The sequence below is a fragment of the Pseudomonas cannabina genome, from assembly GCF_900100365.1.
In the GTDB taxonomy this organism is placed as follows: Bacteria; Pseudomonadota; Gammaproteobacteria; order Pseudomonadales; family Pseudomonadaceae; genus Aquipseudomonas; species Aquipseudomonas cannabina.
The window spans coordinates 742621-857963 of the sequence record NZ_FNKU01000001.1; the positions used below are offsets into that span (position 1 = coordinate 742621).

General features: G+C 59.6%; 97 protein-coding genes, 5 tRNA genes and 5 pseudogenes (2 of these 107 only partly in view). 70 read left to right on the forward strand and 37 right to left on the reverse strand.

The window, feature by feature from the left end:
- From BLT55_RS03600 to BLT55_RS03620, 4 genes are all read right to left on the reverse strand, one after another.
- On the reverse strand, positions 1 to 33 hold the start of the coding sequence (locus BLT55_RS03600; protein ID WP_055000704.1) for a copper resistance system multicopper oxidase. 1689 nt of this gene lie to the left of the window's left edge; only the first 33 of its 1722 coding nucleotides appear in the window; its start codon is at positions 31 to 33; its stop codon lies off the left edge, out of view.
- Between the two features lie 280 nt (positions 34 to 313).
- Positions 314 to 688: a YajD family HNH nuclease gene (locus BLT55_RS03610; protein WP_003383285.1), complete on the reverse strand. Its 375-nt coding sequence runs from the start codon at positions 686 to 688 to the stop codon at positions 314 to 316.
- 66 nt (positions 689 to 754) lie between these two features.
- On the reverse strand, positions 755 to 1231 hold the full coding sequence (locus BLT55_RS03615; protein ID WP_007250243.1) for a cyclic nucleotide-binding domain-containing protein: 477 nt from the start codon (positions 1229 to 1231) through the stop codon (positions 755 to 757).
- 76 nt (positions 1232 to 1307) lie between these two features.
- The gene (locus BLT55_RS03620; RefSeq protein WP_055000692.1) at positions 1308 to 3368 is read right to left on the reverse strand and encodes a S9 family peptidase; all 2061 of its coding nucleotides are present in this window, start codon (positions 3366 to 3368) and stop codon (positions 1308 to 1310) included.
- A 132-nt stretch (positions 3369 to 3500) separates the two neighbouring features.
- Between BLT55_RS03620 and BLT55_RS03625 the strand changes: the two genes are divergently transcribed.
- The 3 genes from BLT55_RS03625 (at position 3501) to BLT55_RS03635 (ending at position 5411) form a co-directional block, all read left to right on the forward strand.
- Complete coding sequence (locus BLT55_RS03625; protein WP_054084704.1) at positions 3501 to 3977, forward strand: hypothetical protein; 477 nt, start codon at positions 3501 to 3503, stop codon at positions 3975 to 3977.
- Between the two features lie 74 nt (positions 3978 to 4051).
- On the forward strand, positions 4052 to 4840 hold the full coding sequence (locus BLT55_RS03630; RefSeq protein ID WP_055000691.1) for a class II glutamine amidotransferase: 789 nt from the start codon (positions 4052 to 4054) through the stop codon (positions 4838 to 4840).
- 46 nt (positions 4841 to 4886) lie between these two features.
- Positions 4887 to 5411 (forward strand): DUF2937 family protein, encoded by a 525-nt coding sequence (locus BLT55_RS03635; RefSeq protein WP_055000690.1) that lies wholly within the window; start codon positions 4887 to 4889, stop codon positions 5409 to 5411.
- Between the two features lie 33 nt (positions 5412 to 5444).
- On the opposite strand, the gene BLT55_RS03640 is transcribed toward BLT55_RS03635, so the two are convergent.
- The 4 genes from BLT55_RS03640 to BLT55_RS03655 form a co-directional block, all read right to left on the reverse strand.
- Positions 5445 to 6161, reverse strand: coding sequence for a WbqC family protein (locus BLT55_RS03640; protein ID WP_055000689.1), 717 nt, complete (start codon positions 6159 to 6161; stop codon positions 5445 to 5447).
- 194 nt (positions 6162 to 6355) lie between these two features.
- The gene (locus tag BLT55_RS03645) at positions 6356 to 7534 is read right to left on the reverse strand and encodes a vWA domain-containing protein (protein WP_055000688.1); all 1179 of its coding nucleotides are present in this window, start codon (positions 7532 to 7534) and stop codon (positions 6356 to 6358) included.
- A 39-nt stretch (positions 7535 to 7573) separates the two neighbouring features.
- Positions 7574 to 8419, reverse strand: coding sequence for an AAA family ATPase (locus BLT55_RS03650; protein ID WP_055000687.1), 846 nt, complete (start codon positions 8417 to 8419; stop codon positions 7574 to 7576).
- Between the two features lie 285 nt (positions 8420 to 8704).
- A complete protein-coding gene (locus tag BLT55_RS03655) occupies positions 8705 to 9775 on the reverse strand; it encodes a DUF748 domain-containing protein (protein ID WP_055000686.1) in 1071 nt (356 codons plus the stop codon).
- 124 nt (positions 9776 to 9899) lie between these two features.
- Here BLT55_RS03655 and cysK point away from each other — a divergent pair, with 124 nt between their 5' ends.
- On the forward strand, positions 9900 to 10874 hold the full coding sequence (gene cysK, locus BLT55_RS03660; RefSeq protein ID WP_055000685.1) for a cysteine synthase A: 975 nt from the start codon (positions 9900 to 9902) through the stop codon (positions 10872 to 10874).
- 174 nt (positions 10875 to 11048) lie between these two features.
- Positions 11049 to 11987, forward strand: coding sequence for an aspartyl/asparaginyl beta-hydroxylase domain-containing protein (locus BLT55_RS03665; RefSeq protein ID WP_055000684.1), 939 nt, complete (start codon positions 11049 to 11051; stop codon positions 11985 to 11987).
- Positions 11988 to 12054: 67 nt separating this feature from the next.
- Here BLT55_RS03665 and BLT55_RS03670 read toward each other — a convergent pair whose 3' ends face one another.
- Positions 12055 to 15528 carry a hybrid sensor histidine kinase/response regulator gene (locus BLT55_RS03670; RefSeq protein WP_055000683.1) on the reverse strand — a complete coding sequence of 1158 codons (3474 nt, stop codon included), beginning with the start codon at positions 15526 to 15528 and terminating at the stop codon, positions 12055 to 12057.
- 241 nt (positions 15529 to 15769) lie between these two features.
- On the opposite strand from BLT55_RS03670, the pseudogene BLT55_RS03675 reads away from it, so the two are divergent.
- Positions 15770 to 17642: pseudogene (locus tag BLT55_RS03675) on the forward strand (MFS transporter).
- Between the two features lie 281 nt (positions 17643 to 17923).
- Here BLT55_RS03675 and BLT55_RS03685 read toward each other — a convergent pair.
- Both BLT55_RS03685 and rdgC read right to left on the reverse strand, forming a co-directional pair.
- Positions 17924 to 18882 (reverse strand): annotated as a pseudogene (locus BLT55_RS03685) (bile acid:sodium symporter family protein).
- Between the two features lie 88 nt (positions 18883 to 18970).
- A complete protein-coding gene (gene rdgC, locus BLT55_RS03690; RefSeq protein WP_007250258.1) occupies positions 18971 to 19891 on the reverse strand; it encodes a recombination-associated protein RdgC in 921 nt (306 codons plus the stop codon).
- Between the two features lie 171 nt (positions 19892 to 20062).
- On the opposite strand from rdgC, the gene BLT55_RS03695 reads away from it, so the two are divergent.
- From BLT55_RS03695 to BLT55_RS03710, 4 genes and pseudogenes are all read left to right on the forward strand, one after another.
- A tRNA-Val gene (locus BLT55_RS03695) sits at positions 20063 to 20138 on the forward strand.
- Between the two features lie 20 nt (positions 20139 to 20158).
- A tRNA-Asp gene (locus tag BLT55_RS03700) sits at positions 20159 to 20235 on the forward strand.
- A gap of 372 nt (positions 20236 to 20607) precedes the next feature.
- Positions 20608 to 21005: pseudogene (locus tag BLT55_RS03705) on the forward strand (hypothetical protein).
- Between the two features lie 168 nt (positions 21006 to 21173).
- On the forward strand, positions 21174 to 21563 hold the full coding sequence (locus tag BLT55_RS03710) for a VOC family protein (protein WP_055002091.1): 390 nt from the start codon (positions 21174 to 21176) through the stop codon (positions 21561 to 21563).
- Positions 21564 to 21644: 81 nt separating this feature from the next.
- On the opposite strand, the gene BLT55_RS03715 is transcribed toward BLT55_RS03710, so the two are convergent.
- Positions 21645 to 22160 (reverse strand): cupin domain-containing protein, encoded by a 516-nt coding sequence (locus BLT55_RS03715; RefSeq protein WP_055002092.1) that lies wholly within the window; start codon positions 22158 to 22160, stop codon positions 21645 to 21647.
- A gap of 245 nt (positions 22161 to 22405) precedes the next feature.
- Between BLT55_RS03715 and BLT55_RS03720 the strand changes: the two are divergent.
- From BLT55_RS03720 to BLT55_RS03740, 5 genes and pseudogenes are all read left to right on the forward strand, one after another.
- Positions 22406 to 23820, forward strand: a pseudogene (locus tag BLT55_RS03720) (DUF4329 domain-containing protein).
- 206 nt (positions 23821 to 24026) lie between these two features.
- Complete coding sequence (bamJ, locus tag BLT55_RS03725) at positions 24027 to 24797, forward strand: BamJ family beta-barrel-assembly machinery protein (protein WP_007253416.1); 771 nt, start codon at positions 24027 to 24029, stop codon at positions 24795 to 24797.
- 361 nt (positions 24798 to 25158) lie between these two features.
- Complete coding sequence (locus BLT55_RS03730) at positions 25159 to 25611, forward strand: YkvA family protein (protein WP_055002090.1); 453 nt, start codon at positions 25159 to 25161, stop codon at positions 25609 to 25611.
- A gap of 100 nt (positions 25612 to 25711) precedes the next feature.
- Positions 25712 to 26065, forward strand: a complete 354-nt coding sequence (locus tag BLT55_RS03735; RefSeq protein ID WP_007253418.1) for a helix-turn-helix domain-containing protein — start codon at positions 25712 to 25714, stop codon at positions 26063 to 26065.
- The gene (locus BLT55_RS03740) at positions 26062 to 26433 is read left to right on the forward strand and encodes a hypothetical protein (protein ID WP_055002089.1); all 372 of its coding nucleotides are present in this window, start codon (positions 26062 to 26064) and stop codon (positions 26431 to 26433) included. Before BLT55_RS03735 ends, BLT55_RS03740 begins: the two co-directional genes overlap by 4 nt.
- Positions 26434 to 26660: 227 nt before the next feature.
- Here BLT55_RS03740 and BLT55_RS03745 read toward each other — a convergent pair whose 3' ends face one another.
- Together BLT55_RS03745 and BLT55_RS03750 are read right to left on the reverse strand one after the other, a co-directional pair.
- Complete coding sequence (locus BLT55_RS03745; protein ID WP_055002088.1) at positions 26661 to 28433, reverse strand: bifunctional diguanylate cyclase/phosphodiesterase; 1773 nt, start codon at positions 28431 to 28433, stop codon at positions 26661 to 26663.
- Positions 28434 to 28564: 131 nt separating this feature from the next.
- Positions 28565 to 30646: a carboxy terminal-processing peptidase gene (locus BLT55_RS03750; protein ID WP_174518650.1), complete on the reverse strand. Its 2082-nt coding sequence runs from the start codon at positions 30644 to 30646 to the stop codon at positions 28565 to 28567.
- A gap of 137 nt (positions 30647 to 30783) precedes the next feature.
- On the opposite strand from BLT55_RS03750, the gene BLT55_RS03755 reads away from it, so the two are divergent.
- Positions 30784 to 31746, forward strand: a complete 963-nt coding sequence (locus BLT55_RS03755; RefSeq protein WP_055002086.1) for an NAD(P)H-quinone oxidoreductase — start codon at positions 30784 to 30786, stop codon at positions 31744 to 31746.
- 17 nt (positions 31747 to 31763) lie between these two features.
- On the opposite strand, the gene BLT55_RS03760 is transcribed toward BLT55_RS03755, so the two are convergent.
- The 6 genes from BLT55_RS03760 to BLT55_RS03785 form a co-directional block, all read right to left on the reverse strand.
- Positions 31764 to 32417, reverse strand: coding sequence for an HAD family hydrolase (locus BLT55_RS03760; RefSeq protein WP_055002085.1), 654 nt, complete (start codon positions 32415 to 32417; stop codon positions 31764 to 31766).
- A gap of 89 nt (positions 32418 to 32506) precedes the next feature.
- Positions 32507 to 33496: an ABC transporter ATP-binding protein gene (locus BLT55_RS03765; RefSeq protein WP_055002084.1), complete on the reverse strand. Its 990-nt coding sequence runs from the start codon at positions 33494 to 33496 to the stop codon at positions 32507 to 32509.
- 1 nt (position 33497) lies between these two features.
- Entirely contained in the window at positions 33498 to 34295 is a 798-nt protein-coding gene (locus tag BLT55_RS03770) for an ABC transporter permease (protein WP_055002083.1), read from the reverse strand.
- The gene (locus BLT55_RS03775; protein WP_055002082.1) at positions 34282 to 35124 is read right to left on the reverse strand and encodes an ABC transporter permease; all 843 of its coding nucleotides are present in this window, start codon (positions 35122 to 35124) and stop codon (positions 34282 to 34284) included. Before BLT55_RS03775 ends, BLT55_RS03770 begins: the two co-directional genes overlap by 14 nt.
- Positions 35121 to 35927: an alkaline phosphatase family protein gene (locus BLT55_RS03780; RefSeq protein ID WP_055002081.1), complete on the reverse strand. Its 807-nt coding sequence runs from the start codon at positions 35925 to 35927 to the stop codon at positions 35121 to 35123. The genes BLT55_RS03775 and BLT55_RS03780 overlap by 4 nt, the downstream gene beginning before the upstream one ends.
- An 81-nt stretch (positions 35928 to 36008) precedes the next feature.
- Positions 36009 to 37076, reverse strand: a complete 1068-nt coding sequence (locus BLT55_RS03785) for an ABC transporter substrate-binding protein (protein ID WP_055002080.1) — start codon at positions 37074 to 37076, stop codon at positions 36009 to 36011.
- Between the two features lie 354 nt (positions 37077 to 37430).
- On the opposite strand from BLT55_RS03785, the gene BLT55_RS03790 reads away from it, so the two are divergent.
- Together BLT55_RS03790 and BLT55_RS03795 are read left to right on the forward strand one after the other, a co-directional pair.
- On the forward strand, positions 37431 to 38150 hold the full coding sequence (locus BLT55_RS03790; protein WP_055002079.1) for a UTRA domain-containing protein: 720 nt from the start codon (positions 37431 to 37433) through the stop codon (positions 38148 to 38150).
- Between the two features lie 962 nt (positions 38151 to 39112).
- The gene (locus tag BLT55_RS03795; protein ID WP_445941172.1) at positions 39113 to 42715 is read left to right on the forward strand and encodes a beta strand repeat-containing protein; all 3603 of its coding nucleotides are present in this window, start codon (positions 39113 to 39115) and stop codon (positions 42713 to 42715) included.
- Between the two features lie 231 nt (positions 42716 to 42946).
- Here BLT55_RS03795 and BLT55_RS03800 read toward each other — a convergent pair whose 3' ends face one another.
- The 5 genes from BLT55_RS03800 to minC all read right to left on the reverse strand — a co-directional run bounded on the left by BLT55_RS03800 (position 42947) and on the right by minC (position 47605).
- The gene (locus BLT55_RS03800; RefSeq protein ID WP_054084137.1) at positions 42947 to 44236 is read right to left on the reverse strand and encodes a M18 family aminopeptidase; all 1290 of its coding nucleotides are present in this window, start codon (positions 44234 to 44236) and stop codon (positions 42947 to 42949) included.
- 605 nt (positions 44237 to 44841) lie between these two features.
- Positions 44842 to 45477, reverse strand: coding sequence for an RluA family pseudouridine synthase (locus tag BLT55_RS03815; RefSeq protein WP_054084135.1), 636 nt, complete (start codon positions 45475 to 45477; stop codon positions 44842 to 44844).
- Between the two features lie 90 nt (positions 45478 to 45567).
- Positions 45568 to 45822 (reverse strand): cell division topological specificity factor MinE, encoded by a 255-nt coding sequence (gene minE, locus BLT55_RS03820; RefSeq protein ID WP_002552653.1) that lies wholly within the window; start codon positions 45820 to 45822, stop codon positions 45568 to 45570.
- Complete coding sequence (minD, locus tag BLT55_RS03825; protein ID WP_007253434.1) at positions 45822 to 46634, reverse strand: septum site-determining protein MinD; 813 nt, start codon at positions 46632 to 46634, stop codon at positions 45822 to 45824. Before minD ends, minE begins: the two co-directional genes overlap by 1 nt.
- Before the next feature lie 230 nt (positions 46635 to 46864).
- The gene (minC, locus tag BLT55_RS03830; protein ID WP_055001170.1) at positions 46865 to 47605 is read right to left on the reverse strand and encodes a septum site-determining protein MinC; all 741 of its coding nucleotides are present in this window, start codon (positions 47603 to 47605) and stop codon (positions 46865 to 46867) included.
- Between the two features lie 120 nt (positions 47606 to 47725).
- On the opposite strand from minC, the gene BLT55_RS03835 reads away from it, so the two are divergent.
- Entirely contained in the window at positions 47726 to 48658 is a 933-nt protein-coding gene (locus BLT55_RS03835) for a lipid A biosynthesis lauroyl acyltransferase (RefSeq protein WP_055001169.1), read from the forward strand.
- Positions 48659 to 48690: 32 nt separating this feature from the next.
- Positions 48691 to 49854, forward strand: coding sequence for a patatin-like phospholipase family protein (locus tag BLT55_RS03840; RefSeq protein WP_055001168.1), 1164 nt, complete (start codon positions 48691 to 48693; stop codon positions 49852 to 49854).
- Positions 49855 to 49964: 110 nt separating this feature from the next.
- On the opposite strand, the gene BLT55_RS03845 is transcribed toward BLT55_RS03840, so the two are convergent.
- The 3 genes from BLT55_RS03845 to BLT55_RS03855 form a co-directional block, all read right to left on the reverse strand.
- Complete coding sequence (locus tag BLT55_RS03845; RefSeq protein WP_055001167.1) at positions 49965 to 50819, reverse strand: pirin family protein; 855 nt, start codon at positions 50817 to 50819, stop codon at positions 49965 to 49967.
- Positions 50820 to 50986: 167 nt separating this feature from the next.
- On the reverse strand, positions 50987 to 51397 hold the full coding sequence (locus tag BLT55_RS03850; protein ID WP_007253439.1) for a PA2817 family protein: 411 nt from the start codon (positions 51395 to 51397) through the stop codon (positions 50987 to 50989).
- A gap of 76 nt (positions 51398 to 51473) precedes the next feature.
- Positions 51474 to 53921, reverse strand: a complete 2448-nt coding sequence (locus tag BLT55_RS03855) for an acyl-CoA dehydrogenase (protein ID WP_055001166.1) — start codon at positions 53919 to 53921, stop codon at positions 51474 to 51476.
- Positions 53922 to 54161: 240 nt separating this feature from the next.
- On the opposite strand from BLT55_RS03855, the gene BLT55_RS03860 reads away from it, so the two are divergent.
- The 10 genes from BLT55_RS03860 to murB all read left to right on the forward strand — a co-directional run bounded on the left by BLT55_RS03860 (position 54162) and on the right by murB (position 63220).
- Positions 54162 to 54785: a glutathione S-transferase gene (locus tag BLT55_RS03860; protein ID WP_055001165.1), complete on the forward strand. Its 624-nt coding sequence runs from the start codon at positions 54162 to 54164 to the stop codon at positions 54783 to 54785.
- 164 nt (positions 54786 to 54949) lie between these two features.
- The gene (locus BLT55_RS03865) at positions 54950 to 55882 is read left to right on the forward strand and encodes an ABC transporter ATP-binding protein (RefSeq protein WP_007253442.1); all 933 of its coding nucleotides are present in this window, start codon (positions 54950 to 54952) and stop codon (positions 55880 to 55882) included.
- A complete protein-coding gene (locus tag BLT55_RS03870) occupies positions 55879 to 56667 on the forward strand; it encodes an ABC transporter permease (RefSeq protein ID WP_007253443.1) in 789 nt (262 codons plus the stop codon). Before BLT55_RS03865 ends, BLT55_RS03870 begins: the two co-directional genes overlap by 4 nt.
- 136 nt (positions 56668 to 56803) lie before the next feature.
- Complete coding sequence (locus BLT55_RS03875; protein WP_055001164.1) at positions 56804 to 59020, forward strand: DNA internalization-related competence protein ComEC/Rec2; 2217 nt, start codon at positions 56804 to 56806, stop codon at positions 59018 to 59020.
- Between the two features lie 42 nt (positions 59021 to 59062).
- The gene (locus BLT55_RS03880; RefSeq protein WP_074800049.1) at positions 59063 to 59779 is read left to right on the forward strand and encodes a MotA/TolQ/ExbB proton channel family protein; all 717 of its coding nucleotides are present in this window, start codon (positions 59063 to 59065) and stop codon (positions 59777 to 59779) included.
- Positions 59776 to 60207, forward strand: a complete 432-nt coding sequence (locus tag BLT55_RS03885; RefSeq protein ID WP_007253407.1) for an ExbD/TolR family protein — start codon at positions 59776 to 59778, stop codon at positions 60205 to 60207. Before BLT55_RS03880 ends, BLT55_RS03885 begins: the two co-directional genes overlap by 4 nt.
- Entirely contained in the window at positions 60207 to 61202 is a 996-nt protein-coding gene (lpxK, locus tag BLT55_RS03890) for a tetraacyldisaccharide 4'-kinase (RefSeq protein ID WP_055001162.1), read from the forward strand. The genes BLT55_RS03885 and lpxK overlap by 1 nt, the downstream gene beginning before the upstream one ends.
- Positions 61203 to 61219: 17 nt before the next feature.
- On the forward strand, positions 61220 to 61405 hold the full coding sequence (locus BLT55_RS03895) for a Trm112 family protein (RefSeq protein WP_007253405.1): 186 nt from the start codon (positions 61220 to 61222) through the stop codon (positions 61403 to 61405).
- Complete coding sequence (gene kdsB / locus BLT55_RS03900) at positions 61402 to 62166, forward strand: 3-deoxy-manno-octulosonate cytidylyltransferase (RefSeq protein WP_055001161.1); 765 nt, start codon at positions 61402 to 61404, stop codon at positions 62164 to 62166. Before BLT55_RS03895 ends, kdsB begins: the two co-directional genes overlap by 4 nt.
- A 34-nt stretch (positions 62167 to 62200) precedes the next feature.
- Positions 62201 to 63220: a UDP-N-acetylmuramate dehydrogenase gene (murB, locus tag BLT55_RS03905; protein ID WP_055001160.1), complete on the forward strand. Its 1020-nt coding sequence runs from the start codon at positions 62201 to 62203 to the stop codon at positions 63218 to 63220.
- 152 nt (positions 63221 to 63372) lie between these two features.
- Here the strand turns inward: murB and BLT55_RS03910 are convergent.
- A protein-coding gene (locus tag BLT55_RS03910) for an IS3 family transposase (RefSeq protein WP_244158993.1) occupies positions 63373 to 64613 on the reverse strand; the annotation gives its coding sequence in 2 pieces (ribosomal slippage) (positions 63373 to 64262 and positions 64262 to 64613; 1242 coding nt in all).
- Between the two features lie 110 nt (positions 64614 to 64723).
- Entirely contained in the window at positions 64724 to 68029 is a 3306-nt protein-coding gene (rne, locus tag BLT55_RS03920) for a ribonuclease E (protein WP_054999509.1), read from the reverse strand.
- A gap of 726 nt (positions 68030 to 68755) precedes the next feature.
- On the opposite strand from rne, the gene rluC reads away from it, so the two are divergent.
- The 3 genes and pseudogenes from rluC (at position 68756) to sppA (ending at position 71387) form a co-directional block, all read left to right on the forward strand.
- Positions 68756 to 69712, forward strand: coding sequence for a 23S rRNA pseudouridine(955/2504/2580) synthase RluC (gene rluC / locus BLT55_RS03925; protein ID WP_007253401.1), 957 nt, complete (start codon positions 68756 to 68758; stop codon positions 69710 to 69712).
- Positions 69702 to 70364, forward strand: coding sequence for an HAD-IA family hydrolase (locus tag BLT55_RS03930; RefSeq protein ID WP_054080087.1), 663 nt, complete (start codon positions 69702 to 69704; stop codon positions 70362 to 70364). Before rluC ends, BLT55_RS03930 begins: the two co-directional genes overlap by 11 nt.
- A 23-nt stretch (positions 70365 to 70387) precedes the next feature.
- A pseudogene (gene sppA, locus BLT55_RS03935) lies at positions 70388 to 71387 on the forward strand (signal peptide peptidase SppA).
- A 63-nt stretch (positions 71388 to 71450) separates the two neighbouring features.
- Here the strand turns inward: sppA and BLT55_RS03940 are convergent.
- Positions 71451 to 72029, reverse strand: a complete 579-nt coding sequence (locus BLT55_RS03940) for a Maf family protein (RefSeq protein WP_054999510.1) — start codon at positions 72027 to 72029, stop codon at positions 71451 to 71453.
- Between the two features lie 106 nt (positions 72030 to 72135).
- Between BLT55_RS03940 and BLT55_RS03945 the strand changes: the two genes are divergently transcribed.
- The 31 genes from BLT55_RS03945 to BLT55_RS04095 all read left to right on the forward strand — a co-directional run bounded on the left by BLT55_RS03945 (position 72136) and on the right by BLT55_RS04095 (position 99150).
- A complete protein-coding gene (locus tag BLT55_RS03945) occupies positions 72136 to 72663 on the forward strand; it encodes a YceD family protein (protein ID WP_002552687.1) in 528 nt (175 codons plus the stop codon).
- Positions 72664 to 72676: 13 nt separating this feature from the next.
- Positions 72677 to 72859: a 50S ribosomal protein L32 gene (gene rpmF / locus BLT55_RS03950; protein ID WP_002552688.1), complete on the forward strand. Its 183-nt coding sequence runs from the start codon at positions 72677 to 72679 to the stop codon at positions 72857 to 72859.
- A 4-nt stretch (positions 72860 to 72863) separates the two neighbouring features.
- A complete protein-coding gene (gene plsX, locus BLT55_RS03955) occupies positions 72864 to 73886 on the forward strand; it encodes a phosphate acyltransferase PlsX (RefSeq protein WP_054999511.1) in 1023 nt (340 codons plus the stop codon).
- Positions 73887 to 74002: 116 nt separating this feature from the next.
- Positions 74003 to 74941 carry an ACP S-malonyltransferase gene (fabD, locus tag BLT55_RS03960; RefSeq protein WP_054999512.1) on the forward strand — a complete coding sequence of 313 codons (939 nt, stop codon included), beginning with the start codon at positions 74003 to 74005 and terminating at the stop codon, positions 74939 to 74941.
- A 15-nt stretch (positions 74942 to 74956) separates the two neighbouring features.
- Positions 74957 to 75700, forward strand: a complete 744-nt coding sequence (fabG, locus tag BLT55_RS03965; RefSeq protein ID WP_054999513.1) for a 3-oxoacyl-ACP reductase FabG — start codon at positions 74957 to 74959, stop codon at positions 75698 to 75700.
- Between the two features lie 191 nt (positions 75701 to 75891).
- The gene (acpP, locus tag BLT55_RS03970) at positions 75892 to 76128 is read left to right on the forward strand and encodes an acyl carrier protein (protein ID WP_007253394.1); all 237 of its coding nucleotides are present in this window, start codon (positions 75892 to 75894) and stop codon (positions 76126 to 76128) included.
- Positions 76129 to 76241: 113 nt separating this feature from the next.
- On the forward strand, positions 76242 to 77486 hold the full coding sequence (gene fabF, locus BLT55_RS03975; protein WP_054999514.1) for a beta-ketoacyl-ACP synthase II: 1245 nt from the start codon (positions 76242 to 76244) through the stop codon (positions 77484 to 77486).
- The gene (gene pabC, locus BLT55_RS03980; protein ID WP_054999515.1) at positions 77486 to 78301 is read left to right on the forward strand and encodes an aminodeoxychorismate lyase; all 816 of its coding nucleotides are present in this window, start codon (positions 77486 to 77488) and stop codon (positions 78299 to 78301) included. The genes fabF and pabC overlap by 1 nt, the downstream gene beginning before the upstream one ends.
- 3 nt (positions 78302 to 78304) lie before the next feature.
- The gene (gene mltG, locus BLT55_RS03985) at positions 78305 to 79432 is read left to right on the forward strand and encodes an endolytic transglycosylase MltG (protein WP_054999516.1); all 1128 of its coding nucleotides are present in this window, start codon (positions 78305 to 78307) and stop codon (positions 79430 to 79432) included.
- 19 nt (positions 79433 to 79451) lie between these two features.
- Positions 79452 to 80084: a dTMP kinase gene (gene tmk, locus BLT55_RS03990; RefSeq protein ID WP_054999517.1), complete on the forward strand. Its 633-nt coding sequence runs from the start codon at positions 79452 to 79454 to the stop codon at positions 80082 to 80084.
- The gene (locus BLT55_RS03995) at positions 80077 to 81063 is read left to right on the forward strand and encodes a DNA polymerase III subunit delta' (protein WP_054999518.1); all 987 of its coding nucleotides are present in this window, start codon (positions 80077 to 80079) and stop codon (positions 81061 to 81063) included. The genes tmk and BLT55_RS03995 overlap by 8 nt, the downstream gene beginning before the upstream one ends.
- A 50-nt stretch (positions 81064 to 81113) precedes the next feature.
- Positions 81114 to 81470 carry a PilZ domain-containing protein gene (locus BLT55_RS04000; RefSeq protein WP_054999519.1) on the forward strand — a complete coding sequence of 119 codons (357 nt, stop codon included), beginning with the start codon at positions 81114 to 81116 and terminating at the stop codon, positions 81468 to 81470.
- 14 nt (positions 81471 to 81484) lie between these two features.
- Entirely contained in the window at positions 81485 to 82270 is a 786-nt protein-coding gene (locus tag BLT55_RS04005) for a TatD family hydrolase (RefSeq protein WP_054999520.1), read from the forward strand.
- 517 nt (positions 82271 to 82787) lie between these two features.
- Positions 82788 to 83438, forward strand: a complete 651-nt coding sequence (locus BLT55_RS04010; protein WP_054999521.1) for a LysE family translocator — start codon at positions 82788 to 82790, stop codon at positions 83436 to 83438.
- A gap of 76 nt (positions 83439 to 83514) precedes the next feature.
- Positions 83515 to 84177 carry a TetR/AcrR family transcriptional regulator gene (locus tag BLT55_RS04015; RefSeq protein WP_007253385.1) on the forward strand — a complete coding sequence of 221 codons (663 nt, stop codon included), beginning with the start codon at positions 83515 to 83517 and terminating at the stop codon, positions 84175 to 84177.
- Between the two features lie 122 nt (positions 84178 to 84299).
- Positions 84300 to 84902, forward strand: coding sequence for a DUF4823 domain-containing protein (locus tag BLT55_RS04020; RefSeq protein WP_054999528.1), 603 nt, complete (start codon positions 84300 to 84302; stop codon positions 84900 to 84902).
- A gap of 42 nt (positions 84903 to 84944) precedes the next feature.
- Positions 84945 to 85505 (forward strand): DUF1285 domain-containing protein, encoded by a 561-nt coding sequence (locus BLT55_RS04025; protein WP_054999522.1) that lies wholly within the window; start codon positions 84945 to 84947, stop codon positions 85503 to 85505.
- 85 nt (positions 85506 to 85590) lie between these two features.
- On the forward strand, positions 85591 to 86604 hold the full coding sequence (locus BLT55_RS04030) for an aspartate-semialdehyde dehydrogenase (RefSeq protein ID WP_054999523.1): 1014 nt from the start codon (positions 85591 to 85593) through the stop codon (positions 86602 to 86604).
- A gap of 109 nt (positions 86605 to 86713) precedes the next feature.
- On the forward strand, positions 86714 to 89524 hold the full coding sequence (locus BLT55_RS04035) for a motility hub landmark protein FimV (protein WP_054999524.1): 2811 nt from the start codon (positions 86714 to 86716) through the stop codon (positions 89522 to 89524).
- Positions 89525 to 89687: 163 nt separating this feature from the next.
- Positions 89688 to 90512 (forward strand): tRNA pseudouridine(38-40) synthase TruA, encoded by an 825-nt coding sequence (gene truA, locus BLT55_RS04040; RefSeq protein WP_007253379.1) that lies wholly within the window; start codon positions 89688 to 89690, stop codon positions 90510 to 90512.
- A 61-nt stretch (positions 90513 to 90573) separates the two neighbouring features.
- The gene (locus tag BLT55_RS04045) at positions 90574 to 91194 is read left to right on the forward strand and encodes a phosphoribosylanthranilate isomerase (RefSeq protein ID WP_054999525.1); all 621 of its coding nucleotides are present in this window, start codon (positions 90574 to 90576) and stop codon (positions 91192 to 91194) included.
- A 248-nt stretch (positions 91195 to 91442) separates the two neighbouring features.
- Entirely contained in the window at positions 91443 to 92363 is a 921-nt protein-coding gene (gene accD, locus BLT55_RS04050; protein WP_007253377.1) for an acetyl-CoA carboxylase, carboxyltransferase subunit beta, read from the forward strand.
- Complete coding sequence (gene folC / locus BLT55_RS04055) at positions 92360 to 93664, forward strand: bifunctional tetrahydrofolate synthase/dihydrofolate synthase (RefSeq protein WP_054999526.1); 1305 nt, start codon at positions 92360 to 92362, stop codon at positions 93662 to 93664. The genes accD and folC overlap by 4 nt, the downstream gene beginning before the upstream one ends.
- The gene (locus BLT55_RS04060) at positions 93648 to 94331 is read left to right on the forward strand and encodes an SPOR domain-containing protein (RefSeq protein ID WP_054999527.1); all 684 of its coding nucleotides are present in this window, start codon (positions 93648 to 93650) and stop codon (positions 94329 to 94331) included. Before folC ends, BLT55_RS04060 begins: the two co-directional genes overlap by 17 nt.
- A 118-nt stretch (positions 94332 to 94449) precedes the next feature.
- Entirely contained in the window at positions 94450 to 95037 is a 588-nt protein-coding gene (locus BLT55_RS04065) for a CvpA family protein (protein ID WP_007253374.1), read from the forward strand.
- A 10-nt stretch (positions 95038 to 95047) separates the two neighbouring features.
- Positions 95048 to 96556, forward strand: coding sequence for an amidophosphoribosyltransferase (purF, locus tag BLT55_RS04070; RefSeq protein WP_007253373.1), 1509 nt, complete (start codon positions 95048 to 95050; stop codon positions 96554 to 96556).
- Between the two features lie 20 nt (positions 96557 to 96576).
- Positions 96577 to 97788 carry an O-succinylhomoserine sulfhydrylase gene (locus BLT55_RS04075; protein WP_007253372.1) on the forward strand — a complete coding sequence of 404 codons (1212 nt, stop codon included), beginning with the start codon at positions 96577 to 96579 and terminating at the stop codon, positions 97786 to 97788.
- A 79-nt stretch (positions 97789 to 97867) separates the two neighbouring features.
- Complete coding sequence (locus BLT55_RS04080; protein ID WP_162234944.1) at positions 97868 to 98596, forward strand: SDR family oxidoreductase; 729 nt, start codon at positions 97868 to 97870, stop codon at positions 98594 to 98596.
- Positions 98597 to 98745: 149 nt separating this feature from the next.
- Positions 98746 to 98821 (forward strand) — tRNA-Val (locus tag BLT55_RS04085).
- 60 nt (positions 98822 to 98881) lie between these two features.
- Positions 98882 to 98958: transfer RNA gene (locus BLT55_RS04090), tRNA-Asp, on the forward strand.
- Between the two features lie 115 nt (positions 98959 to 99073).
- Positions 99074 to 99150 (forward strand) — tRNA-Asp (locus BLT55_RS04095).
- Positions 99151 to 99302: 152 nt separating this feature from the next.
- Here BLT55_RS04095 and BLT55_RS04100 read toward each other — a convergent pair.
- A complete protein-coding gene (locus tag BLT55_RS04100) occupies positions 99303 to 100727 on the reverse strand; it encodes an IS1182-like element ISPsy6 family transposase (RefSeq protein WP_055001182.1) in 1425 nt (474 codons plus the stop codon).
- A gap of 263 nt (positions 100728 to 100990) precedes the next feature.
- Here BLT55_RS04100 and BLT55_RS04105 point away from each other — a divergent pair, with 263 nt between their 5' ends.
- Complete coding sequence (locus BLT55_RS04105; protein WP_074800059.1) at positions 100991 to 101806, forward strand: DUF2242 domain-containing protein; 816 nt, start codon at positions 100991 to 100993, stop codon at positions 101804 to 101806.
- A 190-nt stretch (positions 101807 to 101996) separates the two neighbouring features.
- Here BLT55_RS04105 and ilvA read toward each other — a convergent pair whose 3' ends face one another.
- The 4 genes from ilvA to BLT55_RS04125 all read right to left on the reverse strand — a co-directional run bounded on the left by ilvA (position 101997) and on the right by BLT55_RS04125 (position 106254).
- Positions 101997 to 103520, reverse strand: coding sequence for a threonine ammonia-lyase, biosynthetic (ilvA, locus tag BLT55_RS04110; RefSeq protein ID WP_074800061.1), 1524 nt, complete (start codon positions 103518 to 103520; stop codon positions 101997 to 101999).
- Complete coding sequence (locus BLT55_RS34390; RefSeq protein ID WP_259638555.1) at positions 103513 to 103635, reverse strand: hypothetical protein; 123 nt, start codon at positions 103633 to 103635, stop codon at positions 103513 to 103515. The genes ilvA and BLT55_RS34390 overlap by 8 nt, the downstream gene beginning before the upstream one ends.
- 448 nt (positions 103636 to 104083) lie before the next feature.
- Positions 104084 to 105118: an AraC family transcriptional regulator gene (locus tag BLT55_RS04120; protein WP_074800064.1), complete on the reverse strand. Its 1035-nt coding sequence runs from the start codon at positions 105116 to 105118 to the stop codon at positions 104084 to 104086.
- A gap of 2 nt (positions 105119 to 105120) precedes the next feature.
- Positions 105121 to 106254, reverse strand: a complete 1134-nt coding sequence (locus BLT55_RS04125) for a carbon-nitrogen hydrolase family protein (protein ID WP_074800067.1) — start codon at positions 106252 to 106254, stop codon at positions 105121 to 105123.
- Positions 106255 to 106459: 205 nt separating this feature from the next.
- Here BLT55_RS04125 and BLT55_RS04130 point away from each other — a divergent pair, with 205 nt between their 5' ends.
- The 5 genes from BLT55_RS04130 (at position 106460) to BLT55_RS04160 (ending at position 114615) form a co-directional block, all read left to right on the forward strand.
- Positions 106460 to 108499 (forward strand): NADPH-dependent 2,4-dienoyl-CoA reductase, encoded by a 2040-nt coding sequence (locus BLT55_RS04130; protein WP_074800071.1) that lies wholly within the window; start codon positions 106460 to 106462, stop codon positions 108497 to 108499.
- Positions 108500 to 108524: 25 nt separating this feature from the next.
- Positions 108525 to 109469, forward strand: a complete 945-nt coding sequence (locus BLT55_RS04135; RefSeq protein WP_074800074.1) for a 1-aminocyclopropane-1-carboxylate deaminase/D-cysteine desulfhydrase — start codon at positions 108525 to 108527, stop codon at positions 109467 to 109469.
- Positions 109470 to 109616: 147 nt separating this feature from the next.
- Complete coding sequence (locus BLT55_RS04140) at positions 109617 to 110951, forward strand: MFS transporter (protein ID WP_074800077.1); 1335 nt, start codon at positions 109617 to 109619, stop codon at positions 110949 to 110951.
- 1175 nt (positions 110952 to 112126) lie between these two features.
- Positions 112127 to 113335 carry an MFS transporter gene (locus BLT55_RS04155; protein WP_055000893.1) on the forward strand — a complete coding sequence of 403 codons (1209 nt, stop codon included), beginning with the start codon at positions 112127 to 112129 and terminating at the stop codon, positions 113333 to 113335.
- Complete coding sequence (locus BLT55_RS04160) at positions 113335 to 114615, forward strand: arsenic transporter (RefSeq protein WP_055000892.1); 1281 nt, start codon at positions 113335 to 113337, stop codon at positions 114613 to 114615. The genes BLT55_RS04155 and BLT55_RS04160 overlap by 1 nt, the downstream gene beginning before the upstream one ends.
- On the opposite strand, the gene BLT55_RS04165 is transcribed toward BLT55_RS04160, so the two are convergent.
- Positions 114581 to 115343, reverse strand: partial view of a DUF1853 family protein gene (locus BLT55_RS04165; RefSeq protein ID WP_055000895.1) — the 3' portion only. The gene runs 221 nt beyond the window's last position; the window shows 763 of its 984 coding nt (coding positions 222-984); its start codon lies beyond the right edge, outside the window — the gene reads right to left on this strand; the stop codon is at positions 114581 to 114583. The genes BLT55_RS04160 and BLT55_RS04165 overlap by 35 nt on opposite strands.

Consider the following 115343-nt stretch of genomic DNA (forward strand, 5'->3'; position numbering starts at 1 on the left):
TACAAAGGTTCGTCTTGATGTTCGGGTGGGCATGGCGAGGTATCCGGTCAGGCTGTTCATTGCAGGCCCGCAAGCGGACTGCTTGGGCGGGGAGATCCCGATAAGGGAGGGCGCAGCGGGTGGTCGGGTCAGGCTGGGTGTTTTGCGTGGAGAGACTGGGCCTGGGCAATCGCACAATATCGGCGTCTGGGCCATTGCTTTCGCTGACAAGTCAGCTCCCACTTCGGAGTGCGTTCAGCCATTGCTCCTCACCACGAGGTGAGCTCCGCCTTGCCTCAGTCATTCTTCATCACAAGGCGTATTCAGCCTTGCGTCACTCGTCTTTCTTCATCAATCCCGCCAGTGCGGCGAACGGGTTATGGGTGGCCTTGGCGATTTTCGGGGTGTTCAGCGAACCGTCAGCGAAGTATTGCTGGTCGGTGTAACGCGAATGCTCGTTATCGTGGCAATACAGACACAGCAGCTCCCAGTTGGAGCCATCCTGCGGGTTGTTGTCGTGATTGTGGTCACGGTGATGCACGGTCAGTTCGCTGAGGCGCTTGCCAGCGAACTCGCGCGCGCAACGACCGCAGACGTGCGGGTACATGCGCAGCGCCTTGTCGCGGTAACCCATTTCGCGGTCACGCTGGGCGTCGGCCAGAATGCGGTCCAGCTTGGCAGTATGGGAAGGAGGATTGGCCGTGCTCATGGTGTCACCTGTGCGTGTGCGCATGGAAAGCAGAATGTCGGCAAGTTTAGCGCCTGATGGGCAAACTCACACCTGCTGCGAAAGTAATTGGCCGTCGACCATGCGCAAGCGCTTGGACAATGAGATAGCCAGGGCCCGAATGATCTTGGCAGCGATCTTTGGTGCATCGTCGAGCATCTTGTCCAGCGAGTCGCGCCCCAGGTTCAATAACTGGCAACTGGTCGACGCGATGCAACTGGCCGAGCGGCGCTCGCCATCCAGCACGGCCATTTCGCCAAATGCCCGGCCGCGGCGCAAGACTGCGATTTCCACCTGTTGACCGTCGCCCGCGAGCTTCTGCACGGACACGGTGCCTTGATGGATGATGCACATGAACGTCCCGGCATCGCCTTCGGCAAAAATGGTTTCGCCTTTTTCGATATCGGTAATGCTGAAATACCCGGCCACGGTAAAAAAATCACCAGGCAGCAGCGTGTCGAACAGGCCGCAGTCCAGCAGCATGTCGCGAATGGCGTTGTTCAGGTTGGACAGTGGTTCTGACATGTTCGGTCTTGTAATCCTGACGAAGGGGCAACTCCGCTGCCCCCGATCCTAGTAAGACAGGTGATTGACACCAAGTTCATTCGGGAATCTGCAATACCTTGAAGATAAACGCGTACTCCAGCGCCACGTCACGCAAGCCCTGATAACGACCGCTCATGCCGCCATGACCTGCGCCCAGTTCGGTCTTGAGCAGCAGCAGGTTGTCATCGGTCTTGCGGTCGCGCAGGCGGGCGACCCATTTGGCTGCTTCCCAGTACTGCACCCGGCTATCGTTGTAGCCGCCGATGACCAGCATCGCCGGGTAGGCCTGAGCGCTGACATTTTCATAAGGTGCATAGGCCTTGATGCGCTGGTAAACGTCCGGTTCCTGCGGGTTGCCCCATTCGTCATATTCGGTGACGGTCAATGGCAGGTCCGGGTCGAGCATGGTGTTCAACACATCCACGAACGGCACTTCGGCAATCGCCGCCTTGAACAGTTCGGGACGCTGATTGAGCACCGCACCGATCAGCAAGCCACCGGCGCTGCCGCCGCTGATCACCAGTTGGTCGGCGCTGGTCAGACCCTGTGCAATGAGGTGTTCAGCACAGGCAATGAAATCGCCGAAGGTGTTCTGCTTGTGTTCCTGCTTGCCGTCACGATACCAGGCCTCGCCCAGTTCGCCGCCGCCACGCACATGGGCGATGGCAAACGCCACACCACGGTCCAGCAGGCTCAGACGAGCATGGGAAAACCACGGGTCGAGGCTTTCGCCGTAGGCACCGTAGCCGTACAGATACAGCGGGGTCGCTTTGCCAGCCAGTTCGCGTTTGACCACCAGGCTGATCGGCACCTGCGTGCCATCACTGGCGGTGGCCCACAGGCGCTGGCTGACATAGGCATCGGCGCCGAAGGTGCCCAGCACCGGAGTTTCCTTGAGCACCACTTGCTCGCCGGTCGCCAGCGTCAGTTGGCGCACCTGCGCCGGACGGTTCAGCGACTGGTAGCGCAGGCGAATCCTGTCACTGTCGAATTCAAGCGTGTCCTGCACATAGAGGCTGTAGGCCGCGTCCGGCAATTGCACGCGATAAGTCGGCAGATCTTGTGGGCGTACTTCGATCACTGGCAGGCCACCTTCGCGCAGGCTCAGGCTGATGCCTTTGGCGTTCAAACTGACACCTTCGAGCATCACCTGCTCATCGTGTGCAACCAGTGTCTGCCAGTCGTTACGCAGCGGCACGCCGTCGGCTTTTTCTGCCGCGTGATACAGCGCGAAGTTGATGCCGCTCTGATTGCTGCGGATTAACCAGCTCCAGACGCCATCGAGCAGGCCGTGATCAGGGTAATACTCATGACCTTCGACGCGTGGCGCGAGGCAGGTGAAGTCCTGCTCGGGATGATCGGCATCCAGTACCCAGGCCTCGCTGGTGGTCTTGCTGTTGAGCAGGATGACCAGTTGGCGCTCGGAGCTGGTACGGAAGCAATGCAGAAAGAAACGGCCGTCCGGCTCGTCGAACACCAGGTCTGCAGAGGCGTCGCCCAGTTTATAGCGATGCAGCTTGCCCGGACGGTGAGTGTCGTCCAGCTCACCGAAAAACAGCGTCTGGCTGTCGTTGGCCCAGGTCATGCTGCCGTCACAGTCTTCAAACGGCAGGCTGATGATCTGACCGCTGCTCAGTTCCTTGACGAAAAGCTGATAGACCTCATCGCCACTGGTGTCCAGGCTGTAGGCTAGGCGCTGGTGGTCCGGGCTGATGCTGAACGCGCCCAGCGAGAAGAAGCCGCCGTTGGCCATCGCGTTGGGGTCCAGCAGCAGTTCTTCGCGGCTTTGGTCCACGGTGTTGGAATCGTCGGCCGGACGCGGGCAGCGATAGTGCCGCGCGTACTCGTCGCCTTCGGTGGTGCGGGTGTAATACAGGTACGGACCCCAAGGGGAGGGCAGTGACAGGTCGGTTTCCAGAATACGACCCTTGATCTCCTGAAACAGGCGTTCGCGCAGGTCGGTCTGATCCGCCAGTTGCTGCTCTTGCCAGGCGTTTTCGGCCTTGAGGTAGTCGAGCACCTCGTCGGTGTCGCGATTCTGCAGCCAGGCATAGGGATCGGAACCGTCGGCCTTGCGAGCCATCGGGGCGCTGGAGGTTGCATTCGAAAAGGACATGCTGGGCTCTCTATAAAGGCGTCAATCAGGGAAATATCGGTACACGCTGAACCGATTACTGAAGCGAGGCAAGCCGCGTCAGGCAAAAGCCGTTATCATAAGCGCCTCTTTACCTGCCTTACCACGGACGTCATGACCGAAAACGACTATCTGATCGCCTGGAGCGTCTACGCCTTCGCCGCGTTGGGTTGCCTGCTGGTTTGGTTCCTGGCAACCCGCTGGATGTGGCGTTACCTCAAGGAACCCTTGCTGGTGGCGGTTGCGGTGCTGCTGTTTACGCCGACCATGGTCGATCCGGCCAAGGACGCGATGGCCCCGGCCATTGCCATCACTGCGCTGGACCTGATGTTCAAGGTCGGCAGCAATGTCTGGGCTGCGGTGTCGGATCTGGTCATGTACGGCATGTTCGCCTTCTGTGCGTACCTGCTGTTCGTGCTGATCCGCTGGCCGATCGAGCGCAGCCGCAAGGCACGTGAGCCGCAGCCGGTTGCTCAGCCTGTCGAGACAGACCCCGCTGACGAGCCGTTTGCCGAGGACGACACTTACGCTCGCAGGTCCGCTGCACCCATTCCCCCGGCCAGAGGCACGCGGGTAGAGCCGCGGTTGTAAATTCCGCTTCGCTGGCAGCGCCGTTGTATGCGGCGCATGGCCCGCCGCAAACGTCTTGAAGCGAGAACCCGAGCATGTGTGAACTACTGGGCATGAGTGCCAATGTCCCGACCGATATCGTTTTCAGCTTTACCGGGCTGATGCAGCGCGGCGGGCGTACCGGCCCGCATCGCGATGGCTGGGGCATTGCGTTTTACGAAGGCCGTGGCCTGCGCCTGTTTCAGGACCCGGCTGCCAGCAGCGAGTCGGAAGTCGCGCAGCTGGTGCAGCGTTATCCCATCAAAAGTGAAGTGGTGATTGGCCATATTCGTCAGGCCAACGTGGGCAAGGTCTGCCTGTCCAACACCCACCCTTTCGTGCGTGAACTCTGGGGCCGTAACTGGTGCTTTGCGCACAACGGCCAATTGGCTGACTTCAGCCCGGGTGTCACGTTCTACCGTCCGGTGGGCGACACTGACAGCGAGGCGGCCTTCTGTGATTTGCTCAATCGTGTCCGCGAAGCCTTCCCGGAGCCGGTCGAGATCGAAGAATTGCTGCCTTCGCTGATCCAGGCCTGTATCGAATACCGTAACGAGGGCGTGTTCAATTGCCTGCTGAGTGACGGCGACTGGCTGTTCTGCTTTTGCAGTACCAAGCTGGCTCACATCACCCGTCGCGCACCCTTTGGCCCGGCCAGGCTCAAGGACGTCGAGGTGATCGTCGATTTCCAGGCCGAGACCACGCCGCACGATGTGGTGACGGTCATCGCGACCGAGCCGTTGACCGAGAACGAAAACTGGAACCGCTATGAGCCGGGCCAGTGGAGCCTCTGGCGCAAGGGTGAGTGCGTGGTGCAGGGAATGGTCGAGACGATGCCACAGTAGTGGTGTCTACCCAGACACACCGGATAAATGGAAAAGAGGGATATTGATGCTGCGAAGTTATCTGCGACTGGTCCTGTTCACGCTGGGCCTGCTGTTCGGGGTACAGATTCCCGGCTTTATCAGTGATTACAGCAAGCGGGTCGAGGCGCACCTGATCGAGGCGCAACAGGCCGTCAAGGGGTATACCGCGACTGCGCAGCAGTTCTTCAAAGGCGATATACAGGCGCTGATTCAGCATTATCGCGACAGCGAAGACCCTGTTTTTCGAACCGATGCAGATAATATCGATACCTTGATGAACCGTACGCACATTCTCGAGCGCCAATGGCTCGGGCTGCAGGAGCCGTGGTATTCCAAAGCCCTTTTCGTGGCCACGTCCGCCGACCCGGACATTCGCCGTGAAACCTTCAACGGCTACACTTGGCAAGTGCTGCTGGCCCCTGAAGTCATCGCATGGGGCATTATCACTGCGCTATTGCTGGCGCTGGTGATCGAGAGTTTCATGTTACTGCTCGGCTGGGTGGTCAATGGTGGACGGCGCAAGCCGCAACTGGCGCGGGAGCGGCACTGACTGCTGGCAGGTATCATGTTCGGCACGGGCAGCTCATATGACTGCCCGTGTTTCATTGTGCAGATAGGCAAGTACCGTTTCCGGAGCGTTCCACATCAATACATCGAGCATCGAAAGGTTATCGACGAACGGGTAGGGTGCGGTCGAGTAGCTGAATAAAGAAGGCTCCAGAAACCTCAGTTCCATACCGCGCTCCTGCCATTCGTTGGGGACGAATATTTCGCGTCCACCGGCCGCGTTGATGTACTGACGCGCTTCCATCCGCGTACTGATCTCCAGCGCCCATTGGCCGGCGTGCTTTATCGGCGGCAGATCCAGCTTCAGCGCCGAGCAGTTCTCCCAGTTGAAGCTCATGCCCAGATAGTCGCAGACTCCTTTCAGAGCCCGAGTATTGAGTTCAGACAGGTGCGTGGCGGGTGTGCCGAAGGTCAGGTCAACCAGAGCCAGGGTTTCCCGAAAGTAGGGCGCCTTGCTGCGGTAGTGTTCAAGCTGCTGCCTGATTTTCTGGTGGGCGGCGGCAGGATCGATAAGGGTCGCGTCCTTGATCAGGGTTCCCTCGCTGGTACACACCGGAACATTGATGTATTGCCAGCCGCCTTTGCTGTCCAGTATCCGATTGCGATTCATCCAGCTCTTGCGCTTGTATTTGACGATATCGAAGACTACGCCGCGCTGGACGGCGGCAATCAGCTGGAAATAGCCGATGTAGGGGAAAAAGTAGGGCTGCATGATGCCGAGCGTTTCATTCATAAGTTGCCTGCCAGGGTGCGACGGCTGCTCAGGCAAAACGATGGAGTCACTGCAAAAGATCTACTCGATCAGCACATGTCCGTCTGATGGGTGTCCGGGATTTAAGCGTAGCTCAGGACGCTGAACGTGCAGGACGGATGGTCGGGCTGTACAAGTCTGTTGCCAACAGGCCAGTACAACAGTCAAAGCACTTTTTATTTCGCCAGGTAACGCATGCCTTCCTCCAGCCCGCGCAAGGTCAGCGGGTACATCTGGCCTTCGATCAGGTCGCGCACAATATGCGTGGACGTGGTGTATTCCCAAGCGTCCCTGGGATAAGGATTGATCCAGATGATTTTTTTGAACTTGGCCATGAAGCGCTGCATCCACAGGTAACCTGCTTCTTCATTCCAGTGCTCGACGCTACCGCCGGGCTGGGTAATCTCGTAAGGCGCCATAGACGCGTCGCCAATGAAAATGACTTTGTAATCCGCACCGTATTTGTGCAGCAGGTCCTGCGTGGATATTCGTTCTGAGCCGCGGCGCAGGTTGTTCTTCCACACCGACTCATAGATGAAGTTATGGAAGTAGAAATACTCCATATGCTTGAACTCGGTCTTGCACGCCGAAAACAACTCTTCGCACACCTTGACGTGCGCGTCCATCGAACCGCCGATGTCGAACAGCAGCAACAGTTTGATAGTGTTGCGTCGCTCCGGGCGCATCTGAATGTTCAGTAAGCCGGCGTCGCGTGCGGTGTGGTCGATGGTGCCGTCGATATCCAGTTCGTCGGCTGCGCCCTGGCGGGCGAACTTGCGCAGGCGACGCAGGGCCACTTTGATGTTGCGTGTGCCCAGTTCAACCTGATCGTCCAGGTTCTTGTACTCACGCTGATCCCAGACCTTGACCGCTTTGCCCTTGCGTTCGCCCGCATCGCCGACCCGAATGCCTTCCGGGTTATAGCCGCCCGAGCCGAACGGGCTGGTGCCCCCGGTGCCGATCCATTTGTTGCCACCGGCATGGCGTTCCTTTTGTTCCTCCAGGCGCTTCTTGAACGCTTCGATAAGCTTGTCAAGGCCGCCCAGCGACTGGATTTGCGCGCGCTCTTCGTCGCTCAGCGAACGCTCGAACTCCTTGCGCAACCAGTCTTCCGGGATCAGCGCCTGCAAGTGATCGTCGAGCTTTTCCAGGCCATTGAAATACGCACCGAAGGCCCGGTCGAACTTGTCGAAATGGCGTTCGTCCTTTACCAGAATCGTGCGTGCAAGAAAGTAGAACTCATCGATGTCAGCAAAGATTACCCGCTGTTTCAGGGCGTTGATCAGGTCCAGCAGTTCACGCAAGGATACTGGCACCTTGGCCGCACGCATTTCGTTGAACAGGTTAAGCAGCATGGCCGTCGCCCTTTTACGTAGCAGGGTGGATAAAGGCGATCAACGATTGCCGCGACGGCTCATGAAGGCCAGCCGTTCCAGCAGATGCACGTCCTGCTCATTCTTGACCAGCGCACCGGCCAGCGGCGGGATGGCCTTGGTCGGATCACGCTCGCGCAACACCGCTTCGCCGATGTTGTCGGCCATCAGCAGTTTCAGCCAGTCCACCAGTTCGGAAGTGGAGGGCTTCTTCTTCAGGCCGGGCACTTTGCGCACGTCGAAGAACACGTCCAGCGCCTCGCTGACCAGGTCTTTCTTGATGTTCGGGTAGTGCACGTCGACGATGCGCTGCAGGGTCGCGCGGTCCGGGAAGGCAATGTAGTGGAAGAAGCAGCGGCGCAGGAAAGCGTCTGGCAGCTCCTTTTCGTTGTTGGAGGTAATGATGATGATCGGCCGCTGTCTGGCCTTGATCGTCTCATCGGTCTCGTAAACGTAGAACTCCATCTTGTCGAGTTCCTGCAACAGGTCGTTGGGGAACTCGATATCGGCCTTGTCGATCTCGTCGATCAGCAGAATCACGCGCTCTTCGGACTCGAATGCTTCCCACAGCTTGCCCTTTTTCAGGTAATTGCGCACGTCGTGAACCTTGTCGACGCCCAGCTGCGAGTCGCGCAGGCGACTGACCGCATCGTATTCGTAGAGACCCTGATGCGCCTTGGTGGTGGATTTGATGTGCCAGGTGATCAGCCGCGCGCCCAACGATTCAGCCAGCTGTTCGGCCAGCATGGTCTTGCCGGTGCCGGGCTCACCCTTGACCAGCAGCGGACGCTCCAGCGTGATCGCCGCGTTGACTGCCAGCTTCAGATCGTCAGTGGCGACGTATGCCGGGGTGCCTTCGAACTTCATGGATCAATCCTTTTCGCGTGGGTATGCGCAGCCCATGGGCACGCACGCTTTGAGACAAGCAATCCCGGACTATAGCGCGGCTACCGGACAGCTGTGAACGCAGACGCCTCATTCAGTTCTTGAATGGGGCGTCACGCTGTGACCGGGTCAGAATTGTAAAAGCGTCGAATGGTCTGAACTGGACATCCAGATCGGTGCGGATACTTTGTTTGCCGGCAGTTGAGTCAACGCTGCCACCGATGAGAATGTGCGTGTTTTCATCGTTTGGCGCGCCTGAAAAGACTGCTACCCCCCCTTGCTGCTCTCATACCGCGCATTGAACGCCTGAACGAACGCATTACGCAGAATCTGCAAAAAGGCCTGGAAGCCGCTGATGTCCTGTTGGTGGACATTGCCGCTGAGGTCGACACGGGTAGCGAACTGGTTTTCGCGCTGGTTTTTCAGCACGGTTTCGCTGGTGCCTACCAGCGCTTCCCAAACCGAGCGGAACAGGCCTTTGTCCTTGTTTTCGACATCCTGCTGCCAGTTGAAGACATCAACATTGCGCAGCAGCGGTTTGATGTAGCCGCTGAGCTGACCCTTGTTGGCCTGCGCCTCGATCACGATATCGCCATTACCGGCGTTGAAGTCGAACTTGCCGTAGGCCGACGAGAAGTCATTGAGCTTCTTGAGCTGGATGCCGGTGGCACGCAGGCGGAAGTCGAAATCTTCAAAGTTGCTGAACGGATCGAATTTGGCCGTGCTTTCCAGACTGGCGTGACCCAGCAGGCGCGCCTTGCCTTTGAACTCGGCGTCGCGGTTGCCTTCGACGTCTACCACGTTGGTCAGGTTATAGAAGCTGGCATTGACCTGATCTGCGTCGATGGTCACTTTGGGCGTCGAGCTGAAGTTATTGAAGGTGATTTTTCCGTTGCTGATCCGCAGTTCGTTGAGGGTGATAGGCAGCAGCTTGTTCAATTGCGTACGCCAGTCGGTGCCCTGACCTGTCTGGGACGCTTGCTTGTTATTGCCGCCGTCAACGAAGTTGATCTGCGGATCGGTGAACAGTGCCTCTGCCACCACGGCGTGGTCGTTCCACAGCGATTTCCAGCTGACTGCCAGCTCGATCATCGGTGCGTCGACAAAGGGCACCGGGACTTTGCCGTCGGTCTTGACGATCTTCAGGCCCTTGATCCGATAGGCGCCGCGCCACAGCGCTAGGTCGACGTCAGTGATCTGACCTCGGTAGTCGCCCATGTCGGCGAGCTTGTCGTTAAGGTAGTCGCGTACCAGATAAGGCAGGGAGATATTGAGGGCGATCAGCAGTACGACCAGAGCGGCCAGCGTCCATAGCGGCCAGCTGTAGCGACGTTTCATGACATGAGTCTTCTGTTTCATTGAAAGGATTGACTGCGCGCGCGCTGATCCGTTCGCTCAGACTGGACGCCCATGGGCTGGCGGCATAGGCTTTGTGTTTTAACCGATGTGCAAGGACACCATCATGAGCCGTATCTACGCTGATAACGCCCATTCCATCGGCAACACGCCACTGGTGCAGATCAACCGTCTCGCGCCGCGTGGTGTCACCATTCTGGCCAAGATCGAAGGGCGTAATCCGGGCTACTCCGTCAAGTGCCGTATCGGCGCCAACATGATCTGGGACGCCGAAAGCAGCGGCAGGCTCAAGCCCGGCATGACCATTGTCGAACCCACCTCTGGCAACACCGGAATCGGCCTGGCATTCGTGGCAGCCGCCCGCGGCTATAAGCTGGTGCTGACCATGCCTGCTTCCATGAGCATAGAACGTCGCAAGGTGCTCAAAGCGCTGGGCGCGGAATTGGTACTCACCGAGCCTGGCAAAGGGATGAAAGGTGCGATTGCCAAAGCCGAAGAGCTGCTGGCGGGCGACCCCGAAAAATATTTCATGCCGGCGCAGTTCGAGAACCCGGCCAACCCGGCCATTCATGAGAAAACCACCGGTCCGGAAATATGGTCCGACACCGACGGCACGATCGATGTGCTGGTCGCAGGTGTCGGCACCGGCGGCACTATCACCGGTATCTCCCGTTACATCAAGAACACCGCTGGCAAGCCGATTCTGTCGGTTGCGGTCGAGCCCGACGGTTCGCCGATCATCACTCAGGCGCTGGCTGGCCAGGAAATCACGCCTGCTCCGCACAAGATTCAGGGCATCGGCGCAGGCTTCATTCCGAAAAACCTCGACCTGTCGATGGTCGACCGTGTCGAGCGCATCACCGATGACGAGGCCAAAGCCATGGCCCGGCGTCTGATGCAGGAGGAGGGCATCCTCTGCGGAATCTCCTGCGGCGCAGCAATGGCAGCGGCCGTCCGTCTGGCCGAGAAGCCCGAGATGCAGGGCAAAACCATCGTCGTGATCCTGCCGGACTCCGGCGAGCGCTATCTGTCGAGCATGCTGTTCAGCGATCTGTTCACCGAGCAGGAATTGGCGCAGTAACACATCTTCGCATGTGTGTACTTCATGCGGGCAGCGCAAGGGTTTATGATGGCCAGCTTGCCAGGCGCCGGGCGATTATCTCTATTGCCAGTGCCTGCAGCCCGTCATTCAGATCATGCATTGCCACTGCCCGCGTGACGTTCGGCGTTATACGCCCGCTTCAAGGAGAGCTTCATGACCCTTTCATTTGTTGCCAAGGCATCGATCCTGATGCTGTTCCTCGGCAGCACGCTGTACGTTCACCTGCGCGGGCGGGCTCGACTGCCCCTGTTACGGCAGTTCGTCAACCATTCGGCACTGTTCGCACCCTACAACGCATTGATGTACCTGTTTTCCCGCGTGCCGTCCGAACCGTATCTGGACCGCAGCAAGTTTCCCGAACTGGATATCCTCAAGGACAACTGGGAAACCATTCGCGATGAAGCCATGCACCTGTTCGATGAGGGCTACATTCGCGCGGCGGAGAAGAACAACGACGCCGGTTTCGGTTCGTTCTTCAAGAAAGGCTGGAAGCGTTTCTACCTGAAATGGTACGACAAGGCTCTGCCGTCTGCCGAAGCGCTGTGCCCGAAGACCGTTGAGCTGGTCAACAGCATTCCCAACGTCAAAGGCGCGATGTTTGCCCTGTTGCCGGGTGACAGTCACCTCAATCCACACCGCGACCCGTTTGCCGGTTCGTTGCGTTATCACCTGGGCCTGTCGACACCCAATTCCGATGCCTGCCGGATCTTCGTCGATGGCAAGGAGTACGCCTGGCGCGACGGGCAGGACGTCATGTTCGACGAGACCTACGTGCATTGGGTCAAGAATGAAACCACCCAGACCCGGGTGATTCTGTTCTGTGATGTCGAGCGGCCGTTGAGCAATCGTTTCATGACACGGGTGAACCGCAGCGTCAGTGCGTTTCTGGGGCGCGCGACGGCACCGCAGAACCTCGACGACGAGCGGGTCGGCGGGATCAATCAGGCTTATGCGTTCAGCAAGCGTTTCAGCGACACCTTCAGCGGCAAGGTCAAGCAGTTCAAACGTGCCAATCCCAAGGCTTACCGTATGCTGCGGCCGGTGCTGGCCGTCATCGTGCTGACATTGCTGGGTTACTGGCTGTTCAGCTGATACCTTGTTGTATCCGGTTGTTTGCCAGCATGGCGAACAACCGGTGTGCCTTTCTCGTTCATTTCCGTTACTCCAGACTGACATGCCGACTCAGCAGGGCACGCAGTGCCGCAGGTTTGACCGGCTTGGGCAGGTAATCGAGGCCTGCGGCATGCACCTGGGCAATCAGCTCGGGACGGCCATCGGCGCTGATCAGTACACCCGGTACGGGTTGGCCCAGGCGAGTGCGTAGCCAGGCCATCAGTTCAGTACCGGTTTCACCCTCATCCAGGTGGTAATCCACCAAGGCAATCTGCGGACGTATGCCGTTGTTCAGCAGCGCTTCGCATTCCTGACGGTTGCGCGCGGTCCAGACCTGACAACCCCAGCGCGACAACAGGCTGGTCATGCCGATCAGGATGCTGTCCTCATTGTCGATGCACAGTACCTGTGTTCCGTTCAGCGCCGGTCGGGCGATGTCTGTTTGGGTAACAGGGATCGGCGCCTGAGCTGCTGCCAGCGGCACCCGTACGCTGAACACGCTGCCTTTGCCGGTCCATGAACGCACCTGCAACGGGTGTTCGAGAATCCGGCACAAGCCATCGGCAATCGCCAGTCCCAGACCCAGGCCCTTCGCTGCGTGGGTTTTGTGGCTGTCGAGGCGTTTGAATTCCTCGAATATCACTTGGCGTTTATCTTCCGGAATACCCGGCCCCCGATCCCAGACCTCAAGGCTCAGGCTGTCGCCACACCGCCTGACGCCCAGCAAAATCGGGCCTTTGGCGTAGCGGAAAGCATTGGTCAGGAAGTTTTGCAGCACGCGGCGCAGCAGCTTGATATCACTGTCGACACGCAACGAGCTGCCTCTGACGCGAAAGCTCAGACCTTGCTCCTGAGCCAGTGCCTTGAACTCGGCGCCGAGGGTGTCAAACAGTGCGTTGAGCGGAAACGGCTGGCAGTCCGGGGTGATCTTGCCGTTTTCGAGACGGGAAATGTCAAGCAGGTCGCTGATCAGGTCTTCCGCCGATCGCAACGAGCTGTCCAGGTGCCGGACCAGTTGCTGAGCCTCATCGGAAAGGCTGTCTTGCTGATGGGAGAGGGCCGCGGAAAACAGCCGGGCAGCGTTCAGCGGCTGCATCAGGTCGTGACTGACGGCGGCAAGAAAGCGGGTTTTCGACTCGTTGGCGGTCTCGGCAATGCCCTTGGCTTCGGTCAGCGCCTGATTGAGTTGCGACAGCTCATGGGTGCGTGCGGTTACGCGTTGTTCCAGGCTTTCATTGACGCCCTTGAGGGCCTGCTCTGCCGCCCGAAACTCGGTAATGTCAGTGAAACTCATGACAAACCCGCCGCCCGGCATCGGGTTGCCGATCAGTTCGACCACCTGGCCGTTGGGAAACAGCCGCTCCGACGTGTGAGCGCGGCCCTGGCGCATCCAGTGCAGGCGTCGTGCAACGTGAACTTCCGCTTCGCCCGGCCCGCACAGCCCGCGCTCGGCGTTGTAGCGAATGATGTCGGCAATCGGCCGACCGACGCCGATCAAGCCTTCGGGATAATTGAACAGCTCAAGGTAGCGCCGATTCCAGGCCACCAGCCGCAATGACTGATCGACCACGCTGATGCCCTGGGTGATATTTTCGATGGCGCCTTGCAACAGTGCGCGGTTGAATTGCAGAACCTCGGACGCTTCATCGGCGATACGCACCACGTCTTCAAGTTGCATGTCGCGGCCTTCGATAGCGGCCTTGACCACCGCCCGCGTCGACGACGTGCCCAGCACGCCTGCCAGCAGTCGCTCGGTGTGGGCGATCCATTCGCTGTCGGCGTTCTGGCTGGGGTTGAAGCTCTTGCCCTGTCGTTCGGCGAAGCGCACGAAGCTCTGCCGGGCGCGATCTTCGCCGACAAAGCGCGCTGAAAGGCTTAGCAGGTCTTCGATCTGCACCGCCAATAGTGGACGAGTGTAATCACGCTCCTGAGTGATCTGACCGATGAAGCGACCGGCCTGCCAGTGCTCTGTCACCCGTGTACGCGAAAGCATCGACACCCAGGCGAACAGCGTGCAATTGCCGGCCATCGACAACACCACGCCTTGAGTCATGGGCGATATAGGTAGGTCGAGCGGGTTGCTGTGCAGCCATTCCAGCAGCGGGAACGTACTGAGCGACCAACCCATGCTGTGCGCAGCGACCGGCAGCACCAAGGTGTAGAACCAGATGAAGATCCCGGCTGCGAGACCCGCGAATACGCCCCGGCGATTGGCCTGTTTCCAGTACAGGGCGCCGAACATCGCAGGCGCCAGCTGGGTGATTGCGGCGAAGGCGATCTGGCCGATGGTGGCCAGGCTGGCCGTCGAGCCCAGCATCCGGTAGCTGACATAGGCCAGTAGCAGGATCATCACGATACTGACGCGCCGGACCGTCAACATCCAGTGACGAAACGCTTCGAACGGCCGTTCGGTATTCTTTCGACGCAGCAGCCAGGGCAGCAGCATGTCGTTGGAAATCATGGTCGACAGCGCCACGCAGGCAACGATCACCATGCCGGTCGCCGCCGACGCGCCGCCGATAAACGCCAGCAACGCCAGCGACGGGTGGGCATGGGCCAGCGGCAGGCTGATCACGAACGAGTCGGGCATGATTGAACCCGGCAGCAGCATTTGCCCAGCCAGCGCAATCGGCACCACAAACAAAGCCGCCAGCGCCAGATAGGCCGGGAACACCCATTTAGCGAGGTTCAGGTCCTGCGGCTCGATGTTTTCCACCACAGTGACGTGAAACTGCCGGGGCAGACAGACAATCGCCATCATTGCCACGCCGGTCTGCACGAACATCGACGGCCAGTTGATGGTGTCTTGCCAGTACTCCTCCAGCCGCGGAGCGAGTTTTGCCTGATTGAACAGGTCATCGAAGCCGTCATACAGGCCGAAAGTGACGAACACACCGACCGCCATGAACGCGAACAGCTTGACCAGCGCTTCGAAGGCTATGGCCAGTACCATGCCGCGATGGTGTTCGGTGACGTCCAGGTTGCGTGCGCCGAAAACAATGGTGAACAGCGCGAGGATCAGCGAGACCACCAGCGCGGTGTCCTGAGCGCGAGTACCGGTCGAGTCCGCCACCGCGCCGATCAGGATGTTCACGCCCAGCACAATGCCTTTCAGTTGCAACGCGATATACGGCAGCATGCCGATCAGACAGATCAGCGCCACCATCACCGCGAGGGATTGAGACTTGCCATAGCGCGCCGCGATGAAGTCGGCAATGGAGGTGATGTTTTCCTGTTTGCTGATCAGCACCATCTTCTGCAGCACCCAAGGCGCCAGCACCATCAGTACGATCGGCCCCAGATAAATCGGCAGGAACGACCAGAGCTGCTCGGCGGCCTGACCCACTGCGCCGAAAAATGTCCAGCTCGTGCAGTAAACTGCCAGCGACAGGCTGTAGACCCACGCGCGCATGGTCGGGCGCAGCGACGCGCTGTAGCGGTCGCCGTAAAAGGCGATGGCGAACATGATGGCCATATAGGACAGAGCAACGGCTGCGATCAGCCCGCTGGACAGCGACATATCAGATTCCACACCGTATCAATAGCGCGCAGTCTCGCACGATGCACACGGTTCGTCTTTCTCGACCAAGGTCGAGCGTGGCGGGGTGTCGCAGCCTTGTCGCGCAGTAGGTGAGACAAAGAATCGTGGCCGCTACCGTGTAAACGGAAATGTCCTATCGACATTCGTCGGACTTACGTCTTCAATATGCCTCGGATTGGCCGCTGCGTCAGTTCTCCCCAGCCTCTCAGGACCACGGACGATGAGCCAACAGTCACAATTCAGCCTGCTCGGGAAACGCCGTTTCCTGCCGTTTTTCGTCACCCAGTCCCTTGGCGCGTTCAATGACAACATCTTCAAGCAGTCATTGATCCTCGCCATCCTTTATAAACTGAGCATCGATGGCGATCGCTCGATCTACGTCAATCTGTGTGCCTTGCTGTTCATCCTGCCGTTCTTTCTGTTCTCGGCGCTGGCCGGGCAGTTCGGTGAGAAATACCCCAAGGACACGCTGATCCGGATCATCAAGTTCTGCGAGATCGTCATCATGGCGGTCGGTGCGACAGGCTTTCTGTTCAATCACCTGGAATTGATGCTGGCGGCGCTGTTCGCTATGGGCACGCATTCGGCGTTGTTCGGGCCGGTCAAGTATTCGATTCTGCCGCAGCACCTGCGCGAAACCGAGTTGGTCGGGGGAAATGCGCTGGTCGAGATGGGCACCTTTCTGGCAATTCTGGCCGGCACCATCAGCGCCGGGGTGATGATGTCTTCGTCGCACTACGCCTGGATAGTCTCGGCCGCGATCGTGCTGGTGGCCTGCCTGGGCTTCCTGGCCAGCTTCGGTATTCCGCGTGCCGCCGCTGCTGCGCCGGAAATGAAGCTCAACTGGAACATCTTCACCCAGTCCTGGGCGACCTTGCGCATGGGCCTGGGGCAGACGCCTGCGGTTTCGCGCTCGATTGTCGGCAATTCATGGTTCTGGTTTGTCGGTGCGATTTACCTGACGCAGATCCCGGCGTACGCCAAGGAGTGGATGTATGGGGACGAAACCGTCGTTACGCTGATCCTCACTGTGTTCTCCATCGGCATCGCCCTGGGGTCGCTGCTCTGCGAGCGATTGTCCGGGCACAAGGTCGAGATCGGGCTGGTACCGTTCGGCTCGATGGGGCTGACGATTTTTGGTCTGTTGCTGTGGTGGCATTCGGGCTTTCCCGCAGAACGTGCAGGCCAACGACTGGCTGGCCGTGCTTTCCTCGGGGCAGGGCTGGCTGGTGCTGTTCGATATTCTGGGCATCGGCGTGTTCGGCGGCTTTTATATTGTGCCGCTGTACGCGCTGATCCAGTCACGCACGCCCGTCAAAGAGCGCTCACGCGTGATTGCCGCCAAGAACATTCTCAATGCGCTGTTCATGGTGGTCTCGGCGATTGTTTCGATCTTGCTGCTGAGCGTTGCCAAACTGTCGATTCCACAATTGTTCCTTGTGGTTTCGCTGATGAATATCGCGGTGAACATCTATATCTTCAAAATCGTCCCCGAATTCACCATGCGCTTCATGATCTGGCTGCTCGGCCATTCCATGTACCGGGTCGAGCACCGTAATCTGAGTCAGATCCCTGATGAAGGCGCAGCGCTGCTGGTCTGTAATCATGTGTCTTTTGTCGACGCGCTGCTTATTGCCGGGGCCGTGCGGCGACCGATTCGGTTTGTCATGTATTACAAGATCTATCAGTTGCCGGTGCTCAACTTCATCTTCCGCACGGCCGGGACCATCCCGATTGCCGGGCGTAACGAAGACATGGACATCTATGAGCAATCGTTCAAGCGCATCGCCCAGTACCTCGCAGAAGGCGAACTGGTGTGCATTTTCCCGGAAGGCAAGCTGACCACCGACGGCGAAATCAGCGGTTTCAAGAGCGGTATGAGCCGCATCATCCAGGAAACCCCGGTGCCAGTGATCCCGATGGCGTTACAGGGGCTGTGGGGCAGCTTCTTCAGTCGCGACCCGAACAAAACCCTGCTCCGTCGCCTGTGGTCACGCGTGGTGCTGGTGGCTGGTGCGCCAATTTCCGCTGATGTGGCTACGCCGGTAGATGTGCGCGAAGAGGTGAAAGCGCTGAGAGGGGCGGTGCAGTAAGAGTCCGCGCGGCACGATGTCATGCCTGGCTATCAACCTCTGCCATAGAGTGTTTTTCGAACACGATGGCACTGACGGCGCAGATTGCGACATCAGTGTCAGGGCGAAGTCGGGCCGGAAACGGAGCCAGGGGGTTTGGTTACTTTGGCCCCATCAAAGTCACTCGCCGAGGGGCGAAAAAGTGCCTTGAGCCGAACCCCAATCCACCTGAGATCGTAGAACCGCATTGTGACGCGGAGCGTCACGAACGGCATTACCACGCGGAGTGGGAACGATAGTCTTCAGGGTCTGAGCTGGGACCTGGATGTATTCTCTTCCTCCGGCATTTTCCTGAAATACGTCGCCAGCAACGCACCGGAAATATTGTGCCAGACGCTGAACAGCGCACTCGGCACCGCCGCCAGTGGCGAAAAGTGCGCGCTGGCCAATGCCGCGCCCAGGCCGGAGTTCTGCATGCCGACTTCCAGTGCCAGCGACTTGCGTTGCGCCAGTGGCAGCTGAACACCTTGCCGGTGAAATAACCCAGCAGAAAACCGAACGTGTTGTGCAGGATGACCACTGCCATGATCAGCAAGCCCGACTCGGCGATTTTCGCCTGACTGGCGGCGACCACGGCGCAGACAATCATCACGATACTGACCACTGAAACCAGCGGCAGTACGTCCATCGCGTAACTGACTCGCGCACCGAGCAAGCGCTGTGCGACCACGCCCAGCACAATGGGCAGCATGACCAGTTGCAGGATCGACCAGAACATGTCCAGAAAGGACACCGGCAGCCACGCGGACGCCAGCAGCCAGATCAGCGTCGGCGTGAGCAATGGAGCGAGCAGGGTAGTGACCGCGGCAATCGCCACAGCGAGTGCCAGATCACCCTTGGCCAGCCACGCCATGACATTCGATGAAGTGCCGCTCGGGCAACAGCCGACCAGAATCACCCCGACCGCGATTTCCGGCGGTAGCTGAAACACCTGACACAGCAGCCACGCCACGCCGGGCATTATGACAAAGTGCGCGATCACGCCCAGCGCAACGCGCCACGGGTTGCGCGCCACTTCAGAGAAATCTTCGAGCTTCAGGGTCAGGCCCATGCCGAACATGACCAGCCCCAGCAGCGGCACGATCCAGCCTTTCAGGCCGATGAAGACCTGCGGGAACAGGAATGCGAGGATGGCGAACAGCAGCACCCAATAAGCAAAGGTATTACCGACAAACCGACTCAAGGCTGCCAAGGCACGCATGGTCTGTTCCTTATTGTAAAAAGCAGGTGTGAAATAAATACGCCGTCTGAGAAGACGGCGCGGTGTTGCAGGCAGCAGCGGGGAGAGATCAGATCCCCTGCGGGATTTCTTCGCCGCCCAGCGCGTCGAACAGCTCCGGCAGGAACTCGCCGAAGGTCAGCATCATCAGCGTGAAGCTGGCGTCCAGCTGGCCCAGTGCCTCTTCGCCGCCGTCCTGTTCGGCCTGATCCTGCAACAGATCTTCGAACTTCAGGCGTTTGACGACCATCTTGTCGTCCAGCACGAACGACAGCTTGTCTTGCCAGGCCAGCGACAGTTGGGTGACGACCTTGCCGGTGTTCAGGTGCAGCTGGATTTCGTCGCTGGTCAGGTCCTGACGTTTGCAACGCACGATGCCGCCTTCTTCGTGGGTGTCGCGCAATTCGCACTCGTCCAGCACGAAGAAGTTATCGGCCGCTTTCTGGGTCTTGACCCAGTCGGTCATGGTCGCGCTCGGCGAAACCTTGACCGTCAGCGGACGCACCGGCAGCGAGCCGATCACTTCACGCAGCGTCGACAACAGGTCTTCTGCCCGTTTCGGGCTGGACGCGTTGACCAGAATCAGGCCCTGTTTAGGCGCGATGGCAGCGAAGGTGGCCGAGCGGCGAATAAAAGCGCGCGGCAGGAAAGCCTGGATGATTTCATCCTTGAGCTGATCGCGTTCCTTCTTGTAGACCTTGCGCATCTGCTCGGCTTCGATCTCGTCGACTTTCTCCTTGAGCGCGTCACGCACGACGCTGCCCGGCAGAATGCGTTCTTCCTTGCGTGCGGCGATCAGCATGAAGTCCTGGCTGATGTGTACCAATGGAGCGTCTTCACCCTTGCCGAAAGGCGCGACGAAACCATAGGTGGCAACCTCCTGGCTGGCACAGGCGCGGGCCGGTTTGGTCGCCAGTGCTGTCTCCAGCGCTTCGGCATCAAAAGGCACGTCCTGGGTCAGGCGATAGACAAGCAGGTTTTTGAACCACATGAGGTGAATCTCTCTTTCTATACAAAGGCGGGCATTATTCGCTCCTCAGCCGCTGCGGCCAACCCTGCACAGAGCGTTTGTAAGCCTTTGGAAGGATTATAAAAATTATTTAAAAAATCGCTTGCCAGAGTACAGGTCGCTCCGTAGAATGCGCGCCACACCGAGAGTGAAGGGTGATTAGCTCAGCTGGGAGAGCAGCTGCCTTACAAGCAGCGGGTCGGCGGTTCGATCCCGTCATCACCCACCAACTCGCTTTTAGTGTTACGCGCAGCGGTAGTTCAGTCGGTTAGAATACCGGCCTGTCACGCCGGGGGTCGCGGGTTCGAGTCCCGTCCGCTGCGCCATATTCAGCTTCAAGGCCCTTGAACTCCTTGAAGCAAACAGAAAGCCCGCCTAGTGCGGGCTTTTTGCTGTCTGGCGTTTGAGAATGAGTGGCTTACCGCAGATCCGCGTGATCCGCGCTACGATCCACAGCCAGATAATAACGAAGTAGGACTTCTTACTTCCCGATGTAAGTAATTTCCCTGTTTATTGAAATTATAGAATCATTCTTTATTTGATCCGCTTAACCCCTTGATTTCTCTTTCTTGCTGGTATTAGCTGAGTTTGTTGATTGAGAACACACCTCGGTCTGAAGGTCGAGTGCTCAACTACCAGACTTTAATGATCGCCTTATTGCTGCGGTCTATACTGCATATTCAAGTAAAGGGAATTATATGAAAAATCGTTTTAAACTGTTTGTAGGCGTTACGGCAATGGCACTGTCACTCAGCGCTTTCGCCAAACCTGCGCTGCACACCGCGACTATCGATCAGCACGGCAATATCGTTGCCCAGTCCTCGCCGTGGATCAAGTCAGTCAGCTATGCCACCCAGAAAGATTATTTCGCAAAACCTACAAAGTGCTCTTCAATGAAGGCCAGTTCAAAAAAGCACCTGGTTTTTGTTCGGTATCGTCCATTGATACCAGCGACCATGAACGCCTGTTCTACGGCCACGCCAAGTTGGGCGGGGCTGCCACAGCAGAGCAGGTCAATGTGCTCGGGCTTATGGTTGGAAAGCGCGGCGCCTCGGGCGATTCATCGATGAGTTTTCAATTGGCTTGCAGCAACTGATTGAATGGGCCTCGCTTTAAGCGGGGCTTTTACAGCGAACAATGTTTCCAATGCCGTGGTCATTTACCTACACTCTTTCCTTGCCAGGAAGCTTCGTAAAGGGGTTGTCTGATCCAAAACCTGACAAGTGGCGTACACAATCATTCCATCTCGAACGGAGCTGATCCCGTGATTGATCATCTGGACCATCTGGTGTTGACCACTGCTGATATCGACGCCTGCAAGGATTTCTATGTACGCATCATGGGCATGACCCCTGAGCGTTTTCGTCAGGGCCGTCTTGCGTTTCGCTTCGGCAATCAGAAGATCAATGTGCATGAGCGCGGCAAGGAGTTCGAGCCCAAGGCCCACTTGCCCGTGCCGGGGGCTCTGGACTTGTGTTTCATTGCCAGTATTTCGCTGGACCAGGTGATTGCGCACTTGCACGAGCAGGAGTGGCCGATTGTCGAAGGTCCGGTGGATCGCACGGGCGCTACGGGGCCGATTCGTTCGGTGTATGTGCGGGATCCTGATCTGAACCTGATCGAAATTTCCGAGCTGATCGAAGCAGGCGCCTGAGTCATTCGCAGACCGGTCAGGCGCCAGTGTCAATAAAATACCGATTTGAGCGCAACCCTTGGTTGCGCTCAAATCAGTGCATCAGCAGCCTTTGGCGGTAGATCCTGCCTTTGGCACGAATGCGCTTTTATCGCCAGGCTTGATCAGAACATACGCACGCCGCCATGGCTGGTCATCAAGCAGTTTCCAGCGGTGACCGGGACCGGTTGTGTCCTGCGCCAGCAATATTTCCCCTGGGTGCAGCACGAAATTTTCTCCACCGGTGGTGGAGAACTCCAGGGTGCCCGACAGGGTAATCACATATTGCTCTTCCGGCGCGGCATGCCAGTCATACGTGGAGTGAGCTGGAGTTTCCTTGAAGTGCAAGGCGCTGACACTGGTCATTGCCTTCTGGTCAATCGATCCTTCTATGACGTGGGACAGATTGTCGGGTCCTGTGCACAATCTGAAAGCTTTAATGCCCTCTGTTACAACAATGGGCGGTTTGGCGGCATAGGCGCCGCTGACCGGCAACATGACTGCTGCAGCAATCGCGACACAGCCCGCGAGCTGACGGGTTGCCGAGAGCCTGGAGCGAAAACGATTGGTTGATGGCATAAAGCATTCCTGAACGCGACGAACTGCATGGGCCCTGATCGCCAGTCGCGACAGTCGATGCAGGGGCTGGGCAGGTTTGCCCATGCGAAGATCGAACCACATCCGGAATGCGTTAAAAATTATCTTTAATTTCATGTTGATATAAGGCAGTTCGCCTTGTGACCGTCATATCTACTTATGTCATTGGGGGCCGCAAACCTCCTTAAGCTATCGGCTCAATCAGTCAGGCGCTCAAGGAGCCCCGGATGTACCCAAGGAAGATACGCAGCAAACGATCTGTTGATCATCACACTCATCCCGGCATGCCTGCGCTCAGCAAGCCGTTCGATAATCCGGACGATGCGGCGCGTTATGCGCACGAGCGAATCGGCAATCGCCGTGATCGCGAATACGGTGGCTTCATTCTGGTTCGTGAAGACGGCAAGTACGTCGCGACCGAGCCAATGAATGGCAGCCAATTCAGTTTCGACCCCAATGAAGTGTTTCCGCGCAACGAGCAAAAAGGCTACGTGCTCTACCCGCATGGCCATGACGACTATGCGATCTACCATTCCCATCCTTCGCTTCGGGCCGGGCTGCATGAGTGGCCGGAAAGCGAACAGGTCACCTACCCGAACAGCTTTTCGGCGGGTGACATCTATGCGGTGATGATCGATCAGGAGATCTGTCCGGCAACTTACCTGTCCGGACCTGATGGTTCGTTGATCAAATACACGCTGTCGGGCTCTGCTGCCGAGAGAGCACTGTTCACCCGTGTCGCTGGCCCGACCGGCATGCCGCACATGAGCATGCTCAGTCAGGTACACAAGGCATTGCAGAACCTCACGCTGATGCCCAGCGATGTGGTTCGTTTGCTGGCGGACGCTGGAAATCTGGAAGTGCTGGTGTCGAGCCCGTTGTGGGGCAGGTCCGGCAAGGTTTCTTCCAACTGGCGACCTTTTCCCGATCAGGCTTTGTCGAGCCTGCCGAAAGTCACCTCACCCACCGTCTGCGAGGCCGTATGGCCGCCGAAAGCGCTGACCCTCAGCGCGGAATTCGCCAGTGCCGATGCTGCTGCGCATTATGTGCACGCCGTCTCGGTGCTTGAATCCACTCCCGGATTATTGGCTTTCTGCTGTTCAACCCCGTCTCGCGAACCTACCGGGTCGCCGAGCCGATTCTGGAAGATGGCTATCCGGTCTATGCGCCGTGTTCGGTTTTCCATCCGGACGCCTATTACCGGCCAGCGTTGCCTGCCGGTTACCGCATCGACGGTCTGTATTTTTCATCCGCCAATCTACCCGCTGAAGGCGAGGGCGAAGCGCCGCGCCCATTCTTCGAGCCGGACGACCTGCACAAGGTGTTCACCTATCGGGAAAAACCGGCAAAGCGGCCCAAAGGGTTGCCCGTTCGTTACGGGTTCGACATCTCGGCGATTTATTTTTCGGCAAATGACGGTGCTTTGATCGGCTACAGCCCCAGCCAGTCCGCCGAGGAACTTCGGCTTTTGCGAGCAGTATCCCGCGCTTATTCAGGGCCTGATTCTATCCAGGCGCAGTTGGCAGCCGGCACGATGAGCACGGATGATTTTGTCCGCATTGTTGCGCGAGCCGGTCACCTGCGCGTGCTGCGGACCAGTGAGCACTGGCCTGATACAGGGGCGATCAGTCCGGTGCCCTGAACCCCTTGCAACAAAATGGCGCGTTACACAGGCGTATCACTAACTGAACTGTGACTGAACAATCCAGTGTCGGTCCGGGAAAACCTTTGGATACCTGAACTTATCGTATTTTTCTCTCTCTGATGCCGGTAGCCATTGATCGCGGCGGCCTGATAAGCTCGCGGCTTTACTCGTTTGCCCTTTTGGCGCATGAACAAGGAACTAGCATGAAACAGCATCGGTTGGCAGCGGCGATTGCCCTGGTCGGTCTGGTACTCGCAGGTTGTGATAAACAAGCCAGCACCGTAGAGCTGAAAACCCCGGCACAAAAAGCGTCTTATGGCATCGGTCTGAATATGGGCAAAAGCCTGGCTCAGGAAGGTATGGATGATCTGGATTCCAAGGCTGTAGCCTTGGGTATTGAAGATGCCGTCGGCAAGAAAGATCAGAAACTCAAGGACGAAGAGCTGGTAGAAGCCTTCTCCGCGCTGCAAAAGCGTTCCGAAGAGCGCTTGGCGAAGATGAGCGAAGAAGCCTCTGCAGCCGGCAAGAAATTCCTCGAAGAGAACGGCAAGAAGGACGGCGTAGTCACCACTGCCTCCGGCCTGCAGTACCAGATCATCAAGAAAGCTGACGGCGCTCAGCCAAAGCCGACTGATGTCGTGACCGTTCACTACGAAGGCAAGCTGATTGACGGCAAGGTTTTCGACAGCTCCGTTGAACGCGGCAGCCCGATCGATCTGCCGGTTGGTGGTGTGATTCCAGGCTGGGTTGAAGGTCTGCAACTGATGCACGTAGGCGAGAAGATCAAGCTCTTCATCCCGAGTGATCTGGCTTACGGCGCGCAGAGTCCGAGCCCAGCCATTCCTGCCAACTCGGTACTGGTTTTCGATCTGGAATTGCTCGGCATCAAGGACCCGGCAGCAGCGCCTGCTCCAGATGCCGACGAAGAAGAATCGGCACCAGCGGCACCTGCTTCGGCTCCGGCCAAGAAGTAACACAACACCTGGCTACGAAAAACGCCCTGTCTCGACAGGGCGTTTTTTTGTCTGGCTTATTTCCCGAACGCTTGCTCGTCCAGGCAGTCCCACTATTACGAATGCAGTCGAACGCGTTGTCTGACAGTCTGGCAAGATCAGATTGCTAGCTCCACCAAGGATGCCAGGTCAACGGTTTTCACGGTTTTTTTTGTGAGTAAAAAACGCCCGATTTAAGCCTGGGCCCGCGAAAACGGGGGGTTCCGGCTTTTAAAGTGCTGCTGTTCACAAGGTTATCCACAATTATTGTGGATAACCTTATGTTGTCATTCGGATAGACCGGCGTTGTCGCTCAACGAAATTATTCTGGACGGGGTTAAACATGAAAGCACCTTGGAATTTGATCCGCTATCTGCCTGGCGCGCGCCGTCTGCTGCCCGCGGGGCGGTTGCCAGCGCTGTTGTTCGCCGTGGCGCGCAAGGGCAACAGTGAGGGCAGCCGTCTGGGCAAGCTGAAAGACGACCTGCGTCTGTTGCAGGCGCTGTGTCTGGCTTACTGGCGCGGCGAGTACCGGAGCATCAGCCCCAAGGCGATTCTGTCGATCGTCGCAGGCCTGATGTACTTCCTCAGCCCGCTGGACGCGATACCTGACTGGATTCCGGGGCTGGGCATGCTGGACGACATTGCGGTGCTGGCGTGGGTGACGAAGCACTTGAGCGGCGAGCTGGATGCCTTTCGTGCCTGGCGCGCCCAGCAGTCGCCCGAGAAACTGATCGTCGTCGAGCAACTGCCCAAGACTCAGGCGCTTCTGGAGAACGAACAGCACAAGCTGTGAGTCTCACGGATTGAACACAAGCCATCGCGTTCCACTGTTAAGATGCCAGCATCTGCCGTAAGTCTGTTCGGTATGCAGTCTTGTCGTAAAAGGGGGGTGTATGGATCTTCAAGTCATATCTCATGACGGCGAGCCGCAATATGCGGTGCTTCCATGGGATCAGTATCAAGCGCTTCTCAAGGCGGCTGGCCTGGCCGACAAGCCAAACCTGCAAACTGCGGGGGCGACGTCCGGCTCTGGCGCCACTACAGCATCGAATGAGCTCCCCGGTTTCGATCAGTTGGGTGCGTTGCGCAAGGCCAAAGGACTCGAAGTGGCGACGCTCGCCAGAACGGTGGGCATCAGCCCGTCCTATCTGGAGTTGATCGAGAACGGCACGCGCCAACCCGACTCCGCAATCAAACGCAGCCTGGCATGGGAGCTCGGTGTACCCGGCTGGCGAGGTGAGTCGTGAGCATGCGGATCAGCCGTCAGCATTGGGACGGGCTGTTGAGCGAGCTTGATAACGCCCGCCGCCAGCGTCATCTGCTGACCTACCGGGCGTTGCTCGAGCGCTTGCAGTTTCCCAGCCCTGGTATGCAGACACTGACTGCCGCCCTTGAACACCTGGCCGCGCTGGACGCCCGTGCCGAGCAGCCATTGCGTAGCTCGCTGGTGATCAGCCAAGGCGCCAGCCGCCTGCCGCGCCCCGGTTTCTTCGAATGCGCCGAGCGCCTGGGACGCTTCTCCGGCCCGTCGGACGGCGTCGCAGCAGCGTCCTGGCACGCCTCGGAAGTGGTTCGGGTGTTCGAGCACAGCTATCCGGAAATGGAAGTGCAGTAGGGGCGTGATCTGTGGGAGGTTCCGCCCTGGATCTTCAGCGGCGGTAACGACCCTTTCGTGAGCAAGCTCACTCCCACACTGAATGTACAGCGAACCTGTGAGAGCGAGCCGGGCGACGCTTCGCTTGTTCGCGAAAGCGGACTAACCTGATCAGTAGATATTCAGCGACTGCACTGGCCTGTTCGTGTGCAAGCTCCCACGGGGCTTCACGTCAACCTTATCCACCCTCACGCCTCCATCAGCAAATCCACCCGCGTCGAGTCGATCACATGGATGCTCGCGCCGGCAACGTCCTTGGCGAAATGTTTGGCCTGCGATGCCAGGTCAGCCAACTGGCTGGCGTCGAGCAGCGTGCAGCTTTCTTCATGCAGACGCACGACGCCAATCGACAGTGACAACAACGGAAACTCCTGGCGCTGCCCCTGACGATTGAGGGCGATGAAACAGCCGGCTTCCAGGTGCTCGGCACGATAGAAGCGGCGGCACTGGTTCTGGAAGTCATCGAGCAGGCTTTTCAAGCGTCGCTCCCAGTCTTCGAAACCCAGCACCATCAGAAAATCATCCCCGCCAATGTGCCCGACGAAATCCCGGCTCGGGTCAACTCGGTCGTTCAGGCACTGCGCCAGGCACAGCAACACCTCGTCGCCACGGGCGTAACCGTAGATGTCATTGAAGGGTTTGAAGCTGTCGATATCGACATAACAGATCATCGACTCGCGGCCCTGTTGCAGCAGGCGGGTCAGGCATTGCTGGATCGGCACGTTACCGGGCAGCAGGGTCAGCGGGTTGGCGTAACGCGCCTGCTGAATTTTCAGCTCGGTAATCAGCTTGAGGACATCAATGACCCGTCCGAGCCCCAGATAAACGCCGTTCAGGGTGATGATGAAGTCTTCTTCGATCCGCTGACGGGCCCGGCTGGTCAGCAGACGGCTGACTTGTTGCAGCGACTGGCTGACTTCCACGGCCAGAAAGTCATCACTCATCAGGCGGCTGATCGGTTTGCGGGCGAACAGCTCGGTGCCGAACGGCTTGAGCAGGGCTTCGGACAGCGAATGCCGATGGACGATGCCGCAAGGGCTGGCGTCGTCATCCAGTACCGCCAGCGAATTCAGGTTGGCCTGTTTGCGAAAGGCCTCAAGGACCTCGGCGGTAGGTGTCGACTGGCTTACCGAAGGCTGCGGGTTGAGCAGGGCCGAAAGGTCTGCGACTTCCTCGTTCAAGGGCGCACTGGTGATTTCGACCTTGGGCAACATGGCTCGGGTGTCGCGGGGCGGGCGCTCCTGCGGACGGGCCAGCAGGTAGCCCTGCACCAGGTCCACGCCCATGTCTTTCAGCGTCGCCAGTTCCTCCGGCAATTCGATGCCTTCGGCGATCACAATCGCTCGTGAGGCTTTGGCCATTTGCAGCATGGAGCCGACAAACTCGCGCTTGACCGCGTCCTGATGAATCCCGTCGATGAAATGCCGGTCAATCTTCACATAATCGGGCCGCAGCTCAGACCACAGGCGCAGGCTGGAATAACCGGCCCCCAAGTCATCCAGGGCAATCGAAAAGCCCATGTCGCGATAGTGGTGCAGCGCGTTGTACAGCAGGTCGAAGTCGTCGGTCGGCGTTTGCTCGGTCAGTTCGATCACCACATCTTTCGGCGCGATCTGATAGCGGCGCAGCATTTCCAGGGTGCGACCCGGCGGGTGCGATGTTTCGAGCAGCGATTCGGGGGAGACGTTGAGAAACAGTTTGCCGGGCAGTTTTTGCTGGCTGAAACGACGGCAGGCGCTGTCACGGCAGCTTAATTCCAGCTCACTCAGGCGCCCGGCGTGACGGGCAATGGCAAACAGGTTGAGCGGGGAGTGCAACGCGCTGTTGGAAGGGCCGCGAGTCAGGGCTTCGTAGCCCAGAATCCGGCGCTCAGACAGCGAAACGATGGGCTGAAACAAGCTGTGCAAGTCACCACGCGCCAGAATGGAACTCAGTGCGCTCAACTGTTCAGTCACGGTCATGGTCGTCTCGAGGGTGATAAAGAGGGCGCAATAAAAAGGGCTGAGCGCTTTCGCGTTCAGCCCCGTATTTCACGACAGCTTCATGACTGTTTGATGACGGTTGCTGCTAATCTGCCATCAATGAACCGGTCTTATTTCTTCGCAACAGTAGCGCTTAGTCCCAGGTAATCAATCAGAATTCGCCCGGTCTCGGCCAGGTAAGCGTCGTCCTCGGGTTTGGTCTTCTCGTCTTCTACCGGCAGCGCGTCTTCGTCTTCCTTCTTCAGCTCTTTCAGCGGCTCTTCACCCTTGGCCTTGCGGCGGGTGTTTTCCAGTGCGAGCTGCTTGCTTTCAATGGACGCATGTTCGGCGCGGCGGTCGGCTTCATTGAGGCTGACGGTCTTCTCGTTCATCAGCTTTTTGGCCAGCGCGAGGCGATCCTCGATGAACACGAACTCGGCGTCTTTCGACGAGCGTGCTTCATGACGTGCCTGCAACTGGGCAAGGAACGGCTTGAACGGATCGATCGCCGGTTTGATCGCGGGCTTGATACTGTCCCACGGCATGGCTTCAGGCAGCGCGCTCTCGCCAATTTCCTTGGTGTCGATCAGCGACGGGTAGGTGATGTCCGGCACGACGCCCTGATGCTGGGTGCTCTGACCGGACACCCGGTAGAACTTGGCCAGGGTCAGTTTCAGCTCGCCATGATTGAGCGGCTGAATGGTCTGTACGGTGCCTTTGCCGAAGGTCTGGCCACCGATGACCAGCGCGCGGTGGTAGTCCTGCATGGCGCCAGCGAAAATCTCCGACGCCGAGGCGGACAGGCGGTTGACCAGCAAGGCCATCGGGCCTTTGTAGAACGCGCCTTTGGCTTCGTCTTCCAGCACATCGACCTTGCCGTCGGCGTTACGCACCAGCACGGTCGGGCCTTTGTCGATGAACAGGCTGGTCAGCTCGGTCGCTTCCTGCAACGAGCCGCCGCCGTTGTTGCGCAGATCCAGCACCACGCCGTCGACCTTCTCGGCCTGCAGTTCGGTGAGCAGTTTCTTCACGTCGCGGGTGGTGCTCTTGTATTCCGGATCGCCAGCACGGTAGGCCTTGAAGTCCAGATAGAACGCCGGGATGTCGATGACGCCGAGCTTGTAGTCCTTGCCGTCCTGCTTGAGGTGCAGGATCGACTTCTTGGCCGCCTGTTCTTCAAGCTTTACCGCTTCACGGGTGATGGCGACGATCTTGCTGGTCTGGTCATTCGGCGCATTGCTGGCCGGAATGATCTCCAGACGCACCACGGAGCCTTTCGGGCCGCGGATCAGCTTGACCACTTCGTCCAGACGCCAGCCGATCACGTCGACCATTTCCTTGTCGCCCTGAGCAACGGCCACGATCTTGTCGGCGGGTGCGACCTGCTTGGTCTTGGCGGCCGGACCTGCCGGCACCAGACGCACGATTTTCACGTTGTCGTTGTCGCTCTGCAACACAGCGCCAATGCCTTCCAGCGACAGGCTCATGTTGATGTCGAAGTTCTCCGCGCTGTCCGGTGACAGGTAGTTGGTATGCGGGTCGTAAGACATGGCGAAGGTGTTGATGTAAGCCTGGAAGATATCTTCGGCGCGGGTCTGGTTCAGACGCGCCTGCTGATTCTTGTAGCGCTTGGTCAGGGTTTCCTGGATCTTCGCCGGGTCTTTGCCGGCGATCTTCAAGCGCAGGACTTCGTCCTTGATGCGCTTGCGCCACAGCTCGTCGAGTTCGGCTGTGTCCTTGGGCCATGCGGCGTCCTTGCGGTCCACCAGCAGGGTTTCCTTGGTATTGAAGTCGAGCTTGTCGACGCCTTTGCTCAATTCGGCCAGTGCGAAGTCCAGACGCGCCTTGATGCGGTCCAGATAGCGCTTGTAGATGGTGAAGCCCGGGTTCAGGTCGCCGCTTTTCAAGAAGTCATCGAACTGGAACTGCCACTTGTCGAATTCGGCAATGTCGCTGGCCAGAAAATAGCTGCGCGAGGGGTCCAGTTGCTTGATGTAGCTCTGATAAATAATCGCTGAACGCTTGTCGTCCAGGGGCGGCTTGCTGTAGTGATGTCGCTTGAGCAGCTCAACCACGTTGAGGCTGGCAATCACTTCGTCGCGATCCGGCTGAAGGTTATCCCAGCTGTTGGCGGCAAAAGTACTGGCTGACATCGGCAAAACGCTGAGGCCGACAAACAGTGCGAGGGCAGTGCTGGGGAATAGTTGCTTCATGCTGATTCGACGCGAGGACAATTGATAACGCATATTAGGCCGTCTGTGAGGTCGCCGGTTCCCTTGGACCCGGCCGCATAATGCAAAAGCCCGGGCAAACAGCCACGGGCTCAGTATGGACTCACTATGGAGGCACTGTGAAGGCATTGCAAGGCGTTGAAGGTCATGTGGAATGGGTCGAGGAGCCAAGTCCGGCCCTTGATGTGGGACAAGTACGTATCAAAGTTGCCGCGGCGGGTTTGAATCGCGCCGATTTGTTACAGCGCGAGGGCAAGTATCCGCCGCCGCCCGGCGTGACGGCGACACTGGGGCTGGAGTGCTCGGGAGTGATCGCGGAAGTGGGGCCGGGCACCTCTTGGCTGGTCGGCGACCGTGTCTGCGCGCTATTGGCAGGCGGGGCGATGGCCGAAGAAGTGGTGGTCGATGCCCGGCACGTGCTGCCGGTGCCTGAAGGGCTGTCGCTGCATGAGGCTGCGGCCATTCCAGAGGTGTATGCCACGGCGTGGCTGAACCTGTTTCAGCTGGCCGGTCTGAAGCCCGGTGAAAAGGTCTTGTTGCATGCGGGCGCAAGTGGGGTTGGTTCAGCCGGTATTCAGCTTTGCAAGGCGTTCGGCAACCCGGTGTGGGTCAGCGTTGGCTCGACCGAGCGTCTGGCGTATTGCGTCGAACTGGGCGCGCAGGGTGGCGTGGTACGCAGCGAAAGTCTGGAAGGTCTGAATGATTTCGCACCGTTCAACGTCATTCTTGACCCGGTAGGCGCCGGTTATGCCGAACTCAACGTCAAGCTGCTGGCGCTGGATGGCCGCTGGGTGCTGATCGGCGTCATGAGCGGACGCGACGCCAAAATGGACCTGGCGCATGTGCTGGGCAAGCGTATCCAGCTGATGGGCTCGACGTTGCGCAGCCGCGATGAAACGTTCAAGGCTGATCTGATCCGCGATCTGGGCCAGCACGTCTGGCCGCTGTTTACCGAAGGCCGCCTCAAGCCGCAACTGGCGAAATCCTTTGCCATCAAGGATGCCGAAGCGGCGTTCGCCGAGCTGGCGACCAACAAGGTGTCGGGCAAAATCGTGCTGGTGATCGACGAAAGCCTGGCCTGATTCGGAGAAAGCCTGATTCAGACCCAGGTGTGCACTGGCCAGCCAGCCTGCTGCGCATGCTCCAGCAACACAGGATCAGGGTTGACCACATTCGGGTGGTCAACCTTGAGCAGCAGGGGCAGGTCATTGCGCGAATCCGAATAGAAGCTCGCGCCTTCCAGGTTTTCCCCTTCGGCATCCAGCCATTCCATCAGCCGCGTGATCTTGCCTTCGCGGTAGGTCAGCACGCCGACCGTGGCACCGCTGTACACGCCATGTTGCACGTCCAGTTCGATACCCAGTACTTCGTCGATCCCCAGACGCGCCGCAATGGGCTTGACCAGGTGCACGCCCGACGCTGAAATCACCAGAATCCGGTCGCCTTTGGCGCGATGCTGCGCAATGCACTTGCAGGCGTCGCTGTAGATGATCGGCTCGATCACGTCCTCGACCCACGGGCCGACGAGGTGATCGACTTCTTCCGGGGTGCGGCCCGCCATGGGTTCCAGGCTGAACGCCATGAATTCTTCCATGGCCAGTTTGCCGGCGCTGTAAGCGTCCATCAGTTCATGATTGCGCTGCATGAAGGCTTCGGAATCGACCCAGCCCAGGCGACCCATCTGTTCGCTCCACAAGGTGGCACAGTCGCCACCGATCAGGGTTTCGTCCAGGTCGAAAATAGCCAGGGGCATGTGTTCTTATCCTCAGTGGTGGTTAAATCAGCTTCAAGCTTCAAGCTTCAAGCTTCAAGCGGCAAGTGAAAGCCAGGCGTTTGGTGTCATCAGTTCAGAACACACAACGCCGAAGGTTCGATGTTCAGCGTCACGCGTCGGCCGTCAGGGTGCAGGTCGTCGGCGCTGCGATTGAGCACGTCGACCACCAGCTCTACGCCACGCGCCTGTATCCGGTAGCGGATGACGTTGCCGAGCAGACTGTGACTGCGTATTTCCCCTTCCAGTTCGCCGGTCAGGCTCAATTGGATCGATTCAGGGCGAATGGCGACACGGCTGGCAATGGGGCGTTGCATCAGCCGCGTGGCGTCGGCGGCGTCCAGCAGGTTGTAGTTGCCGATGAAACCGGCGGCGAACACGTCCACCGGCGCGGTGTAGAGGGTTTCTGCGTCGCCACTCTGCACGATCCGGCCCTGGTTCATCAGGAAGATGCGGTCTGACATCGTCAGTGCTTCTTCCTGATCATGGGTCACGAAGATGGTGGTCAGGCCCAGTTCGCGCTGGATGGCGCGGATCTGTTCGCGCAGGTGTTTGCGAATCCGCGCGTCCAGTGCCGACAGCGGTTCATCGAGCAGCAGCAGGCGCGGGCGCGTGACCAGCGAGCGGGCCAGAGCGACACGCTGGCACTGGCCGCCGGACAACTGATGCGGATAGCGTTTGGCAAAATCATGCAGCTCGACCATCTGCAGAATCTCGGCGACGCGCCGGTGGCTTTCGTCGTCGCCGATCTTTTGCATGCGCAGGCCGAAGGCGACATTCTGTTCCACGGTCATGTTGGGGAACAGCGCGTAGCTCTGGAAGACCATACCGATCTGGCGCTTTTGCGGGGTCAGCGGCACCAGGTCATGGCCGTCGAGCAGGATACGCCCGCTGTTGACCGCGGTCAGCCCGGCGATGCAGCGCAGCAGCGTGGATTTACCGCAGCCGGACGGACCGAGCAGGGTGACGAACTCACCTTTTTCGATGCTGCAATTGATGTCGCTGAACACAACGGTGCTGGCGTAGCTTTTCTGCAGGTTTTCAATGCTGACAAAACTCATTTCAGTCTTTGTCCTTGTTCAGTCGATTGGCGGCCCAGGTCAGCACCAGCACGAAGAGGAAGTAGGAAATCACCAGTGCGCTGTTGAAGTGACCGCTGCTGTTGCGCATGTTGTTCAGGTACACCTGCAGCGTTTCATAGCGGGTGCCGACCAGCAGATTGGCGAATACGAACTCGCCGAACAAAAAGGAAAATGACAGCAGCAGGGCGATCATCAGGCCCTTGCGCAGGTTCGGCAGCACCACCAGAAAGGCCGCCTGCCAGGTGCTGGCACCGAGCAATTGCGCAGCGTCCATCAGGTCGGTCAGGTTGATCGCCTGCAGGTTGTTGGTGATTGCGCGGTACATGAAGGGCTGGGCGATGGTGAAATAGCAGCCGATCAGAATCCACGGCGTCCCGACCATGGCCATCGGCCCTGAGCCGTAGAGTTGTAACAGCCTCACTGACGACACCACCGGCGGCACGGCAAACGGCAGCAGGATCAGGATGTTCATCAGCCCGTCGAGACGCGGGAAGTAGTAATGCACCACGAACAGCAGCGGCAGGATCAGCACCACCGACAGTATCAGCGCGCCGAAGCAGACCAGCAGTGATTGACTGAACGCCGCCAGAAAGCGTGGATCGCTCCACAGTGCCACGTACCATTTGAAGGTCAGCCCGCTGGGCAGAATGGTCGCCGACCAACTGGTCGCAATCGAGTACAGAAACGTGCCGGCCAGTGGCAGCAAGAGAATCAGGAACAGCAGGTAGACCACGGTCTTGTGGTAAACCCCGGCAGGTCCTCGCTCAGCGCGCGACATGGTAGCTCCTTTTCAACAGCCACTGATGAACCACCGTTACCAGTGTCATGAGCCCGACCAGAATCATCGCCAGGGCACTGGCCATGTTCGGGTCCAGCGTGATGTCACCGGCCACCATCGCGGCAATACGGATCGGCAGCACGTTGAAGTTGCCGGTGGTCAGGGCGTACACCGTGGCATAGGCGCCCAGCGCATTGGCCAGCAGAATCACGAAGGTGCCCAGCAGCGCCGGGGTCAGCACCGGCAGGCCGATGTAGCGCCAGAACTGATAACTGCTCGCCCCCAGCAGCGCCGCCGATTCGTTCCAGTCCTCGCGTACAGCGTCGAACGCCGGGTAGAGCAGCAGCACGCCGAGGGGAATCTGGAAGTAGGTATAGAGGATGATCAGACCGGTCTTGGAATACAGATTGAAGTCATCAATGATCCCGGCCTGCTTGAGGATCAGAGTCAGCGCACTGTTGAATCCGAGCAGGATAATGAAGGCGAACGCCAGCGGAACACCGGCGAAGTTGCTGGTCATGTTGGCGAACGAATTGACGAAGTCCCGCAGCCGTGAATCCACTTTGCGCAGCGAATAGGCGCCCAGAATCGAGATCAGAATGCCGAACAGGCTCGACCAGAAGCTGATCTCGAGGCTGTACTGGATCGCCTGACGGTAGAACTTCGAGCTGAACGCCCGGACGAAGTTTTCCAGGCCCCAACCGGCGTCGCTTTGCAGGCTGTTGATCGCCACCCAGAGCAGCGGCGCAATCTGAAACACGATGAAGAACAGCGCAAACGGTATCAGGCACAGCAGGCCCAGCCATTTGCCCCGGGATAAGCGGATCAATTGAGAATCTCCTGACAGACCGGTTTGTCATGAGGGATGCCGAGCAGTGCGCAGATCGTGCCGCACAGCTCGGTCTGGCGCGGTGCTGCATCGACATTCAGGCTGAACGCATCACCAATGACGAACAGCGGCACTTCGCGCTCTTCCGGCAGCAGGCCGTTGTGTGAGCGGTCGTTGTTCATGCCATGGTCGGCGGTCACCAGCACCTGATAGCCCGCGTCCAGCCAGCGTTGCAGGTAGTCAGCCAGAATGATGTCGGCGTTGCGGGCGGTGTTGCGGTATTGCGCGGTGTCGAGGCCGTGCTTGTGCCCGGCGTCGTCGATATTCATCGGGTGAATCAGCAGAAAGTTCGGTGCGTGTTTCAGCCTCAGGCTTTCGGCGTCGGCGAACAGGTGCGAGTCCGGGTAGTGATCGGCCCAGTAGAACAAACCGTGCTGAATCGGCAGGTCGGGTGCGTCGGTGTGGCGGTCGCGTGCGGCGTCGAAGGGTGTGCGGTTGTACAGCTCGCTGACCCAGTGATAAGCCGCCGCTGCGGTGCTCAGCCCGGCGTCGCGGGCATAGTGAAAGATGCTGCGTTCGCGGGACAGGCGCGAGACGTTGTTGTGTACGATGCCGCTGTCGATAGGCGCGACCCCGGTCAATATGCATTCGTACAGCGGGCGTGAAAGGGCGGGCAGCTCGCACTCCAGCTTGTAGAGCGCGGCCCGGCCGGCATCATGCCAGGCTTGAAGGTGGCCCATCGCGTGGCGCGCCACTTCGTAATTGAGGCCATCGAGCACGATCAGGATAACGTTGTGTTTCATGGCGACTCGCTCGGGCGAAAGAGTGCGGGCGAGACTGGCTCGCCCGCGTCATACGACTCGATCCCTGAGTCGCAGTGGCGATCAGTTCATCTCGATGATGACTTGTTCTTGCCACTTCTGCGGCAGGGCTTTGGAGGTTGCCTCCCACTTATCCGCGTATTTGATCGGCTTGGCATTCTTGTACTGCTCTTGCGGCAGCAATTTGGCCTGGACGTCTTCAGGCAGTTTGAGGTGCTCTACACGAATCGGGCGTGCATTGCCTTCTGCCAGCCTGATCTGACCCGCATCGCTGAAGGTGTATTCACGCGCCAGCTTTGCGGCGTTCGGGTGCTTGGCGTACTTGTTGATGATCGTGGTATAGCCGGAAATCACCGAGCCGTCCGACGGGATCAGCACCACGTAATCATCGGGTTTGGTCATCTTGGCTTTGTAGCTCAGGCCGTTGAAGTCCCAGACCACACCGACTTCAATTTCGCCTTTCTCGATGGTCTGAATGGTCGGGTTGGCCAGCGACAGACGTTTTTGTTGAGCCAGCTTGGTGAACAGTGCCAGGCCCGGCTCGATATTGCTTTCGTCGCCTTTCATGGCAATGGCAGCGGCCAGTACACCGTTGGCAGCCTGTGCAGCGGTGCCTACATCACCGATGGAAACCTTGTACTTACCGGTTTCTAGGTCGGCCCAGCTTTTCGGGATTTCAGAACCGTGCAGCAGGTTCTTGTTGACGATAAAGGCAATGGTGCCGGTGTAGGCCAGCGCCCAATGGCCTTCCTTGTCCTTGGCCCAGTCCGGAATCTGCTCCCAGGTGCTTGGCTTGTAAGGCTGAGTTACACCCTTGTCTATCGCGATGGGGCCGAAGGCCGCACCTACGTCACCGATGTCAGCGCTGGCGTTGTCTTTCTCGGCATCGAACTTGGCGATCTCCTGGGCCGAACTCATGTCGGTGTCCATGTGCTTGAGGCCGTATTTGGCTTCCAGGTCCTTCCAGATGCCGCCCCAGTTGGCCCAGTCATCCGGCATGCCGGCGCTATTCACCGCACCTTCGGCTCTGGCGGCTGCTTCGAGGGTTTTAAGATCTGTCTCCGCAGCCATGGCCAGAGAACTCATTGCCATGGCTGAACCGAGGAGTGATGCCAACAAAAGATGTTTCATTCGGAGCTCCTGTGCACTTCTTTAGCAGAAGTGTTCATCGCGGAAGGTGTGGTCTAGTTCAGCAATACCTGAGCCAAGTTAGGCGGGTTGCATGACATTTTCGTGTCGAGAATGACGAAGTACGCCGTTTTTCATCTGGCCTAGCACTGCTTCGGGCTAAGCGTAGACCATTGCGAGGTGCCCGCTTCTCAAGGCTTTCAAGGCTTTTTCAGCGCTGTCTGGCATGGATTGTGATACGTCATGTCACAGCACCGTCATCTGCCCGGCCTAGGCTTGCAACGATGGAGTTAACAGCGGTTGCGGCACGAATGTGTGCTCCGCCAGAGGGCTGGTCTAGTCCAGGCAGGTACGGGAATGCGCGAAGATGTGCCACGGGCGGTAACTACTATCTGCAAGGCGTTGCAGGAACAGATAGAGCACGGTCTGTTGCCGCACGGCAGCAAACTGCCTGCCGAGCGCAAGCTCAGTGAGGTGTTCGGCACCACGCGCATTACCCTGCGTGAGGCCCTCCTGCAACTGGAGGCCCAGGGGCTGATCTATCGAGAGGAGCGGCGTGGCTGGTTCATCTCACCGCCACGGCTGGCCTATGACCTGATTCGGCGCAGTCATTTTCATGCGATGGTCTGCGCACAGGGCCGAGTGGCGCAGACCCAACTGCTTTCGGCCCGCCTGCAGCCGGCGTCGGCCATGATCTGTGAAATGCTGGAGCTGCCCGCGCTGTCGAGCGTGATTCAGATATGCCGCGCACGACGTATCGATCAGCGCCTGGTGCTGTACGTGGAGCATTACCTGAGGCCGGAATTGTTCCCCGGCATTCTCGAACATGATCTGAGCGAGTCGCTCACTGAACTCTACGCCCGATGTTACGACCTTCACTACGGCCAGGTGCGCTTCGACATGGTCCCCACCGCGCTGCACGCCGAAGCGGCTGCTGCGCTGAAGGTCTCGCTGGGCAGCCCCGGCCTGCGCATCGCGCGCGTCAATTACGATCGCAATGAACTGTTGATCGATTGTGATCTGGAGTACTGGCGCCATGATGCTATTCATGTGCGTGCGGCGGTGCAAGGTCACTGAAACTCAGCACTGCGCCCCCTCTGGCCGGACACTCATCGTGAGTGTTTTCCGCAGAGTTTGAGGATTCGTTAGTTGACTGTTTTTTATAAGAAAACGCTGTTGTCGGTCCTCGATCAGATGTTTTAGATACAGTCGGTTTCATAGAGTAAGCAGAATAAAGACGGCTGATTAACTAAAAAAATTAATGAAAATGGTTCTAGAATGCCTGATCGGGCAGGCGTAAATTAGTTGGTTTTTTTATGTGTTTTCTCAGGATTTTTATTTTGGTTTGTTAGGGAGGCGCTGATTTATTCGATTTTTCGTCCCTGCAACGCTCTGGAGGCCTTGATTTATCTGGGGGCAACAGCTGGGTTTTAGAATAAATCAGCGTCTCCTTAGATGAATTTTCTAAAAAAAGTTCGAATTAATTAATATTTACTAAAACAGTGTGGTAGGTTTTTAGTGCGAAAGGTTGCGCACTAGTTAGTTGGCTACGTGCGTGAGTTTCGGTTTTTGGATGTGAAGGCGTACACGGCAGTTGTCCTGTAAAGCCCTGCTCAATGAGTACGACTGCTTTTATTAAAAGGATCTATGAGGATGCTCTAATGACTCTCGAAAAGGCGTTAGTGTTGCGCACGTGTGCCAATAACATGGCCGATCATTGTGGTCTTGTATGGCCCGCGACAGGGGCCGTTGAATGCAAACACTGGCAGTCCACCCGAAAGCACGAGAATGGACTGGTGGGTTTGTTGTGGGGGGCTGGAACCAGCGCTTTTCTGAGTATGCATGCCGATGCGCGGTGGATTGTCTGTGAAGTTGCTTTAGCAGACATGATCGGCCTGGAAGAGTCGGGAATGGTCAAGTTTCCACGGGCCGAGGTGGTTCATGTCGGCGACAAGAGCAGTGCGTCGCACTTTATTTCGACGCATCAGTCCGACTGTGCATCACCCCCTGCGCCCGTTGTCGCAAACATCGTTTTGCCCATGGCAGATCACATTGTCAGTCACGAGGTATTCGACGTCGCGCTGATCAGCCGGGCGGATAATTCTGGGGGGCTACTGCCGGCCGCGACGCCGCAATCGTTGCAGACCGCTACTTACGGCGGCACGTTAAGTGGCGAAAACAACAGTCGGCTTATTGCTGGTTATGGAAGCACCGAGACGGCCGGTAACAACAGTGATCTGATTGCCGGGTATGGCAGTACAGGGACCGCTGGCTCCGACAGCTCGCTGGTCGCCGGTTATGGCAGCACTCAGACTGCAGGAGGTGAAAGCGCACTGACGGCGGGCTACGGCAGTACCCAGACCGCACGCGGAGGCAGCGACCTGACGGCAGGGTATGGCAGCACCGGCACGGCCGGTTCCGACAGCTCGCTGACTGCCGGTTATGGCAGTACGCAAACCTCGGGCGGGGACAGTTCGCTGACGGCTGGCTACGGCAGCACCCAGACCGCACGGGAAGGCAGCAACCTGACTGCGGGTTATGGCAGTACCGGGACGGCTGGTTCCGACAGCTCGCTGATCGCGGGTTACGGCAGCACTCAGACTTCCGGAGAGGACAGCTCGCTGACGGCGGGGTATGGCAGTACCCAAACCGCCCAGGAAGGCAGCAACCTGACGGCCGGGTATGGCAGCACCGGCACGGCAGGCTCCGACAGCTCACTGATCGCCGGGTATGGCAGCACCCAGACCTCCGGGGGAGACAGTTCGCTCACCGCCGGTTACGGCAGCACGCAGACTGCTCAAGAAGGCAGCAACCTGACGTCCGGTTATGGCAGTACCGGCACGGCAGGCGCCGACAGTTCTCTGATCGCCGGTTACGGCAGCACGCAAACCTCCGGCAGTGATAGTGCGCTGACGGCGGGGTATGGCAGTACGCAAACGGCCCAGCAAGGCAGCAACCTGACTTCTGGCTATGGCAGCACTGGTACGGCGGGCGCAGACAGTTCACTGATCGCCGGTTATGGCAGCACCCAGACCTCGGGAAGTGACAGCTCGCTCACGGCGGGCTACGGCAGCACGCAGACGGCTCGGGAGGGTAGTAACCTGACTTCCGGTTACGGCAGTACCGGCACGGCAGGCGCCGACAGTTCTCTGATTGCCGGTTATGGCAGCACCCAGACCTCCGGCAGTGACAGCGCACTGACGGCCGGCTACGGCAGTACTCAGACGGCTCAGCAAGGCAGCAACCTGACCGCCGGGTATGGTAGCACCGGCACGGCAGGCGCCGACAGTTCGCTGATCGCGGGATACGGCAGCACGCAGACCTCCGGCGCAGACAGCGCAATGACGGCAGGCTATGGCAGTACCCAGACGGCTCAGGAAGGCAGCAACCTGACGGCCGGGTACGGCAGCACTGGAACAGCAGGTGCCGACAGCTCGCTGATCGCCGGCTATGGCAGCACCCAGACCTCCGGCAGTGACAGCTCGCTTACGGCCGGTTACGGCAGTACGCAAACGGCTCAAGAGGGTAGCAACCTGACGGCCGGGTATGGCAGCACCGGGACGGCAGGCTCCGACAGCTCGTTGATTGCGGGTTACGGCAGCACGCAGACCTCCGGCGCAGACAGCACCATGACAGCGGGTTACGGCAGTACCCAGACCGCTCAGGGAGACAGCAACCTGACGGCCGGGTACGGCAGCACTGGAACAGCAGGTGCCGACAGCTCGCTGATCGCCGGTTACGGCAGCACCCAGACCTCCGGCAGTGACAGCTCGCTCACTGCGGGTTACGGCAGTACTCAGACTGCCCGGCAAGGCAGCGAACTTACGGCAGGCTACGGCAGCACCCAAACGGCCGGCGCCGACAGCAACCTTACTTCCGGTTACGGAAGTACCGGCACGGCTGGTCATCAAAGCTTCATCGCGGCGGGTTACGGCAGTACGCAGACGGCAGGCCACAAGAGCATTCTGACGGCGGGTTACGGGAGTACCCAAACGGCCAGAGACGGCAGCGACTTGATTGCCGGGTATGGAAGTACGGGCACGGCAGGTTCGGGCAGCTCGCTGATCGCGGGTTATGGCAGTACCCAGACAGCCAGTTACAGAAGCATGCTGACCGCCGGTTATGGCAGCACTCAGACCGCGCGCGAACTCAGCGATCTGGTTGCAGGTTATGGCAGTACGTCAACCGCCGGGTCGAACAGTTCGTTGATTGCCGGGTACGGGAGCACGCAAACGGCGGGCTTCAAAAGCATCCTGACTGCCGGTTACGGCAGTACCCAGACAGCCCAGGAGCGCAGCGACCTGGTCACCGGCTATGGAAGTACCTCGACCGCAGGCTATTCCAGCTCATTGATCGCGGGTTATGGCAGCACGCAGACCGCCGGTTACGAGAGCACATTGACCGCCGGTTACGGCAGTACCCAGACGGCACAGGACAGCAGCTCGCTCATCACCGGTTACGGAAGTACCTCCACGGCCGGTTATTCCAGCACGCTGATTGCGGGTTACGGCAGTACGCAGACCGCAGGCCACGAGAGTACGTTGACCGCCGGCTACGGCAGCACGCAGACGGCACAGGAACGCAGTGATCTGGTCACCGGCTACGGCAGCACCTCCACCGCAGGCTACTCCAGCTCGCTGATTGCGGGTTATGGCAGCACGCAGACAGCCGGTTACGAGAGCACATTGACCGCCGGTTATGGCAGTACCCAGACGGCCCAGGAAAACAGCTCGCTCACCACCGGCTACGGCAGTACGTCCACCGCTGGCTTCGCCAGTTCGCTGATTGCAGGCTATGGCAGCACTCAGACAGCAGGCTATGAAAGTACCCTCACGGCTGGATATGGCAGTACGCAAATTGCAGAACGTGGAAGTTCATTGACGGCGGGCTACGGCAGTACGGCAACTGCCGGAGAAGACAGTTCGCTGATTGCCGGTTATGGCAGTACCTTGACCAGCGGAATCAGAAGCCTGTTGACGGCGGGCTATGGCAGTACGCTGATCGCCGGGCTGCGCAGTGTCTTGATCGCAGGTTACGGCAGCAGCCTGACGTCGGGCATGCGCAGTACATTGACAGCAGGTTACGGCAGTAACCAGATTGCAAGTTATGGCAGTTCGTTGATTGCGGGCCATGAAAGTATTCAGGTTGCCGGGCACAAAAGCATGCTGATCGCCGGCAAGGGTAGTTCGCAGACGGCGGGATTTCGCAGCACGCTTATTGCCGGTGCGTTCAGTGTACAAATGGCCGGTGATCGCAGCAGGCTTATTGCCGGTGCAGACAGTAATCAGACAGCGGGCGATCGCAGCAAGTTGCTGGCGGGTAACAACAGTTATCTGACCGCCGGAGATCGAAGCAAACTAACCGGTGGCAATGACTGCACGCTAATGGCTGGAGACCAAAGCAAGTTGACCGCCGGAAAGAACAGCGTTCTGATCGCAGGCGCACGCAGCAAGCTTATCGGCAGTGAGGGCTCGACGCTTTCGGGGGGCGAAGACTCCACGCTTATCTTCAGGCTCTGGGATGGTAAGAAATACCGGCAACTGGTTGCCAAAACGGGAGAGAACGGCGTTGAGGCAGATATGCCTTATTACGTGAACGACGATGACGATATCGTCAATATGCCAGAAGACGACGCTGTTTAAAGCCGGTCACCCGTTCATGGGAAAGCACCGGTATTAAGTCATTGACAGGGTACGTCAATAGGGTGCGGGACATGGAGTCCCCTTTTCTACGTACAGAATTCACGGCGCTGTGCTCTTTTTTATTTCTCACTGGCGAACGCCGGATTTTTATTCTGACAGGCATCGATCGAACGCCCGCGGACGGTACACGGGAACAGCGCGCTGCCCCGAGACCGTTTGCGCCCTCACTGACTATGGCAGCTCGTGGCTGGCATAGAACGCGCCCAGTACCTTGACCAGATGCGCCAGGTCATGACTGCCAGCCAGTTCCCGAATCGAGTGCATCGCGAACGTCGGCAAGCCGATATCGACCGTGCGGATGCCCAGATGGCTGGCGGTGATCGGCCCGATGGTCGAACCACAGGCCATGTCGCTGCGCACCACGAAGCTTTGAACCGGGACTTCTTCGGCCATGCACAGGTGACGGAAGAAACCGGCCGTTTCGCTGTTGGTGGCGTAGCGCTGGTTGCTGTTGACCTTGATCACTGGCCCGGCATTGAGTTTCGGGCCATGGTTGGCGTCGTGTCTGTCGGCATAGTTGGGGTGTATGCCGTGCGCGTTATCGGCGGAGATCATCAGTGACTTCTGAATGGTCCGCACGTAGTCCTCGCTGCTGGGCAGCAGGCGCCGGACGATCTGTTCCAGCATGGCACCGTCTGCGCCACAGGTAGAGGACGAGCCGACTTCTTCGTGGTCAGTGCAGACCAGCAGCGCAGTTTCGTCGCTGTTGCTGTTGAGCAATGCTTGCAGCCCGGCAAAGCACGACAGCAGGTTGTCGAGCCGGGCGCCAGCGAGAAAATCGCCATTGAGACCGACAATCGCCGCGCTCTGGGTGTCGTAGAAGCTCAACTCGTAATCAAGCACCACGTCGGCGTTCAGGCCATGTTCGCGTGCCAATTGGTCAGTCAGCAGCGCGCGGAAGTCTGCGCGCTCATCACCCGCCACTTGCGCAAGAATCGGCGGCAGCTCGGTCTGGGGATTGATCGCCCGGCCTTCGTTGACGGTGCGATTGAGGTGAATGGCCAGATTGGGGATGACCGCAATCGGCAGTTTGAAGTCGATCAGTTGGCTTTCGACCTTGCCATCGCGGCGGAACGTAACCCGCCCGGCCAGCGACAGATCGCGATCAAACCACGGTGCAAGCAGTGCGCCGCCATAGACTTCGACCCCCAGTTGCCAGAAACCCTGACGTTGCAGCTCGGGCTGCGGCTTGACCCGCAGGCACGGGCTGTCGGTGTGCGCGCCGACCATGCGGATGCCGCCGGTCAGTGGTGACTGGCGACCCATTCTGAACGCAACAATGGAGGAGTCATTGCGCGTGACGTAGTAACGTCCTCCGGTTTCTATGGCCCAGGTGTCACGCTCGTCCAGCCGCTGAAACCCGGCAGCTTCGAGGTGTTGCACGAGGGTGGCTGTGGCGTGAAAGGGGGTAGGGGAAGCCTTGAGGAAATCGATGAGGCCTTTGTTCAACTCGTCGCGCATAAATAGCTCCAGACAGCAATGATGCGAGTTTACCGCATTGGCTCATTCGCTGCCTTGGGTTGCGCTTAGCGCGATACACAAGCCCAACTGATTCTTGTGTCACTTCACTCCGCGTTTGCATGGATTTCGTGACGCTACGCGTCATACATCTCCGATGCGGCGCAACGTTATGCCTGTCCCGCTGCCACTACCACAAAATGCTTTTTGATCACGATTGCACTAACGACGCAGATTGCGACGTAAGTGACGGCTGAGTCCTGGCGCTGATCCGGGGGATGCGAGGCAGGACGCCGAGCAAGCCGCACCGGGCCATGGATGGCCCGTTGCGGCGACCGCCGGATCGGTGTCAGGACGAAGGAACCCGACGAAGTCGGGCCGGAAACGGAGCCGGGATTTTGGTTACTTTGATCCTTCAAAGTCACTCGCCGAGGGGCGAAAAGGTGCCTTGAGCCATGAACAGGCACCACTGACATCTCAGAACTGCTGTGTGACGCAGAGCGTCACGAGAGGCATTACCACGCGGAGTGGGAACGAGAAAAGAATATGTGCGTTCCTGCCTGCAAGCGCGCAAACCCTTGCATTGCGCGGCACAACTCAATGACCGTTCAAAACGGCGCAGGGCACTCGAAAGTCAGGCGCTCGCCAGTGCCCGGATGCGTGAAGCTCAGCATGCTGGCGTGCAGGCACAGGCGCGGATAGGCCGCCAGCGCTTCGGGATGGGCGTACAGACCATCGCCCAGCAGCGGATGCCCGATCGACAGCATGTGCACACGCAATTGATGCGAGCGGCCGGTGATCGGTGTCAGTTCGACCCGGCAGTACGTGTCATGCCGCTCGATAACCTTCCAGAACGTCAGCGCATGCTTGCCGCCTTCGTGATCCACCACATGGCGCGGCTTGGTCGGCGGGTCGTAACGCAACGGCAAGTCGATACTGCCGCTGTCCAGCGACGGCTGACCCCAGCACAGTGCGGTATAGGCTTTTTCGGTCTCGCGGTCATGAAACTGACGCGACAGCTCGCGATGCGTGTCGGCGTCACGCGCCAGCAGGATGATGCCGGACGTTTCCCAGTCCAGACGATGGACGATGCGGGCTTCAGGGAAACCGTTTTCCTGCAGGCGGGTAATCAGGCAATCCTTGTTGTCATCGGCACGGCCGGGGACGGAAAGCAGCAGGGTGGGCTTATCGATCACCAGAACGGCAGCGTCCTGATGGATGATGCGGATGTTCGACAACGGCATGCAACGGCCTCGAAACGCTAGAAACGGCAACGGCGGTAAAGGCGCGGCTTCCAGAGAAGTGCGCCGATACCGCCGCCAGCGATTGCCTGATCAGCGATCGGGCAGGGTGATATTGAGTTCCAGAATCGAACAGCTGCCCTGGCTTTCCAGAGCGACCTGAACCTGATCGGACTCGATATTGACGTATTTACGGATCACTTCCACCAGCTCTTTCTGCAGGGCAGGCAGGTAGTCCGGCGTACTCCGCTGGCCACGTTCGTGGGCAACGATGATCTGTAGACGCTCTTTCGCGACCGAGGCCGTGCTTTCTTTTTTGCGGTCACGAAAGAAGTCAAAAATATTCATCATTTACCCCCGAACAGACGTTCAAAGAATCCTTTCTTATTCACATCCAGAAAACGGTGCTCAAGTGTCTTGCCCAGCAAGCGGTCGACCGCATCGCTGTACGCCTGACCGGCATCGCTCTGGTCATCCAGAATAACCGGCACGCCCTGGTTGGACGCTTTGAGAACCGCCTGGGATTCGGGAATCACGCCCAGCAGGGTCACCGCGAGGATTTCCTTGACGTCTTCCACGCCCAGCATCTCGCCCTTGCTCACACGCTCAGGGTTGTAGCGTGTCAGCAGCAGGTGTTCCTTGATCGGGTCCTGGCCCAGCTCGGCGCGACGCGATTTGCTGGCCAGCAGGCCCAGCATGCGGTCGGAGTCGCGTACCGACGAAACTTCCGGATTGGTCACGACAATCGCTTCATCGGCGAAATACATGGCCAGATGAGCACCGGTCTCGATGCCGGCCGGCGAGTCGCAAACCACGTATTCGAAGGTTTCCTTCAATTCCATGAGGACTTTTTCTACGCCCTCCTTGGTCAGTGCATCCTTGTCACGGGTCTGGCTGGCGGCCAGGACGAACAGGTTTTCGATCTTCTTGTCCTTGATCAAAGCCTGTTGCAGGTTGGCTTCGCCATTGACCACGTTGACGAAGTCATACACCACGCGACGCTCGCAGCCCATGATCAGGTCGAGGTTACGCAAGCCGACGTCGAAGTCGACGATGACAGTCTTGTGGCCACGCAGTGCGAGACCTGTACCGATGGCGGCGCTGGTAGTGGTCTTGCCCACACCACCCTTGCCGGATGTAACAACGAGAATCTTGGCCAAGGTGAATCACCCCTAGATGAAAAAGGACAGTTAGTCCTGAGAAGCATCTCGTGACGCAACGGGGGTCGAAGTATTCTGGAAATCAACAGGCATGGTCCTGGAAAGCTAGCACCCGGCTACTACTTTCAACTCATATGCCGACTGAAAAACAATGCTTTCAGGATTTCCTACAGCCTTGACGACCTTTTCGTGGCGAAACAGAGACACTTTGAAAATTGCGGCAGTATCCGTTAAAGACGAATGATGTTCAACACATCACCCGAAAGGCTTATCTGGACCGGCGAACCCCATAACGGGTCGCGGCGCAGGTCCTCGGAGACCTTGTACTGCCCGGCGATCGAAATCAGCTCGGCGCTCAGTTGCTGGCAGAAGATCCGTGCCCGCGTGTCACCCTTGATACCCGCCAGTGCCCTGCCGCGCATCGGGCCGTACACATGGATGTTTCCATCGGCCAGAAGTTCCGCACCGGGACTGACTGGCGCAACCACCACCAGATCGCCACCCTGGGCATAAATCTGCTGACCGCCGCGTACAGGCGCGGTAATCAACCGGGTTGGCTTGATGACCGGTTCTGGCGGTTTTTCCGGAATTTTCTTCGGCGCCTCGGCTTCGACCGGGTCCAGTACGCGCTCACGGGCGCCGGACGGCGGGAGTACCGGCAGGTCGACGGCGATGGCGGCGGCGATGTCTTCGATGCGATTGGCGCGAATCGCCAGGGTGCGCAGGCCGTGCTGGCGACAGATACGCACCAGACCGGGCAAATCCACCGGGCCTTCGTGCGGTGCGAGCTTGTCGAGCGCCAGAATCAGCGGTGTATTGCTGAAGAAGTTGGGGGCCTGCGCCACTTTCGCCGCCAGTTGCCTGTCGAGCGCTTCGAGATTGGCTCGGGTCAGCTCCATCACGGTGATGGCGAGCATGCTGCCCTTGAGCTGAAATACGGGTTCCGGGTTTTGCGATTCAATCTGGCTCATGGTTGATATACACAACAGCTTGTCGCTAAAAGTGCCGAGACTTATAGCGAGAACGCCCGCGAGCCGCAAGCGGGTCGAACCGTTGTAGAATGCGCGGCCTTTGTTCTGACGGAAGCCCAAATGGATCGCCCGCGCTTTAAAGCCAGTTTCCTTCATCCCCGTTTCTGGCCGTTGTGGCTGGGGCTGGGGCTTTTATGGCTGGTTGTTCAGTTGCCGTTTCGGGTCCTGCTGGTCATGGGGCGTGCGCTGGGCGCGCTCATGTATCGCGTGGCCACTGATCGAAAAAATATCGCTTCACGCAATCTGGAGCTGTGTTTCCCGCATTTGTCGGCTGACGAGCGCGAGCGCCTGTTGAAAGAAAACTTTGCCTCCACGGGCATCGCCTTCTTTGAAATGGCCATGAGCTGGTGGTGGTCCAGAAAACGCCTGGCAAAGCTGGCACAGGTTGAAGGGCTTGAACACCTGCAACAGGCTCAGCAGAGAGGCGAGGGCGTGATTCTGATGGCGTTGCACTTCACCACGCTGGAGATCGGCGCGGCGCTGTTGGGCCAGCGACACACCATCGATGGCATGTACCGCGAGCACAAGAGCCCGCTGTTCGACTTCATTCAGCGTCGCGGGCGCGAGCGTCACAACCTCGACTCACTGGCCATCGAGCGCGACGATGTGCGCGGCATGCTCAAGTTGCTGCGCGCCGGGCGGGCCATCTGGTATGCGCCGGATCAGGACTACGGCGCCAAGCAGAGCGTGTTCGTGCCGCTGTTCGGTATTCAGGCAGCAACTGTCACTGCCACCAGCAAATTTGCCCGACTGGGTCGTGCGCAAGTGGTGCCCTTCACCCAGCAGCGTCTGGCCGATGGCAGCGGTTATCGGCTGGTGATTCATCCGCCGCTGGAAGATTTTCCGGGTGAAAGCGACGAAGCCGATTGCCTGCGCATCAACCAGTGGGTAGAAAAAGCCGTGACCGAATGCCCGGAACAATATCTTTGGGCCCATCGACGTTTCAAAAGTCGACCGCCCGGTGAACCGAAGCTATACAACAAGCATAAATAAATAGCGTCTTCGATCACCGAGGTCAGTTGTAGATGCCAGAACCCGCCGTTGTGAGCAGTGCTGTGAGCAGTCAAGTCGAGCCCGTGACCGGGCTCATTCTGTCAGGTGGCGGTGCACGTGCCGCTTATCAAGTGGGGGTTCTTGCAGGTATCGCCGACCTGTTGCCTGCCGGGTCGCCCAATCCCTTTCCGGTCATCGTCGGCACCTCGGCAGGCGCGATCAATGCCGTGAAACTGGCCAGCGGCGCGTTGCATTTTCGCATTGCCATCCACCAGTTGACGGAGTTCTGGCAGTCATTTCGCAGTCATCAGGTGTTGCGCAGCGATTGGTCCGGGGTGATTCATCAGGCCAGCCGGTTCTTCGGGCGTAATATTCCGGTAGCCTTGCTCAATAGCTCACCGTTGCGCGATCTGCTCAACGAGCGTCTGGATTTTTCCGGGATCGAAGCGGCCATCGATGCTCATCACCTGCGTGCGGTGGCGGTGACCGCCTTCGGTTACGAGTCGGGGCAGGCAGTCACGTTCTATCAAGGTCGGGGCACTATCGAACCCTGGCTGCGTCATCGACGTATTGGCCGTCCGACGCAACTCAGCGTCGATCATCTGCTCGCCAGTTCGGCCATTCCCTTGCTGTTCGCCCCCGTGATGCTGGATCAGGAATATTTTGGCGACGGCGCCGTGCGGCAGTCGGCACCGATCAGCCCGGCGCTGCACCTGGGGGCCAATCGCGTGCTGGTGGTCGGCGTCAGCGGTAACCCGCGCGGGCTCAAGACCGACAGGCCGGCACCGCGTCCGCCGAGCGGCGTGCAGCCTACGCTGGCGCAGATCAGCGGTCACATGCTCAACAGCACGTTCATCGACAACCTCGAAAGCGATATCGAATTGCTGGAACGGCTGAACATGGCCAGTGCGCTGCTGCCCGATGATCAGATCAGGCAGCCGGGCATGGAGCCGGTTGAAGTGCTGGTGATTTCCCCAAGCCGTCCACTGGATGAAATCGCCGCCCGGCATCGTCGCGAACTGCCGCCAGCACTGCGTACCTTCATGCGCGGCCCGGGTGCAACCAAAAGCAGCGGCGCCAGTGTCCTCAGTTATCTGCTGTTCGAGTCGGGCTATTGCAGCGAGTTGATCGAGCTGGGCCGCCATGATGCGCTGGCTCAGGGCGCTGAGCTGAAGCGGTTCTTGAGGCTGGCCTAGGGTCTGTTCCCGTTTCATCGCGGCTCGCGATGAAACGGGAACAGACCCTGGTGTGAGCGAGAATCCGGATCGAACACCGGGTTCTCGGTCATGTCGGTAAAGGACGCGCGTCAAGCCGTCAAACGGTCTTCCCGAAAGTCGCGAAGCGCCTGTTCGATCTCTTCCCTGGTGTTCATCACAAACGGCCCGTATTGCACGATCGGTTCACGCAAGGGCTTGCCTGCAATCAACAGCACCCTTGCACCGCCGGCACTGCCGATCTGCAATGCGCCTTCGTCGGACAAGCGCGCCATCTGGCGCATGCCAATCGGTTGATTGCTGCCCGCAACCTCGATACTGCCCTCATACACATACAGCAACGCGCGGTGGCCTGCGGGCACGACCGGGCTGATGTGGCTGCCGGCCGGCAGGTGAAAGTCCAGATAAAGCGGTTCGGTGTCCGGGCGCTGCACCGCACCTGCCTGGCGAACAGCGCCGTCGTCGAAATGACCCGCGATCACCACCACCTCGATACCGGACTCGGTGGTCAGGCGGGGTACGTTTTCCGGCTGGATATCCTGGTAACTGGCTTCGTTCAGCTTGTTCTTGCCCGGCAGGTTCAGCCACAGCTGAAAGCCGCGCATGGTGCCTTCTTCCTGCTCAGGCATTTCGCTGTGGATGATTCCGCGCGCGGCAGTCATCCACTGCACGCCGCCACTTTGCAACAGGCCGACATTGCCCATGTGGTCTTCATGCCGCATGCGTCCTTCGAGCATATAAGTCACGGTCTCGAAGCCACGGTGCGGATGGGGCGGGAAGCCTGCGATATAGTCATCGGGCTGGTCCGAGCCAAACTCGTCGAGCATCAGGAAAGGGTCGAATTGCTCGACGCCCTTGCCGCCAAACACGCGTGTCAGACGCACACCTGCGCCGTCCGAGGCAGGTTGGCCCGCGTGGATGGACAGCACTTTACGAAATTGAGTCATGAAAACAGAGCACTCCTGATCAGGTGACAGTGAGTGTCATGGTATGCTCGCGTTATCGATAAACAGATTCAAATCCCGGAACGAAATAATCGTATTTATCGATAGGTCAACTGAGCTGAGCGGTAATGGCGGGGGAGAACAAAGGCTGCCAAAGCAGCCTCGGCAAGTCAGTGGGTGCTGCCTTGCGCAGACATCGCCAGTAGCTGTTTTTCCTGATTCCAGTCAAATGGCTCGTCGTTCTGCTCTGCTTCGTAACGGCGCTCTTCGAGTGCCTGATACAACTCGATTTCGTCATCCGGCATGAAGTGCAGGCAGTCACCGGCAAAAAACCACAGCAGGTCGCGAGGCACCAGATGGGCGATCTGCGGGTAACGCTGAATCACCTGACACAGAATGTCCTGCCCCAGATACTGGCTTTCAATCGGGTCCAGCGGCAGTTGTTCGACCAGATCGTCGAAGCGCTCCATGAACAGCGCATGACTTTCTTCCGGAACCTGCTCGGCCTCGCCCAGCGCGACCAGAATGCTGCGCAGATGAGCCAGCAGCCCTAGTTGGTAGTCGAGAGTGGCGTCGGCCATCGGGTATTCCTCAAATGCAAAAACAGGCGCGAGAGTATAAAGCCCTGCGCGCCTGCTGTGGTGGTTGACCTGATGGTTAGCGGATTTTGCCCGCGGTCAGGGTCAGTTCTTCCTTGTCGAAATCATCCACATCGATCACCACACGCCGCGCTGCCTCGGCGGCCCGCAGGGTCTGAACTTCATCGGCCTGCAACACGCCGAGGCGCAATGCCGCGTCGATGGCGTGTTCGCCTGCTTCGGGTTTGACTTGGCCACTCTTGAGCGCTACTTGCAGTTTCTTGTGCAGCGGGTACGCAGTGCTCAGCAGGTCGACGGCATGCTGCAGGGCGCCAACCGGATCTTCTGCCGATTGCGGGCGATAGCAGCCAGCCAGCAACTCTTCCAGCGTTGGATCACCCTTGCTGCGGCCCAGCACCTGGGCAACTTCGGCGTCCAGCTTGTCCGACGGCCCTTTGTGGCGGCGGCCGAACGGAAATACCACGGCGCGCAGCAACCCGCCGAGAATCCGGTTGGGGAAGTTGCTGAGAATCTCATCCATCGCGCGTTCCGAATGGCCGAGGCTTTCTTCCATGGCCCAGCGAAACAGCGGGCTCATGTGATCCGGCGAGCCGAGATCGTGATAACGTTTGAGGGCTGCCGAGGCCAGATACATGTGGCTGAGCACATCGCCGAGACGTGCCGACAGACGTTCGCGGCGCTTCAGTTCGCCGCCCAGCAGCATCATGCTCAGGTCCGCCAGCATCGCGAATGCAGCCGCCTGACGGTTGAGCGCGCGGAAATAACCCTGGCTTAGGCTGTTGCCCGGCGCGCGTTCGAAGTGGCCGAAGCCCAGATTGAGAATCAGCGTGCTGGCCGCATTGCTGACTGCAAAGCCAATGTGCTTGAGCAGCAGGGTGTCGAACTCGGCCAGCGCCTGTTGTTTGTCTTCACGCCCGGCCAGCGCCATCTCCTTGAGTACGAACGGATGGCAGCGAATGGCGCCCTGACCGAAGATCATCAGGTTGCGCGAAAGAATATTAGCGCCTTCAACGGTGATGAAGATCGGCGCGCCTTGCCAGTTGCGGCCCAGGTAGTTGTTCGGGCCCATGATGATGCCCTTGCCGCCATGCACGTCCATCGCGTGGCCAATGCACTCGCGGCCACGCTCGGTCAGGTGGTACTTGAGGATCGCTGACAGTACCGATGGCTTTTCGCCCAGATCGACTGCATTGGCGGTCAGCATGCGCGCACTGTCCATCAGCCAGGCGTTGCCGCCGATGCGCGCCAGCGCTTCCTGAATCCCTTCAAAGGCCGACAGCGGTACATTGAATTGCTCGCGTACTTTGGCGTACTGGCCGGTGACCAGGCTGGTGTACTTGGCCGCGCCGGTACCCACGGCAGGCAACGAGATCGAGCGACCCACCGACAGGCAGTTCATCAGCATCATCCAGCCTTTGCCCAGCATTGGCTGACCACCGATCAGGTAGCTCAGCGGCACGAACACGTCTTTGCCCGAGTTGGGGCCGTTCATGAACGCAGCGCCCAGCGGCAGGTGACGACGACCGATTTCGACGCCCGGCGTGTCAGTCGGGATCAGCGCCAGGCTGATGCCCAGGTCTTCTTCCTCGCCCAGCAAGTGCTCAGGGTCGTAAGCCTTGAACGCCAGACCGAGCAGGGTCGCCACCGGGCCGAGGGTGATGTAGCGTTTTTCCCAGGTCAGGCGCAGGCCGATGACTTCTTCGCCTTGCCACTGGCCTTTGCAGATGATCCCGGTGTCAGGCATCGCACCGGCATCGGAACCGGCGAGCGGGCCGGTCAGGGCGAAGCACGGAATATCATCGCCACGCGCCAGACGCGGCAAGTAGTGATTGCGTTGTTCGTCGGTACCGTAATGCAGCAGCAACTCCGCAGGGCCTAGGGAGTTGGGGACCATCACGGTGGACGCCAGGTCGCCGCTGCGGGTCGCCAGTTTCATCGCCACCTGAGAATGCGCGTAGGCCGAAAAGCCTTTGCCGCCGAACTCTTTGGGGATGATCAGGGCGAAAAAGCCGTGCGTTTTCATGTGCGCCCAGGCTTCGGGCGGCAGGTCCATCGCCTGACCGATCTCCCAGTCGCTGACCATCGCGCAGAGCTCTTCGGTCGGGCCGTCAATAAAGGCCTGTTCTTCCTCAGTCAGTTGGACCTTTGGATAAGCCAGCAACTTGTCCCAATCCGGACGACCGCTGAACAGTTCGCCGTCCCACCAGACCGTCCCGGCGTCGATCGCGTCGCGCTCGGTTTCCGACATGGGCGGTAACACTTTCTGGAACCAGTTGAACATCGGTGCAGTGAAATGCTTGCGGCGCAGATCAGGCAGTATCAACGGTATGAATACCGCCAGCCACAGCAACCAGAACACTGTCAGCAACCATCCCGGCGCGTGGCTGAACATGCCCATCGCCAGCAAATAGACAGCCACCACGCCAAGCGCCGGAAGCGGGTCGGTACGTCGATGAGCCAGCCAGGCAATGCCGACGACCAGCACTACAATCCACAACAACAGCATAGGTATTCCTCCATGATGACAGCCGTCTCGGCAGCTATCAGGAAACTGGTCGCCAGGCAGTGGTGGGGCGACAACGATAGTGACCCTCGCTTGACGAGGAAGTTGCCGCAGGATAAGGGTAGACTGGCGTGTGGTTGGTTTCAGGACATTACTGATCAGCACACTATCGTTCAGTGCGATGCATTCAGTGGCATCCATGTCAGTGGCATTCATTGTTCAGTGCTATGCGAGGGGAACGCAATGCTCAAAATCTGGGGACGGAAAAATTCCAGCAACGTGCGCAAGGCACTCTGGATTGCCGAGGAAGTCGGGGTTCGGTACGAAACGCAGGATGCCGGTGGCGCATTCGGGCTGGTCAACGAAGCGCAGTACAGGGCTAAAAACCCCAACGGCCGTATTCCGATGATCGAAGACGGCGACTTTGTGCTCTGGGAGTCCAATGCCATCGTGCGTTATCTGGCAGCACGCCATGCCCCGAATTCCGACCTTTATCCGGCGGATCTGCAGGCGCGTGCCCTGGCTGACAAGTGGATGGACTGGACCACATCGACCATTGCCGCCCCGTTCAGCCCGCTCTTCTGGGGCGTGGTGCGAACGCCGGCCGACAAACAGGACCGGGCAGCCATCGAGCAAGGCATTCAGACGCTGCACGGGTTGCTGCTGGTCGCCGATGAAGCACTTTCCCGTCAACCGTATCTGTCCGGTGAGGCATTCGGCATGGGGGACATTCCCTTGGGCTGCTTTGCCTACGGCTGGTTCGAAATGCCGATTGAACGCCCGCCGCTGCCTCACCTCCAAGCCTGGTATGAACGTCTCAAGACCCGCCCGGCATATCGCAAGGCGGTGATGAGCCCGTTGACCTGATGGTGCTCGGCTGGCGTCATGTCCGGCGCTTGATATGTACTATTAACAGATGTGTCTGTACTTGAACCGCCCGGCCGAGCACCATTGCCGGGCTGGGTCGTTACGGACGATGGCTGTTTCCAGTCAGATTCATTTCCTTTTTCCTGATGGGTATTTCTTCCGATATGTCTTCTGCTCTGTCCATTCGGCAGCTCACCAAAACCTACGGCAACGGTTTCCAGGCCTTGAGTGGCATCGACCTGGACGTGGCTGAAGGTGATTTTTTCGCGTTGCTTGGCCCTAATGGCGCCGGCAAATCCACCACCATCGGTGTCATCTCGACGCTGGTCAACAAGACCAGCGGAACGGTGAACATCTTCGGCCACGATCTGGATCGCGAGCCTGCTGCGCTCAAACGTTCCATTGGCGTGGTGCCGCAAGAGTTCAACTTCAACCAGTTCGAGAAGACCTTCGACATCGTCGTGACTCAGGCCGGCTACTACGGCATTCCGGCGAAGATCGCCAAGGAGCGCGCCGAGCAATATCTGACCCAGCTGGGCCTGTGGGACAAGCGCGACGTGCCTTCGCGTTCGCTGTCCGGCGGCATGAAGCGGCGCCTGATGATCGCCCGCGCGCTGATTCACGAGCCGCGCCTGCTGATCCTCGATGAGCCCACTGCGGGCGTTGACATCGAACTGCGCCGCTCGATGTGGACCTTCCTCACCGAACTGAACAAGCAGGGCATCACCATCATCCTGACCACCCACTACCTGGAAGAGGCCGAGCAGCTGTGCCGTAACATCGGCATCATCGACCACGGGGTGATTGTGCAAAACACCGGGATGAAGCAATTGCTCGCCACTCTGACCGTCGAGACGTTCGTGCTGGACCTCAAGGAATCCTGGCAGAGCGCTCCGCAGTTGCCCGGCTTTCCCTGCCGCCTGCTGGACAGCCACACGTTGGAGGTCCAGGTCGACAAGCATGTCGGCATCACCGCGTTGTTCAGCCAGTTGGCGTTCCAGAACATCGAAGTGCTGAGCCTGCGCAATAAATCCAATCGTCTCGAGGAGCTGTTTGTGTCTCTGGTTGAAAAGAACCTGGCGAAGGTGGCGCTATGACTGTACAAAACGGCGAACTGCGTCCCAACCTGGTGGCCCTGAAAACCATCGTCTATCGCGAAATCCACCGTTTCATGCGGATCTGGCCGCAGACCCTGCTGCCGCCAGCGATCACCATGGTCCTGTACTTCGTGATCTTCGGTAACCTGATCGGCCGCCAGATCGGTGACATGGGCGGCTTCACTTACATGCAGTACATCGTGCCCGGCCTGATCATGATGTCGGTGATCACCAACTCCTACGGCAACGTGGTCTCCAGCTTTTTCGGCGCCAAGTTTCAGCACTCCATCGAAGAACTGATGGTCTCGCCGGTTTCGCCGCACACCATCCTGGTCGGTTATGTCCTGGGCGGCGTGCTGCGCGGCCTGATGGTGGGCTTCATTGTCACCCTGTTGTCGATGTTCTTCACCGACCTGCAAGTGCATCACCTCGGCGTAACCATCATCGTGGTCGTGCTGACGGCGACGATCTTCTCGCTGCTGGGCTTCATCAACGCCGTGTTCGCACGCAACTTCGACGACATCTCGATCATCCCGACCTTCGTTCTGACCCCGCTGACCTACCTGGGCGGCGTGTTCTACTCGATCAACCTGCTGCCACCGTTCTGGCAGACCGTCTCGCTGGCCAACCCGGTCCTGCACATGGTCAACGCCTTCCGCTACGGCATTCTGGGCGTCTCCGACATCAAGATCAGCATCGCCCTGGCATTCATGATCGTCGCGACCCTCGTACTGTATGTCGGTTGTGCACGGCTGCTGGTGAGCGGGCGTGGTATGCGTCAGTAACACATCGGCCTCGACCCGCCATGACGGCGGGTCGGCAGGTGTCGCTCCTCTTCCTTTCAAATGCTGCAACACTCCATCCCTACTGACGTTTCGATACTGCGCTAATCCTTAACGCTTTCCGCCTCAAGGATCCATCATGCGCACAGGGATGATCGCGCTCGCGCTGGGGCTGGTGGCCTTGCGTTTTCTGCCTGCCTTGCCGCCGACCTTGCTGTTGCTGCTGATGCCGGTGGTGGCATTGATGCTGCTGCCGTTTCGTACCTATCCAGTGGCGCTGTTTCTGCTCGGTTTCACGTGGGCGTGCGTTTCGGCGCAGTGGGCATTGAATGATCGTCTGTCGCAGCGGCTGGATGGGCAGACGTTGTGGGTGCAAGGCAAGGTGGTCGGGCTGCCGAGTGTCGCCGAGGGCGTGGTGCGTTTCGAGCTGGAGGACGCCCGCTCACGGCGAGCGACGTTACCTGCGCTGATGCGTGTGGCCTGGTACGGCGGTCCCGAGATACGCAGTGGCGAGCGCTGGCGTCTGGCGGTCAAACTCAAGCGTCCTGGCGGGCTGGTCAATCCGGATGCCTTCGATTATCAGGCCTGGTTGCTGGCGCAGCGTATCGGTGCGACCGGCACTGTGGCAGACGGCCAGCTGCTGGCCCCGGCGCGTGGGGCGTGGCGCGACGGCATTCGACAGCGGTTGCTGGCGGTCGATGCGCAGGGCCGGGAAGGCGGGCTGGCCGCGTTAGTGCTGGGCGATGGCTCGGGTTTGTCGCGCACCGACTGGCAGGTGCTGCAAGACACCGGCACGGTGCATCTGCTGGTGATTTCCGGTCAGCACATTGGCTTGCTCGCCGGGGTGGTCTATGCGCTGGTTGCCGGCCTGGCGCGTTGGGGAGTTTGGCTGCGAGCGTTTCCCTGGCTACCCAGTGCTTGCGTCCTGGCGTTTGGCGCGGCGTTGGGTTACGGGCTGCTGGCCGGTTTCGAAGTGCCAGTGCGGCGCGCCTGTGTGATGGTCGCCATGGTGCTGCTCTGGCGTCTGCGTTTTCGGCATCTGGGCGTGGTCTGGCCGTTGCTGCTGTCATTTAACACGGTGCTGATCTTCGAGCCGCTGGTCACGTTGCAACCGGGCTTCTGGTTGTCATTCGCGGCAGTCGGCATTCTGCTGCTTATTTTCAGCGGCCGGCTGGGAGCCTGGCGCTGGTGGCAGAGCTGGACGCGTGCGCAATGGTTGATCGCTATCGGGCTGCTGCCGATTCTGCTGGCGCTGAACCTGCCGATCAGCCTCAGCGGTCCGTTTGCCAACCTTGTCGCTGTGCCATGGGTCAGCGTGATCGTTCTGCCGCCCGCATTGCTCGGGACGCTGCTGTTGCCGGTCCCGCTTTTGGGTGAAGGGCTGTTATGGCTGGCCGGAGGTGCGCTGGAATGGCTGTTCATGTTTCTCGACCGGGTCGCCGCAGTGCTGCCTGCCTGGTTGCCCAGTGCCGTGCCGGGTTGGGCCTGGGGGTTGAGTTTTTTTGGGGCCTTGTTGTTATTGCTGCCCAGAGGCGTGCCGATGCGTCCGCTGGGTTGGCCGCTGCTGCTGTTGTGCGTGTTCCCGCCGCTTGAGGAAGTGCCAGACGGGCAGGTTGAAGTCCTGCAACTGGACGTGGGGCAGGGGCTGGCGATTCTGTTGCGTACGCGCAATCACACCCTGTTGTATGACGCCGGGCCGCGCTTCGGCGAGTTCGATATCGGTCAGCGTGTGGTCGTGCCTGCCATCCGCAAAGCCGGTGTCCGTCGCCTTGATCTGATGCTGATCAGCCATGCCGATGCGGATCACGCCGGTGGTGCCCTGGCGGTTCATCAGGCCTTCCCGGTGACGCGGGTGCTGGGCGGTGAGCGGGCCAGGCTCGCCCCGCAACTCAACGCGGCGCTGTGCGAAAGCGGCGAGCGCTGGGAATGGGATGGCGTGGTTTTCAGCACCTGGCGCTGGGAACAGGCTCCCGACGGTAATGCGGCCTCCTGCATCCTGAGCGTCGACGCGGGTGGCGAGCGCCTGCTGCTGGCGGGCGACATCGATGTTCATGCCGAGCGTGCGGCCATGGACAGTGGCTTCGATCTGCGCGCTCACTGGTTGCAGTCCCCGCACCATGGCAGTCGGTCATCTTCATCGAAACCCTTTCTTCAGGCTGTCGCGCCCGTCGGCGTGTTGATCTCCCGAGGGCGCAACAATGCGTTCGGGCATCCGCATCCGCGGGTCATGGCGCGTTACCGATGGCTGGGCATCGCGAGTTACGACAGCGCTGAACTGGGTGCCATCAGTCTGCAACTGCGTACATTCGGTCCGCCCCGTGCAGAGCGTGCGCAGCGGCGTTTCTGGCGTGATTGAGTGCGCGGATATCGATCTCGGCGCTCGGCATCCGGTGGCCCTATGGTAGAGTGGCGCCAATTTTTCGATGGAGTGATCACTGTGTGGGAACTGGTCAAGTCTGGCGGCTGGATGATGCTGCCAATCATTTTGAGTTCCATTGCCGCTGCCGGCATCATCATCGAGCGTTTATGGACGCTGCGGGCCAGCCGGATTGCCCCGCCGCATCTGTTGGGACAGGCCTGGCAGTGGATTCAGGAAAACAGGCTCGACAGCGAAAAGCTCAAGCAACTGCGCGCCGATTCACCCTTGGGTGAAATCCTCGCCGCAGGTCTGGCGAACTCCAGGCATGGTCGCGAGATCATGAAAGAGTGCATCGAAGAAGCCGCCGCCCGTGTCATTCATGACCTGGAGCGCTACCTGAGCGCGCTGGGCTCGATTGCTGCCATGGCGCCACTGCTCGGCCTGCTCGGTACAGTGCTGGGCATGATCGAGATTTTCGGCTCGTTCAACAGTTCCGGCGCGACCGCCAATGCCGGCGTGCTGGCAAGCGGCATTTCCAAGGCGCTGATCTGTACCGCATCGGGCCTGATCGTCGCGATCCCGGCGATCTTCTTTCATCGCTTTCTGCAAAGCCGTGTCGACGAGCTGGTGGTTGGCATGGAGCAGCAGGCGATTCGTCTGGTTGAAGTGGTGCAGGGCGACCGTGATGTCGATCTGATCGACGCCAAGGTTGATCTCAAGTCGCTCGCCAAAGCGGGCGGGAGCAAGAAGAAGTGAAATTTCGCCGCCGCAGACCCCGCGAAAACATCGACATCAATCTGGTTTCCCTGATTGACGTGGTGTTCATCCTGCTGCTGTTCTTCATCGTGACCACCACCTTTACCCGTGAAACCCAATTGCGCGTGGACCTGCCGCAGGCGGTAACCGGCACGCCGGAGGTGGACGCTGCGGCAAAACATCTGGACATCGCCATCAACGCCGACGGGATCTTTTCCCTGAACAATCAGCTGTTGCCGAAAAACGATCTGGCGACGCTGATCGAGGCCTTGCAGCGCGAGTCGGCGGGCGATACCAGTTTGCCGCTGTCGATCAGTGCCGATGGCAAGACGCCGCACCAGTCGGTCATTACCGCCATGGACGCAGCAGGCAAACTGGGTTTCAGTCATTTGCGCATGACCACTGTCGAGGCCACATCGGCTAACTGATGGCACTTACCGATCGTTTGCTCGCCGCCTGGTACAAGGGCCATCCCGCGCTGACGCTTTTGCGCCCGCTGGAAAGCCTCTACCGGCGGGTGGTCGACGGCAAGCGTGCGCGCTTTCTCGCCGGTGAGGGGGATATCTATCGCGCTCCGGTGCCGGTGATCGTGGTCGGTAACATCACCATCGGTGGTACCGGCAAGACGCCGCTGATTCTCTGGATGATCGAACACTGCCGTCAACGCGGCCTGCGGGTGGGCGTCGTCAGTCGTGGTTATGGTGCCAGACCGCGGAGTCTGCCGTGGCGCGTGCTGCCCGGGCAAAACGCCAGCGAGGCGGGTGACGAGCCGCTGCTCATCGTGCAGCGCAGCAGTGTGCCGCTGGTGATCGATCCGGATCGCAGTCGCGCCGTTCAGGCCTTGCTCGCGGCCGAGCCGCTGGACCTGATTCTTTCCGACGATGGCCTGCAGCATTACCGCCTGGCCCGTGACCTGGAACTGGTGCTGATCGATGCCGCTCGCGGTCTGGGCAATCGCCGCTGCCTGCCCGCCGGCCCGTTGCGCGAGCCGGTCGAGCGGCTGGGCAGTGTCGATGCCCTGCTGTACAACGGGGCGACGTCTGACCGCGACGATGGCTATGGGTTTACGCTCAAACCCGCTGCGCTGATCAACCTGCGCAGCGGTGAACGCCAACCGGTGGATTTCTTCCCGGCCGGGCAGGCGCTTCACGCGGTCGCCGGAATCGGCAACCCGCAACGTTTCTTCAATACCCTCGAAGGACTACACTGGCGGCCGGTGGCTCACGCGTTCGCCGACCATGCGGTCTACAGTGCTCAGGCGCTGACCTTCACCCCGTCGCTACCCTTGGTCATGACCGAGAAGGATGCGGTGAAATGTCGGGCGTTCGCAGCCGATGACTGGTGGTATCTAGCGGTGGATGCAGTACCGTCCGATGCCTTCGTCAGATGGTTCGACGAGCAACTGCTACGTCTTTCTCCATGATTGCTTCAGGATCTCCTATGGACACCAAACTACTCGACATCCTCGCTTGCCCCGTCTGCAAGGGACCATTGAAGCTCAGCGCCGACAAAACCGAGCTGATCAGCAAAGGCGCGGGCCTGGCCTACCCGGTTCGCGATGGCATTCCGGTCATGCTGGAAACCGAAGCCCGTACCCTGACCACCGACGAGCGCCTGGAAAAATGACAGCAGCCTTTACCGTTATCATCCCGGCGCGCTATGGCTCCAGCCGCTTTCCGGGCAAGCCGCTGAAACTCATCGCGGGCAAGCCCATGGTCCAGCTGGTCTGGGAGCAAGCGCGCAAGAGCAGCGCCGAGCGCGTGGTGATCGCCACCGACGATGCGCGCATTGTCGAGGCCTGCCAGGCGTTTGGTGCCGAAGTGCTGCTGACCCGCGATGACCATAATTCCGGCACCGACCGTCTGGCCGAGGTGGCCACCCAATTGGGGCTGGCGGCTGACGCGATCGTGGTCAACGTTCAGGGCGATGAGCCGATGATTCCGCCTGCGGTCATCGACCAGGTGGCGTCCAACCTTGCCGCTCATCCCGAGGCTGGTATTTCGACACTTGCCGAGCCTATCGATGACGTGGCGGCGCTGTTCAATCCGAATGTCGTCAAGGTCTCGACGGACATCAACCGGCTGGCGCTGACGTTCAGCCGTGCGCCGCTGCCGTGGGCGCGTGATGCGCTGGCCAGGAGCAAGGACGAGCTGCCGGCCGGTGTGCCGTATCGTCGTCATATCGGGATCTATGCCTACCGCGCAGGTTTTCTGCATGACTTCGTCAGTTGGGGGCCGTGCTGGCTGGAAAACACCGAGAGCCTCGAACAATTGCGCGCGCTGTGGAACGGTGTACGGATACACGTTGCCGATGCACTGGAAGCCCCGCCGGGCGGCGTCGACACGCCTGAAGACCTTGAGCGTGTAAGACGCCTGCTGGAGGTTTGATGCAGTTTATTCAGGTGAGCGGGCAGGTGAGGGCATGACCTTGCAGATCCGCCCTGCGGTTTCCCTGAAACCGTTCAATACCTTCGGCGTCGATGTGCAGGCGCGTCTGTTCACCGAAGCGCACAGCGATCAAGACGTCCGCGAGGCGCTGGCGTATTGCGCCGGGCATGATCTGCCGCTGCTAGTGATTGGCGGCGGCAGCAATCTGTTACTGAGCGCAGATGTGCAGGCGCTTGTGCTGCGCATGGCCAGTCGCGGCATTCGTATCGTGCGTGAAGACTGCATGGAGTCGATCGTCGAAGCCGAGGCCGGTGAGCCTTGGCATCCGTTCGTTCAGTCCTGTCTGGAGCTGGGATTGGCGGGGCTGGAAAACCTCAGCCTGATCCCGGGCACTGTCGGCGCGGCGCCCATGCAGAACATCGGCGCGTACGGGGTCGAGATCAAGGATGTTTTCCACAGTCTGACGGCACTGGACCGCGAGACGGGCGAACTGCGTGAGTTTTCCCTGGAGGACTGCGCGTTTGGCTATCGCGACAGCGTATTCAAGCATCAGGTGACGCGCTGGTTGATTCTGCGTGTGCGCTTCAGGCTGACCCGTGAAGCCAATTTGCACCTTGAGTACGGTCCGGTTCGTCAGCGTCTGAATGAGCTGGATATCGATAAGCCGACTCCGTTCGATGTCAGTCGCGCAATCTGTGCCATCCGCAGCGAAAAACTGCCGGACCCGGCGGTACTGGGCAATGCGGGCAGTTTCTTCAAGAACCCGGTGGTTTCTGCTGATCTGTACTTGACGATCAAGCATGAACATCCCGGTATAGTCGGCTATCCGCAGCCCGATGGCCGGGTGAAGCTGGCGGCAGGCTGGCTGATCGAACAGGCTGGCTGGAAAGGCTACCGTGACGGCGACGCAGGTGTGCACACGCTTCAATCGCTGGTGCTGGTCAATTACGGCCAGGCGACCGGCCTGCAACTCCTGGAACTGGCCCGCCGCATACAGACCGACATCGCCGAACGTTTTGGCGTGACGCTGGAGATGGAGCCTAACCTCTACTGAGATACGGCTTTGCGTACTCCAAATCGAGCGCCGGAATTACAAGTCTGTTGCGAACGAGCGACCTGTATTGCTCGCTAGGCCAGATCAAGCGCCACGTATTTAAGGTGAGCGCAGCACCAAACTGAATCAACATGTCTAGTCCTGAAATAGGTTTACACCTGTTTCACGCTCAAAAACGCCCGATGCACCGCGTCGGGCGTTTTGTATTTCAGGGATAGGTGCGGTCGCTCCCCATTATAGATCTGCACCGATTCATCCACCATTTTCACTGCATCTGCCAAGTCTTTAGGCCGATGGAGTAGAAACTCGGTCTTCAAAATTCCGTTTATTCGCTCGGCCATAGCGTTCTGGTAACAGTCATAGCCATCAGTCATCGAGCACTGGATTTCATGCCTGGTATGCAGACGTTGGTAGAGGTCGGAACAGTACTGGGCACCGCGATCTGAATGATGAATCAGCATCTGATCGGTTTTTCGCTCTCCTACCGCTTTTTCCAGTGCCTTTATCACCGACTGTGTATGCAGGCTCTCATGCACATGATGACCAACAATCTTGCGTGAGTACGCATCTGTCACAAGGCTCACATAGGCCACGCTTTCCTGTGTAGGCAGATAGGTGATGTCTGCAACCCAGACCTGTTCGGGTCCATTGGCCACGACTTGTTCAGGACCTGCTTTGAGCAGGTTGGGGTGGCGGCGAAAGCGATGATGACTATGAGTGGTCTTGTGATAAGCCCGTTTGCGCGGAACCAGCTCGCGCGCATCACGAAGGATGGTAAACAGACGGTCTCTACCCACGCACAACGACGCAGGAGCTTCGACGCTCATCAAGTAGTGCAGCTTGCGCGTTCCCAGCCTGGGCTGGCGACGCCGCTTTTCCAGGACGAAGTCCACCACCTCTTGGTCTTGGCGGACCTTCGCGTCAAAAGCGCGATTACGCTTGTAATACGCTTGACGCGAAATACCCATGAACAGGCAAGCCCTGGTAATGCTCAGGTCTTGGATTTGCCCTTGCGAGAGGACTTGCCGGGTCGCTTTTTTACGATGGAAACACCGTAGTCATTTTTCAAGACGTTCACGACAGCTTCAAAGAACTGGGCCTTCTGATTGCTCAGCACCAGCTGTTCTTCAAGCTCTTTAATCCGCTGCTCAGGTGTCGGCGGGAGTGTTGGCTCGGTCATGGACCTGTTCCTCGGCTCTCGAATTGATGCGCCTTGGCTCCAATCCTGTCGACCGTGCTTTCGTAACCAGACCAGCACCGTCGACCGGCCTTGGATGCCATAGCGTCGCTGGGCTTCTTTATAACTCAACTCGCCTTTTTCAACCTGATCTACGACCGATAATTTAAAGGCTAGCGTGTAATCGCGCTGGCTGCGCCTTTTGCCCGAATTCATTGAGTCCTCCTGAGGAAAGGTCAGAAGGTGTAAACCTTATTCAGGACGGGACAACAGACATGAAAAAGCCCCGCCTGCTTGCACAGGCGGGGCTTTTTCATGGGCCGGGGTTAGGCGAGGGGCTTATGCTCGGTCTCTTTCTCGGCTTCATGTTGCAGCTGAATCACGGAATCTTCAGCTTTTTCCTCGGTTGCCGGCGAAGGCTGGACCGATTCTGCATCAGCGGCAACAGGTGCTGCTTCGGCGGCTGGAGCGCTGTTGCCAGCGGCTTCCTGCTGACGACGTGCTTCTTCTTCGCGCTTGCGGCGACGAACTTCACGCGGATCGTTCGGCGCGCGGCCGGTGCTGCTGACCGCTGGCGCAGCAGGCGTTTCTGCAACGGCTGGCTCTTGCTCTTGCGATGCAGGTGCCTGTTCTTCGATGGTGGCCTTGGGCGCGACGTAAGGAGCTGACTCCTCCTTCTCGGCCATCGGCTCGACAACGACGGGTTCAGCGACCGGAGCCGGCACCGGCGTTGGCAGTTCAGATGATTCAGTGGCAGGCACTTCCTCATGGACCGCAGCTTCGACCGGCGCTTCTGGCGTCGGCTCTGGCGTTGGTTTGAACGGCACGACGCGTTCTGCGTGCGGTGCTTCGAACAGCTCGGACTGCGCCGCGATAGCAGGTGTTTCCACTGCCGTTGGCTGAACTTCAACCTCTGGAGCGGGCCGGGCTACTGGAGCATCGTCTGCTACCGGGGCTTCGACGGCTGGCACTTCGACGGTCGGCTCTGCCGCAACGGGCGTTTCTACCGCTGGCGTCGGCGCTTCAGTGTCAGTGATGGTTGTTTCAACGACAGGGGCTTCAGTTGCAGGTGCTTCGGCAACCGGCGTCTGTTGCGCAGGCTCTGCATCCGAGTCGGCTGCGGCATTGTTGGCACGTTCGGCCTGCTGATGCGCATCGGCTTCGGCCGGAGCACTGATCACGCTGCTGGCGGCAGAAGCTGCGGCGGTGAAGCCCAGGCCAGCCGACAGGTCGGCGCTGCCTTCTTCTTCGCTACCGTTTTCTTCAGAGCCTTCGATCACATTGCCGTTGGCATCACGCTGACGCTCGCGACGGTTGCTGCGGCGACGCTGACCACGGGAGCGGCGGCGAGGGCGATCACCGTCGTTGCCGTCGTTGCTTTCCTGATTGTCGTCTTGCGTCTGCTCTTCGTTGAGCAGCACTTCCTCTTCTTCGCTCACGGCAGGCGCGGCCTGTTCGGCGCGTGGTTGACGCTCTTCGCGAGGCGCGCGTGGCTGACGTTCTTCACGCGGAGCGCGTTCTGGACGTTCTTCACGGGCGAGGTTCACGGCAGGCGCGGCATCCAGCGGCTCACGCAGTTCGCGGACCGGACGGTCTTCACGAGCTTCACGCGGCTTGCGCTCGCGAGAGGTACGGGCCGGACGTTCTTCGCGCGGTGCCGATTCTTCACGGGCTTCACGGGGTTCGCGTACGGCGCGTTCTTCACGAGGTGCACGCTCTTCACGCGGCGCACGCTCTTCGCGAGGGGCGCGCTCGGCACGCTCTTCGCGTGGAGCACGTTCTTCACGCGGCTTGCGCTCTTCATCACGACGATTGTTGCGGCCACGGCTCTGTTGACGACCGTTGCGGCGTTCTTCGTTGCGCGCAGGACGCTGCTCGGCCACCGGCTTTTCAACCACCACCGGTGCAGCAGGCTCTTCCTTGCTCGCGAACAGGCTGACCAAGGACTTCACCAGGCCTTTGAACAGGCTTGGTTCGTGAACCACCGGGGCCGGAGTTGCAACAGGCTCGGCCACTTCTACCGGAACCGGCGCATTGGCACGTGCCGGGGCGGTCTTGACCGCAGCTTCCTGACGCACCAGAGTGCGGGTTGCAGCGGCCAGCGGGGCGATTTCTTCAACTTCGGCAGCCGCAGCGGCGATTTCGTAGCTGGTCTGGTTGTTATGTGCTTCCGGACTGTCATCGCGCAGACGCTGAACTTCGAAGTGCGGCGTTTCCAGATGATCGTTCGGCAGAATGATGATGCGCGCACGCGTACGCAGTTCGATCTTGGTGATCGAGTTGCGCTTTTCGTTGAGCAGGAACGCAGCAACCGGGATCGGCACCTGAGCGCGCACTTCGGCAGTGCGGTCTTTCAGGGCTTCTTCTTCGATCAGGCGCAGGATTGCCAGCGACAGCGATTCGACGTCGCGGATGATGCCGGTGCCGTTGCAGCGCGGGCAAACGATGCCGCTGCTCTCGCCGAGCGACGGACGCAGGCGCTGACGGGACATTTCCAGCAGGCCAAAGCGCGAAATGCGACCGACCTGAACGCGGGCACGGTCGGCTTCCAGGCTTTCGCGGACTTTCTCTTCCACGGCGCGCTGGTTCTTTGCAGGCGTCATGTCGATGAAGTCGATGACGATCAGGCCGCCGATGTCACGCAGACGCAGTTGACGGGCGATTTCCTCAGCCGCTTCAAGGTTGGTCTGCAGGGCGGTTTCTTCGATGTCGCTGCCTTTGGTGGCGCGCGCCGAGTTGATGTCGATGGACACCAGTGCTTCGGTCGGATCGATAACGATGGAGCCACCGGAAGGCAATTCGACGACGCGCTGGAAGGCGGTTTCGATCTGGCTTTCGATCTGGAAGCGGTTGAACAGCGGAACGCTGTCTTCGTAAAGCTTGATCTTGCTGGCGTACTGCGGCATCACCTGACGGATGAAGGTCAGGGCTTCTTCCTGGGCTTCGATGCTGTCGATCAGGACCTCACCGATGTCCTGGCGCAGGTAGTCGCGGATGGCGCGGATGATGACGTTGCTTTCCTGGTAGATCAGGAAAGGGGCGCAGCGATCCAGGGACGCCTCTTTGATGGCGGTCCAGAGTTGCAGCAGGTAGTCGAGGTCCCACTGCATTTCTTCGCTGCTGCGGCCAAGACCTGCGGTGCGAACGATTAGGCCCATGTCGGCAGGGGCGATCAGGCCGTTCAGCGCTTCGCGCAGTTCGTTACGCTCTTCGCCTTCGATACGACGCGAAATGCCACCGGCACGCGGGTTGTTCGGCATCAGCACCAGATAACGGCCGGCAAGGCTGATGAAGGTGGTCAGGGCCGCGCCCTTGTTGCCACGTTCTTCTTTCTCGACCTGAACGATGACTTCCTGGCCTTCGCTCAGGACGTCCTTGATGTTGACGCGGCCTTCAGGGGCTTTCTTGAAGTACTCGCGGGAGATTTCCTTGAGGGGCAGGAAGCCGTGGCGCTCAGAGCCGAAATCGACAAAGGCAGCCTCGAGGCTGGGTTCGATACGAGTGATTCGGCCTTTATAGATGTTGGCCTTCTTCTGCTCGCGTGCACCTGACTCGATGTCCAGGTCGTAGAGGCGCTGGCCGTCTACCAGTGCAACACGCAACTCTTCGGGTTGAGTTGCGTTAATCAGCATTCTTTTCATGTAGTACCGTCGGTTTCCGGGCTGCCGGAAACGGCGTTCGGCACACACGACTTCTCACGGTCGGTGTCAGGGCACGTCAGGAGTGGTTGAACACTCCAGTGTCTAGCGAGGTCCTCGCCCAGAGGGGGCGGAGGGTCGCGACGACGTTTCCTGCTTGCTGTGGTGGCATAAGACACCCTTTTCAGCAAAAGCTTTGTCAGGAGGAGGAATCGACCATCGGTAGCGGACGAGATGAAGCGTCTAGAACAAGCCTTGTGCTACACAGTCCGATGGTTGTGCGTCTCCACCCTACACGTATCCCTGATAATTCGGGTGCTGCCGCGCGCAGAATCCGCAGCGGGTTGGCATTTACCGCAGTCTTCGAAAGGGAAGACCGCGCATCATGGCTTAAGGCGTTGTTCCCGAAACGTTCGCTCGTTGCGTCTGGAAGCGACTGCACTTTGTGAACTGGCCATGAACTGTCCGCACTGACGGCGAGCTGTCTGCTCTGCTGTCAGGCGCGTATCCGGCCTCATGTCACCTGCGCTCGTTACGCTTTCGTCGTGCTCCGTTGTCACCGAACGCCCCGTAGGACGGCCTCGCGTCCTCGTGAATTGCGTTGGTCAGGGCCGGTTGTCAACCGTTGATCCGCTGTCCGGCCGCTTATGGCGGCGTTCGCGACTATATCAGCAATCATTAAGTGCTTCAAATCCATAAAAAATTGTTATGATTTGCGGCATGACGAATATTGCCCCTCCAACCCCCGGCGTCCAGCTGGTTGAGGTTGCGCCGGAACTTGCCGGTCAACGCATCGATAACTTTCTGATCACTTATCTCAAGGGTGTGCCCAAAACCTTGATCTACCGCATTCTGCGCAAAGGCGAAGTGCGTGTGAACAAGGGGCGGATCAAGCCCGAGTACAAGTTGCAGGCAGGTGATATCGTGCGCATTCCTCCTGTGCGCGTGCCCGAGCGCGATGAGCCGGTGCCGGTTGCGCAAGCCCTGTTGCAGCGCCTCGAGGCGGCGATTGTCTACGAAGACAAGGCGCTGATCGTGCTCAACAAGCCTGCGGGCATTGCCGTGCACGGCGGCAGTGGTCTGAGCTTCGGCGTGATCGAAGCGTTTCGCCAGTTACGCCCGGATGCCAAGGAGCTTGAGCTGGTGCATCGCCTCGATCGCGACACCTCCGGGTTGCTGATGATTGCCAAGAAACGCAGCATGTTGCGCCATCTGCACGAGGCCCTGCGCGGCGATGGTGTCGACAAGCGTTATATGGCGCTGGTACGCGGCAACTGGGCCACTGCGCAAAAACAGGTGCGCGCGCCGCTGCTCAAGAGCAATCTGCGCTCCGGTGAGCGCATGGTCGAGGTCAATGAAGAGGGCAAGGAAGCGCTGACCCTCTTTAAGGTGCTGCGTCGTTTCGGCGACTTCGCCACCATGGTTGAGGCCAAGCCTGTCACCGGGCGTACGCACCAGATCAGGGTGCATACGCTGCACGCCGGTCACGCCATCGCCGGTGACACCAAATACGGCGACGAGAATTTCAGTCGTGAAATTCGCGATCTGGGCGGCAAGCGTCTGTTTCTGCATGCCTACATGCTTACCGTGCCGATGCCTGATGGCAGCAAATTGAATGTACAAGCGCCCGTCGACGAGATGTGGGCAAAGACAGTGGAGCGTCTGAGTGCAACGTGATTACGATCTGTTGATTTTCGATTGGGACGGTACGCTGGCTGATTCGGTCGGTCGAATTGTCCAGTCCATGCGCACGGCGGCCGTCCAGAGCGGTCTTGAGATACGTGACGATTCTGCGATCAAGGACATTATCGGTCTTGGGCTTCCCGAGGCGGTCCGGACCTTGTATCCGCAGATCGACGACAGCCTTTTGACCGAATTCCGTCAGCATTACGCTGATGCCTACATGGCGATGGATAACGTGCCATCTTCGCTGTTCGAGGGGGTTGTGGAGTCCATGCAGGCATTCCGCGAGGATGGCTATCGTCTGGCGGTGGCGACCGGCAAGGCGCGTCGCGGGCTTGATCGGGTGCTGGAAGCCAATGGCTGGGCTGATTACTTCGATATCACACGAGCGGCCGACGAAACGGCGAGCAAGCCTGATCCGTTGATGCTCAACGAGATTATGGCGCACTGCGGTGTTGCGCCCGAGCGCTCGCTGATGATTGGCGACGCCTCTTTCGATTTGTTGATGGCGCGCAATGCCGGTATGGACTGCGTGGCGGTGGGCTATGGCGCGCAGCCACTGGAGTCGTTGCGTCAGTTCGAGCCGCGTCTGGCCATCGAGCATTTTTCCGAGCTGCGTACCTGGTTGAACCGGCGCAGCGTCTAGTTTTCGCTAAGGGTAAAAGAAGCATGTCTGACGAATGGAAAGCACCCGGTTCGCAAAACGCGGACGAGGGTATCAATGGCAGGGAAGAGGCTAAAAGCTGGAAGCTTCTCGAGAAAACGTTGCTCGCCAGTGTTCAGGAGCAGCGACGTGCACGGCGCTGGGGGATCTTTTTCAAACTGCTGACCTTTGTGTTTCTGTTTGTGGCCGTGGTCCTGCCGATGCTTGATTTCGAAGGCGGTACCTCGCGTCGCGCCAGTCACACGGCGCTGATCGACGTGCAGGGCGTGATCGCCGACAAGGAATCGGCCAGTGCCGAGAACATCGTCACTGCGCTGCGCGATGCGTTCGAGGACGAAAAGACCAAGGGCGTCATCTTGCGCATCAACAGTCCGGGTGGCAGCCCTGTGCAATCCGGCTACGTGTATGACGAGATCCGTCGTCTGCGTGCCGAGAAGCCGGATATCAAGGTTTATGCGGTGATAACCGATCTGGGCGCTTCGGGTGCTTACTACATCGCCAGTGCGGCCGATCAGATCTATGCCGACAAGGCGAGCCTGGTGGGTTCCATCGGTGTGACGGCGGCCGGTTTTGGGTTTGTGGGGGGCGATGGAAAAGCTGGGCGTGGACCGTCGGACTTACACGTCGGGCGAGCACAAGGCATTTCTTGATCCGTTCCAGCCGCAAAAAGCCGACGAGACGCAGTTCTGGCAGAGCGTGCTGGACACAACCCATCGTCAGTTCATCGCCAGCGTCAAACAAGGTCGCGGCGATCGTCTGAAGGACAAGGATCATCCCGAGCTGTTCTCTGGCCTGATCTGGACGGGTGAGCAAGCGGTCGGGCTGGGTTTGGTGGACGGCCTGGGCAGTGCGAGTTATGTGGCGCGTGATGTAATCAAAGAAAAGAACATCGTCGAGTACACCGTCGAAGAGTCACCGTTTGATCGTTTCTCGAAGAAACTGGGCGCCAGTATTGCCGAGCGGATCGCCATGCTGGTGGGCTTTAACGGTCCTGTGCTGCGCTGATACCGTTGTCGCTCCGAAAAGCCCTGATCGTCGCCGGTCAGGGCTTTTTATTGGGTGTTCGGCTCAGGGGATGCTGATTCCTTCCTTTATAAGCATGTCCACCAGGCGAATCAGCGGCAGCCCGATCAGGCTGGTCGCGTCACTGCCTTCGGTGCTGCGAAACAGGCTGACACCCAACCCCTCGGCCTTGAAGCTGCCAGCGCAGTCGTAGGGCTCTTCCGCGCGCAGGTAGCGTTCAATGCTGGCTCGGTCCAGTTCGCGCATGTGCACGGTAAAGGGGACGCAGTCGATCTGGCGTTCGCCAGTCGAACTGTTGAGCAGTGCCAGGCCGGTCAGAAAGGTCACGCTGGCGCCGCTCGCGGCGCCAAGCTGCTCCATGGCGCGCTCGAATGTATGGGGTTTGCCCAGTATTCGGCCATCGAGGACGGCGACCTGGTCGGAGCCGATAATCAGGTGGTGCGGATATTCGCCCGCCAGCGCCTCTGCTTTCTGCCTGGCAAGGCGCATGACCAGGTCGCGCGCGGCTTCGTTGGGGCGAGGGCTTTCGTCGATATCCGGGGATTTGCAGGTGAACGGCACGCGCAGGCGGGCTAGCAGTTCGCGGCGGTATGGGGAGCTGGAGGCAAGGAGCAGGGATGGCATGCGGTTCTCCGTTTTCTGATCGGCGATTCTAATCAGTGACCAGAGTGACGAACAGGCCTGAATTTCCTTTGACATGCCAAGGGGGCATCCCTAGAATGCTGCGCCTATGTTGAATGACCCGATTCCATCTCACGTTGACCCGCGCAAATTGTCTGATCGCGGCACTACCCTTCAGGGTGAAGTGCTGCTGGGCGATTTGAAAAGACTCTGCGACCCGCTTGCCGACACTGTCGGTACGGTGCAGGCGAAATTCGTTTTTGAGCGTGACGAACGCCGTTCTGTAGTTATTCACAGTTCGATAGACGTCCCGGTCAAGATGGTTTGTCAGCGTTGTCTTGAGTTGGTCACCCTGCCGATCCACAGCGAATGCAGTTATGCCGTGGTGAAGGAGGGTGCGAATACCCAGTCGTTACCGAAAGGTTATGACGTGCTGGAACTGGGCGAAGATCCTTTGGATCTGCTGGCATTGATCGAGGAGGAGCTCTTGCTCGCCTTGCCCATTGTGCCTGCTCATCATCCTGAAGAATGCCAGCAACCGGCGGGTCTCGATGAGCCCGAACCGAGCGTGGACGAGGTAACGCGGTCCAACCCGTTCAGTGTATTGGCGCAGTTAAAGCGTGACCCAAACGTTTAGGAGTTAATCAATTATGGCTGTTCAGCAGAACAAAAAATCCCGCTCTGCCCGTGACATGCGTCGTTCGCACGATGCTCTTGAGGCAAGCACTCTGTCGGTAGAAAAGACCACGGGTGAAATTCACCTGCGTCACCACGTATCGCCAGAAGGCGTATACCGTGGTCGTAAAGTGATCGACAAGGGCGCTGACGAGTAATTTCTTGTCCGCTCCGATCATCGCGATCGACGCAATGGGCGGGGATTTCGGTCCCCGCAACATTGTTCAGGCTAGCCTTGCGTGCCTGACAGCTACGCCCTCGCTTCATTTGGCCCTTGTCGGCCAGGCATCCCTGATTGAAGAACTGATCGCCAGCCATCGTGGTGTTGATCGCTCGCGTCTGCGTGTTGTCAACGCCAGCGAAGTCATCGCCATGGACGAGCGTCCTTCACAGGCCTTGCGTGGCAAGCCCGAATCGTCGATGCGGGTGGCCCTTGAGCTTGTAGCGAGCGGGGAGGCCCGTGCCTGTGTCAGTGCTGGCAATACCGGTGCGCTGATGGCGCTCTCCCGGCATGTGCTCAAGACCTTGCCGGGTATTGATCGGCCGGCAATGATCGCCGCCATTCCCACCCGCACAGGCCATTGCCAATTGCTGGACCTGGGGGCAAATGTCGATTGCAGTGCCGAGGCGCTCTATCAGTTTGCCGTGATGGGCTCGGTCCTTGCTGAAATCCTCGGCGTTGCACAGCCCAGGGTTGCCCTGCTCAATGTCGGTACGGAAGACATAAAGGGCAATCAGCAGGTCAAGCAGGCGGCAGAGCTGTTACAGGCAGCCGCGCAGCTCAACTATATCGGCTACGTCGAAGGTGACGGTGTGTACCGCGGCGAGGCGGATGTTGTGGTGTGCGACGGTTTTGTCGGTAATGTGCTGCTTAAATCGAGTGAAGGGCTGGCAACCATGATTGCTGCCAGAATCGACACGTTGTTCAATCGCAATCTGCTCAGCAGGGCGGTAGGGGCGCTGGCCTTGCCGTTGTTGAAGCGGCTTCAGGTCGAGCTGGCTCCCGCGCGACACAATGGCGCAAGTCTTTTGGGGTTGCAGGGCGTCGTCGTGAAAAGTCACGGTTCCGCAAGTGTTTCCGGGTTCCAGAGTGCAGTTTATCGGGCCATGACCGAGGCCTCGGAAAACCTGCCGCAACGCCTGAGCAGCCAGCTTGAAGCGATGTTTCGTGACGCTCGGGGCTGAAAATGTGACGTGTCCGACTGGTCAGTCATCCAAACGATCAGTCATGCATGTTTGAATACCCGCGTTCGGCCAGTCCGGACGCCCATTTTGGCGCCAATAATTCAGAGGCTTGTCACATGTCTGCATCCCTCGCATTTGTATTTCCGGGTCAAGGCTCGCAATCGCTTGGCATGCTTGCCGAGCAAGGCCAGCAGCATCCGTTGATTCTCGATACGTTCGAGCAAGCGTCCGAGGCCCTTGGTTACGACCTGTGGGCGTTGACCCAAGGCGGCCCGGCCGAGTTGCTCAATCAGACTGACAAGACCCAGCCTGCAATTCTGACCGCTTCTGTGGCCTTGTGGCACGTGTGGCTGGCAGAGGGCGGTGCAATTCCGGCTTTTGTTGCCGGTCACAGCCTGGGTGAATACAGTGCGCTGGTCGCTGCGCAAAGCCTCAGTCTGGCGGACGCTGTCAATCTGGTGGAGCGCCGTGGTCAATTGATGCAGGAAGCGGTGCCGGCCGGTCAGGGCGGCATGGCGGCGATTCTCGGCCTTGATGATGCTGACGTGATCGCAGCCTGCGCCGAAGCGGCTCAGGGTGAAGTCGTCAGCGCAGTCAATTTCAACTCACCAGGACAAGTGGTTATCGCCGGCTCCGCCGAAGCGGTCAAGCGCGCCATGGAGTTGTGCAAAGCCCGTGGCGCCAAGCGCGCTTTGCCGTTGCCGGTCAGCGTACCTTCGCATTGCGAACTGATGCGCCCGGCTGCCGAGCGTTTTGCCGAGTCCATCGAAGCGATCGACTGGCAGGTGCCGGAAATTGCTCTGGTGCAGAACGTCAGCGCCAGCGCGGTCAGCGATCTGGCGACACTCAAGCGCGATTTGCTTGAACAGTTGTACAAGCCGGTACGCTGGGTTGAATCCATTCAATTTCTGGCGAGCCAGGGTGCGACGCAGTTGGTGGAATGCGGCCCTGGTAAAGTGCTGGCAGGTTTGAACAAGCGTTGCGCCGAAGGCGTGATGACCTACAACCTTGACACCCCGGATGCCTTTGCCGCCGCACGCGCGGCACTGGCCTGATTAGGAGAAGACTGCATGAGCCTTCAAGGTAAAGTTGCACTGGTGACCGGAGCCAGTCGTGGTATTGGCCAGGCCATTGCCCTGGAACTGGGACGCAACGGTGCTGTTGTCGTGGGTACTGCGACTTCCGAGTCCGGCGCCGAGCGCATCAGCGCGACGTTCAAGGAAAACGGCATCGAAGGCTTTGGCCTGATGCTCGATGTGTGCGACGCCGCATCGGTCAATTCGGTGCTGTCGACCATTCAGGAGCGTGTCGGTGCGCCGTTGATTCTCGTCAATAATGCTGGTATCACTCGTGATAACCTGATGATGCGTATGAAAGATGACGAATGGTATGACGTCGTCAACACCAATCTGAACAGCCTTTTCCGTCTTTCGAAAGGTGTTCTGCGGGGCATGACCAAGGCTCGTTGGGGGCGTATCATCAGCATTGGTTCGGTTGTGGGTGCCATGGGCAACGCCGGTCAAGTAAACTATGCTTCCGCGAAAGCCGGGCTGGAAGGTTTCAGCCGGGCTCTGGCCCGAGAATTGGGTTCGCGTGCGGTGACCGTGAATTCGGTGGCACCGGGTTTCATTGATACTGATATGACACGTGAGTTGCCAGAGGCTCAGCGAGAGTCCCTGATAACCCAGATTCCCCTAGGGCGTCTGGGGCAGGCTGAAGAGATCGCTCATGTGGTCGCTTTTCTTGCTTCAGAAGGCGCAGGTTACGTTACGGGGGCGACAATTCCCGTCAACGGCGGCATGTACATGAGCTGATGTGACGAACTGTTTCAAAAAAATGTCATACGAGCTGTCTAAAATCCGTTATAAAGCTGCAATCTATGAATGGGCGAAGGTGCGGTTGGGCATAAGATGAGAGCGTTAAGCTTGAAATTCGCAAAACCTCTTCTATACACTTACCCACTGGCCAGAAGCCTGAACATTTCCACTAGGAGTTAAAACTAGGTATGAGCACCATCGAAGAGCGCGTCAAGAAAATCGTTGCCGAGCAACTTGGCGTCAAACAAGAAGAGGTTGTCAACACTGCTTCTTTCGTTGAAGACCTGGGCGCTGACTCCTTGGACACCGTTGAGCTGGTAATGGCTCTGGAAGAGGAATTCGAGACCGAAATCCCTGACGAAGAAGCGGAAAAGATCACGACCGTTCAAGCAGCAATCGATTACGTCACTGCCCATCAGGCATAAGATTTGTAATCGCACCTGCTGTCACGGGAAAACCGCACTGCTTTAACCGGCGTGCGGTTTTTTCTTTAAAAAACGCTGTGATTGTTCCGTTAACAAGAGAGAAGGAGAGTCCTGTGTCGCGTAGACGCGTCGTGGTCACCGGGATGGGCATGCTTTCGCCACTGGGCACTGATGTGCACAGCAGTTGGCAAGGTATTCTGGCGGGCCGCAGTGGCATTGGCCTTATCGAGCACACGGACTTGTCAGCCTTCACGACCCGTTTCGGCGGTTCGGTCAAGGGATTCAACGTCGAAGAGTACCTGGCGCCCAAAGAGGCACGCCGGCTCGATCTCTTTATCCAGTATGGCCTTGCGGCCAGCTTTCAGGCGGTGCGTAACGCCGGCCTTGAAGTCACGGATGCAAACCGCGAGCGCATTGGCGTTGCCATGGGTTCGGGCATCGGTGGTCTGACCAATATCGAAAACAGCAGCCGTCTGCTGCACGAGCAGGGCCCGGGACGGATTTCTCCGTTCTTCGTACCTGGCTCGATCATCAACATGATTTCCGGCTTTCTGTCCATCCATCTGGGTGCACAGGGGCCTAACTACGCCATCGCGACAGCCTGCACCACGGCAACGCACTGCATCGGCATGGCGGCACGCAACATTGCCTATGACGAGGCTGACGTGATGATCGCTGGCGGTGCCGAAATGGCAGCCTGTGGTCTGGGTCTTGGCGGCTTTGGCGCAGCGCGTGCGCTGTCCACCCGCAACGACGATCCGGCGCGCGCCAGTCGCCCGTGGGACAAGGGCCGTGACGGCTTCGTCCTGTCCGATGGGGCTGGCGCCATGGTCCTCGAAGAACTCGAGCACGCCAAGGCGCGTGGCGCGACGATCTACGCCGAACTGGTCGGCTTCGGCATGAGCGGCGATGCTTACCACATGACTTCGCCGCCGGATGACGGTGCCGGGGCCGCGCGTTGTATCGTCAACGCGTTGCGCGACGCCAAAGTCAATCCCGAGCAGGTGCACTACATCAACGCGCACGGCACCTCGACGCTGGCGGGCGATCTGGCCGAGGCCTCGGCCATCAAATCGGTATTTGGCGATCACGCCTACAGGCTGCCAGTCAGCTCGACCAAGTCGATGACCGGTCATCTGCTGGGTGCTGCCGGTGCTGTCGAAGCGATTTTCAGCGTGCTGGCAATGGTCGACAAGGTCGCGCCGCCGACTATCAACCTGGACGAACCGGACGAAGGCTGTGACCTGGACTTCGTACCGCATGAAGCGCGCCAGATGCCGATCGATGTCGTGCTGTCGAACTCATTCGGGTTCGGTGGCACCAATGGCTCGCTGGTGTTCCGCCGGTTCGCCGAGTAATGCCCTGTTGGGTGGATGGCTCTCCTGCAGACTCCCTGTCTGTAAAGGATCGCGGGCTGGCCTACGGTGACGGACTGTTCGAAACCGTCGCCGTCAGGGCCGGGCAGCCGGTGCTTCTGGAGCGGCACCTGCAGCGTCTCGAGCGCGGCTGCCAGCAACTGAAGATCACGATCGACCCTGTGCAGGTTCGTGCTGAAATGACCCGCTTTGCCGCTGAACTGGGTGAGGGGGTCATGAAGCTGTTGATCACCCGTGGCGACAGCCAGCGCGGTTATGCGCCAGCTCCCGATACACACCCGCGGCGGATCCTGCAGGGCAGTCCGGCACCCGCTTATCCCGCTGCCCATGCCGAACAGGGTGTTCACCTGTTTGCCTGCCAGACCCGTCTGGCCGAGCAGCCGCTGCTAGCCGGGCTCAAGCATCTGAATCGTCTGGAGCAAGTGTTGGCGCGTTCCGAATGGAGCAACAGCGATCACGCCGAAGGGCTGATGCGTGACACGTCCGGTCGTCTGATCGAAGGGGTCTACAGCAATCTGTTTCTGGTCACGCATGGCCGTTTGCTGACCGCCGACCTCAGCCGTTGCGGGGTGGCAGGCGTCATGCGGGCCGAACTTCTGGATCAGGCCCTCGCTCTGGGTATGGCGGTCGACATTCGTGACGTGCATCTCTCCGATCTTGAAGCGGCGGACGAGGTGTTTTTGTGCAACAGCGTTTATGGCGTCTGGCCAGTTCGCGGCTTTGCGGCACTGAACTGGCCGGTTGGTCCGTTGACCCGTAAACTGCAAGGCATCGCTCGCGCCCTTCTGGATATCTGATTCGTGATCCGAAAACTATTGCTGTTGCTGGAAACCGGCATTGTAGTTGCTGGCCTGCTACTCGGCTTTGCGTTCTGGCAGCAGAACGAAGCCTTGAACCAGCCGCTTGAAGTGGCTCAGGAGCAGTTGCTGGACGTACCGGCCGGCTCGACGCCGACCAGCATGCTCAATCGTCTGCAGGCCGATGGCGTGATCAAGGACGCTTTCTGGCTGCGTCTCTACTGGCGTTTCAATCTGGCCAGTCAGCCGCTGCACAGCGGTGAGTACCGCATGGTGCCAGGCATGAACGTAAAAGGCCTGTTCGACGTCTGGAAACGCAGGGAAGTCGTGCAATACAGCCTGACACTGGTCGAAGGCTGGAATTTTCGCCAGGTTCGCGCCGCCCTGGCCAAACAGGCCAAGCTCGAACAGACCCTGACAGGCCTGTCCGATAGCGAACTGATGGCGAAAATCGGCCATCCCGATGTCTTTCCCGAAGGCCGCTTCTTCCCTGACACCTATCGTTACGTGCGCGGGATGAGTGATGTCGAGCTGCTCAAACAGGCCTACAGCCGTCTGGAAGAGGTGCTGGATGAAGAGTGGAATGCCAGGTCGCCAGAGGCGCCGTACTCCAATCCTTATCAGGCGCTGATCATGGCCTCGCTGGTTGAAAAGGAGACCGGCGTGCCACAGGAACGTGGCCAGATTGCCGGCGTCTTCGTGCGTCGCCTGAAACTGGGCATGCAGTTGCAGACCGATCCGACCGTGATTTACGGCATGGGTGAGCGCTACAACGGCAAGTTGACCCGGGCCAATCTCAAAGAAGCCACGCCTTACAATACCTACGTGATCGCCGGGATGCCGCCGACACCGATTTCGCTGGTAGGGCGCGAGGCGATTCATGCCGCGCTCAATCCGGTGGCCGGCAGCAGTCTGTATTTCGTCGCGAAGGGTGACGGCAGTCACGTGTTTTCCGACGATCTGGACGCGCATAATGCAGCCGTGCGCGAGTATCAGATCAAGCGCCGCGCAGATTATCGATCCAGCCCGGCACCTGCGGCTGCGCCAGCGCCCGACGCCGAGGCGACGCCTGCAGAACAACCACCCGCGACTGCCCCGGATGCCCAGCCGTCCGAGCCGAATGCGCAATGATGACGATTAAGGATTGCCTGTGACTGGCCTGTTTATCACCCTCGAAGGCCCGGAAGGTGCTGGCAAAAGTACCAACCGCGACTACCTTGCCGCCAGGTTGCGTGCGCAGGGTGTGGAAGTCTTGCTGACCCGCGAACCGGGCGGCACGCCGCTGGCCGAGCGTGTCCGCGAGCTGTTGCTGGCCCCGAGTGACGAAGCCATGAGCGCCGACACCGAGCTGCTGCTGGTATTCGCCGCTCGCGCGCAACACTTGGCCGAGGTCATTCGTCCGGCGTTGGCGCGTGGCGAAGTGGTGCTGTGTGATCGTTTTACCGATGCCACTTACGCCTATCAGGGCGGCGGCCGTGGTTTACCCCACGAGCGCATTGCCGCGCTGGAGCAATTCGTTCAGGGCGATCTGCGCCCCGATCTGACGCTGGTCTTTGATCTGCCGGTGGAAATCGGCCTGTCGCGGGCTGCGGCGAGGGGCCGTCTGGATCGCTTCGAGCAGGAAGGGCGAGCGTTTTTCAATGCCGTTCGCACAACCTATCTGGACCGCGCCAAGGCCGAGCCTGCGCGTTATCGTCTGGTGGATGCCTCGCAGACGCTGGCGCAGGTCCAGGCATCGCTCGACACGTTGCTGCCTCAGTTGCTGGAGCTGCAACGTGGCTGAAGCCTACCCGTGGCAGGCGTCGCTTTGGGAGCAGATGGCCGGTCGTGCCCAGCATGCTCACGCCTATCTTTTGCATGGTCCGGCCGGTATTGGCAAGCGCGCGCTGGCCGAGCGGCTGATGGCCAGTCTGCTGTGCAAAAAGCCCGCCGGGCTGGACGCCTGCGGTCAGTGCAAGTCTTGCCTGTTGCTGCTGGCGGGCAGCCATCCGGACAATTACGTGCTGGAGCCGGAGGAAGCGGACAAGCCGATCAAGGTCGATCAAGTCCGCGATCTGGTCAGTTTCGTGGTGCAGACCGCGCAAATGGGCGGTCGCAAGGTCGTGCTCGTCGAGCCGGTGGAGGCCATGAATGTCAACGCGGCCAACGCCTTGCTGAAAAGTCTTGAAGAGCCGTCGGGCAGCACCGTGCTGTTGCTTGTCAGCCATCAGCCGAGCTGCCTGCTGCCGACCGTCAAAAGCCGTTGCGTGCAGCAGGCCTGCCCGCTGCCCGGTGAGCAGATGAGCCTGGACTGGCTGGGCAGCGCCTTGCCTGACTGCACGGCGGAGGAGCGCATCGAATTATTGACCCTGGCCGCCGGTTCGCCGCTGGCCGCCGTTTCATTGCACGCCCAGGGTGTTCGCGAGCAGCGCGCGCTGGTGGTCGACGGCGTCAAAAAGCTGCTCAAACAGCAGCAATCGGCAACCCAGTTGGCTGAAGGCTGGAAAGACATTCCGCTGTTGTTGCTGTTCGACTGGTTCTGCGACTGGTCGCACTTGATTCTGCGCTATCAGATGACCCAGGACGAAGAAGGCCTTGGTCTGCCTGACATGCGCAAGGTGGTGCAGTATCTGGCGCAGAAATCCTCTCGCGGCAAGGTGCTGGAGATTCAGGACTGGGTACTCGCGCAACGCCAGAAAGTCATGTCTAAGGCCAACCTCAATCGGGTCTTGCTGCTTGAAGCGCTGCTGGTGCAGTGGGCAGGGCTGCCAGGACAGGCGTAGACTGCTTATTAACCCGACTGTGCATTATTCGGAAACGCTGAGGTGTTGTGATGAGTGAGCCGCTGAACACAGGTCCACGTAATGGCATCCTGTCCCTGACTATCAAGGACAAGTCGGTGCTGTGCGCGGCTTACATGCCATTCATCAGAAACGGCGGTCTGTTCATTCCCACCAGCAAAAGCTACAAGCTGGGCGATGAGGTGTTTATGCTGCTCAATCTGATGGACGAACCCGAGAAGGTTCCCGTCGCCGGTCGCGTGACCTGGATCACGCCGAAGGGCGCACAGGGCAACCGGACTGCCGGTGTCGGTGTGCAATTCAATGACGGCGATAACACCGCACGCAATCTGATCGAAACCCATCTGGTCGGCGCTCTCAAGTCCGATCGTCCCACCCATACGATGTAGTTGTAGTGTTGCCCATGCTTGTAGATTCCCACTGTCACCTCGATCGCCTTGACCTTACCCAGCACGATGGCTCTCTGGACGCTGCGCTTGAAGCCGCACGGAGTCGGGGCGTCGGGCATTTTCTGTGCATTGGCGTCAGCGCCGACAATGCGGGCGCAGTCAAGGCGGTCGCCGAGCGCCATGCCGATGTCGATTGCTCCGTAGGCATTCATCCGCTCGACGTCAAGCCGGGCGAGATGCCGCCGCTGGACTGGTTGCTCAAGGAACTGGATCACCCGCGTGTGGTGGCAATTGGCGAGACCGGTCTGGATTACCATTACGAGCCAGAAGCCGCCGAGTTGCAGCAGGCGTCGTTCCGGGTGCATCTGGAGGCCGCCAGAATCACCGAAAAGCCGGTGATCATCCACACCCGGGGCGCGCGCGCCGATACCCTGAGCCTTTTGCGTGAAGCAGCCTTGCCCTACGCAGGCGTGCTACATTGTTTCACCGAGGACTGGGACATGGCCAAGGCTGCACTGAACATGGGCTACTACATCTCGTTGTCCGGCATCGTGACCTTCCGCAACGCCGACGCTTTGCGTGACGTGGCCCGGCAGGTGCCTGCCGACCGCCTGCTGGTCGAAACCGACTCGCCGTACCTCGCGCCTATTCCTTATCGCGGCAAACCGAATCTGCCGCAATATGTGCGCGAGGTGGCCGAGTTTCTGGCGATGTTGCGCGGCGAGTCCTACGAGCGGTTCGCAGAGCAGACCACCACCAACTTTGCCCGTCTCTTTCCGCTGGCCCATTTGAAGCGCTAGGCTCTGTACGAAAAGTGGCTGCGCTCGGTGATGCTGCGTTAAAAACAGGCTCGTGCGCGAGTCCGATCGGAATGCTCATTTACAACACGTAGAGTCGAACGCGACCCCGGCCGTTCCTTGCCTTTTTGCCTTGCCTGACCTTCGCTCGCCGACTTTTCGTACAGAGCCTAGGCTGCGACCGTCAAATCCCAGGCAAAAAAAACCCGGATTCTGGGGGGGTGAAGCCGGGTTAAGACCATTAGGAGTAAAACAAAGGCACTCCATCCGTTGGTACCCTTACGGGCGCATCATTTGGGGGAATGAGGCACCAGCGCCTTAAGTATTGCCCAGGATGGCGTCTCGTCCAGTGTCTTATGTTCGTTTTTTAAACAGTTTTGGAATACTAAAACGCTTCTTGAGTCCTCGATAAGCTGATGAAAGCGAGGGCAACGCTGCGCGATGGTAAAAACATCATGGATTCCGGGCGCATAGCCATTTCAGGCGTGCGACGGTCATATGAATCGGAGCGAGGTTGCGGGTGGAATTTTCCAACGGTTTTTTGTTGAGCCTGTCGTTGTGCCTGGATATCGGTCTGGCCAATATCGCCATGATCACACTGTCCATGCAGCGCGGGTTCTCCAAAGGCCTGTGGCTGGGGCTTGGAACCTGCGTCGGCGATCTGGCCTACGCGATTCTGGCAATGCTTGGCATGGCCGTGCTGCTCCAGTATGAAACGGTTCGCTTTGTGCTCTGGCTGGGTGGTACGGCGGTGCTGGCATACTTTTGCTTCAAGATGCTGATGAGTGCAACCACCGTCAGCACCGGCATTGCCGGTCAGGATGCTCAATCGGGCGAGTCGGCGCCGAAGCTGTTTCTGCGCGGGATCTTTCTGGCGATGTCCTCGCCCAGCGCCATTCTCTGGTTCGCCGCAGTCGGGGGTGCGTTGATTGCCCGGCAAGGTTCGGATCTGGCCACTGCATCGATCTTCCTGGCGGGCTTCCTCGTAGCGGGCGTTGTCTGGTCGATTTCCATCTGCGCACTGGCCCACCAGGGTGGACGCTTCATGGGCGAGCGGATATTGCGCTGGTCCTACCTCGTGTCGGCGCTGATATTCGCGTATTTCACGCTGTATGTGGTGATTAGCGGATATATGGAGTTTGTCGCCGCCGCTCCAGTGCAAGTCGACTAATTCTGATGAACCGTGCAATTTAGCGCCGAATGGGCATAATAGCCCGCTTCGATTTCGATCTCTGACAGACCTTCTCATGCAGAAAGAACCTCGTAAGGTCCGTGAATTTCGCCGCCGTGAGCAGGAAATTCTCGACACCGCGCTAAAGCTGTTCCTGGAGCAAGGCGAAGACAGCGTCACCGTCGAGATGATCGCGGACGCCGTCGGCATTGGCAAAGGCACCATCTACAAGCACTTCAAGTCCAAGGCGGAAATCTACCTGCGCCTGATGCTCGACTACGAGCGGGATTTGAACGAGCTGCTGCACTCTGCCGATGTCGACAAGGACAAAGAGGCGCTGTCGCGTGCCTACTTCGAGTTCCGCATGCGTGATCCGCAGCGCTACCGCTTGTTCGACCGCCTGGAAGAGAAGGTGGTCAAGGGCAATCAGGTGCCCGAGCTGGTCGAAGAGCTGCACAAGATCCGCGCGTCCAACTTCGAACACCTCACCTTGCTGATCAAGGGGCGCATCACCGAAGGCAAGCTCGAAGACGTCCCGCCTTACTACCACTACTGCGCAGCCTGGGCGCTGGTGCACGGCGCGGTCGCGCTGTACCACTCGCCGTTCTGGAGCAACGTGCTGGAAGATCAGGAAGGTTTCTTCAACTTCCTCATGGACATCGGCGTGCGTATGGGCAACAAGCGCAAGCGCGACAGTGAGACCCCTGTCGAAAGCAAGCCTGACCCCGCCGGCACGTAACCCGCCAGGCCGGCCCTGAGCTTTGGCTCGAGGCTTTTGCTGCTGCCGCGTCGGAGATGGCGCGGAAGCTGCATCCGACGACCATTCGCCGGTTTTCCGTCACCGGCATCTGGGAGGGGATAATGCGTAGCCTGGTTCTGCTGCTCGCGCTGTTGGCGCTGAATGGCTGCATGAAAGTCAGTGATATGGGTGAAGGCGTTCGCGAGCAATTCAGCGATGCGGGTCTGCTCGACCATAGCAGTACCCGTCGTACCGCCAACTGGCGTGTACAGCCTGACTCATTCATCTACATCGCCCAGGGCGCTTTCGTACCTCCCGGCAAAGCCTATCCGCGTCCCAACGTCGTTGCCGACGAAGCCTTCAAAGGCTTCGTCGAGTACTTCCCGATGGTCCGCCGTGCGCCAGCGCCGATGGGGCTGGATGACGCAATGACCGAAGCGCGTAGCGCCGGCGCGCATTATCTGCTTTACACCCGTTTTGCCCGGGCCGACGACCGGATCAGTAACTGGGATCAATGGTCCGATCAGGAAGCGGTTGATCGACTGGGCGTCGACAGTGGTGTGATTCAACTGATGTTGATCGAGACCAGCACGCGCTACCTCATCGACAGCGCCCGCATTCGCAGCCGTGGCGGATTGCTGACGCTTTACGATACCAGCCCCGAAGATTTGCTAGGTCCGCCTCTTGAAGACTACGCTCGTACTCTACTGGGGGTAGAGCGCTAGAAACATCTGGCGTCGAGCCTTGAAAAATCTCAGGAGAGTGGAGTGACTGATTCAAGCAAGGCGGGCGATCTTTTTGCGCAGATTCCCAAAACCAAAGGGTTGCCGCCTGTTCATCTGTGGAATCCGGATTTTTGTGGCGATATCGATATGCGTATCGCCCGCGACGGCACCTGGTATTACCTGTGCACGCCGATCGGGCGCAAGCCGATGGTGCGGCTGTTCTCGACCATTATGCGGCGCGACGGTGACGATTACTTTCTGATCACGCCGGTCGAAAAAGTCGGCATCAAGGTGGATGACGCGCCCTTCGTGGTGGTCAGTCTCGACGTGCAAGGGGAGGGCGAGGGGCAAGTGCTGCGCTTTCTGACCAATGTGGAAGATCAGACGGAAGCCGGGCCGCAGCATCCGCTGCGGGTCGTGACGGACCCTGAGACTCAGGAGCCTGCGCCTTACGTTCTGGTGCGCAACAATCTTGAAGCGTTGATCCACCGTAACGTGTTCTATCAACTGGTCGAACTGGCGGTGGCCCGCGAGATCGACGGGCAGCGCTGGTTGGGCGTCTGGAGTCACGGAATGTTTTTCAAGATCGGTCTGGAGCCTTGAAATGCCCCGTGGTTGGCGCGCTTGAATTGCCTGCGGGCACTGCCGCGGTTAAAGTGCCGCTCCCTGATTTTCCTGAGGTTTTTGCATGAGCCAGTCCTTTGATATCGCCGTAGTCGGCGCAACCGGTACTGTCGGCGAAACCCTTGTCCAGGTTCTGGAGGAGCGCGATTTTCCTGTCGGCAATCTGCACTTGCTGGCGAGCATCGAATCCGCCGGCCACTCCGTGCCGTTTCGGGGCAAGAATGTACGCGTGCGTGAAGTCGACGAGTTCGATTTCAGCAAAGTCCGCCTGGCGTTTTTCGCTGCCGGCCCGGCGATCAGCCGCAGTTATGCAGAAAAAGCCGTGGCGGCGGGCTGTTCGGTCGTTGACCTGTCGGGCGCGTTCCCGGCCGGGCAAGCGGCCAATATCGTGCCGGAGATCAACGCAGCGTTGTTGAGCGCAAGCGGCGCTGGTGCGCATCTGGTGGCCAGCCCAAGTGCGGCGGCTACGGCGGTCGCCCTGGCGCTGGCTCCTTTGCGCGCCATGCTCGACCTGCACAGCGTATCGGTCACGGCGTGTCTGGCCATATCGGCATTGGGGCGCGAGGGGGTGAGCGAGCTGGCGCGGCAGACTACCGAACTGCTCAACGTGCGCCCGCTGGAAACCCGTTTCTTCGATCGACAGATGGCCTTTAACGTGCTGGCTCAGGTCGGCACGCCCGACGATTCCGGTCACCTACCGCTGGAACGGCGCCTGGTGGATGAGCTGCGCGAATTGTTGGCACAGCCATCGCTCAAGGTTTCCGCTACCTGCATTCAAGTGCCGGTGTTCTTCGGCGACAGTTTCACCGTTGCGTTGCGCACCACGGGGCCGGTCGATCTGGCTGCGGTCAATGCCGCGCTCGAGGCAGCACCCGGTCTGGAGCTGGTCGATGCGGGCGATTACCCGACGCCGGTTGGCGATGCGGTAGGCCAGGATGTGGTGTATGTCGGTCGCGTCCGGGGCGGAACCGATGATCCCGAGCAACTCAATCTGTGGCTGACGTCAGACAATGTGCGCAAAGGCGCAGCGCTCAATGCTGTGCAGGTTGGCGAATTGTTGATAAAAGGCTATGTGTAAAAGATACTTGGCAATAATTTGAACAATTGTTTTAGCGGCGACACGCCTTACACCCAAATGCAGGACTACCTCCCCGAATGTCGGGGAATCTTTAAACAAGGGATGGGCTATGGTTCAGGTTCGTAAACTGGTATTAGCAATCGCTGCGGCTTCAGCGCTGTCATCGGGTATGGCGCAGGCGCTGGGGCTCGGGGAATTGTCGGTCAAGTCGACCCTGAATCAGCCATTGGTAGCGGAAATCGAGTTGACCGAAGCGCAGGGGCTCAACGCGACGCAAGTCGTGCCCAGCCTGGCTACCACGGCCGACTTCGCTCAGGCGGGTGTCACGCGTCAGGCATTTCTTAACGACCTCACGTTCACTCCGGTGATCAACGCCAGCGGCAAGAGTGTCTTGCGGATCACCTCCAGCAAGCCGGTTCGCGAGCCCTACGTGAAATTTCTGGTTCAGGTGCTGTGGCCAAATGGCCGCTTGTTGCGTGAGTACAGTCTGCTGCTCGATCCGCCGAAGTTTTCGCCAGAGGCAGCTGCCGCCGCGGCGGCTCCTGCTCCTGCGCCGGCTGCCGCTCCCGCAGCACCTGCCCAATTGGCAGCGGTAGCGCCACCGGTCGAGGCCGCAGCACCTGAAGCGCCTGCTCCGGCAGCGCCTGCCGGCTCAACCGCACTGCCGCCGCCCACAGCAGATAAACCGGCGCAATACGTCACTGCCAATAACGACACCTTGTGGGAAATTGCCGCGAAGGTGCGTACTGCCGGAACAGTCCAGCAGACCATGCTGGCGATCCAGGCGCTGAACCCGGATGCATTCATCGGCGGCAACATCAACCGCCTGAAGAAAGGCCAGGTGCTGCGCTTGCCGACGCCTCAACAGACCACTGCACTGCCGCAACCGCAGGCCGTTACCGAAGTTTCCCGCCAGTACACCGAGTGGCGCGGCGGCCGTCGTTCGCCTGCAACCGGCACACGACAAGTCGACGCGACCCGCCGTGATCGTGCAGGTGCAGCGCCGTCTCGCGTCGACACCCCGGACAACCTCAGTCTGGTGTCGGCCAGCGGTAAACCCGCAGCCAAAGGTGTGACGGGTGACAGCGATCTCGGTAACAAGCTGGCGGTCACTCAGGAAGCCCTCGATACCACGCGTCGTGACAATGCCGAGCTGAAAAGCCGCATGAACGACCTGCAAAGCCAGCTCGACAAGTTGCAGCGGCTGATCGAGCTGAAAAACGGTCAGTTGGCCAAAATGCAGGCCGCTGGCGCCGCCGTGCCGCCTGCTGCCGCGACGCCTGACGCAACCACGCCGACGAACGCGGCGGTACCTGCGTCGCTGGTCGATGCCAATGGCGCCCCGGTCAAACCGGCAGGTGAAGTCGCTCCCGAAGATGCCTTGCCGGCAGGTGCCGCTCAGGTTGCGACGCCTGCGGCAGATCAGCCGTTGGCCGTCGAGCCGGTTGCAGTACCCGAAGAAGATGACTCGCTGCAGAAGATCCTCGATAACCCGGTTCTGCTGGGGCTCATCGGTGGCGCAGTGTTGCTGATTCTGGCCTTGTTGCTGTTGTTTCTTGCCCGTCGCCGTGCGGCAAAGGCCGAAGCCGAGAAACACAAGCGCATGGCGCGGGCGCTGGCTGAAGAGTCCGATTTTGTCTCCGACATGGATCTGGATACGCCGCAGGCCAGTTTCGACGGGCTTGACGTGCCGCCGCCGAATGTCCGTATGGGGGCTGCCGGTGCGGCAGCCGCAGCAGCGACGCGTGAACGTCAGGCTGATCCTCTGGTGCAGGCCGAGATTCATATCGCTTACGGGCGCATGAATCAGGCGGTCGAGCTGCTTGAGGAAGCTGTTCAGGAAGATCCGAAGCGCGATGACATTCGCCTCAAGCTGATGGAAATCTACGCTGAACAGGGCAATAACAAAGCCTACGCCGCCCACGAGCGCAAGCTGGTGGCTGCGGGAAAGCCTGAAGCTGAGGTCGAGCAGCTAGAAGAACGTCACTCGACCCTGAAGCCTGCGGCGCCGCTGGCTTCTGAACCTGTCTCGACGCCATCGGCGGCGCCTGCCGTCGCGGCTGCGGCTGCGGCGGCCAGTGCTGCGGCGTTGGCTGCCGAGCTTGATGCCAAATACGTCGAAGAGTTGCTGGCGGACAACGACAATCCCGATGAGCCTGCGGAACAGGCTGCTGTGCCTGCGCCGGAGCCGGTCGCGATGCCTAAGCCGGATGAGTTCGATCATGATTTTGACTTGAGCCTGGATGAGTTCGAAGAAGCATCCACGCCTGAAGTCTCGACCGTGAACGATCTTGATGACCTTACGCTCGATGAGCCAAAACCCGACACACCGCAAGCAGCTGCTGTGCCCGACGACGAAGCGCTGACATTTGAGTCGATCATGCAGCAGCAGGAAGAGGCCCGCGCTGCGACGTCGACTGAAGAACTGGCCGACTTCGACCTGGATTTGTCCGAAGAAGACCCGGCACTGAAAAACGAAGACGACTTCTTGCTGGGCCTTGGCGATGACTCGCTTGATCTGGGCAAGACCACGCCACCGCCGGTCAGTGACGATCTGGAGCTGCCGGAAGATTTCGACCTGTCGCTGGCTGACGAGATTGAAACCGATCAGGCAAGCCAGGCGTTCGCCAGCGAAATCGATGACGTCAATGCCGAGCTGGACCGTCTTGCGCAAAAACTTGAGCATCCGCCGCTCGATGAGCCAAGGTTTACCGCCGAGGACGCAGCAGCCCTGGATGACGAGCCTGACTTCGACTTCATGTCCGGTACTGACGAGGCGGCGACCAAGCTTGATCTGGCGCGCGCCTACATTGACATGGGCGATGCCGACGGGGCGCGGGATATTCTCGACGAAGTGGTCACCGAGGGCGATGACGGCCAGAAGACCGAAGCGCGGGAGATGCTTTCGCGCCTGGTCTGACTCAAGCCTGCCAACCTGCCAACCTGCCAACCTGCCAACGGCCGCTTATGCGGCCGTTGGCCTTTCAATCTGGCGTGTTTTTTCTACGACCGTATAATGGCCGACTTTTCGCGAACCGACAGGCTCTTCCACATTGGCGAACATAGATAACCCGGCTGCCGAGATGGCGGCCGAGGGCTTTTCCCGAATCGCGCTGGGCGTGGAGTACAAAGGCTCGCGCTATTGCGGCTGGCAACGGCAGGCGTCCGGTGTGCTGACCGTGCAGGAAACCCTCGAAGACGCGCTTTCGAAAGTGGCGGCGTCGCCCGTCTCGCTGATGTGTGCCGGGCGTACCGATGCAGGCGTGCATGCCTGCGGGCAGGTGGTGCATTTCGATACTCAGGCAGAGCGTTCACTGAAAGCCTGGGTCATGGGCGCAAATATCAACCTGCCGCATGACATCAGCGTGAGCTGGGCGCGGGTCATGCCTGCGACCTTTCATGCGCGCTTCAAGGCCATCGCCCGTCGCTATCGCTATGTGATTTACAACGATCAGATCCGTCCGGCGCATCTGAATCAGGAAATCACCTGGAATCATCGTCCGCTGGACGTGGAGCGGATGGCGCAGGCCGCCGCGCATCTGGTGGGGACTCATGACTTCAGCGCCTTTCGCGCCGGTCAGTGCCAGGCCAAGTCACCGGTCAAACAATTGCATCACCTGCGCGTGACCCGTCACGGCAAGATGATTGTAATCGATGTTCGCGCCAATGCCTTCCTGCACCACATGGTGCGCAACATCGCTGGCGTTCTGATGACCATTGGTGCGGGTGAAAGGCCGGTCGAATGGGCGCGTGAGGTACTGGAGAGCAAGGTGCGGCGTACTGGCGGCGTGACAGCCCATCCTTACGGGCTGTATCTGGTTCAAGTGGAGTATCGCGACGAATTTCCACTGCCGGACCGCTACATTGGTCCGCATTTTCTTACGGGTTTTGCAGAACTTGACGGCTGACGACCTGAACAGCATTTGCTAACATCCGGGACTTTCCGCAAGGACTGAGGTTTTCCACCATATGTCAGCCGTTCGCAGCAAGATCTGCGGGATTACCCGCATAGAAGATGCTCTGGCCGCCGTCGAGGCGGGGGCTGACGCCATTGGGTTGGTGTTTTACCCCAAAAGCTCGCGGGCGGTGACGATCCAGCAGGCGCGCGCGATCATTGCTGCCTTGCCGCCGTTCGTGACCACCGTCGGCCTGTTCGTCAATGCCAGTCGCTGCGAACTCAACGAAACGCTGGAGGCTGTCGCGCTGGATCTGTTGCAGTTTCATGGCGATGAAACGCCAGAAGAATGTGACGGTTATCATCGCCCTTACATCAAGGCCTTGCGGGTCAAGGCGGGTGACGACATTGCCCAGGCCTGCCGCGCCTATCGCAATGCGCGGGGTGTGCTGCTCGACACCTATGTCGAAGGCTTCCCCGGCGGCACTGGCGAAACCTTTGACTGGGCGCTGATTCCGGACGATCTGGACAAACCGGTCATTCTGGCAGGCGGGCTGACCTCGGCCAACGTGGCTCAGGCCATTGCTCAGGTCCGGCCCTATGCGGTGGACGTCAGCGGCGGAGTGGAAAAGAGCAAGGGCATCAAGGATCGCGAAAAGATCCTCGCGTTCATGAGCACGGTGCAGGGCGTCTGATGTGACGGTTGCGCTTCGGCCGCCGTCCATAAGCCTGTTCCCGCCGCTACAGATGCGGGTCGAATCAAGTAGGCGAGGGTGCCAATGTGCACCGTCGTTGTTATGAAAACCGGGCTGAAGGGTGTGCAGGTCAGGCCATGGGTCGCCCGCTGCCCCTTCATCATCGTCCATAAGAATTTACCCGAGGGCATGCGACTGACGTGTGATTGTCAGCCGTTCGAGCCACACCGGTACTGGAGAGATAAAGCATGAGCAACTGGTTGGTAGACAAACTGATCCCATCGATCATGCGTTCCGAGGTCAAGAAAAGCTCGGTTCCTGAAGGTCTTTGGCACAAATGCCCATCCTGCGAAGCGGTGCTCTATCGCCCTGAGCTGGAAAAGACCCTGGACGTCTGCCCCAAGTGCAACCACCACATGCGTATCGGCGCGCGCGCGCGTCTGAACATCTTCCTCGATGTCGAAGGCCGTGCCGAACTGGGCGCTGACCTGGAGCCGGTGGACCGTCTGAAATTTCGTGACGGCAAGAAATACAAGGACCGCCTGACCGCAGCCCAGAAGCAGACCGGCGAGAAAGACGCGCTGATCTCGATGAGCGGCACCCTGCTGGGCATGCCGGTGGTCGCAGCGGCGTTCGAGTTCTCCTTCATGGGCGGTTCGATGGGCGCCATTGTGGGTGAGCGTTTCGTTCGCGCCGCCAACTACGCGCTGGAAAATCGCTGCCCGATGATCTGTTTCGCCGCCTCCGGTGGTGCGCGCATGCAGGAAGCCCTGATCTCGCTGATGCAAATGGCCAAGACTTCCGCAGTGCTGGCGCGTCTTCGCGAAGAGGGGCTGCCATTCATTTCCGTACTTACCGATCCGGTTTACGGCGGCGTTTCTGCGAGTCTGGCGATGCTGGGTGACGTTATCGTTGCCGAACCCAAGGCGCTGATCGGTTTCGCTGGTCCTCGCGTCATCGAACAGACCGTTCGCGAGAAGCTGCCTGAAGGCTTCCAGCGCAGCGAGTTCCTGCTGGATCATGGCGCCATCGACATGATCATCGCGCGCAGCGAGCTTCGTCCACGTCTGGGCAACCTGTTGGCGCAGATGATGAACCTGCCCACGCCGCGCTTCGTTGCGCCTGTCATCGAGCCGATCGTCGTACCGCCAGCTCCGGCCTCGATATGACCCCTGTAACCCTGGGCGACTGGATCGCCTATCTGGAGCAACTGCATCCATCGGCCATCGACATGGGGCTGGATCGCTCGCGACAGGTAGCGCAGCAGTTGGGCCTGACCAGGCCTGCTCCCAGGGTCATCACTGTCACCGGCACCAATGGCAAAGGCTCGACCTGCGCTTTTATCGCCGCGTTGCTGCAAGCCCAAGGGCTGAAAACCGGGGTTTACAGCTCGCCGCATCTGGTTCGCTACAACGAGCGGGTAAAGGTGCAGGGTGTCGAAGCAACCGATGCCGAGTTGTGCGAAGCCTTTGCAGCCGTCGAGGCAGCGCGTGATGGCGTCACCCTGACGTACTTCGAAATGGGCACGCTGGCAGCCTTCTGGCTGTTCGAGCAGGCTCAGCTTGACGCCGTGGTGCTGGAAGTTGGCCTGGGCGGTCGTCTGGACGCGGTGAACCTGATTGACGCGGATTTCGCGCTGGTGACCAGTATCGGTGTCGATCATGCCGAGTGGCTGGGTGATAGCCGCGAATCGGTTGCGTTCGAAAAAGCCGGTATTTTTCGGTCTGCACGCCCCGCGCTGTGCGGTGATCCGGCTCCACCCGAGCCGCTGCTGGAGAAGGCCCGAGAACTGGGCTGCCCGCTGTTGCTGCGCGGCGCGGATTTCGACCTGACCGTGGGTCCGGACAGTTGGGACTGGCGCGGCGTCGCGCATGGCGAACAGGTTGAACTGCGAGGTTTGCCGTTGCTCGATCTGCCCATGCAGAATGCCGCGCTGGCCCTCCAGTTGTATGCTCTCTTGGGCTATCCGCTGGAGTCCGCCGCGTTGGGGCAGGTGCTGGCCCGCACGCGGCTTGCCGGGCGCCTTGATCGCCGCATCTTCCACTGGCAGGGCAAGCGCCTCAATCTGCTTCTGGACGTGGGCCACAATCCGCATGCCGCGCAGTTTCTGCACCAGCGTCTGACGCAGCTCCCGATTGTCGGCAAGCGCTACGCCGTGTTCGGTCTGCTGAGTGACAAGGACCTTGCAGGCGTGGTCGCTCCTCTGGTGTCTGTCATCGACAAATGGGCCGTCGCGGCGCTGCCCACTCCGCGCAGCAGGCCTGCCGAAGCGTTGCAGGCGGCGTTGCAGAACCTTGGCGCCTGCGTGACGTCCTATCAGAGTATTGCGCCAGCATTGGAGGCTCAGTGCGCGCACGCCACGGCCGATGATGAAATTCTGCTGTTCGGATCTTTTTACTGTGTTGCCGAGGCCCTTGAATGGCTGGCCCTGCACACCGACGAGGAAGCTGCAAATGGCTTTGCTGGATAACGTAGTCAAGCAGCGGATGGTTGGAGCGCTGGTGTTGATCGCTGTGGCGGTCATCTTTCTACCCATGCTCTTCACGCGTGAAGATGAAACGCGTCACGTGCAGGTCGAAGCGCCTTCGGCGCCTCAGGCTCCGGCGACGTCACAGGTGCGCGTCGATCCTGTTCCGGTTCCGGAACCACAGGTACTGCCTCAGGAGCCGGTCCCCGGCGACGATACGGCGAGCAATCAGCCACCCGCGATGCCGATCGCCCCGGCGCCAGCCCAGTCGACACCCGCCCAGTCAGCGCCGCCGGTAACTTCGGCACCCGCGCAGAAACCGGTGGTCAAGCCGACTCCGGCAGCAGCGCCGTCCGCTCCGTCGCCCGCACCGGCTGCTCCTGCCAAGCCTGCCAAGCCTGCCGCATCGGCTGGCGTTGATGCCAACGGCCTGTCGATCAGTTGGTCGGTGCAGCTGGCGAGCATGTCCAATCGCGCCAATGCCGATAACCTGCAAAAAACCTTGCGTACGCAGGGCTACAATGCCTACATCCGTACAGCTGATGGCGTGAACCGGGTGTTCGTCGGGCCGTTGATCGAGCGTGCCGAGGCTGATCGTCTGCGTGATCAACTGGATAAACAGCAGAAGCTCAAAGGGATTGTTGTGCGCTTTCAACCCGAGCGTGGCTGACCGTCCGGCACCTCGTGCTGCTGCCGTGAAGTAAAATGCCTTTCGCCGGTAATCGCTGCTTACCGGCAGGCGGGCGCTCTGCTAAAATGCGCCGCCTTATCTGTCTGCAGGCTGCAACGTGCCATTTACTCCGGTTGACTGGGCAATTCTGGGAATTGTCGCCATCTCCGCCCTGATCAGTCTGAAACGCGGCTTCGTCAAAGAAGCACTGTCGTTGACGACGTGGATCATTGCAGGTGTAGTGGCCTGGATGTTTGGCGCGGGGCTGTCGCAGTATCTGGTCAATTACATAGAAACACCTTCGGCCCGCGTCATCGCGAGCTGCACCATCCTTTTCGTCGCCACCTTGCTGGTGGGCGCCATGGTCAACTTTCTTATTGGCGAACTGATTCGCGTCACCGGGCTTTCCGGGACCGATCGTTTTCTCGGCATGGTCTTCGGCGCAGCGCGCGGAGGTCTGCTTGTCGTTGTAGCGGTGGGGCTGTTGAGCCTCGGGCCGGTGCAACAGGATCAATGGTGGCAGCAGTCCAGGCTGGTGCCGCAATTTCTCATGGTCGCTGACTGGTCGAAAAACCTGATTCTCGGGATGTCCAGCAAGTGGCTTGCCAGCGGCATCAGCGTACCCGCTGATCTGCCGTTCAAGGAACAGATCCTGCCGTCTACACCACCGCAGGATGTGTTCGGTAAATCCAGTTCCACTAAGTAGGGGTTGTGGCATGTGTGGCATCGTCGGTATCGTCGGCAAGTCGAACGTCAATCAGGCGCTGTATGACGCGCTTACCGTCCTCCAGCACCGCGGCCAGGACGCTGCCGGTATCGTAACCAGCCATGACGGCCGGTTATTTCTGCGCAAGGACAACGGGCTGGTGCGTGATGTGTTTCATCAGCGCCATATGCAGCGTCTGGTCGGGCACATGGGCATTGGCCATGTGCGTTATCCCACAGCGGGCAGTTCGACTTCGGCCGAAGCCCAGCCGTTTTACGTCAACTCGCCTTACGGCATCACGTTGGCGCACAACGGCAATCTGACCAACGTCGAGCAACTGGCCAAGGAGATTTACGAATCCGACCTGCGCCATGTGAACACCAATTCCGATTCGGAAGTGCTGCTCAATGTGTTCGCCCATGAACTGGCCGTGCGCGGCAAGTTGCAGCCGACCGAAGAAGATATCTTCGCCGCCGTGACCGACGTGCACAATCGCTGCCGTGGCGGTTATGCCGTCGTGGCGATGATCACCGGTTATGGCATCGTCGGCTTCCGTGATCCGGACGCCATTCGTCCCATCGTGTTCGGCCAGCGTCACACCGACGAAGGCGTCGAGTACATGATTGCCTCGGAAAGCGTCTCGCTGGACGTGCTGGGTTTCACCCTGATCCGCGATCTGGCACCGGGCGAAGCGGTTTACATCACTGAAGACGGCAAGCTGTTTACCCGTCAGTGCGCGGCCAACCCGAAATACGCGCCGTGCATCTTCGAACACGTCTATCTGGCGCGCCCGGATTCGATCATCGACGGCATCTCGGTCTACAAAGCACGCCTGCGTATGGGCGAGAAGCTGGCCGACAAGATCCTGCGCGAGCGTCCGGATCACGACATCGACGTGGTTATCCCGATTCCGGACACCAGCCGCACCGCTGCGCTGGAACTGGCCAACCACCTCGGCGTCAAGTTCCGCGAAGGGTTCGTCAAGAACCGTTACATCGGCCGTACCTTCATCATGCCGGGGCAGGCTGCGCGCAAGAAATCCGTGCGTCAGAAGCTCAACGCCATCGAACTGGAGTTCCGCGGCAAGAACGTCATGCTGGTGGATGACTCGATCGTTCGCGGCACCACCTGCAAGCAGATTATTCAGATGGCCCGCGAAGCCGGTGCCAAGAATGTCTACTTCTGCTCGGCTGCCCCGGCAGTGCGTTACCCCAACGTCTACGGCATCGATATGCCGAGTGCGCACGAGCTGATCGCTCACAACCGTTCCACCCAGGACGTGGCCGACCTCATCGGTGCCGACTGGCTGGTCTATCAGGACCTGAACGACCTGATCGAGGCGGTCAGCGGCAGCAAGAAGATCAAGATCGACAACTTCGATTGCTCGGTTTTCGACGGCAAGTATGTAACGGGCGATATCGACGAGCATTACCTGAACCGGATCGAGCATGCGCGTAACGATGCTTCCAAGGTCAAGACCCAGGCTGTGAGCGCGATCATCGATCTGTACAACAACTAATCGGACAAGGAGTGGGCGGCATGACTCAGGAATGGGATGCAGGTCGGCTGGACAGCGACCTTGAAGGCGTGGGCTTCGATACCCTCGCCGTACGTGCCGGGCAGCACCGCACACCGGAAGGTGAACATGGCGACCCCATGTTCTTCACTTCCAGCTACGTATTCCGCACGGCTGCCGATGCTGCGGCGCGGTTTGCCGGCGAGGTGCCGGGCAACGTCTACTCGCGTTACACCAATCCGACCGTGCGCTCTTTCGAAGAGCGTATTGCTGCGCTTGAGGGCGCCGAGCAGGCGGTCGCGACGGCCACCGGCATGGCCGCGACGCTGGCCGTGGTCATGAGCCTGTGCAGTGCGGGAGACCACGTGCTGGTGTCGCGCAGCGTGTTTGGCTCGACCATCAGCCTGTTCGACAAGTATTTCAAGCGGTTCGGCATCGAGGTGGATTACGTTCCGCTGGCTGATCTGGGCGGCTGGGACGCGGCGATAAAGTCCAATACGAAAATGTTGTTCGTCGAATCGCCGTCCAACCCGCTGGCCGAACTGGTGGACATCGCTGGTCTGGCCGAGATCGCGCATGCCAAGGGCACGATGCTGATCGTCGATAACTGCTTTTGCACGCCGGCCTTGCAGCAGCCGCTGCTGCTGGGTGCCGACATCGTGGTGCATTCGGCGACCAAGTTCATCGACGGCCAGGGGCGTTGCATGGGCGGTGTGGTTGCCGGTCGCAGCGAGCAGATGAAAGAAGTGGTCGGTTTCCTGCGCACGGCCGGGCCGACGCTGAGCCCGTTCAATGCCTGGATCTTCCTCAAAGGCCTCGAAACCCTGAACCTGCGCATGCGCGCTCATTGCGCCAATGCACAGGCGCTGGCCGAGTGGCTGGAGCAGCAGGACGGTATCGAAAAGGTCCATTATGCCGGGCTCAAGAGCCATCCGCAGCACGAGCTGGCCCAGCGTCAGCAGAAGGGCTTCGGTGCGGTCGTGAGCTTTGAGGTCAAGGGTGGCAAGGACGGCGCATGGCGTTTTATCGATGCCACGCGCCTGATCTCGATCACCGCCAACCTGGGCGACAGCAAAACCACTATCACCCACCCGAGCACTACGTCCCATGGCCGCCTGGCGCCGCAAGAACGTGAAGCGGCCGGAATACGTGACAGCCTGATTCGCGTGGCGGTGGGCCTTGAAGACGTCGCCGACCTTCAGGCGGACCTTGCGCGTGGCCTGGCTGCGTTGTGAGTGACCCGACGAGCGTCGAAGCAGGGCAGGAGTGGGCGCTGAAATTCGCTGGCATCCATAATGGCCGCGTTGCGTTGCGTTGGTGACCGGTGCCGCTCGCGGTATCGGTCTGGGTATTGCCGCCTGGCTGATTGCCGAGGGCTGGCAAGTGGTCCTGACCGATCTGGATCGTGCCCGGGGCGCGAAGGTTGCGACTGTGCTAGGCGAAAATGCCTTGTTCATCGGCATGGACGTTGCCAGTGAAGAGCAGGTGGCACAAGGCGTAGCCGAAGTGCTCAGGAAGTTCGGGCGGCTGGATGCGCTGGTGTGCAACGCGGCGATTGCCGATCCGCACAACACCACGCTGGAAAGCCTGGAGCTGTCGCACTGGAATCGGGTGCTGGCGGTCAATCTGAGTGGTCCGATGCTGCTGGCCAAGCACTGCGCGCCGTACTTGCGCGCGCATTGCGGCAGCATCGTCAACCTGACGTCCACGCGTGCCAGGCAGTCCGAGCCTGATACCGAGGCCTATGCGGCCAGCAAGGGCGGCCTGAAGGCCCTGACGCATGCATTGGCAATCAGTCTTGGGCCTGAGATTAGGGTCAACGCGGTCAGCCCCGGCTGGATCGACGCGCGCGATCCTTCGCTGCGTCGCGCCGAGCCGCTGTCCGAGACCGATCACGCCCAGCACCCTGCGGGTAGGGTCGGGACGGTGGAAGACGTTGCGGCAATGGTGGCCTGGTTGCTGTCGCGCAACGCAGGTTTTGTTACGGGTCAGGAATTCGTTGTCGACGGCGGGATGACCAGAAAGATGGTGTATGCCGAGTAGTTTTCAGCGATGGGCCGAGATTGGCTCTGTGCGGTGCTTTTGATGTGTGGTAGGGGATTTGCGATTGAAGCGGTTTTTTAAAAAACTTCAATCAGGCTATTGACTTAGGTTCGTTAGGTGCGTAAATTTCGCGGCCTCAACGAAGCAAAGGGTGATTAGCTCAGCTGGGAGAGCAGCTGCCTTACAAGCAGCGGGTCGGCGGTTCGATCCCGTCATCACCCACCATCGTTGAGGTTGAAAGCTGAAGTACGAGGGCTTTCAAATGCAGCAAACAATACACAATGCGCAGCGGTAGTTCAGTCGGTTAGAATACCGGCCTGTCACGCCGGGGGTCGCGGGTTCGAGTCCCGTCCGCTGCGCCATATTTGTACAGATCGGGTCCGCCGGATCTGCGATTGAGAAACTCAAGGGTCTTTCAGTCAGATGTACAGGAAACAACCTACAGCAGGTTCGTTTCAAACAGGTTTACAGCGATACGCAGCGGTAGTTCAGTCGGTTAGAATACCGGCCTGTCACGCCGGGGGTCGCGGGTTCGAGTCCCGTCCGCTGCGCCATACACCGCTTCAAGGCCCTTGAACTCCTTGAAGCAAACAGGAAAGCGACCTTAGCAGACTGTGTGAAAACACACTGATGAAGGCCCAAGCAAACGCCCCGACTTGTTCGGGGCGTTTTTTTTGTATTGGCAGCAGACGAAAAAAATGTCCGCTCAGCCCATCAAAGCCATCAGATGGCGCACACCGAGCACTTTAATCGCTCGTTTCAGGTTATAGGCATTCACCGCCAAGGCCATTTCAGCTTTTGTACCCTCCAGTTGTCGCAGCAAGAAACGGCCATTACCAAATAGCCATTGCTTGAGGTTGCCGAAGGGGTGCTCAACGATGGATCTTCGGTTGGCCATCATCTCAGGATGCGCCTGCATTCTTTGCTCCATCCGCTCGAAAGCCTCTTCATGGGCATGTCGTGAGACATAACGGCGCCGGGCTCGAGTGCATTGCGTTTTCAGCGCGCAGTTGGCGCAGTCATCGACCTCAGCCTGATAGATCCGATCACCTTTGTTGTGCTGTTTTAGCGTTAACCATTTGCCTGCCGGACACTGGAAACGATCGTGTCCGGTCTCATAGATAAAGTCTTTTCGCTCAAAGAGCTGCTCTTCCTGACTGCCAGGGTTTTTCGAACGATTGGGCGGTACATAGGCCGTAATCGAAGCATCCTCGCAGGCCTGAAACTGCTTGCCATTGGAGTAGCCGGCATCGGCAGTGACCGTCAGATCATCTTGCTGTAACTCTGCTTTGGCGGCCTTGGCCATCGGCTCCAGTTGCTTTCGGTCATCGCCATCTTGGGTGACCTCATGATGCAAAATCAGGCAATGCTCGGCGTCCACGACGGTTTGCACGTTGTAGGCCACACGTGGCCCTTTGGCCGTGCGCATCATTCGGGCATCGCTTTCATGGGTGTTGAACTGCTCGATGCCCATCGAACGCATCAGTGCCTGGCAACTCTGATTATCCTGTTGTCGAGCCTCAAGCTGTGCCAGGGCTACCTTGATTGCGCTGCGATCAATTGAATCTGTGGTTTCAGCCTTGTCGGCCTCATCCAGCTCGGCCAGATACTGAGCGATGCGCTTATCCAGTTTTTCTTCCTGGCGCTTGAGCTGCTTCAAATTCACATGACGCCGTGAGGATGCGACCGCCTGAAACTTGCTGCCGTCGATGGCCACCAACTCACCGGCGATCAAGCCTGCCGTGCGACAAAACCGAACGAAAGCACGGCAGGTCGCGATGAAGGCGGGTTTATTGTTCTTGCGAAAATCGGCGATGGTCTTGAAGTCGGGCTTGAGCCGGTTGATCAGCCACATCACTTCGATGTTGCGCTGACACTCGGCTTCAAGACGTCGCGATGAGCGAATCCGCTGAAAATAGCCGTAGAGGTAGAGTTTTAGCTGATCGGCGGGATCATAAGCAGGGCGCCCCGTGCTTTTTGGAATCGCTTTATCGAAGCCCAGTTGCACCAGATCGAGCCTGGCAACGTACAGGTCAATGACACGAACGAGGTGATCCTCGGGGATCAACTCTTCCAGCGAGACCGGGAATAGGCTGGTCTGGCTGCGGGACTCACCTTGGATGTAGGCCATAACGAAAAATGCTCTGTATCTTTCGATACGGAGCATTTTCTTTGAGCGCTGCGCAGATTGCTAGGTTTTCACACAGTCTGTTAGGGTCGCTTTTTTGTTGTCCGCGTTTTGATCGATTGAGCGCCTGCTCTTGCCGCTTAAACATGACGTATCCAAATCCTTTTGAACTGTACGTTGATACGACGTCTCCCTTGTTGCAGACTTACCGTCATTTCCCCAGTTCGCAGTCTTGCTGGCAGACCTCTCCTTCCTCAGGATTTTCGATGTTTACGTTATTGAACCTTCGTACCGCATTCTGGGCCGCTGTCCTGTTGACGGCAGCCGGCTGCTCATCGCCGAAACAGGCGATTTATGATCACGAGCACTTCGACGACGCCGGGACGTTCTCGCGCAGTTATCCAGCGACTGACCTTGCGTATTGCGAGGCGGGGCGACGTGCCTTACTGAGTCAGGGTTACATCATCACCAGCAGCGACCCGAAGATGGTCGCCGGTCGCAAGAGTTTTCAGCAGACGGGTGATACCCACATCGAGATCAGCTTCAATCTGGTGTGCGCGGCCGACATGAAAGATGGCAATTCCACCATGTTCGCCAACGCCTTGCAGGACCGTTACGCACTGAAGAAGACCAATAACTCGGCAAGCCTCGGGGTCGGGGTGTTGGGTTCGGTGTCGATGCCAATTGGCTCCACCGATGATTCGATGGTCAAGGTGGCCAGCGAGACGGTGTCGTCGGCGAAGTTTTACGAGCGCTTTTTCGGTCTGGTAGAAAACTTCCTGCCGCCGGAAGTGAAAAAGGCTGCGCACATTGTAGAGAAGCCCAAAGCCGATCTTGGCGTTCCAGACACCGCGCCTGCTGCGGCTACGGAACCGGCCAAAGCCGCTGAGCCTGCCAAGCTGGCGCCTACGCCTAAAGAAGCGGCACCCAAGACCGAGCCCGCCTTAGAGCCTGCCGCAAGTGAACCCATGCCTGCGCCAACCGAGCCAGCGTCTTTCAAGGCTGAAACCATCGAAAAGCCAGCGGCAGAGCCTGCAGAAAGCACCACGCCCGCGCCAGTCGAGCCTACGCCTGCGCAGTAGGACGATAATCACCGGGCGACGCTTCGCTTGTCCGAATCTGCTAGCTAGAATGTGGGAGCGGACTTGTCCGCGAAAGGGACGGTCCATGCGCCGAAGATGCGTCGCCTAAAACATCGTCTTCGCGGACAAGCGAAGCGTCGCCCGGTCCGCTCCCACGCCCTGCGGGCAGAAGCCTGCTCCGCGCCCGGCATCACCCCAAAAACAACCGATACGCCGGGTTCTCGCTCTCGTCCCAATATGGATAACCAATCTCGTCCAGCGCCGCGCTCACCAGGTGCCGTTCATCCTCCGGCACCACCAGACCCGCCACCACCCGACCATCTGCCGCGCCATGGTTACGGTAGTGGAACATCGAGATGGTCCAGCGCCCGCCAAGGCGATTGAGAAAGTTGAACAGCGCGCCTGGGCGTTCGGGGAACTCGAAACGCAGCACCACTTCATCCTCGACCCGCTCGGCATGCCCGCCGACCATGTGGCGGATGTGCAGTTTGGCCAGTTCGTTGTCGGTCAGGTCCAGCACCGGAAAGCCTTGCCCGGTTAGGCTGGCGATCAGTGCGCTGCGCGGGTCGTTCTCCGGATGGGTCTGCACGCCGACGAAAATGTGCGCTTCACGATCAGTATGGTAACGGTAGTTGAATTCGGTGATCTGCCGTTTGCCGATGGCTTCGCAGAACGCCTTGAAGCTGCCGGGCTGCTCGGGGATGGTCACGGCGATGATCGTCTCACGACCCTCACTCAGCTCGGCGCGCTCGGCCACGTGGCGCAGGCGATCAAAGTTGACGTTGGCCCCGGAATCAATCGCCACCAGCGTCTGGCCACTCACGCCACGCTGTTCGACATACTTTTTGATGCCCGCCACGCCCAGCGCACCGGACGGCTCGGTGATCGAGCGGGTGTCGTCGTAGATATCCTTGATCGCCGCACAGATCTCGTCGGTGCTGACGGTGATCACTTCATCGACGTAATGACGGCACACTTCAAAAGTGTGATAACCGATCTGCGTCACCGCCACGCCATCGGCAAACAGCCCGACCTGGCTCAGCACCACACGCTCACCGGCCGCCATCGCCGCTTGCAGGCAATTGGAGTCGTCCGGCTCGACGCCGATCACCTTGATCTCCGGGCGCAGGTATTTCACGTACGCGGCGATACCGGCAATCAAGCCGCCGCCACCGACCGGCACAAAGATCGCGTCCAGCCGGCCCGGTTGCTGACGGAGGATTTCCATCGCCACGGTGCCTTGCCCGGCAATGGTGTCGGGGTCGTCATACGGGTGGATGTAAACGAAGCCCTGCTCGTCGACCAGTTTCAGCGAGTAGGCCAGCGCTTCGGGGAACGAATCGCCGTGCAGCACCACCGTCGCACCGCGCGAACGCACGCCTTCGACTTTGATCTCCGGCGTGGTGCGCGGCATGACGATGGTCGCCAGAATGCCCAGCTCTTTCGCCGCCAGCGCCAGGCCCTGCGCGTGGTTGCCCGCCGAAGCAGTGACCACGCCGCGCGCCGCTTCTTCGGCGGTCAATTGCGCGAGCTTGTTGTACGCGCCGCGAATCTTGAACGAGAACACCGGCTGCAAGTCTTCGCGCTTGAGCAACACCCGATTGCCCAGCCGTTCGGACAGCTGACGAGCGCCCTGCAGCGGCGTTTCGATGGCGACATCATAGACGCGGGAGGTGAGGATCTTGCGTGCGTAATGGTTAAGCAGATCAGTCATCGCATCGATCCTTCAAACATTGCCCTTCAGGCATGCGCAGTGCCACGGCAGGCAACACACCGATTATCCGGTTCAGGGAAGCGGGAAGGGCGATAAAGCGAAGGATGGTGATCATATCTGACTCCTGACTGAGTGATGTGGCCCAGGAGACAGAAGAAACCCGCCTCCAGGGCGGGTTTTTTTGCAAACGTCGGCTAACCCGCCATGACTGGAATGACGGTAATAATAATCTGGCCGACGTGTTGCTGAATGAGGTTCATGAGCTGGAGGGTAGGGCGGCGCGGGCAGGCAAGTCAAGCGTAGTTGTCGATTATCGAGGCGCAACCCCGTCCTGAATCTGCCAGCGTTCCTTTCGTCTATTTGCTGGAGATCAACATTTTTGTTTCACATTGGCACTTTAATGTTGATCTTGCGGTCAGTTATTCCAGCTTTGATTATCAAGCACATTGAATCAGCCAGAGGGCAAGAAAATGGACGAATACCAGGAAGAACTACTCGAATACCGTGCATCGGAACTGGACCCGGTAGAGCCTGCCGACGACGCTACCGAGCTGTGAACGGTTTCAGGCGCTTTGGCGCTGGCTGCGGCGGAACTCTCCCGGAGTCTGTCCGCTCCAGCGTTTGAAGGCGCGTTGAAAGGCCTCGGCCGAGGCAAACCCCAGCAGATAAGCAATCTCCCCGAACGCCAGTTCGGTGTCGCGAATGTACGTCATCGCCAAATCACGCCGCGTGTCATTAAGCACTGTGCGAAACTGCGTGCCTTCTTCGGCCAGCTTGCGACGTAGCGTCCAGGTTGGCAGCTTGAGCCTTGCCGCCACTTCTTCCAGATCCGGTTCCCTGCCGCCGTTCAACAATGGCCCGAGCAATTGAATGATGCGTTCACGCAGGCTACGCGTGCGGGTCAACTGTTCGAGTTCTCTTTCGCACAATTGCAGCAGATGCCGCCAGGTGCCCGGACAGTGATCCGGATTGCGCAAGGCGAGGCTCGCCTGATCCAGACGCAGCTGATTGGTGGTCGCGCCGAACAGGATGGGGTTGTCGCTCAAGCTGGCGTACTGCGCCTCGTAGACAGGCGCCTGGAACTCGATTTCGACGCGTTGCGCGCGTATCTCGGCGCCGACCAGCGTGGACAACTGAGCGAGCCAGCCGCTCAGAATCGAGTCCACCACAAACCGGTTGTAAGCGTTGTAGGGGCTGATGGAATAGAAGCGTATCCACGCGCCGTCAGCGTCCTCATGAAAGCTCGATTGACCGCGATAATTGGACCCATACAATGCTTCAAAACGGATCAGGGCACATGCTGCCTCCCGCACCGTGGGCGCTTGCGCAGCGGTAACACCGGCCAGACCTGCCTGAGCGAAACGACTGAGCTGGCCCATGCGCAATCCCAGTCCGGGCTGGCCAGTGAGCTGAATGGCAGCATGACCGAGGCGCATGTAACGCGGAATAGACAGCCGCGCCCCAGGCTCGCTGAGGCGCGCAGGATCAAGCCCGTATTGCGCCAGCAGCGGATGCGGATCGTGGCCATAACTGCTGATCGCTTCGGCAAGGCTCTGGATAAACCCTACCGACAGATCACCGAGGCGCAGGCTCGGCATGCTCAAAGCCAGAGATTGATAAGGCGAGCACCATCGGTCGCACTGTTTTCCGGCGGCTGCTCGGCAATCGTCTGCCCGCCGTGGCTGGCAAAGCTCTGCCCGTAGACACCCTGATTCCAGAACTGCCCGCGCATGAATACGCTGATGCCTGCCTGCGCGCTGTTTGGTGGCAACCGGCCGGTCAGCGTCAGCCGATGCCAGGCCTCGCCCTCGCTAGGGTTTTCGTTAGCCATTTCGATGCCCGAGTGACGGGGTGGCTGCCATGGCTCATGCCAGGCGTTCTTGCCGAGCACCAGCGCAGGTACTGCAATCAGCTCGGCCCCGCTGTTGTTCAGCCGTGTGTAGTTGTCCGGATACCAACTGTCGCTGCCGATCAACACGCCAAGCCGCCCGGCCGGTGTCTCGACGACCTGCAACGGCGCATCACGCTCGGCGCGCACGTAACGTTTTTGACGACGATCGGGGTACAGTTGGCGCTGAGGCTGGCCAAGCGGTTTGCCATCGCTGCCGAACGTCACGCTGCTGTTGTACAGCGCGCCGTCGCCGACTTTCAGCTGCCCGCTTTCAACACTGGGGTCCGGCAACACAATCGAGCCGGCGACCAGCGTGACGTTGAATTCCCTGGCCAGCCCGCCAAACAGCGCCTGATAGTCGCGTGCCATAGCGCGTGCCTTGAGGCGCAGGTGCGCGTCGTCCTGACGATTTCTGCCTTCGGCACCCAGCATTGCGGCGATGAATTGCAGCGGGTTGCTCCACGACAGCCAGTCCATCGCTTCGTCGATGGTGGGGGCCTGATAAAGCTGGTCTTTTTCGCCACTGGCAAACAGCCAGGTGCCGATATGCTCCGGCAACACCACCACGGTTCTGGCGTTCAGCAGCCCGAAATCCCGGGCCTGTTGCAGATAGGCGGCCAGCTTGCGGTGGAGCCGCTCGGGGTTCTGATAGTCAGTGGGAAACAGCAGCGGTTCGATGCCCAGCAGGTTGCCACGCTCGCCGGGTTCGCCTTCATTGACGGCAAGGCGGATGCGCAGATCGGACAGGTAATGGCCGGCCGGGCGTTGTTCGGTCCAGACCGCGTAACTGACAAGGCCGGCCACGCCGACAAGGACAAGGCAGATGGCGAAGAATTTGCGCATAAAGGGCTGGGCGGCTGCCATCGGGAAATAAGCGGTTAGGGTAGGACGACCTCGGTCGCTTGCCAAGTGCCGCTGCGCGTTTGGATCAATAACTTGTCACTTTCGGTCATTGAGTGGGGCTGAGAGGCTCTTTATTGTGACCTCATTAAACAGAGGGCTCGCAGAGGCCCCTGTCTCTCCGTGATTGACCTGCTGGAGCCTTGCCATGACCGCCGCTCACTACCCGCACCTGCTGGCCCCGCTGGATCTGGGCTTCACGACCTTGCGCAATCGCACGCTGATGGGGTCGATGCACACCGGTCTTGAAGAACGCCCGGGCGGCTTCGAGCGGATGGCGGCGTATTTTGCCGAGCGTGCGCGCGGCGGCGTGGGGTTGATGGTCACGGGTGGCATTGCGCCAAACGAAGAAGGTGGCGTTTACGACGGCGCGGCGAAGCTTACCAATGCCGGGGAAGCAGAACAGCATCGCATCGTCACTCAGGCGGTTCACGAGGCGGGCGGTAAGATCTGTTTGCAGATCCTGCACGCCGGGCGCTATGCCTACAGCCGCAAACAGGTTGCGCCGAGTGCTATTCAAGCGCCGATCAACCCGTTCACCCCGCATGAGCTGGACGAAGAGGGCATCGAAAAGCAGATAGCCGACTTTGTGACCTGCTCGACGCTGGCCCGAAGCGCTGGCTACGACGGCGTCGAAATCATGGGCTCGGAAGGCTATTTCATTAACCAGTTCCTGGCCGCCCATACCAACCACCGAACCGATCGCTGGGGGGGCAGCTACGAAAACCGCATGCGCCTGGCGGTCGAGATCGTGACGCGAGTGCGTCAGGCGGTGGGCCCACAGTTCATCATCATCTTCCGTCTGTCGATGCTCGATCTGGTGGAAGGCGGCAGCACCTGGGAAGAAATCGTCCAGTTGGCAAAGGCAGTCGAGCAGGCCGGTGCGACGTTGATAAACACCGGCATCGGCTGGCATGAAGCGCGAATTCCGACCATCGCCACCAAGGTGCCGCGCGCAGCCTTCAGCAAGGTCACGGCCAAGCTGCGGGGCTCGGTGAATATTCCGCTGATTACCACCAACCGTATCAACACGCCGGAGGTTGCCGAGCGCATCCTCAGCGAAGGCGATGCCGACATGGTGTCGATGGCACGGCCTTTTCTGGCCGACCCGGAGTTCGTCAACAAGACTGCCTCGGGCCGCGCCGAACTGATCAATACCTGCATCGGCTGCAATCAGGCCTGTCTCGATCATACGTTCGGCGGCAAGCTGACCAGTTGCCTGGTCAACCCGCGGGCCTGCCACGAAACCGAGCTCAATTACCTGCCGACCCTGCACGTCAGAAAAATCGCTGTGATCGGCGCAGGGCCTGCCGGTCTGGCGGCTGCGACGGTGGCAGCCAGGCGTGGGCATGAGGTGACGCTGTTCGATTCCGCCAGTGAAATAGGCGGGCAGTTCAACATCGCCAAGCGTGTGCCGGGCAAGGAAGAGTTTTCCGAAACCCTGCGTTACTTTCGCAACACGCTCGAGGAGACCGGCGTACAGCTGCGCCTTGGCACCCGTGTGAAAGCCGATGATCTGGTGGGTGCAGGCTTCGATGAAGTGATTCTGGCCACGGGTATTGCGCCGCGCACCCCGACCATCCCCGGCATCGACCATCCTAAAGTGCTGAGCTATCTGGAGGTGATCCTGCAGCGCAAACCGGTCGGGCGCAGCGTGGCGGTGATCGGCGCCGGTGGTATCGGCTTTGATGTGTCCGAGTTTCTGGTGCATCAGGGCGTGGCCACCAGTCTGGACCGAGAAGCGTTCTGGAAGGAGTGGGGCATCGACACCACGTTGCAGGCCCGCGGCGGTGTGGCCGGAATCAAGCCTGAAGTGCAGGCTCCGGCCCGTCAGGTGTTTCTGCTGCAACGCAAGAGCACCAAGGTCGGTGACGGTCTGGGCAAGACCACCGGCTGGATTCATCGCACCGGTCTGAAAAACAAGCAGGTACAGATGCTCAACAGCGTTCATTACCTGAAAATCGACGACGCCGGGTTGCACATCCGCATCGGCGATGAGGGCGAAGAAAAGCTGCTGCCGGTGGACAACATCGTCATCTGCGCCGGGCAGGACCCGTTGCGCGATCTGTACGACGATCTGGTCGCGGCCGGGCAAAGCGTGCACTTGATCGGCGGCGCGGATGTGGCGGCCGAGCTGGACGCCAAGCGCGCCATCGATCAAGGATCGCGTCTGGCCGCTGCCCTCTGAGTCAGCTTGCCGGTAAACTGCGTGCATGATTTCCGACGCGCCTGGCTGGCAGCCCTCTGCTCCGTTGCAACGCTTGAACCTGCCCTGGCTGCAAGACGCCAGGGTCGAGGTGGCGATCCTGCGGCTGGACCAGATCGACCCGCTGATCAGCGGCAACAAATGGTTCAAACTCCGTGAGCACCTGACCCAGGCCGTCAAGGGCGGGGCAAAAGGCCTGATCAGCCTCGGCGGCGCGCACTCCAATCATCTCCACGCCCTAGCGGCGGCGGGCAAGCGCTTCGGTTTTCCGACGGTTGGCCTGCTGCGCGGTCATGCGCAGCAAACACCCACGGTGCTCGATCTGCAGGTGTTTGGCATGCAATTGCACTGGCTGGGCTATGCCGGTTATCGAGCGCGACATGCTGCGGATTTCTGGCAGCCCTGGCAGGCGCAATACCCCGAGCTGTATCCGGTCCCCGAAGGCGGCGGCGGGCTCGCGGGTGCGCTGGGCTGCGCGAGTTTGCGGCAGATGGTCGATGATCAGCTTGCGGCACTCGGCTGGGACGATTACCACGGCTGGTGGCTGGCTGCCGGGACCGGCACCACCGTCGCCGGTCTGCTGTTGGCCGAAGCGGGCGCGCATGCCGTGTATGGCGCCATGGCCGTGCCGGACGATCATGGCGTGGCGCAGAACATCGTCGCGGTGCTGAACCAGGCGGCCGGATCGCAGCTGAACCCCTCGGCTGATCTTCCTCCGGCCTGTGTTCTGCTGGACGCCAGCCGGGGCGGCTTTGCCAGAACCGATGCGGTGTTGCTCGACTTCATGGCTGATAGCGAAGCGCAGAGCGGCGTAGCGCTTGAGCCGTTGTACACCGGCAAGGCGCTGCTGATACTGCGTGACGAGGTGCAGGCCGGTCGCTTCGAACCTGGCACCCGGTTGATCTTCATCCACACCGGGGGCCTGCAAGGTAGGCGGGCGATGGGCCTGTAAACCTCGCAGCAGAGCCTCTGGCATGAATTCTGCGCAGGTCGGTAGCGAGACGTCGGCCCTGAGTACGCGGGCGACACTTCTGGACCGAGGTCACCGGGTCGCTGTCTCGATAATCGATCCATCCCAGATCAAGACGCCGAGGTCAGCATGACAACCACCGCCGCAGAACACGTCGACCCCGCCACGCTGAAGAAAGTCATCGTCGCCGCTGCCATCGGCAACTTTGTCGAGTGGTTCGATTTTGCCGTCTATGGCTTTCTGGCCACCACCATCGCCCTGCAATTCTTTCCCAGCGGCGACAGCAGCGCCGCCCTGTTGAAAACCTTCGCGGTGTTTGCTGTAGCTTTTGCCTTTCGGCCGCTGGGCGGGATTTTCTTCGGCATGCTGGGTGACCGGATCGGCCGCAAGAAAACCCTCGCCATGACCATCCTGCTGATGGCCGGCGCGACGACGCTGATCGGCCTGCTGCCGACGTATGCCGCGATTGGTGTGATGGCGCCGATTCTGCTGACCCTCATTCGCTGTGCTCAAGGGTTTTCGGCAGGCGGCGAATACGCCGGGGCTTGCGCGTACCTCATGGAGCATGCACCGCGCACGCAGCGGGCCTGGTACGGCAGTTTTGTGCCGGTTTCCACGTTTTCCGCCTTTGCCGCCGCAGCGGTGGTGGCGTATGCGCTGGAATCGTCGCTGTCCAGCGAGGCGATGGGCAGTTGGGGCTGGCGTCTGCCGTTTCTGATCGCCGCGCCGCTGGGGCTGGTCGGTCTGTACTTGCGCTGGAAACTCGATGAAACCCCGGCGTTTCAGGCGGTCGCCCAAGAGCACGCGGCTCACTCGCCGCTCAAGGAAACCTTGCGCCATCATGCGGCGGCGATGTGTTGCCTGGGAGCGTTCGTGTCGCTGACCGCGCTGTCGTTCTATATGTTCACCACTTACTTCGCGACCTATCTGCAAGTGGCGGGTGGTTTGAGCCGCGCGACCGCGCTACTGGTGTCGTTGATCGCCCTGGCATTCGCCGCCGCGCTTTGTCCGCTGGCCGGTGCGTATTCGGATCGGGTAGGGCGCCGCGTGACGATGGCCACCGCCTGCATTCTGTTGATGATCGTGGTGTTGCCATCCTTCCTGATGGCCAGTTCCGGCTCGTTCACTGCCTCGATCATCGGCGTGATGCTGCTGGCCGTGGGCGCCGTGCTGTGCGGTGTGGTGACGGCCGCGCTGCTGTCGGAAACCTTCCCGACGCGCACCCGCTACACGGCGTCGGCGATCACTTACAACATGGCCTACACCCTGTTCGGCGGCACCGCGCCACTGATGGCGACCTGGCTGATCAGCGTCACCGGCAGCAACCTGTCACCGGCGTTCTACCTGATTGCCGTAGCCGTGCTGGCAATGGCAGGCGGCCTGGCGCTGCCGGAAACCTCGAAGATTTCGCTGCATGACGTAACGGTTGCGGGAGAGAGGGCGGTGGCGCGTTCGATGGCGTGAGTAGAGCGGCTGGGTTCACGCTCGTTCCGCATTCTGAATTGGCTATCGCATCAGCGCTCGCGTGGTCATGAATTCGGTGACGCTTTGCCTCACACCCGAGCTGCAGCACAACGCCATGCCTTACCCGTATTCACTGCACATAAACGAAAGCGCTTTTTATCGCAATGGCACTGACGACGCAGAGTGCGACGTAAGTGACGGCTGAGCCCTGACACTGATCCGGGGGATGCGAGGCAGGACGCCGAGCAAGCTGCACCGGGCCAAGGATGGCCCGTTGCAGCGACCCCCGGATCAGTGTCAGGGCGAAGGAACCCGACGAAGTCGGGCCGGAAACGGAGCGGGGACTTTGCCTACTTTGGTCCCTCAAAGTAGGGCGCCGTAAGGGCGCAAAGGTGACCTGAGTCAGAAAAAAACAGCACTGACCTCGCAGAACCGCTGTGTGACGCACACTCAAGATCGGACGCAGAGCGTCCAGGACGGCGTATCGACGCGGAGCGTCGGCACGATAATCGCCATGCCTTAACCGTATTCACTGCACATAAACGAAAGCGCTTTTTTATCGCAATGGCACTGACGACGTAGAGTGCGACGTAAGTGACGGCTGAGCCCTGACACTGATCCGGGGGATGCGAGGCAGGACGCCGAGCAAGCTGCACCGGGCCAAGGATGGCCCGTTGCAGCGACCCCCGGATCAGTGTCAGGGCGAAGGAACCCGACGAAGTCGGGCCGGAAACGGAGCGGGGACTTTGCCTACTTTGGTCCCTCAAAGTAGGGCGCCGTAAGGGCGCAAAGGTGACCTGAGTCAGAAACAAACAGCACTGACCTCGCAGAACCGCTGTGTGACGCACACTCAAGATCGGACGCAGAGCGTCCAGAACGGCGTATCGACGCGTCGGTACGATAATCAAAACGCCTTATTTCTGTAGGCTGTGCCAGCCTCGCGAGCAATGCGGATCGCCGCCCCGGTCGCTCCCACGAGATTTATGTATAACGCTTGGCGCAGAGCATGAGAACCGAAAGGTGTCCGCCACAGCACCTCTCGATCCATCAGCAAAAACGCAACAAAACGTGGCACAGGCGCTGCAAAAAATGGCACATTGGCGCGCCCTGGTACGTGAGACACATTTTGTAATCATCCGCCGGGGAGACCCGAAACCTTTTTATGGATGAATCTCATGGCGACCAGCGCTCAACCCGCTACCGCGGCGGCCTCGACCACCCCTCAGACCAGCCCGCTGGTGATGCGCATCATCGGTGCCGTAGCGCTCGCGCACCTGATCAACGACCTGATCCAGGCCATCCTGCCGTCGATCTACCCGATGCTCAAGGCCAGTTATGACCTGAGCTTCACCCAGATCGGCCTGATAACCCTGACGTTTCAGATCACCGCATCGCTGTTGCAGCCGTGGGTCGGTTACTACACCGACCGCCATCCCAATCCGCTGGTGCTGCCTCTGGGTTCAGTCTGCACCCTGATCGGTATCGTGATGATGTCGATGGTGGGCAGTTTTCCATTGATTTTGCTGGCGGCGGCCTTGATCGGCATCGGCTCATCGACCTTTCACCCGGAGGCCTCGCGTATCGCGCGACTGGCGTCGGGTGGGCGATTCGGGCTGGCGCAATCGACTTTTCAGGTCGGCGGCAACACCGGCTCCGCATTCGGGCCATTGCTGGCGGCGGCGATCATCATTCCGTTCGGGCAGGGCAATGTGGCCTGGATCGGGCTGTTCGCACTGTTTTCGCTGGGCTTGCTGTACGCGATCAGCCGTTGGTATCGCGCGCATCTCAACCTGTTCAAGCTCAAAGCCGGGCAGGCGGCGACTCATGGGCTGTCGAGAAAACGCGTGATCGCCTCGCTGGCTGTGCTGGCGTTTCTGGTGTTCTCCAAGTTTTTCTACATGACCAGCCTGACCAGCTACTTCACGTTTTACCTGATCGAGAAGTTCGACCTGTCGGTCGCCAGTTCGCAGTTGCACCTGTTTCTGTTTCTTGGTGCTGTGGCGGCAGGGACGTTTTTCGGTGGCCCGATCGGCGACCGTATTGGCCGCAAGGCAGTGATCTGGTTTTCGATCCTCGGTGCCGCGCCCTTTACCCTAGCGCTGCCGTATGCAGACCTGTTCTGGACCAGCATACTCAGCGTCATCATCGGCTTCGTGCTGGCCTCGGCGTTTTCCGCCATCGTGGTGTACGCCCAGGAACTGGTGCCGGGCAACGTCGGCATGATTGCCGGGATCTTCTTCGGTCTGATGTTCGGCTTCGGCGGTATCGGCGCAGCCTTGCTCGGCTACCTGGCTGACAGCCACGGCATCCTCTTCGTCTACCAATTGTGCTCGTACCTGCCGCTGCTCGGCATCCTCGCCATTCTCTTGCCCCGGACCCGATAATGCTGATCGCAACGCTGATCTTTCTGTTCACCATCACTCTGGTCATCTGGCAGCCAAAAGGGCTGGGCGTGGGCTGGAGTGCGGTGCTCGGGGCCGTTTTGGCGTTGCTGACCGGCGTTGTGCACTTGAGTGATATCGCCGTGGTGTGGGGCATCATCTGGAACGCCACCGCCACCTTCATCTCGCTGATCATCATCACGCTGCTGCTGGACGAAGCGGGTTTCTTTGCCTGGGCGGCCTTGCATGTGGCGCGCTGGGGCAAGGGTAACGGGCGGCGTCTGTTTGCCCTGTTCGTGCTGTTCGGGGCGCTGGTATCGGCGCTGTTCGCCAACGACGGGGCTGTGTTGATCCTCACGCCTATCGTCATCGCCATGATGTTGGCATTGCGTTTTTCTGCCGCGTCGACTCTGGCGTTCGTCATGGCGGCAGGGTTCATCGCCGATACCGCGAGCCTGCCGCTGGTGGTGTCGAATCTGGTGAATATCGTGTCGGCGGACTACTTCAAGATCGGCTTCAATCGTTACGCCGCCGTGATGGTGCCGGTGAACCTGGCCAGTGTTGCCGCCACCCTGGCCGTGCTGATGTGGTATTTCCGCCGCGATATCCCTAGCGAGTTCGAGCCCGAACAGCTGGACAAGCCTGAGACGGCGATCCATGACCGGGCTACGTTCCTCGCCGGTTGGGCCGTGCTGCTGATTCTGCTGGTCGGCTGTTTTGCCCTCGAACCGCTGGGCATTCCGATCAGCGCGATCTCGTCGGTCTGTGCATTGTTGCTGCTGGCTATCGCTTCCAAGGGCCACACGATCAAGACGCGCAAGGTGATGAAAGAAGCACCGTGGCACATCGTGGTTTTTTCGCTCGGCATGTACCTGGTGGTGTATGGCCTGCGTAACGCTGGGCTGACGAATTATCTGGCCAGTCTGCTGGACTGGTTCGCGGGTTACGGCATCTGGGGCGCGGCGATGGGCACCGGGCTGATGACGGCGTTTCTGTCATCGATCATGAACAATATGCCGACGGTACTGATCGGGCTGCTGTCCATCGATGCAAGCCACGCCAGCGGGGCGATTCAGGAAGCGATGATCTACGCCAACGTGATCGGCAGCGACCTGGGGCCGAAAATCACCCCGATCGGCAGTCTGGCGACTTTGCTCTGGTTGCATGTGCTGGCGCGCAAGGGCATCACCATCAGTTGGGGCTACTACTTCAAGGTCGGTATCGTGCTGACCTTGCCAGTCCTGTTGATCACGCTGGCGGCGCTGGCACTGCGACTGAGTTAAACGCATGGCTGGTGTCGGCCAGATTCGGCCACGCGTCCGACACCAGAAACAGCCGTTCGGCTTCTTCCCAGTCCCCTTGCGGGTTCTGACTCAGGCGCACCAGCAACTGCGCCGGGGCCAGCGGGTCGAGTTCGGCCAGCCATTCGCCTAACTGCTCGCTGCTCCAGGCTTCGCGGTAAAGCGCCGGTGCAAGCCAGGCATGTCGGGGCAGCGGTTGCCAGCGGCCGGGCTGGCTTTGGGCCAGAAACGCTTTCCAGTCGCGCTGATGCAACCAGCGACCTTTCAAGTGCTGCGGGTGAACGCCTGCAGGCGACTGACAGGCGCCGGGCCACGGATACAGCAGATAGCCGCCCAGCCACAGTTCGGCACTGAATGCCTCGACACCCAGCCCGGCCAGCGTCGCGCGGCTTTCCGGGCGGGCCGACATCGGCAATTGATGCTGACTCAGGTGCGTGAGCTTGCGATCCAGCCGGTCATTGCTGCCGGGCCCCAGCCAGTGCTCGGGACGGGCGCCGTCTCCGTCCTGTGGTCCGAGGTACAGCTTGATTGCCAGCTCGACGTGATGCACACCTTCGCGATCACGCAGCAACAGGTCGAGTTCGCCGAGGGTCTGGCTGCCCAGCCGGATCGGCAGGTTGGCGGCGATGATCTCGACGCCCGGCGCGTGCTGCACCGCGAACTGCCACAGTCGCTCGTAATAACGGCCCAGGCGCCGGGTGGAGGCCAGC

Bases quoted from the DNA above. Each gene is read 5' to 3' on its own strand.
- BLT55_RS03610 (WP_003383285.1), bottom strand. From the start codon at position 688: ATGAGCACGGCCAATCCTCCTTCCCATACTGCCAAGCTGGACCGCATT.
- BLT55_RS03615 (WP_007250243.1), bottom strand. From the start codon at position 1,231: ATGTCAGAACCACTGTCCAACCTGAACAACGCCATTCGCGACATGCTG.
- BLT55_RS03620 (WP_055000692.1), bottom strand. From the start codon at position 3,368: ATGTCCTTTTCGAATGCAACCTCCAGCGCCCCGATGGCTCGCAAGGCC.
- BLT55_RS03625 (WP_054084704.1), top strand. From the start codon at position 3,501: ATGACCGAAAACGACTATCTGATCGCCTGGAGCGTCTACGCCTTCGCC.
- BLT55_RS03630 (WP_055000691.1), top strand. From the start codon at position 4,052: ATGTGTGAACTACTGGGCATGAGTGCCAATGTCCCGACCGATATCGTT.
- BLT55_RS03635 (WP_055000690.1), top strand. From the start codon at position 4,887: ATGCTGCGAAGTTATCTGCGACTGGTCCTGTTCACGCTGGGCCTGCTG.
- BLT55_RS03640 (WP_055000689.1), bottom strand. From the start codon at position 6,161: ATGAATGAAACGCTCGGCATCATGCAGCCCTACTTTTTCCCCTACATC.
- BLT55_RS03645 (WP_055000688.1), bottom strand. From the start codon at position 7,534: ATGCTGCTTAACCTGTTCAACGAAATGCGTGCGGCCAAGGTGCCAGTA.
- BLT55_RS03650 (WP_055000687.1), bottom strand. From the start codon at position 8,419: ATGAAGTTCGAAGGCACCCCGGCATACGTCGCCACTGACGATCTGAAG.
- BLT55_RS03655 (WP_055000686.1), bottom strand. From the start codon at position 9,775: ATGAAACGTCGCTACAGCTGGCCGCTATGGACGCTGGCCGCTCTGGTC.
- cysK (WP_055000685.1), top strand. From the start codon at position 9,900: ATGAGCCGTATCTACGCTGATAACGCCCATTCCATCGGCAACACGCCA.
- BLT55_RS03665 (WP_055000684.1), top strand. From the start codon at position 11,049: ATGACCCTTTCATTTGTTGCCAAGGCATCGATCCTGATGCTGTTCCTC.
- BLT55_RS03670 (WP_055000683.1), bottom strand. From the start codon at position 15,528: ATGTCGCTGTCCAGCGGGCTGATCGCAGCCGTTGCTCTGTCCTATATG.
- rdgC (WP_007250258.1), bottom strand. From the start codon at position 19,891: ATGTGGTTCAAAAACCTGCTTGTCTATCGCCTGACCCAGGACGTGCCT.
- BLT55_RS03715 (WP_055002092.1), bottom strand. From the start codon at position 22,160: ATGCCATCAACCAATCGTTTTCGCTCCAGGCTCTCGGCAACCCGTCAG.
- bamJ (WP_007253416.1), top strand. From the start codon at position 24,027: ATGAAACAGCATCGGTTGGCAGCGGCGATTGCCCTGGTCGGTCTGGTA.
- BLT55_RS03730 (WP_055002090.1), top strand. From the start codon at position 25,159: ATGAAAGCACCTTGGAATTTGATCCGCTATCTGCCTGGCGCGCGCCGT.
- BLT55_RS03735 (WP_007253418.1), top strand. From the start codon at position 25,712: ATGGATCTTCAAGTCATATCTCATGACGGCGAGCCGCAATATGCGGTG.
- BLT55_RS03745 (WP_055002088.1), bottom strand. From the start codon at position 28,433: ATGACCGTGACTGAACAGTTGAGCGCACTGAGTTCCATTCTGGCGCGT.
- BLT55_RS03750 (WP_174518650.1), bottom strand. From the start codon at position 30,646: ATGAAGCAACTATTCCCCAGCACTGCCCTCGCACTGTTTGTCGGCCTC.
- BLT55_RS03760 (WP_055002085.1), bottom strand. From the start codon at position 32,417: ATGCCCCTGGCTATTTTCGACCTGGACGAAACCCTGATCGGTGGCGAC.
- BLT55_RS03765 (WP_055002084.1), bottom strand. From the start codon at position 33,496: ATGAGTTTTGTCAGCATTGAAAACCTGCAGAAAAGCTACGCCAGCACC.
- BLT55_RS03770 (WP_055002083.1), bottom strand. From the start codon at position 34,295: ATGTCGCGCGCTGAGCGAGGACCTGCCGGGGTTTACCACAAGACCGTG.
- BLT55_RS03780 (WP_055002081.1), bottom strand. From the start codon at position 35,927: ATGAAACACAACGTTATCCTGATCGTGCTCGATGGCCTCAATTACGAA.
- BLT55_RS03785 (WP_055002080.1), bottom strand. From the start codon at position 37,076: ATGAAACATCTTTTGTTGGCATCACTCCTCGGTTCAGCCATGGCAATG.
- BLT55_RS03790 (WP_055002079.1), top strand. From the start codon at position 37,431: ATGCGCGAAGATGTGCCACGGGCGGTAACTACTATCTGCAAGGCGTTG.
- BLT55_RS03795 (WP_445941172.1), top strand. From the start codon at position 39,113: ATGGCAGATCACATTGTCAGTCACGAGGTATTCGACGTCGCGCTGATC.
- BLT55_RS03800 (WP_054084137.1), bottom strand. From the start codon at position 44,236: ATGCGCGACGAGTTGAACAAAGGCCTCATCGATTTCCTCAAGGCTTCC.
- BLT55_RS03815 (WP_054084135.1), bottom strand. From the start codon at position 45,477: ATGCCGTTGTCGAACATCCGCATCATCCATCAGGACGCTGCCGTTCTG.
- minE (WP_002552653.1), bottom strand. From the start codon at position 45,822: ATGAATATTTTTGACTTCTTTCGTGACCGCAAAAAAGAAAGCACGGCC.
- minC (WP_055001170.1), bottom strand. From the start codon at position 47,605: ATGAGCCAGATTGAATCGCAAAACCCGGAACCCGTATTTCAGCTCAAG.
- BLT55_RS03835 (WP_055001169.1), top strand. From the start codon at position 47,726: ATGGATCGCCCGCGCTTTAAAGCCAGTTTCCTTCATCCCCGTTTCTGG.
- BLT55_RS03840 (WP_055001168.1), top strand. From the start codon at position 48,691: ATGCCAGAACCCGCCGTTGTGAGCAGTGCTGTGAGCAGTCAAGTCGAG.
- BLT55_RS03845 (WP_055001167.1), bottom strand. From the start codon at position 50,819: ATGACTCAATTTCGTAAAGTGCTGTCCATCCACGCGGGCCAACCTGCC.
- BLT55_RS03850 (WP_007253439.1), bottom strand. From the start codon at position 51,397: ATGGCCGACGCCACTCTCGACTACCAACTAGGGCTGCTGGCTCATCTG.
- BLT55_RS03855 (WP_055001166.1), bottom strand. From the start codon at position 53,921: ATGCTGTTGTTGTGGATTGTAGTGCTGGTCGTCGGCATTGCCTGGCTG.
- BLT55_RS03860 (WP_055001165.1), top strand. From the start codon at position 54,162: ATGCTCAAAATCTGGGGACGGAAAAATTCCAGCAACGTGCGCAAGGCA.
- BLT55_RS03865 (WP_007253442.1), top strand. From the start codon at position 54,950: ATGTCTTCTGCTCTGTCCATTCGGCAGCTCACCAAAACCTACGGCAAC.
- BLT55_RS03870 (WP_007253443.1), top strand. From the start codon at position 55,879: ATGACTGTACAAAACGGCGAACTGCGTCCCAACCTGGTGGCCCTGAAA.
- BLT55_RS03875 (WP_055001164.1), top strand. From the start codon at position 56,804: ATGCGCACAGGGATGATCGCGCTCGCGCTGGGGCTGGTGGCCTTGCGT.
- BLT55_RS03880 (WP_074800049.1), top strand. From the start codon at position 59,063: ATGGTAGAGTGGCGCCAATTTTTCGATGGAGTGATCACTGTGTGGGAA.
- lpxK (WP_055001162.1), top strand. From the start codon at position 60,207: ATGGCACTTACCGATCGTTTGCTCGCCGCCTGGTACAAGGGCCATCCC.
- BLT55_RS03895 (WP_007253405.1), top strand. From the start codon at position 61,220: ATGGACACCAAACTACTCGACATCCTCGCTTGCCCCGTCTGCAAGGGA.
- kdsB (WP_055001161.1), top strand. From the start codon at position 61,402: ATGACAGCAGCCTTTACCGTTATCATCCCGGCGCGCTATGGCTCCAGC.
- murB (WP_055001160.1), top strand. From the start codon at position 62,201: ATGACCTTGCAGATCCGCCCTGCGGTTTCCCTGAAACCGTTCAATACC.
- rne (WP_054999509.1), bottom strand. From the start codon at position 68,029: ATGCTGATTAACGCAACTCAACCCGAAGAGTTGCGTGTTGCACTGGTA.
- rluC (WP_007253401.1), top strand. From the start codon at position 68,756: ATGACGAATATTGCCCCTCCAACCCCCGGCGTCCAGCTGGTTGAGGTT.
- BLT55_RS03940 (WP_054999510.1), bottom strand. From the start codon at position 72,029: ATGCCATCCCTGCTCCTTGCCTCCAGCTCCCCATACCGCCGCGAACTG.
- BLT55_RS03945 (WP_002552687.1), top strand. From the start codon at position 72,136: ATGTTGAATGACCCGATTCCATCTCACGTTGACCCGCGCAAATTGTCT.
- rpmF (WP_002552688.1), top strand. From the start codon at position 72,677: ATGGCTGTTCAGCAGAACAAAAAATCCCGCTCTGCCCGTGACATGCGT.
- fabD (WP_054999512.1), top strand. From the start codon at position 74,003: ATGTCTGCATCCCTCGCATTTGTATTTCCGGGTCAAGGCTCGCAATCG.
- fabG (WP_054999513.1), top strand. From the start codon at position 74,957: ATGAGCCTTCAAGGTAAAGTTGCACTGGTGACCGGAGCCAGTCGTGGT.
- acpP (WP_007253394.1), top strand. From the start codon at position 75,892: ATGAGCACCATCGAAGAGCGCGTCAAGAAAATCGTTGCCGAGCAACTT.
- pabC (WP_054999515.1), top strand. From the start codon at position 77,486: ATGCCCTGTTGGGTGGATGGCTCTCCTGCAGACTCCCTGTCTGTAAAG.
- BLT55_RS04000 (WP_054999519.1), top strand. From the start codon at position 81,114: ATGAGTGAGCCGCTGAACACAGGTCCACGTAATGGCATCCTGTCCCTG.
- BLT55_RS04005 (WP_054999520.1), top strand. From the start codon at position 81,485: ATGCTTGTAGATTCCCACTGTCACCTCGATCGCCTTGACCTTACCCAG.
- BLT55_RS04015 (WP_007253385.1), top strand. From the start codon at position 83,515: ATGCAGAAAGAACCTCGTAAGGTCCGTGAATTTCGCCGCCGTGAGCAG.
- BLT55_RS04020 (WP_054999528.1), top strand. From the start codon at position 84,300: ATGCGTAGCCTGGTTCTGCTGCTCGCGCTGTTGGCGCTGAATGGCTGC.
- BLT55_RS04030 (WP_054999523.1), top strand. From the start codon at position 85,591: ATGAGCCAGTCCTTTGATATCGCCGTAGTCGGCGCAACCGGTACTGTC.
- BLT55_RS04035 (WP_054999524.1), top strand. From the start codon at position 86,714: ATGGTTCAGGTTCGTAAACTGGTATTAGCAATCGCTGCGGCTTCAGCG.
- truA (WP_007253379.1), top strand. From the start codon at position 89,688: ATGGCGGCCGAGGGCTTTTCCCGAATCGCGCTGGGCGTGGAGTACAAA.
- BLT55_RS04045 (WP_054999525.1), top strand. From the start codon at position 90,574: ATGTCAGCCGTTCGCAGCAAGATCTGCGGGATTACCCGCATAGAAGAT.
- accD (WP_007253377.1), top strand. From the start codon at position 91,443: ATGAGCAACTGGTTGGTAGACAAACTGATCCCATCGATCATGCGTTCC.
- folC (WP_054999526.1), top strand. From the start codon at position 92,360: ATGACCCCTGTAACCCTGGGCGACTGGATCGCCTATCTGGAGCAACTG.
- BLT55_RS04060 (WP_054999527.1), top strand. From the start codon at position 93,648: ATGGCTTTGCTGGATAACGTAGTCAAGCAGCGGATGGTTGGAGCGCTG.
- purF (WP_007253373.1), top strand. From the start codon at position 95,048: ATGTGTGGCATCGTCGGTATCGTCGGCAAGTCGAACGTCAATCAGGCG.
- BLT55_RS04075 (WP_007253372.1), top strand. From the start codon at position 96,577: ATGACTCAGGAATGGGATGCAGGTCGGCTGGACAGCGACCTTGAAGGC.
- BLT55_RS04100 (WP_055001182.1), bottom strand. From the start codon at position 100,727: ATGGCCTACATCCAAGGTGAGTCCCGCAGCCAGACCAGCCTATTCCCG.
- BLT55_RS04105 (WP_074800059.1), top strand. From the start codon at position 100,991: ATGTTTACGTTATTGAACCTTCGTACCGCATTCTGGGCCGCTGTCCTG.
- ilvA (WP_074800061.1), bottom strand. From the start codon at position 103,520: ATGACTGATCTGCTTAACCATTACGCACGCAAGATCCTCACCTCCCGC.
- BLT55_RS34390 (WP_259638555.1), bottom strand. From the start codon at position 103,635: ATGATCACCATCCTTCGCTTTATCGCCCTTCCCGCTTCCCTGAACCGG.
- BLT55_RS04120 (WP_074800064.1), bottom strand. From the start codon at position 105,118: ATGCCGAGCCTGCGCCTCGGTGATCTGTCGGTAGGGTTTATCCAGAGC.
- BLT55_RS04125 (WP_074800067.1), bottom strand. From the start codon at position 106,254: ATGCGCAAATTCTTCGCCATCTGCCTTGTCCTTGTCGGCGTGGCCGGC.
- BLT55_RS04130 (WP_074800071.1), top strand. From the start codon at position 106,460: ATGACCGCCGCTCACTACCCGCACCTGCTGGCCCCGCTGGATCTGGGC.
- BLT55_RS04135 (WP_074800074.1), top strand. From the start codon at position 108,525: ATGATTTCCGACGCGCCTGGCTGGCAGCCCTCTGCTCCGTTGCAACGC.
- BLT55_RS04140 (WP_074800077.1), top strand. From the start codon at position 109,617: ATGACAACCACCGCCGCAGAACACGTCGACCCCGCCACGCTGAAGAAA.
- BLT55_RS04155 (WP_055000893.1), top strand. From the start codon at position 112,127: ATGGCGACCAGCGCTCAACCCGCTACCGCGGCGGCCTCGACCACCCCT.
- BLT55_RS04160 (WP_055000892.1), top strand. From the start codon at position 113,335: ATGCTGATCGCAACGCTGATCTTTCTGTTCACCATCACTCTGGTCATC.